The following is a 115,343-nucleotide window of genomic DNA, read 5'->3' on the forward strand; positions in this document are numbered from 1 at the left end:
CCAACTGGCGGTCACCGATACCTGGGGCGGCTGCCGCCACTACGCCGCTGTGCTGACCACCTGCCAGAGCTGGCTGTTGACCACCCAGATCGACTGCGAAGAGTCGCTGTTCTCGCAGAAGATGTGGATGGCTCTGGACCGCACCCGCTACATGCAATCGTCGAAGACCTTCGTCATGGTTGATCGGCCGTTCTGGAAGGACAAGGACCCGGAAACCGGCCGCGATCTGATGAGCATGACCCTCACCGACCGCCTGACCCGTGGCACCTACCTGTTCGACAACGGCGACGACAAGCCGGGGGTGATCTGCCTGTCCTACGCGTGGATGAGCGACGCCCTGAAGATGCTCCCGCACCCGGTGGAAAAACGCGTGCAGCTGGCACTGGACGCCCTGCACCGAATCTACCCGAACACCGACATTGCCGGGCATATCATCGGCGACCCGATCACCATCTCATGGGAGGCCGACCCGTACTTCCTCGGCGCCTTCAAAGGTGCGCTGCCGGGCCACTACCGCTACAACCAGCGGATGTACGCGCACTTCATGCAGGACCACCTGCCGAGCGCGCAACGCGGCATCTTCATCGCCGGTGACGATGTGTCGTGGACCCCGGCCTGGGTCGAAGGCGCGGTGCAGACTTCGCTGAACGCGGTGTGGGGTATCATCAACCACTTCGGCGGCAAGACCCACCCGGACAACCCCGGCCCAGGCGACGTATTCGACGAGCTTGGGCCGATCGCCCTGCCCGACTGACCAGGAGGCGGCATGCACATCGCTCTGTTCCAAGGCCAGCCCGGCCCCCTCGACCTGGCTGGCAACCTCGAACGCCTGCAGCAGCAGGCGCACCAGGCAGCCGCCAGCGGCGCGCAGTTGCTGGTGTGCCCGGAGATGTTCCTGACCGGTTACAACATCGGCAGTGAACAGGTCAAGCAGCTGGCTGAAGAATCGGACGGGCCCTCGGCCATGGCCGTGGTCGAGATCGCCCAGGGGCTCGGGATTGCCATTGTCTATGGCTATCCCGAGCGCGGCGAAGACGGCGCCATCTACAACAGCGTGCAGTTGATCGACAGCCATGGCCGCAGCCTGGCCAACTACCGCAAGACGCACTTGTTCGGTGAGCTGGACCGGGCCATGTTCGATGCCGGCAGCAATCACTTCCCGGTGGTCGAGCTGAATGGGTGGAAGGTCGGCATGCTGATCTGCTACGACATCGAGTTTGCCGAGAACGCCCGGCGTCTGGCGCTGGATGGCGCCGAGCTGATCCTGGTGCCGACGGCGAACATGAAGCCATACGACTTCGTCTGCCAGGTGACGGTGCGTGCACGCGCCCAGGAAAACCAGTGCTACCTGGTCTACGCCAATTACTGTGGCGCGGAAGGCGATATCCATTATTGCGGGCAGAGCAGCATCATCGGCCCGGACGGTGCTGTGCTGGCGCTGGCTGGAGAAGATGAATGCCAGCTGCACGCGGAGCTGGACAGGCACCAGGTCGTGGCCGGGCGCCAGGCATTCCCGTACTTGCAGGACCTGCGGCGCGACCTGCACCAGCGCTGAGCGTGAATGCGCTAGCATGCGCACTCGCCCCTGGAGAATTCATGCCTGACGCCACTCGCCATCTGACCCTGGCCAACGGCCTGCACCTTACCTTGCGTCACGCGCCGCGCCTCAAGCGTGCGGCGGCGGCTTTGCGCGTGCATGCGGGCAGCCATGATGCAGCGACGCGCTGGCCTGGCTTGGCGCACTTTCTCGAGCACCTGTTTTTCCTCGGCACCGAGCGTTTCCCGCTGGAGGATGGCCTGATGCGCTACGTTCAGGGCGTTGGCGGCCAGGTCAACGCGAGCACCCGCGAACGCACCACTGACTTTTTCTTCGACGTGCCGCCCGCTGCACTGGCCGGTGGTCTCGAGCGCCTGTGCCAGATGCTCGCCGAGCCGGACCTGAGCCTAGTGCGGCAAGTCAGTGAACGCGAGGTGATCCACGCCGAGTTCATCGCCTGGTCGCGCAATCGTGAAGCGCAGGACCAGTTCACGCTGCTCCAGCGGCTAGCGGCGGGTCATCCGCTGCGCGCCTTTCATGCGGGCAACCGATACAGCCTGAACCTGCACAATCCGCAGTTTCAGCGCGAGCTCAGGGGCTTTCACCAACGCTTCTATCAGGGCGGGCAAATGGTCCTGAGCCTGTGCGGGCCGCAGTCGCTGGACCAGCTGCAAGCCATGGGAGAGCGCTACGCCAGCGTTTTCGCCAGCGGCCAGCGGGTGATTCAGGCACTGCCACCGGCTTTGAAAGAGCAACTGCTGGTGCCGCCAGCGCCCAAGCACGGCCAACTCGAGCTGCTGTTCGCCCACGATGGATTGCCGGCGGGTGCACAGCAGGCCATGGAATTGCTGCTGGGGTGCATCAGCGACAGCCGCGAAGGCACTTGGCTGGACGCACTGCGCCAACGCGGCTGGGTGCGTGAATGCCAGCCAAAACTGTTGTATGCCTTCGCCGGCCAGTTGCTCTGGACGATACGTCTGCGCTTGACCGACACCGCGCAGGTCGATGAGGTACGAGCGCTGCTGGAGGGCTGGTTGCAGTTCATCAGGCAAGCAGACTTCGACGCGTTGAACGCAGCCTATGCTCAGCTGCAACAGCGCCGGGCGATGTCCGCCAGCGCATTGGAGCTGGCGCAGCGAGACAGCCGTGAAAACCCGCTGCAAGCACTCGATGCGCAATCGCTCCAGGCCCTGCCTGCAGTATTGGATAGCCTGCCGCTGCAGGCATACGGAAGCTGGCAAATGCCGCCCGCCAATCCTCTGCTGCTCGCGAGCCTGCCCAACACGACGGCAGCGCTACCAGCCGCCCTGAGCATCAGCGCCTGCCTGCCCAGCTCGCGTCAATACGCCGCGCTGTATCTGCGCTGGAGGATCGCAACACCTCTGCGCCAGCGCCTGCACGCAGTGCTGGTCAACGCACTGCGGCCGCTCACCGAGCGCGCCGAGCAGGCCTCGCTACAGATGGACTTCAGTAGCAGCGGCGAGTACTGGCAGTTACGCTGCGCCGGGCTCCCCGCGGCCGTGGTGCGGCTGGTTGAAGAGGCGCTGGCAGTGTTGAACCAACCTGCTGCTGACTGCTGGCAAGCACCTGTAGCGGATGAACCTGCGTTGATTCCGATCAGGGCGCTGCTCAAGCGTTGGCCCGACGAGGTAGCGATTGCGCCCACCGCTCAGCCAGATACTGCCCGAGTGCTGGATCAGGCGATCCTCGACCAAGTCTGGCGGAGCACTCGCTGCCGAGGCCTGGCGGTCGGCTTCGGCGACCCGGAACTGGCAGCATTGGGCTCGGCACTCAGCCGCACCATGTGGGACGAGGCTGCCGACCAAGAGCAGTCGCTCGATGCCAGCACTGTGCCGGGCAAACGCTGGCTATATGCCGACGTAACAGGCAGCGAACACGCGCTGTTACTTTTCTGTCCGCTGCCGGCGCAGCTACAAGGCGCCGGACGGCTGCTTGCACAACTGCTGCAGGGCCCGGTGTACCAGCGCCTGCGGGTCGAACTGCAGTTGGGCTACGCAGTGTTCAGCGCCTTCCGCCAGACCGACGGCATCGGCGGCCTGCTGTTTGGCGTGCAATCGCCCCACGTCCGGCCGGAGCAGATCCTCGCACATCTGCTTGAGGTGTTCAGCGCAGGCGTGACTCTCGACAACGCCGCTCGGCAAGCTTTGGCTGATAGCTTTGACGAGGCAGCGATGCCCGACGCCGAGGTCGCGCAGTGGGCCTGGCAAAGCCAACTGGCCGGTGCAGCGGCCGATCTCGGGGGGCTGCAAGCAGCTATTCTGGACACCGATCAAGCCAGTCTGGACGCCTTGCTGACAGCCCTGATCACGGCCCAGCACGGCTGGCTATGCCTGGCCAACAGCCCAGCGCCTGACTCGCACTGACCGAGATTGTTACTCGCCACGCAACAACCCTTCTCGCAAAATGAACCTTCTGGTACATAATTATCTTGTAAGATAGCGCAACCTCAGCAAATGGAACCTCCTGCCTCAGGGGGTACCAAATAAGTAGCTGACAACCCTCAAGCCCCATCCCGAAGGAGTAATCCCATGTGGACCAAACCTGCTTACACTGATCTGCGTATCGGCTTTGAAGTGACCATGTACTTCGCCAACCGCTAAGCCTGGCTTGCGGTTAGACGCCTCGGTCCCGCCGGGGCGTTGTTGTTTTTGCCTACAGCATTTTGCATAGAGGGTGGCCATGTACGTCCAGATTCTTGGTTCAGCTGCCGGTGGCGGATTTCCGCAGTGGAACTGCAACTGCGTCAACTGCAAGGGTTTCAGGGATGGCTCGCTGCGCGCGCAGGCGCGTACCCAGTCATCGATTGCGCTGTCCGACGACGGCGAGCACTGGGTCCTGTGCAACGCTTCGCCAGATATCCGCGCGCAACTGCAGGCGTTTGCACCGATGCAGCCGGCCCGTGCACTGCGCGACAGCGGCATCGACGCGATCGTCCTGCTCGACAGTCAGATCGACCACACCACCGGCCTGCTCAGCCTGCGTGAAGGCTGCCCGCATCAAGTCTGGTGCACTGACATGGTCCATCAGGACCTGACCAGCGGTTTTCCGTTGTTCAACATGCTCAGCCACTGGAACGGCGGCCTGGCCTGGAACCGTATCGAACTCGAAGGCAGCTTCGTTATCCCTGCCTGCCCCAACCTCAAGTTCACCCCGTTCCCGCTGCGCAGCGCCGCGCCGCCGTATTCGCCGCACCGCTTCGACCCGCATCCAGGCGACAACCTCGGCCTGCTGGTCGAAGACCTGCGCACAGACGGCAAGCTGTTCTACGCCCCAGGTCTCGGTCAGGTCGACAACTCCCTGCTGGAAATGATGCAGGGTGCCGACTGCCTGCTGGTCGATGGCACGCTGTGGCGTGATGATGAAATGCAGCAGCGTGGCGTCGGTACCCGCACCGGTCGCGAGATGGGCCATCTGGCGCAGAGCGGCCCAGGCGGCATGCTTGAAGTGCTGGACGGTTTCGCCAGCCAGCGCAAGGTCCTTATCCACATCAACAACACCAACCCGATCCTCGATGAAGACTCACCCGAGCGCGCCGAAGTCGAACGCCGCGGCGTCGAAGTCGCCTACGACGGCATGAGCATCGAGCTGTAGGAGCCGCACATGAGCGACGCAACGCCGATGTCGCCTGCCGAATTCGAGCAGGCTCTGCGCGCCAAGGGCGCCTACTACCACATCCATCACCCCTATCACGTGGCGATGTATGACGGCCGCGCCAGCCGCGAGCAGATCCAGGGCTGGGTCGCCAATCGTTTTTACTATCAGGTGAATATTCCACTGAAGGACGCCGCGATCCTCGCCAACTGCCCGGATCGAGAGATTCGCCGCGAGTGGATCCAGCGCCTGCTCGACCACGACGGTGCGCCCGGTGAAGACGGTGGCATCGAAGCCTGGCTGCGCTTGGGTCAGGCGGTTGGCCTGGACCCGGAGCAACTGCGCTCGCAAGAGCTGGTGCTGCCCGGCGTGCGCTTCGCGGTCGACGCCTACGTCAACTTCGCCCGCCGCGCCAGCTGGCAGGAAGCCGCCAGCAGCTCGTTGACCGAGCTGTTCGCGCCGCAGATTCACCAGTCGCGGCTGGACAGCTGGCCACAGCATTACCCGTGGATCGATCCGGCTGGCTACGAGTACTTCCGCACCCGTCTTGGTCAAGCCCGGCGCGACGTTGAGCACGGCCTGGCGATCACCTTGCAGCACTACACCACCCGCGCCAGCCAGGAGCGCATGCTGGAAATCCTTCAGTTCAAGCTGGATATTCTCTGGAGCATGCTCGACGCCATGAGCATGGCCTATGAGCTGGACCGCCCTCCCTACCACTCCGTCACCCGCGAGCGGGTCTGGCACAAGGGGATCACACTATGAGTCTTGACCGTCAACAGGTGCCCAGCTGGCGCCCAGGCTACCGCTACCAGTATGAGCCGGCGCAGCAAGGCCACGTCTTGCTGTACCCGGAGGGCATGATCAAACTCAACGAAAGTGCCGCGCTGATTGGCGGCCTGATCGATGGCCAGCGCTCGGTCGCGGTGATCATCGCCGAGCTTTCCCAGCAGTTCCCCGATGTGCCCGAGGTCGCTGACGACATCGAGCAATTCATGGAGGTGGCCCGTGCCGAACACTGGATCGTCCTCGCCTGAAACAGCCGGCAAAGCCGGCGTCGGCCTGCCGCTGTGGCTGCTCGCCGAGCTGACCTACCGCTGCCCGCTGCAATGCCCGTACTGCTCCAATCCGCTCGATTTTGCCGAGCAAGGCCAGGAGCTGACCACGGCACAGTGGTTCAAGGTCATGGCCGAAGCGCGCGAGATGGGCGCGGCACAGTTGGGCTTTTCTGGCGGCGAGCCGCTGGTGCGCCAGGACCTTGCCGAGCTGATCGGCGAGGCCCGCCGGCTGGGCTTCTACACCAACCTGATCACCTCCGGCATCGGCCTTACCGAAAAGCGCATCGCCGAGTTCAAGACCGCCGGGCTGGATCACATCCAGATCAGCTTCCAGGCCAGTGACGAGCAGGTCAACAACCTGCTCGCCGGCTCGAAAAAAGCCTTCGCGCAAAAGCTCGAAATGGCCCGCGCCGTCAAAGCCCACGGTTACCCGATGGTGCTCAACTTCGTCACCCACCGGCACAATATCGACAAGATCGACCGTATCATCGAGCTGTGCGTGGCGCTTGAGGCCGACTTCGTCGAGCTTGCCACCTGCCAGTTCTATGGCTGGGCGCAGCACAACCGCGCCGGGCTGTTGCCAACCCGTGCGCAGCTGGAGCGGGCCGAACGCATCACCAACGAGTACCGCGAGCGGCTCAAGGCAGCTGGCAACCCATGCAAGCTGATTTTCGTCACCCCTGACTACTATGAAGAGCGACCCAAGGGCTGCATGAATGGCTGGGGCAGTATCTTCCTTACCGTCACCCCCGACGGCACCGCACTGCCCTGCCATGGCGCGCGGCAGTTGCCGGTGCAGTTCCCCAATGTGCGCGAGCACGACCTTCGGCACATCTGGTATGACTCGTTCGGCTTCAACCGCTACCGCGGCTTCGACTGGATGCCCGAACCCTGCCGCTCGTGCGACGAGAAGGAAAAGGACTTCGGCGGCTGCCGCTGCCAGGCGTTCATGCTTACCGGCGATGCCAGCAACGCCGATCCAGTGTGCGCCAAGTCGGCCGAGCATGGCATCATCCTCCAGGCACGTGAGGAAGCCGAGCACGCCCATCAGGCCATCGAAGAGCTGACATTCCGCAATGAACGAAACTCCCGAGTCATCGCCCGCGGCTGAGTTCAGCGCCGCCCAGGCCGTCGCCGCCGGCACCGACTTCGCCGACCTCAAGGTCGGCGCGGCCGGGCTGTTCTGGAACGAATTCCGCCCTGCCGACGGCGCTTGCCGCCTGTGGCACTGGCGCGAGCAGCAAGCCCATTGCCTGACGCCGGACGGTTTCAGCGCACGCAGCCGTGTCTACGAATACGGCGGCGGCAGCTTCTGCCTGGGCGAGGAGGTGCTGGTATTCGTCAACGAGTCCGATCAGCAGATCTACCTGCAAGGCCTCGATGGCTCTGCGCCACGCGCCCTGACCGCTGCCGCCGACTGCCGCTATGGCGATGTGCTGTGGCATGCCGGCGCAGTGCTCGCTGTCGAAGAGCAGCACGCTGACAGCGTTGTGCACCGCTTGGTCTGCTTCGCCGATGAGGGCCGTCAAGTGCTGGCCGAGGGCGCCGACTTCTATTCGGCACCGACCCTGAGCGAAGACGGCCAGCGCCTGGCCTGGATCGAATGGGACCGCCCGGCACAGCCCTGGACCCGCACTCGATTGATGTGTCGCCAGCGCGACAGACACGGCGAGTGGACTGCCGCGCTATGCCTGGCCGGCGATATCGACCCAGAGCAGTCCTTGCAGCAACCCCGCTTCGACGGGCAAGGCAGGCTGTATTGCCTGTCTGATCGCAACGGTTTCTGGCAGCCATGGGGCGAGATCGAGGGCGATTGGAAAGCACTACCAGCAGTCGCCGCCGACCACGCCGCCGCGCCCTGGCAACTGGGTGCCAGCAGTTGGCTGGCAATCACACCTGATAGCTATCTGGCCAGCTGGTTCGAAGACGGTTTTGCCCAGCTTGGCCTGCACAGCGGTGATCAGGTTCAGCGCTTCGCCAGCGAGTACACCCGCTTTCGCAGTCTGGCTCTGGACGACCGCCATATCTACGCCATCGCCGCCTCGCCGATCAGCCCAGCCGCAGTCATCGCCATCGAGCGTGTCAGCGGCCAGACCAGCGTGCTTAGCGGCGGTGGCCTGCCGCTGCCCGCCGAGCGGATCAGTCGCCCGCAGCCGATCCGCTATCCCAGCGGCGACGCCCATGCCCATGGCTTCTTCTACCCGGCGGCCAACCAGCCGCAGAGCGCCGCGCCGCTGGTGCTGTTCATCCACGGCGGGCCGACCTCGGCCTGCTACCCGGTACTCGACCCGCGCATCCAGTACTGGACCCAACGCGGCTTTGCCGTGGCCGACCTCAACTACCGCGGCAGCAGCGGTTATGGCCGCGCCTATCGGCAAGCGCTGCACTTGCGCTGGGGCGAAGTCGACGTCGAAGACGCCTGCGCTGCAGTCTGTTACCTGGCGGGGCTGGGCCTGATCGACCCGCAGCAAGCGTTCATTCGCGGCGGCAGTGCTGGCGGCTACACCACCCTGTGCGCGCTGGCATTCGCCGATGTATTTCGCGCCGGCGCCAGCCTCTATGGCGTCAGCGACCCGCTGGCGCTGGCACGGGCGACGCATAAGTTCGAAGGGGATTATCTGGACTGGCTGATTGGCGATCCTGAACGAGACGCCGAGCGCTACCGCCAACGCACACCGCTGCTGCATGCCGAGCAAATCAAGGTGCCGATGATCTTCTTCCAGGGCGAGCTGGATGCCGTGGTGGTGCCCGAGCAGACTCGCGCCATGCTGGCGGCGCTGAAAGCTAACGGGATCGAGGCTGAAGGGCATTTTTATGCCGGTGAGCGGCACGGTTTCCGCAAGGCCGAGAACCTTGCGCATGCACTCGAGGAAGAATGGAAGTTCTATTGCCGGGTACTCGACCGTTGAGCCGAGTTCCCCGCAATTGCAACAGAGGGCCGCAGCGCGGCCCTCGTCACGTCAGCGCTTGGCGATGATATACACCGCGTGGATGATGCCGGGGATATAACCCAGCAACGTCAACAGGATGTTCAGCCAGAACGCACCGGCAAAGCCGACCTGCAGGAACACGCCAAGCGGCGGCAGAAGGATCGCGATAATGATGCGAATGAAGTCCATGCATGTCTCTCCGTCAGTGGTTACTACACAGACTCGCGCGCTTGCGCAGAGGTTCCGCAGGCACAACATCTTGCGCTAAAGGCAAAAAAACGCCCCGGGCCGAATAAGACAGGCCCGGGGCGATGCGCAGAAACGCCAGACGGTTCGTTGAAATAAGTGAGCGCTATTGCCGATCAGGCGCGCATCTCGCGACGGTTGTGCTGTTGCCCGTGCAGCCGGGCAAAGGCTCTGGCCAGCTTAAGCAGCATCTCGTCGACAAGCCCGCGGCTAATCGTCAGCGCCGGGGCAAAGCGGACTACATCGGGCTGGGGCGCCTGCAGCAACAAGCCCTCCTGCAATGCCGCCTGCACCAACGCTGGCGCCACCTCATCGTGTAACTGCAGCGCCCACAGCAGACCCTGCCCACGCACCTCGCCATGACCATAACGGCCGGACAACCTGCTCAGGCCTTCGCGCAGGTGGCGGCCGCGGTCCTTGATCTGCTCGAAGAAGCCAGGCGCGAGCACGCTCTGCAATACCGCCAGGCCGGCCGCGCACATCAGTGCATTGCCGTGCTGGCTGCCTTGCAGCTCGCCAGGCTCGGCGCAGCAGGCGCTACCGCGGGCCAGCAGCGCGGCGATCGGCACGCCACCCCCCAGGCCTGTGCCAAGGGCGATAATGTCGGCACGCACGTCATATCGCTGTTCGGCCAACAACGCACCGCAGCGGCCGATGCCGGTCAGTGCTTCGTCGAAAATCAGCAGAATGCCCAGCTCGCGGCACAGCCGTTCGACACCCTGGAGATACTCGCGGCTGGCCGGGATAACGCCGGCCTCGCCCTGGATCGGTTCGAGCATGATCGCGACCGTGCGCGAGTCGACGGCGGCGTGCAGTGCGCTCAGGTCGTTGAACGCCACCTGGCTGAAGCACGACGTATCCAGACCGCGCCCGTGGCAGGCCTGGCTGGCCGTAATGACATGATCGGCGCCGCTGCGATGCAGTTGGCCCCATTTACGCGCCAGGCGGATCGCCGCTGCGCACGCTTCGGCACCGCTGTTGAGCAGGTACGCCTGGTCACTGCCGGTGCTCTGGCAAAGTTTCTGCGCCAGCAGCAACTGGTTGTGGTTGGTTAGCTGCCCGCCGCAGTTAAGCAATGTCTGGGCCTGAGCACTCAGCGCTTCGCTCACCACTTGCGGGCAATGGCCGAGACTGTTGCCTGCACTGCCTTGGGTGAAGTCCAGATAAACCCGACCGTCGTTGTCCCATAACCACGAGCCCTGCCCACGCACAAAAATCGGCGCAGGCAGCGCGGCGGACGCCATCAGCCATTCGCTCGATAGCGACGCGGCAGCTGCCGGTGCTGCTGGTACAGGTTCGACCACCGCGACACCTGGCCGGCGCAGCTTGAACAGATTCATCAGAACTCCAGACCGATCTTTCAGCGTGGCCTATCAAAAGTGTTTTTCAGCGACTGCAACAATCGGTCGCTGCAACAGCAGGTAAATGCTTGAAAACGCCGCTAGACTAGGCACAACCGGGCACCCTGGCCATTTCGATTTCCCAGCTTTTTCGATAAGTATTGCTTATGGATTTTCGCCAACTGCGTTATTTCGTCGCGGTCTATGAAGAAGGCCACGTCGGCCGTGCTGCCGAACGTCTGTCACTGTCGCAGCCGGCCTTGTCCCAGCAGATTCGGCAGCTGGAACACAGCCTCGACCTGAGCCTGTTCGAGCGCAGCAACAAGCGCCTGCTGCCGACACTGGCCGCGCACACCTTGTACAACCATGCCCAGCCCTTGCTCGACGGCTTGCAGCGCGCCCATGAGGCTATGCGCAGCTTCAAAGGCCAGGCACTGCGTACCCTCGCCATCGGTGTCCTGCAGACCGTCCGCCCCGGGCTGGTACCGCAGTTGCTGGAGCGCGTGCGCCGGGCGCAGCCGCACTTGGTGGTGCAGATCTACGAACTGTCGGGGCTGGAGATCGAGCGGCGTCTGCTCAATGGCAATCTGGATATCGGCATCAGCTATCTGCCGCCGCGCCAGGCAGGCCTGCACGGGCTGATGCTGTATGAAGATGAGCTGCAACTGGTCATCCCAGACACCCACCCGTTGAAGGACTTCAAGAAGGTCTCGATCAGGCAGGCGGCTGAATTGCCGCTGCTTATGCTGGGTGAAGAGTTTCAGATCCGCCAGATCTGGAAGGAGCAGCTGGCCAGCCAGGGCCGCAGGCCGCAGGTACAGGCCGAGATGAACAACATGGCGGGAATCCTCGACAGCCTGGCGCACACCTCGCTGGCAACCATCCTGCCAGGGCGCGCCAAGGCAGCGGCCGAGGATGATCAAGGGCTGCTGTGGAAGCCCCTCAGCGAGCCGCGCGTACCACTCAAGGTTGGCCTGGTGTTTCGCGATGCGCAGCGCCAACAGGCGTCGCTGGAGCTGTTGCGCACATTGCTCGAAGAAGAAACCGACGGGCGCCCGCTGGGCGTGTCGCCGCTGGACGTACTGGGCTGACGGTAAAAACCACGCAACAAAGAAAACCCCGCCTAAGCGGGGTTTTCCAGACTGTTTCCCTGACATCCCTATCGCCTCACCATCCTGGCGAGATTCCTTCGTGTCCCTGTTCTGTCCTTTACGCTTCCTGCGTTCCGTCCATGTGAGAAATATTAGCTGTGGATCCAATCTGAAGATAGAGGCGAAAAGTCACCACGTCGTGTAGGAAAAGGCTTACAAATCACCCCAGCTTTGTTACGGCATGTGATCAAGGTGTCAGAACTGCGCAGCGTCCAACAGATACAGCGACTCGCTACCCGCCTTGACCGACGCCACCAACGAATCCACCCGCGGCAGCAACCGCGCAAAGTAGAACCGCGCCGTGCCCAGCTTGCCCTGATAGAAGGCCGCATCGCCCTCGCCTGCCTTGGCTGCCTGGGCCATACGCGCCCACATATAGGCATAAGCGACATAGCCGAACGCGTGCAGGTACTCAACCGAAGCTGCACCGATCTCGTTCGGGTTGAGCTTGGCCTGCTCGATAACCCACTCGGTCAGCCCATCCAATTGATCCAGGGCAGTGGCCAATGGCTGGGTAAACTCGCCCAGCTCGCTATCGGCACCAGCCACGAACTGGCGAATTTCGTCGGCAAACACCTGGTAGAGCGCGCCACCGCTGGCGACCACCTTACGGCCCATCAGGTCCAGCGCCTGAATGCCGTTGGTGCCTTCGTAGATCTGGGTGATGCGCGCGTCGCGCACCAGTTGCTCCTGGCCCCACTCACGGATGTAACCGTGGCCGCCAAACACCTGCTGGCCATGCACGGTGCACTCAAGCCCGGTGTCGGTCATGAACGCCTTGGCCACCGGTGTCAGCAACGCCACCAGGTCCTCGCTGCGCTTGCGCGTGGTCGGGTCTTCGCTGTACTTGGCGTTGTCCAGTTGCAGGGCAACGTAGGTGGAGAATGCTCGACCGCCTTCGATCAAGGCTTTCATGGTCAGCAGCATGCGCCGCACATCCGGGTGGACGATGATCGGGTCGGCGACTTTGTCTTTTGCCTGTGCGCCGACTGGCGAGCGGCTTTGCAGGCGATCGCGGGCGTACTCGACGGCGTTCTGATAAGAGCGCTCGGCCGAGGCCAGGCCTTGAATACCGACGCCCAGGCGCTCGTAGTTCATCATGGTGAACATGGCCGCCAGGCCCTTGTTCGGCTCGCCGACCAGGTAGCCGACCGCGCCGTCGAAGTTCATCACGCAGGTCGCCGAGCCCTGAATGCCCATCTTGTGCTCGATCGAGCCGCAGTGGGCCGAGTTGCGCTCACCCAGGCTGCCGTCGTCGTTGACCAGGAACTTGGGCACCAGCAGCAGGGAAATGCCCTTGGGCCCCGCGGGTGCGTCCGGCAGCTTGGCCAGCACCAGGTGAATGATGTTTTCGGTCAGGTCGTGCTCGCCACCGGTGATGAATATCTTGGTCCCACTGACCTTGTAGCTGCCATCCGCCTGCGGCTCGGCCTTGGTACGGATGATGCCCAGGTCGGTGCCGGCATGGGCCTCGGTCAGGCACATCGAGCCCGCCCAGACGCCGCTGTACATGTTCGGCAGGTATTTGTGCTTGAGCGCTTCGCTGGCATGAGCGTTGATCGACAGGCAGGCGCCTGCGGTGAGCATCGGGTACAGCCCGAACGACAGGCTCGAGGCGTTGATCATTTCCTCGACCTGAGCCGAGATCGCCTTGGGCATGCCCATGCCGCCAAACTGCGGATCACCGCCAACACCGACCCAGCCGCCTTCGGCGTAGGTCTGGTAGGCCTCAATGAAACCGGCTGGGGTGCGTACGCTGCCGTTGTCCCAGTGGCAGCCCTCTTCATCGCTGGCGCGGTTGAGCGGCGCGATGCTGCGGGCGGTGACCTTGCCGGCTTCTTCCAGCACCGCCAGAGCGGTGTCCTGGTCGACCGCCTCGGCCAGCTCGGGCAGCTGTGCCCACAGCGTGGCCACGTCGAAGACTTCATTGAGAACGAAGCGCATATCACGCAGGGGCGCTTTATAGTCAGCCATGGACAACCTCTCACTAGTCGGGTCGGGGCGGTCCTGGCAAGGACCGCGGCACTGGAGTGAAATCAGTGTAACCGAACAACTTTTGCGAGACATAGGGTCATCACGTGACCCTATAGTCAACCCCAGTCAACCTAAGTCATGCCATTCGCACAGCGCCGCGGCGTGATTGGTGGCCGAACATCACTACACAGTTACGCCCGGCAGCCTTGGCGCTGTACAGCGCCTCGTCGGCAGATTTGAGCACCGCCTCGGGGTTGCGGTGGTCGATCAAGCGTTCGGCCACGCCGATGCTGATGGTGACCGATACGGTAGCGCTGGCCGAGCCGCTGCGCCGTTGCCGGCCGGCGCTATCGTCCTGCGGGCGGCTGTTCTGGTCGCGCAGCTGGATGGCGTAGTTGGCGATCATCTCGCGTACCGCTTCCAGATGCGGCAGACACTCTTCGGCAGTCTTGCCGGCGAACACCAGGGCGAACTCTTCGCCGCCATAGCGGTAAGCCCGACCGCCCCCCGTCACTTTCGACAGCCGGCTGGCAACCAGCCGCAGCACCTGATCACCGACGTCGTGGCCGTGGGTATCGTTGAATTTCTTGAAGTGGTCAACGTCGGTCATGGCAATCACGTAGTTGCGCCCCAAGCGCTGCATACGCTCGTTCAGCGCACGCCTGCCAGGCAAGCCGGTGAGCTCGTCGCGGAAGGCCATCTGATAGGCCTCATGGGCGACCGCTGCGGCGATCATCAGCATGACCTGGCTGCACATGATGTTCAGGGTGAACGGCAGGATGAAGGTTTTCGGCAACATCCACAGCAGGCCCAGCAAGCCGATGATCTGCGCCGCATGCAGCGGTCGCGGCTGGCGCAGGTACTGCACCGCCAGCAGGATGAAAACGATGACGAAGACCGGGTACGCCAGCTGGATCAGGCTCATCCACTGACCGTGCAGCGACGGCCAGCGGATCTCCGCCAGCCAGCCCAGCAGCGCCTCCGGAAAGCTCTGCTGCAAGGCCACCGCCACGCTGCCGACGGCAAACAGCACGGCAAAGCGGGCGAGCATGTCCTGGGCCAGATGAGTGCGTTCCTGCCAGGCGGCGAACAGGCCGAACAACGCAGGTAGCAGCAGGCAGACCAGGTGAAAGATCACTGCAGCGTCTTCACGCACGCGGCCGTTGTCGCGATAGAAGTCGGTCTGGGTGTCGAGCAGGTAGTAAGCGATATACACCGTGACCATCACAAACAGCTCACGCTGCCGACGGTACACCGCGCAATAGGCGCCGCCGAGCAGCAGCACCATGGTTGGCAGCACATTGAACAAAGACGTGAAGAAGACGCTGAGGTCTCTCACATAGGCCGCCGCCAGCCCCGACACCAGTAACACCAGTGACGGCAGGAAATGGCTTACGCGTACAGCGGATAACTGAAACAAGGGTATCTCCAACCCGGCAGATCAATAATGGCATTGTGCCTTTACTTCATCGGCAGCGCACATGAATAGATGAATACACCAGATGTTTAACGGCAGGCGTGGAGCCAGGCTTAGCTTTTTCTGTGCATGGCGCTACGCGGCCCGGACGAGCGCTCACAAAAAAACCGCCTGCCGGTGAGGGCAGGCGGTTTTTGATGTTGCCAGCGCGGCTTAGATGGCCAGGCCGAAGTCTTCTTCTTTCATCGCCATCAGGTTACCGGCACCGGACAGCATGGTCGCTGCATGGGTGCGGGTACGCGGCAGGATACGCTGGAAGTAGAAGCGTGCGGTCTGCAGCTTGGCGGTGTAGAACGCTTCTTCGCTGGTGCCGGCGGCGAGTTTTTCAGCTGCCAGACGGGCGATATCAGCCCAGAAGTAGGCCAGGCAGGCGTAGCCCGAGTACATCAGGTAATCGACCGACGCGGCACCGACCTCTTCACGGTCTTTCATGGCGGCCATGCCGACTTTCATCGTCAGTTCGCCCCACTCCTTGTTGATCGCCGCCAACGGCTCGACGAATTCCTTGACCGCTTCGTTGCCTTCCTGGGCCTGGCAGAACTTGTGCACGATTTTGGTGAAGCCCTTGAGCGCTTCGCCCTGGGTCATCAGCACTTTACGCCCGAGCAGGTCGAGGGCCTGGATGCCGGTGGTACCCTCGTAGAGCATCGAGATGCGGCTGTCGCGCACGTTCTGCTCCATGCCCCACTCGGCGATGAAGCCATGGCCGCCGTAGATCTGTACGCCATGGTTGGCGGCTTCGAAACCGACCTCGGTCATGAACGCCTTGGCGATCGGGGTCATGAAGGCCAGCAATGCATCGGCCTTCTTGCGGGCTTCTTCGTCCTTGCTGTACTTGACGATATCGACCTGCTGCGCGGTGAAGTAGACCATCGCTCGGTTGCCTTCGGCAAAGGCCTTCATGGTCAGCAGCATGCGCCGTACATCAGGGTGGACGATGATCGGGTCAGCGGCCTTTTCAGGTGCCTTGGGGCCGGTCAGCGAGCGCATCTGCAGACGATCGCGGGCGTATTTAAGGCCACCCTGGAATGCCACTTCAGCGTGGGCCAGGCCTTGCAGCGCGGTACCCAGGCGAGCGGTGTTCATGAAGGTGAACATGCAGTTCAGGCCTTTGTTGGCCGGGCCAATCAGGTAACCGGTAGCGCCGTCGAAGTTCATCACGCAGGTGGCGTTACCGTGGATGCCCATCTTGTGCTCGAGCGAGCCGCAGCTGACGCCGTTGCGCTCGCCGATGGCGCCATCGGCGCTGGGCAGGAACTTGGGCACGATGAACAGCGAAATACCCTTGGTACCAGCAGGGGCATCCGGCAGCCGCGCCAACACGATGTGGACGATGTTGTCGGCCATGTCGTGCTCACCGGCCGAGATGAAGATCTTGGTCCCGGAAACCTTGTAAGAGCCATCCGCCTGCGGCTCGGCCTTGGTCCGCAGCATGCCCAGGTCAGTGCCGCAGTGCGGCTCGGTCAGGCACATGGTGCCGGTCCATTCACCGGTGACCAGTTTGCTCAGGTAGGTGTCCTGCTGCTCGGCGGTGCCGTGCTCGGAAATGGTGTTCATCGCGCCATGGGACAGGCCTGGGTACATGCCCCAGGACCAGTTGGCTTCACCGACCATCTCGCTGACCGCCAGGCCCAGCGACTCAGGCAGGCCCTGGCCGCCGTGAGCAACATCATGGGCCAGGCTCGGCCAGCCGCCTTCGACGAACTGTTTGTAGGCTTCCTTGAAACCAGTCGGGGTCTGCACACCCGACTCGCTCCACTTGCAGCCTTCGAGATCGCCAACGCGGTTCAGCGGCGCCAGCACGTTCTCGCAGAACTTGGCACCTTCCTCAAGGATCGCATCGACCATGTCGGGCGTGGCTTCCTCGCAACCCGGCAAGCTCTGGTAGTGCGCTTCATAGCCGAGCAGTTCGTCGCGAACGAAGCGAATATCACGCAGAGGGGCTTTGTATTCAGGCATTGCGATGAACCTCTTGAGGAGTCCGGTGGAGTGAGCGCCGACAGCAACCGGCACTCGGTCAAACAGTTGTTTGAAACTTACGTTTAGGTGCAAACAAAGTCAAGAAGGGACTATGGTGCCATTTACGTCGCGAAACATGGCGTATCTGCCATGTGCCCGTAAATGCAACTGCGGGCCTCACTGCAGAGGGCAACCGAGCAGACAACGGTGTTGTCTGGTCAGCGCCATCGCAGTCAGGCCCGCAGAGGTTTCAGCGAGATTAGCAATCAGGCGTAGGTGTCGATGAAGCGGCCGAGCAGTTCGTCGGAAGCCTTGGCGACTTTCACACCAAGCTCGACTTCAGTCTTGCCCAGCGCCAACTGCACCGTGCTGGTGGCCATGTCCATTTGCTGGCTGCGGTCGACGGCGCGCAAGCGCTCGGCCTGATAGTCGCTGGACTGGCTGGTGGCGGCACGTTCGACGGTGCCGTTGGCGATCTGGCTGGCGGCCTGATCAACGCGGTTCTGGCCCGCCTGAATGGCGCCAAGACCTGCGTAGTAGGCAGAGCTACCGGTGATTTCCATGTCAAAACTCCGATGACGCTGGATAACGGACAAACTTCATTAAAGCAGGCCAACGCCGAAAAGGCCCGTTTAAATCGCTAATAGCCTAGTGCCATTCGATAGACCGAGGGTATGCGCGCGGAGCTTAATCAAGCAGGTCAAGCTGCAGATGTTCGGCCACGGCATCGGCGCTGGCTTGCTTGAGTTTGGGCACCCGCCCCAGGCACGGCGCGGGCAGGCGTTCAGCGAGGCTGGCCAGGTTTTCTTCCAGCCGCGAGGTGCGCGGCTCAATCACATTGGCCACCCAGCCGGCCAACTGCAGGCCATCGCGGGCAATCGCTTCGGCACTTAACAGCGCGTGATTGATGCAGCCCAGGCGCACGCCGACCACCAGGATCACCGGTAGCTTCAGCGCGATCGCCAGATCGGACAGGTTGGCATGGTCCGACAACGGCACCCGCCAACCGCCGGCACCTTCGATTAAGGTGAAGTCGGCGCCCTCTGCCAGAATCCCCTGCATCGCCTTGAGCAAAGCAGGCAGCGCCAGCGCCACGCCCGCTTCGCGCGCAGCCAGGTGCGGGGCGATTGCCGGCTCGAAAGCGAACGGATTGACCCGTTCATAAGGCAACTGGACGGTACTTTGATCAATCAGCGCTAACGCATCGGCATTGCGCAGGCCCTTGCTGGTCACCGCGCATCCCGACGCCACCGGCTTGGCCGCGAGGGTGCTCAGACCTTGCAGCCGGGCCGCATGGAGCAAGCCGGCAGCGATGGTGGTCTTGCCCACGTCTGTGTCGGTACCGGCAATGAAATACGCTTGGCTCATGTCATTCCCCAGCCTGCTGAGGCTTGCGCAGCACGGCATACACCACCTGATAGGTGGCCGGCAGGCCGGAGGGCTGGCGCCAGTGTTCGTAGGCCTGCAGCAAACCCTGCATGCGCGCCCGCCCCGTTAGGCCGGCCGGCCGGCCAGGGTTGAGGTTATGCGCACCCAGCGCCTTCAGTTCATGGGTCAGGCTGCGTACATCGGGGTAGTGCAGCACCTGCGCCCGCTGTTGCAGAGCCAGCAACTGCAGGCCGCTGCCGGCACACAGCCGCTGGTAATCTTCGAACCGGCGGAAGCGGTTGACGTGGACCATGCCGTCTACTGCCTGCCAACTGGCGCGCAACTCTTCCAGAGTGCCTACGCACAGGCTGCTGAACGCCAGCACTCCACCAGGGCGCAACACCCGCTGTGCTTCGCTGAGCACGCTGGCGAACTGGCTGCACCACTGCACGGCCAGGCTACTGAAAATCAAATCGACACTGGCGTCCTGCAGCGGCAGGCGTTCGGCATCGCCGACCACGTGGAACTGCGCGCCACCTTGCTGCCGAGCGTGATCTAGCATGCCTTCGGCAATGTCGACGGCCACGCCGACAGCGCCGGCAAAGCGCTCGGCCAGCACGCGGCTGAAGTGACCGGTACCGCTGCCCAGGTCGAGCCAGCGGCTTGGGGTGAGATCAGCCGGCAACTGCTCGAGCAAAGCCACACCGACGGCGCGCTGCAACGCGGCAACGCTGTCATAACTGGCAGCAGCCCGCGAAAACGACGCCGCCACCTGGCGTTTGTCAGGCAAGCCGCCCGGCAGGGTCGGATGGGACAGATCAGTCATCGCCGCTCTCGTGCAAAAAAATCTTGATGCCCGCCGCCAGGTCCTGCGGATATTCCAGCAGGAAGGCATGCGAGGTGTTTTCAACCAGACCGACCTCGACGTCCGGGACCAGCTCGCACAGCGCCTTGGCTGCCTCTGCCGGGACCAGCACATCGCTGCCGGCAAACAGGTGCAACTGCGGCCCGGTGTACTCCACCAAGGCGTCGCGGGTATCCAGCTTGCCCAACACCTCCAGGCCGCTCATCAGGTACAGCGGATCAGTGCTCGGCAAGCCGACATTGAGTTGCTTGAGCACGGCCAACTGATCCGGCGCACCCTGGGTGCACAGCGAGCGAAAGCGCTTCAGGGTGACCTGCAGATGGCTGCGACAGCCGTCGGCAAAGGTGCTGAAGGTGTCTGCCGGCATGCCGTGCGGCCAGTCGGCGCGGCTGACGAAACTAGGATTACTGGCCAGGGTCAGCAGGCCGCAGCAGCGATCACCGCGTTTGCGGGCCAGCTCGCTGGCGAGCATCCCGCCCAGTGACCAGCCACCCAGCCAGGTGTCCTGGGGCAGGGTGCGATCAAGATGGTCGACCCAGGCCTGGACATCGCCGTCGGGCAATTCCGGCAGCGCCAGCAGGTCGACCTGCAAGCGCGGATCCTGCGCGCGCAGGCTTGCCGCCAATGGATGCAGTGCAGCAGTACCCAGCCCCCAGCCGGGCAAGAGAATCAGGCGATTACGCATCGGCGCGCTCCAGTTGTGGATAACAGTCTGCCAATGCATTCAACAATAGCTGCACCTGCGCCTCGGTGTGCGCCGCGCTCAAGGTCACCCGCAGCCGCGCACTACCGGCTGGCACTGTCGGCGGGCGAATGGCGGTCACCAGCAAGCCGCGTTCGCGCAGCATCTGCGACAGGCGCACAGCACGGCCGCTGTCGCCGATCAGGATTGGCTGAATCGGCGTCTGGCTGTCCATCAGTTGCAGGCCGATCTGCTCTGCCCCCTCGCGGAACTGGTGGATCAACGCCGCCAACTGCTCGCGCCGCCAGCTTTCGTCACGCAGCAGCTGCAGGCTCTTGAGCGTGGCGCAGGCCAGCGCCGGCGGTTGGCTGGTGGTGTAGATGTAGGGCCGAGCGAACTGCACCAGTGCCTCGATCAAATCATCACTGCCGGCAACAAACGCACCTGCGGTGCCGCAGGCTTTGCCGAGGGTGCCGATCAACACTGGCACCTGATCCAGACCAAGGCCGAAGTGCTCGACGATTCCGCCGCCGTTGGCGCCCAGGGTGCCGAGGCCGTGGGCATCATCGACCATCAGCCAGGCATTCGCTGCGCGGGCGGTCGCGGCCAGTGCGGGCAAGTCGGCGAGATCGCCATCCATGCTGAACACGCCATCGGTAACCACCAGGGTATTGCCGGTCGCCCGCTGCAGGCGGCTGGCCAGGCTCTGCGCATCGTTGTGCAGATAACGATTGAAGCGCGCACCGCTGAGCAGGCCGCCATCGAGTAGCGAAGCGTGGTTGAGGCGGTCTTGCAGCACCGTATCGCCCTGCCCGACCAATGCGGTAATGGCACCGAGGTTGGCCATGTAGCCGGTGGAAAACAGCAGCGCACGCGGCCGCCCGGTCAGCTCGGCCAGGGCTTCTTCAAGCTGGTGATGCGGGGTGCTGTGGCCGATGACCAGATGCGAAGCACCGCCACCGACCCCCCAGCGCTCGGCGCCGGCGCGCCAGGCAGCGATCACCTCAGGGTGATTGGCCAGGCCGAGGTAATCATTGTTGCAGAAGGCCAGCAGCGGCTGGCCATCGACCACCACCTGCGGCCCCTGCGCGGTCTGCAGCAGCGGCCGTTGCCGATACAGGTCGGCCGCACGCCGTTCGGCCAGGCGCGCGGTGAGGTCAAAGGCCATTTCAGGCCGACGCTGCGTCGTAGAACATCTCGCTGCTGCGCTGCTCGACCAGGGCCTGCTCGATGGCTGCCTGATGCACTTCGTCAGCATGCTCTTCGCGCGCTTCCGGCTTGATCCCGAGGCGGGCGAACAGCTGCATGTCCTTGTCGGCTTGTGGGTTGGCCGTGGTCAGCAGTTTTTCGCCGTAGAAGATCGAGTTGGCCCCGGCCATGAAGGCCAGCGCCTGCATCTGCTCATTCATCTGCTCACGCCCGGCCGACAGCCGTACGTGCGACTTGGGCATGAGAATCCGCGCGACCGCAAGCATACGGATGAAATCGAATGGGTCGACGTCGGCTTCTTCAGCCAGCGGCGTGCCGGCAACCTTGACCAGCATGTTGATCGGTACCGACTCAGGATGCTCGGGCAGGTTGGCCAGCTGAATCAGCAGCCCGGCGCGGTCGTCCAGCGACTCACCCATGCCGAGGATGCCGCCGGAGCAGATCTTCATGCCGGCGTCGCGCACATAGGCCAGGGTCTGCAGGCGCTCGCTGTAGGTGCGGGTGGTGATGATGCTGGTATAGAACTCAGGCGAGGTGTCGAGGTTGTGGTTGTAGTAGTCCAGGCCAGCCTGAGCCAGCGCGACAGTCTGGTCCTGGTCCAGCTTGCCGAGGGTCATGCAGGTTTCCAGGCCCAATGCCTTGACCCCTTTGACCATCTCCAGCACGTAAGGCATGTCTTTGGCCGACGGATGCTTCCAGGCCGCGCCCATGCAGAAGCGCGTCGAGCCAATGGCTTTGGCGCGGGCGGCCTCTTCCAGCACCTTTTGCACTTCCATCAGTTTTTGCTTTTCCAGCCCGGTGTTGTAGTGGCCGGACTGCGGACAGTATTTGCAGTCTTCCGGGCAGGCGCCGGTCTTGATCGACAGCAGGGTCGAGACCTGCACACGGTTGGGATCGAAATGCGCGCGGTGCACGCTTTGCGCCTGGAACAACAAATCATTAAAGGGCTGCTGGAACAGCGCCTTGACCTCGGCCAGGCCCCAGTCGTGACGTGTTGTAGCAATTGTGCTGGCGCTCATCGGCGTTTCCTTATCTAGGCTCTGACTGGCGCGCAGGCCAAGAAAGCCGCCAGCGCATCACGGATAGGCGCAATATTTACGGAAGGGCCATGGACTGTCAACCAATACTCAGATGGATGGTTTACAAGTGTACAAATATTAATCAAATTTGTTTGCTGTGTGATGAACACGCTTATCAGCCCTACCCGCTGTGCAGCGCCTGCGAGCAGGAATTGCCCTGGCTGGAGGAACAATGCCTGCGCTGCGCGTTACCGCTGGCCATCGCCGGCCTGCATTGCGGCCCCTGCCACCGCAGGCCACCGGCCTTCAGCCAGGTGATTGTGCCGTGGCATTTCGGCTTCCCGCTGGACAGCCTGATCAGTCGCTTCAAGCATCGCGGGCAGTGGCCCCTCGGTCGTTTGCTGGCGGGCTTGCTCGGGGATGCGTTGGCGCATCGCTACACCGAGGGCTTGCCCAGGCCGGACTACTTGTTGCCAGTGCCTTTGGCGGCCCGTCGGCTGCGCCAGCGCGGCTTCAATCAGGCCGGTATGCTTGCGCGCTGGCTGTCAGGCCAACTGGGCATCGCCTGCAACGAGCGCTGGCTGCTGCGCACTCGCGACACCCCGGCCCAGCAAAAACTCGGCGCCAAGGCGCGCCGGCGCAATCTGCGTGAGGCGTTTACCCTGGCGCCAGGCGTTGATGTCGAAGGGCGGCACCTGGCAGTGGTCGACGACGTGCTGACCACCGGCGCCACTGCCCAGGCCATTGCCAAGCTGCTGCGCAAGGCCGGCGCCCAGCGGGTCGATGTCTATTGCCTGGCGCGCACGGCCAAACCTGGCCAGGCCTGAGCGGGCGCCGGGGTTGACTGATGACGCTACGGGAGGCAACTTCGCCAGTCTCACACCGCCTGGCTCAAGCGCATGTCTCTGCCCACCCAGCTCACCCAACACATCGCCCGCCGCCCGCAGCGCATAGCCCTGCTGCAGCACATCGCCGAGCAGGGCTCGATCACCCGCGCGGCGAAGGCTGCCGGGATCAGTTACAAGTCCGCCTGGGACGCCATCGACGAGCTCAACAACCTTGCCGCGCAGCCTTTGGTCGAACGCAGCACGGGCGGCCGTGGTGGTGGCGGCGCGCAGTTGTCGTCAGAGGGCCAGCGCGTGCTGCGCCTTTACTTGCGCCTGCAAGCGCTGCAGGCGCAAGTGCTCGAGGCCGCTGAACACAGTAGCGACCTCGACCTGCTCGGCCGGCTGATGCTGCGCACCAGCGCGCGTAATCAGTTGCAGGGTGAGGTCAGCGCAGTGAGCAGCGAAGGTCGGCATGACCGGGTGACCCTGGCGCTGAGTGGCGGGCTGCAGATTCAAGCGCTGATCACCCGCGATAGCACCGAGCGGCTGGAACTGGCGCCAGGCAGCCAGGTAGTGGCCTTGCTCAAGGCCGGCTGGGTGCACCTGCTCGGCCCGGAGGACACCGCAGAACCAGGCAGCAACACGCTCGGCGCCACGGTCGCCGAAGTGCTCGCTGAAGAAGAGGCCAGCTGCGAAGTGCGCCTGCAACTGAGTAATGGCCAGACCCTCTGCGCTTTTGCCGAGAGCCAGTGGCTGACAGCTCATGGGGTGACCACCGGCAGCGAACTACGTGCGCAGTTCCATCCGGCTTATGTACTGCTGGGCGTGCCGGCCTAGCGACCTCCGGTGCGCAGGGTAATGGAGTACCATGGTGCTCACGATGTCGCCCTGCGGAGCTCCAATGTCCCACCCTTTCGATACCCTCACCCCCGACCTGGTCCTTGATGCGGTAGAAAGCCTGGGCTTTCTCAGCGATGCCCGCGTGCTGGCGCTCAACAGTTACGAGAATCGGGTCTATCAGGTGGGCATCGAAGACCAGCAGCCGCTGATCGCCAAGTTCTACCGGCCGGGGCGTTGGACCGACGCACAGATCCACGAAGAACACGCCTTTACCGCCGAGCTTGCCGACTGCGAAGTGCCGGTCGTGGCGCCAATCAGCCATGAAGGCCAGAGCCTGTTCGAACATCAGGGCTTTCGCTTTGCCTTGTTCCCACGCCGCGGCGGCCGGGCGCCAGAGCCGGGCAATCTCGACCAACTGTATACCCTAGGCCAGTTGCTCGGGCGCCTGCACAAAGTCAGCGCCACGCGGCCGTTTGTGCACCGTGAGTCGCTCGCTGTGGATAACTTCGGGCATGCCTCGCTGCAGACCTTGCTCGACGGCAACTACGTGCCCAAGGAACTGCTGCCAGCTTATGAATCGGTCGCTCGCGATCTGCTCAAACGGGTTGAAGCGATCTATGCGCGCACCCCGCACCAGACCATCCGCCTGCACGGCGACTGCCACCCAGGCAACATCATGCACCGCGAAGACGCCTACCACCTGGTCGATCTGGACGACTGCCGGACGGGCCCGGCAGTGCAGGACCTGTGGATGATGCTCGCCGGCAGCCGCGAAGAACGCCTGGGCCAGTTGGCCGAGCTGATCGACGGCTACAACGAATTCCACGACTTCGACCCGCGCGAGCTGCCGCTGATCGAGCCGCTGCGGGCCTTGCGCCAGTTGCACTACAGCGCCTGGCTGGCGCGGCGCTGGGACGACCCGGCGTTCCCGCGCAGCTTCCCCTGGTTTGGTCAGCCGCGTTACTGGGGCGATCAGATCCTTGCCCTGCGCGAGCAGATCTCGGCGCTGGACGAAGCGCCGCTGAAATTGTTCTAGGAGCAGGTGCAGGTCTGTCTACAATGGGTGCTGTTATTTAGCTACCTAAGCAAGGATTCGGCATGCACGCTGCAAACCCGCGTCGCGGGTATATTCTCGGCCTGACGGCCTACATCATCTGGGGCCTGTTCCCGCTGTACTTCAAAGCCATTCAGAGCGTGTCGGCGGTCGAGATCATCGTCCACCGGGTGCTCTGGTCGGCGTTGTTCGGTTCGCTGTTACTGTTGCTGTGGAAGCACCCCGGCTGGTGGCGCGAGTTGCGCGACAACCCCAAGCGCCTGGCAATCCTCGCCTTGAGCGGCACATTGATCGCCGGCAACTGGCTGACCTATGTCTGGGCGGTAAACAACGGGCGCATGCTCGAAGCCAGCCTCGGCTATTACATCAACCCATTGATCAACGTGCTGCTGGGCATGCTCCTGCTCGGCGAGCGTTTGCGGCGGCTGCAGTGGCTGGCGGTCGGCCTGGCAGCGGTCGGGGTCGCACAGCAGGTGTGGCAGGTCGGCAGCCTGCCGTGGGTGTCGCTGGTGCTGGCGCTGACCTTTGGCTTCTATGGGCTGATCCGCAAGCAGGCACCCGTCGCGGCACTGCCCGGGCTGGTAGTGGAGACCTGGATGCTGGTGCCGCTGGCTGCGGGCTGGCTGTTGCTGCACCCGGCTGCCAGCAGCACGCAGGGGGATTTCTTCAGCAGCACTGAAGCGCTCTGGCTGATTGCCGCCGGGCCGGTCACGCTGGTCCCGTTGGTGTGCTTCAACGCAGCCGCGCGACACCTGCCCTACACCACCTTGGGTTTCCTGCAGTACCTGGCACCGAGCCTGGTGCTGTTGCAGGCGGTGCTGCTGTTTGACGAGCACCTGTCGTCGAGCACGCTGGTCGCATTCATGTTCATCTGGGCCGGTTTGGCACTGTACAGCGTGGATGCCTGGCTTAAAGTGCGCAAGCGTACCTGATCAATAAATGACCAAAATCCTGCAGGCCACAGCTGGCGTGGCCTGCAGCAACCTCTCCAGAGGTTATCCACATGCTGATCCCCGCGCTTTGTGCACAAGCGCCTGATTACTGAGCGTTTTTTGCTCAATCCTCGGCAAGCGGCATGGGCATTGGGCCGAAGCGGTACGCCCCCAGGTTATCCACAGGGACGTCCCCGTAAATCAGGGATAACCGCACCGCCCTGGCTGTGGACTATTCTTCGGCGCGCAGCTCAAGTTCGACCATCAAATCATCGGCCAGCGCTTCCAGGCTCTGCTGCAGATCCTCCAACGAAAGCGCCATCGGCAACGCCAGCAGCGCGTTGGCGTGGAACAGTGGCTCGCTGCTCATCGGCGCCGGCCGTACTTCAGTGGTGAAGCGCTCCAGATTTACCCCCTTGTCTGCCAGCAATCGGGTAATGTCGCGAACGATACCTGGGCGGTCATTGCCCACCAGTTCCATACTGATTGGCTTCCAGTTAGCCGCAGGCTCGGCGCCGCTCTCGGCGATCAGCACGCGGATGTTGTGGCTGATCAGTTGCTCCAGCGCTTTGACCAATTCAGCGTGGGACTCAGTCGGCACCGCCACCCGCAGGATCCCGGCAAACTGCCCGGCCATGCGCGACATGCGGCTTTCCAGCCAGTTGCCGTTGTGGCTGGCGATGCACTGGGCAATGCGTTCTACCTGCCCGGCCTGGTCGGGGGCGATCACGGTCAATACTAGGTGGTCCACTGCGTACTCCTCTGCCCTGCCAAGGTTTCAGCCAGGCCGAACATGGCGCAAAGGCTGGCAATCGAGTGAGTATAGGCAAGCTGTGGCAACCTGCCGCAGGGCAGTCCGAATGACTAATCGTGTACTGTTTCAAGATTTATCTGGAACAATCTACCTGTTTTTTGCGAACATGCGGCTTCCCAGCGTGACCCTATGCGACCAAATGGTCGCACAGCGACGCTTTTAGTCTGATGTTCACCCGCCTGCTGCTTCATGTAGTATGCCCCGACGCGGACTACAAAACGTCGCTGGATGTCTGCCGATGGCGCCTGTGAAAATACGCAAACCGCCCGCCAGCGCGTCTGGCAGGCCGCACCCAGCCGCCTGCGGGCATGTACTGGTGCGTGTTTGAAGAAGCGCTACAGGCTTAATACGATGAGCGAAATAGCTGAGCAGAGTGAGGCAAGCAATGACTGAACACGTTCAAGTCGGTGGCCTTCAGGTCGCCAAGGTGCTGTACGACTTCGTCAACAACGAAGCCATTCCAGGCACCGGCATCGTCGCCAAGGATTTCTGGCTCGGTGCGGAAAAGATCATCAACGACCTCGCTCCGAAGAATAAAAACCTGCTCGCCAAACGCGACCAGCTGCAAGCCCAGATCGACGCCTGGCACCAGGCGCGTCAAGGCCAGGCTCACGACGCCGCAGCCTACAAGGCATTCCTCCAGGAAATCGGTTATCTGCTGCCAGCAGCAGAAGACTTCCAGGCAACCACGCAAAACGTCGACGAAGAAATCGCCAGCATGGCCGGCCCACAGCTGGTAGTACCGGTGATGAACGCGCGTTTCGCCCTCAACGCCGCCAACGCGCGCTGGGGTTCGCTGTACGACGCGCTGTATGGCACCGACGCCATCAGCGAAGAAGGTGGCGCCGAAAAAGGCCAGGGCTACAACAAGGTCCGTGGTGACAAGGTCATCGCCTTTGGCCGCGCCTTCCTCGACCAGGCTGCGCCTCTGGCTGCTGGCTCGCACGTCGACTCCACCGGCTACCGCATCGATGCCGGCAAGCTCGTGGTTGCGCTCAAGGGCGGCAGCAACAGCGGCCTGCGCGACGATGCACAGTTGATCGGCTACCGTGGCGAGGCCGCGGCGCCAACCGCAGTCCTGCTCAAGCACAACGGCCTGCACTTCGAAATCCAGGTCGACGCCAGCACCCCGGTCGGCAGCACTGACGCCGCCGCCGTCAAAGACATCCTGATGGAATCGGCCCTGACCACCATCATGGACTGCGAAGACTCGGTTGCTGCAGTCGATGCCGACGACAAGGTGGTGGTTTACCGCAACTGGCTGGGCCTGATGAAAGGCGATCTGTCCGAAAGCGTCAGCAAGGGCGGCAAGACCTTCACCCGGACCATGAACCCGGACCGCGAGTACACCGCACCGAACGGCGGCAGCGTAAGCCTGCACGGTCGCTCGCTGCTGTTCGTGCGCAACGTTGGTCACCTGATGACCAACCCCGCAATCCTCGACGCGCAGGGCAATGAGATCCCGGAAGGCATCCAGGATGGCCTGTTCACCGGCCTGATCGCCTTGCACAACCTCAAGGGCACCACCACCCGCAAGAACAGCCGCACCGGCAGCGTCTATATCGTCAAACCGAAAATGCACGGCCCGGAAGAAGTGGCGTTTGCCGCAGAAATCTTCAGCCGCGTCGAAGACGTGCTGCAGATGCCGCGCAACACCATGAAGGTTGGCATCATGGACGAGGAGCGCCGTACCACGGTCAACCTCAAGTCGTGCATCAAGGCTGCGGCCGAGCGCGTGGTGTTCATCAACACCGGCTTCCTTGACCGTACCGGTGACGAAATCCATACCTCGATGGAAGCCGGCGCCGTTGTGCGCAAGGGCGCCATGAAGAACGAGAAGTGGATCGGCGCCTACGAGAACAACAACGTCGATGTCGGCCTCGCCACTGGCCTGCAAGGCCGTGCCCAGATCGGCAAGGGCATGTGGGCCATGCCTGACCTGATGGCGGCCATGCTCGAACAGAAGATCGCTCACCCATTGGCCGGTGCCAACACCGCCTGGGTGCCGTCACCGACCGCCGCGGTACTGCACGCCCTGCACTACCACCAGGTTGATGTGCAGGCGCGTCAGGCGGAACTGGCCAAGCGCGCGCCGGCCTCGGTCGATGACATTCTGACCATCCCGCTGGCAGCCGACACCAACTGGTCCGACGAAGAAATTCGCAACGAGCTGGACAACAACGCCCAGGGCATCCTCGGCTATGTCGTGCGCTGGATTGACCACGGTGTGGGCTGTTCGAAGGTGCCGGACATCAACAACGTCGGCCTGATGGAAGACCGCGCGACCCTGCGTATCTCCGCACAATTGCTCGCCAACTGGCTGCGCCACGGCATCGTGCGCGAAGAGCAGGTGCTGGAAAGCCTCAAGCGCATGGCGGCAGTGGTCGATCAGCAGAACGCTGCCGACAGTTCGTACCGGCCAATGGCGCCGAACTTCGACGACAACGTTGCCTTCCAGGCAGCGCTGGAGTTGGTGCTCGAAGGTGCCAAGCAGCCGAACGGCTACACCGAGCCGGTGCTGCACCGTCGCCGCCGCGAGTTCAAGGCGCGCAACGGGCTGTAAGTGGAGAATGCTAGGGCCGCTTTGCGGCCCTAGCTTCACTCAATCCGCAATTCCTTCCTCACCAGCCGCAACAGCTTGTCCAGATCCGGCGGCTTGACCATGAAGTCCAGCACCCCAAGGTGCATCGCCTTGACGGCCTCTGGCACCTGCGACTCCCCCGACACCACCACAATGGGCAAATCTGCCCGCACCGAACTGCGAATCTGCTTGATCAGTTCAAGCCCATCCACTGGCCCCATGCGCAGATCGGTGATCATCATGCCAATACGCGGTTCACGCCTGAGTGCCCGCAACGCAGCCAATGCGCTCGACGCACTGATGCAGCGAATACCTTTGCGATTCAGATACCAAGCCAGGGCCCTACGGCTGAGGATGTCGTCGTCGACCACCAGCACCAGCGGCAGTTGCGGCGGTGGCGCGCTGACCAAGGCCAACGCCTCGCGCTCGGCGTCACTCAGAATGTCGTCATGCTCACCCATGGTCTTCCCGTTGAAATATCGTCTGCACAGCGTATGACCACAAATTCGCCGAATGTGCTATCGGCCCGTGCAGCCAACGTCGCCGAACGGGCGTTATGCCCTCATAGACTTACGTCCAATGGGCACGAACCGGCCGCCAGCCGACCATGGGGACCGAGAACAACAAGGCCGACTTCACTATATATAGTTAGATATATATAGATCGGCACAGCGATACGGTCAGCTCATGAGTAAAAAGGACGCCTACAGCCAAGCCGGCAGAACCGCGGTGTTGCAGAACATCCAGGGCACATTGCAGTTCCTGCAGCGCTTTCCGCCGTTCAAGCAGATGGAACACAGCCATCTGGCCTTTATGGTGGAGCAGTGCCAACTGCGCTTCCACGCCAGCGGCGAAAGCATCATCAAGCCCGCCGATGGCCCGGTCGAGCACTTCTATATCGTCAAGCAAGGGCGCGTCGTCGGTGAGCGCCAGCACGTCAGCCAGGCCGGGGTAGAAACTACCTTCGAGATCACCAGCGGCGAATGCTTCCCGCTGGCGGCCTTGCTTGGCGAGCGTGCGACCCGCACCGAGCACGTTGCCGGCGAGGACACCTTCTGCCTGCAGCTGAACAAAGCTGCGTTCATTCGCCTGTTCTCGATGTCGGATGTGTTCCGTGATTTTGCTCTGCGCGGCGTCAGCAGCCTGCTCGATCAGGTTAATCAGCAGGTGCGCCACCGTGCGGTAGAAAATCTCGGCAGCCAATATTCCCTGAATACACCTCTGGGCGAGCTGGCCATGCGTCACCCGGTGGTGTGCACTCCGGACATGCCCTTGCGCGAAGCGGTGCGCCTGATGCACGAACAGCAGGTCGGCAGCATCGTGATCATCGATCCGCAGCGCTTTCCGATCGGCATCTTCACCCTGCGCGACCTGCGTCAGGTAGTGGCCGATGCCAGCGCCGAACTGAGCGCGCCGATTGCCCTGCACATGACCGCCGCGCCGTTTTACCTGGCGCCGGATGCAACTGCGTTCGATGCGGCCATGGCGATGACCGAACGACATATTGCCCACGTCTGCCTGGTACATGAGCGGCGCCTGTGCGGGGTGGTGTCCGAACGCGATCTGTTCTCCTTGCAGCGGGTCGACCTGGTCCATCTGGCGCGCACCATCCGCCATGCGCCACGGCTGGACACATTGGTGTCGCTGCGCGGCGAGATCAGCCAGCTGGTCGAGCGCATGCTCGCCCACGGTGCTTCGTCGACGCAGATCACCCAGATCATCACCCTGCTCAACGACCACACCGTGTGCCGGGTGATCGAGCTGGCCCTGGCCGAGCGTGGCGATCCCGGCGTAGCATTCAGCTGGTTGTGTTTTGGCAGTGAAGGCCGCGGTGAACAAACCCTGTTCACCGATCAGGACAACGGCATCCTGTTCGAGGCCGACGATACTGCCCAGGCCGACGCCCATCGGCGCGCTCTGCTGCCGCTGGCGCAGTACATCAACCAGTGCCTGGCGCAGTGTGGTTTCAGCTTGTGCCAAGGCAATATCATGGCCGGCAACGCCGACCTGTGCCTGTCGCGCAGCGAGTGGGCGCGGCGCTTTGCCGGGTTCGTCCGCGAGGCCAGCCCGGAAAACCTGCTCGGGTCTTCCATCTACTTTGACCTGCGCGCGGTCTGGGGCGATGAGCAGGCGGTCGAACAATTGCGCCAGGGCATGCTTGCCCAGGTCCGCGACAATCGCATTTTCCAGCGCATGATGGCCGACAATGCCTTGCGCCAGCGGCCACCGGTGGGGCGCCTGCGCGACTTCGTACTGACCCGTCAAGGCAACGACAAGGCCGCCACCCTCGACCTCAAGGTGCAGGGCCTGACGCCGTTTGTCGACGGCGCCCGTCTGCTCGCCCTGGCCAACGGCATTGGCGCCTGCAACACCCTCGAACGCCTGCGTCAGCTGGTCGCCAGAGAAGTCATCGATGCCCTGGACGGCGCCGCCTTCGAAGAGGCATACCACTTCATCCAGCAAACCCGCATGCAGCAGCATCAACGCCAGAGCCGCGCCAACCAGGCCTACTCCAACCGGCTTGACCCGGACAGCCTCAACCAGCTCGATCGACGCATCCTGCGTGAGTCGCTGCGCCAGGCTCAACGCCTGCAAAGCAGCCTGGCCCTGCGGTATCAGCTATGAGTCTGTTTACCTGGCTGCGCCCTTCCCTGCCTGCCGCCGTCGACCCGGCCATGCGCCAGCGCCTGGCGCAATTGCCCAAGCCAGCGCCGCCAGGCGTGCATTCGCTGCGCGAGCAGCGCTGGGTGGTCATCGACCTGGAAACCAGCGGGCTCAACCTAAACCGTGATCAGGTGCTGTCGATCGGCGCAGTGGCTATCGAAGACGGCGCCATCGATTTCAGCCAGCAGTTCGAACGCACCTTGCACCGCCCGGCGCAGAAGACCAACCCCAGCGTGTTGATCCACGGCCTCGGCCCGGATGCCCTGGCCGCCGGCTCAGCGCCGGCAACGGCGCTGCTGGAGTTGCTCGAGTTCATCGGCGACAGCCCACTGCTGGCGTTCCACGCGCCGTTCGATCAGCACATGCTCGGCCGCGCCTTGAAAGACAGTCTTGGCCATCGCTTGCAGCACAGCTTTTACGACGTGGCCGAAATCGCGCCGATGCTCAACCCCGACACGGTAATGCGCGAGGCCGGCCTGGACGACTGGATCGGCCACTTCGGCCTGCAGGTGGATGAGCGCCATCACGCCAGTGCCGACGCCCAGGTCACCGCCGAGTTGGCCCTGATCCTGTTCAGCCAGGCCCGCCGGCAGCAGCTCGACAGCCCCCTGCAACTGAGCACGCGCCTGCAGCAATGGCGGCGGCGCAAGGCTCAGAGTCACAGTTGGTAATAGCTATCCGATAGACGTGGATTGCGTGCGGCCACCCGCCTCTGTAACAATCGCGAATAATTATCGTTAGTTAACGCATTCTTTCCGGGGAACGCTCTTGCCGTCTGCGCACAGTCCACATGCTGATCTGATCGGTGCGCTTTATCGCGACCACCGCAGCTGGCTGCTGGCCTGGCTGCAACGCAGCACGCGCTGCCAGCAACGCGCCGAAGACCTGAGTCAGGACACCTTCGTGCGCTTGCTCGGGCGTGACCAGTTGCCGGTGCCGCGTGAGCCAAGAGCGTTTCTTGCTGCAGTGGCCAAGGGTTTGCTGTTCGATCATTTCCGCCGGGCTGCGCTGGAGCAGGCTTACCTGGCGGAACTGGCGCAGATGCCCGAAGCCGAACAGCCCTCGCCGGAACTGCAACTACTGATTCTCGAAGACCTCAAGGCCATCGACCGCTTGCTTGGCAAACTGTCGAGCAAAGCCCGCGCTGCGTTCCTGCACAACCGCCTGGATGGCATGGGCCATGCCGAAATCGCCGAGCGTCTGGGCGTTTCCGTCTCCCGTGTGCGTCAGTATCTGGCCCAGGGAATGCGCCAGTGCTACATCGCTCTGTATGGCGAGCCGACGTGAGCACCAGCCCGGTCTCGAACAAGGTGCTGGACGCTGCAATCGCCTGGAAGCTGTGCCTGGACGACAGCCCCGGCGTGCCAGAGCAGCGTAGTGAGTTTCTACGTTGGCACGCTGCCAGCGAAGAGCACGCTCGCGCCTGGCGCCAACTGGGCATGCTCGACCAGCGTTTCAGCGCCGCAGTCGGCCCAGCGCGCAAGGCACTGCTGCAGTCGCGGGTCAGCTTGCGCCGGCGGGTTGGTACCCTTGGCGGCGGACTCGCCAGCGTGCTACTGGTCGCCGCGCTGGTCCTGCAACTCGATGCACCGTCGCTGTCGCCGGGTTACTGGCTGGCAGATCAGCGCACCGCCACCGGCGAATTGCGCACCCTGCGCCTGGAAGACGGCACGTTGCTCAGCCTCAATACCCATAGCGCCGTGGATATCGATTTCGAAGGCAGCCAGCGCGTGATCGTTCTGCATCAGGGCGAAATCTCGGTTGAAACCGGCCATGACGACCTGCGGCCACTGCTGGTGCGTACCGATGATGGTCGCCTGCGCCCACTAGGCACACGCTTTCTGGTCAAGCGCGAAGCGCAAGGCACGCGTCTTGAAGTGCTCCAGTCGCAGGTCGCGGCAATGCCTTCCAACCGTGCAGATGAGCAGGTCCTGGCAGCAGGCCAGCAGGTCATGATGACGGCCAATGGCCTCAGCCAGATCAGCCCGGTTGCGGCCGGCGCCGATGCCTGGACCCGCGGCATGCTGGTGGTGGACAACGTGCGCCTTGCCGATCTTATCGCTGAGCTGGGCCGCTACCGCAGCGGCCATCTGGGCGTCGCGCCCGAGGTAGCCGACCTGCGCGTGACCGGCAGCTTCCCGCTGACCGATATCGACCTGGCACTGGCCTCACTGACCCCTGCATTGCCGGTCAAGGTCGAGCAGCGCACGCCATGGTGGGTCAAGGTCGTCGCGCAATGAGCCGCTAGCGGCAGCGCCGATAAATTTATTTCGACAGGCCCCTGTCACTTTTCAATTCTCGCTCGGCAAGGAAGCACAAAGCACTTATCCGTCGAGGAGCCGCTGCATGCCCCGTGCCGTTGATCGTATCCTGCGCCCCAGCCTGATGGCTCTGGCGATTGCCCTGTCTATCCCGATGGCCAGCCCTGCTCTGCATGCTGCCGAGCAATCGCAACTCGCCTATGACTTGCCCAGCGCGCCACTGGCGACGACCCTGAATCAGATCGCTAGCCAGGCGGGTATCGCCCTGGCGATCGACCCAGCCCTGGTCAGCGGGCGCACCGCGGCGCCGGTCAAAGGCCAGTACGATGCCCTCGGCGCACTGCAGGCGGCCCTGCGCGGCAGCGGCCTGCAACTGCAGCAGAGTAGTGTCGGCAGTTACAGCCTGGTGGCCACGCCGGAAGGCAGCCTGGCGTTGCCGGAGACAAGTATCAATGCGGCCGGCGAGTATGAGAGCGCATGGGGTGCCAGCACCGGCTACGTCGCTACGCGCACCGCTGCGGGCACCAAGACCGACACGCCGATTGTCGAGACTGCACGCTCTCTGTCGGTGATTACCCGCCAGCAGTTGGACGACCGCCAGGTTCTCAACCTGAACGACGCCCTGCGCTACACCGCTGGTGTGCAGAGTAGCGGCTATGGCTCCGACTCGCGCGCCGATTGGCTGCGTGTGCGCGGCTTCGACCCGACCCAGTTCCTTGATGGCCTGGCGCTGCCCAAAGGCTCGTTCGCCAACCCCAAGGTCGAGCCATGGAACCTTGAGCGCATTACCGTACTGCGTGGCCCTGCCTCATCGGTTTATGGCCAGACCCCGCCGGGCGGTATGCTCGACATGGTCAGCCGCCGCCCGCAGGCAGAGAGGGCTCATCAGATCGAAGTCCAGGCCGGCAGCAACGAACACAAGCAGATCAACTTCGACAGCACCGGCAAGATCGACGACGAAGGCCGCTTTCTGTACCGCATCAGCGGCGTGGTGCGTGACAGCAATTCACCCATCGATCACATCCCGGACAAACGCTACAACATCGCTCCGAGCCTGACCTGGAACGTTGACGAAGACACCAAGCTGACCTTCATCAGCCAGTACACCCGCGACGATACCGGCATTACCGGGCAGTTCCTGCCGCTGCAAGGCACCAAGTTGCCATCTGCGGCAGGCAAGATCTCTCACCACAAGAATCTTGGCGAGCCCGACTGGGACTTCTACGACCGCACCTACTACGCCCTTGGTTACGCCTTCGAACATCGACTGAACGATACCTGGCAGTTCCGCCAGAATCTGCGCTACACCAAAAACGATCTGTCGTTCCAGGCCGTCAACGTCGGTACCTTTAACACCGTCGACGCCGACGGCAACGTCAACCGCGAGTCAGGCATCATCAACGAAGACATCAGCCAGTTTGCAGTGGACAACAACTTCCAGGCTGACTTCGACACCGGCGCCGTCAGCCACACGCTTCTGCTGGGCCTCGACCACCAACGCGCCAATACCAACTACCAATGGTTGTATGGCCTGGGTGTGCCGCCGATCAACGTCAATCGGCCGGTGTATGGCGCTGACATGTCCGGGGTTAGCTACATTACCCTGCAAGATTTCAACCAGAAGACTCAGCAGACGGGTGTGTACGTGCAAGATCAAATGTCACTGGATAACTGGCGCCTGACCCTCGGCGGGCGCGAGGACTGGGTGCACACCGGGACTCGATTCAACGTCAACAATGCCACCAGCACCCAGCGTGACAAGGCCTTCAGCGGCAACGTAGGCTTGAGCTATGTGTTCGATAATGGCGTCACGCCGTATATCTCCTATACCGAGTCGTTCCAGCCCACCATGGGTGCCGATGCCCGAGCAGCGCAGTCGTTCGCACCGACCGAGGGCCGTCAGTACGAGGTCGGCGTGAAATACCAGCCGGTTGGCAGCCAGACCTTGCTGACCGCCGCCGTGTATGACCTGACCCAGCAAAACGTGCGTGTAACCGAAGGCAGCATCACCCGCCAGGTCGGTGAATTGCAGGTTCGTGGCCTGGAGCTGGAAGCGTCCACGCAGTTGACCGACAACTTCAAGGCGATTGCCTCCTACACCTACACCGATACCGAGATCACCAAGGGTCTTGCCACCGACGTCGGCAACCGCATGGCATTGATTCCGCGCAACCAGGCAACACTTTGGGCTGACTACACCTGGCACAACGGCCTGCTTGACGGTTTCGGTGTCGGTGGTGGCGTGCGCTATGTAGGCGATACCTACGGCAACACCGCCAACACCAGCGTGGCGCATGTCAGTTCCTATACGGTCTATGACGCCTCGGCGCACTATGACCTCGGCCGGCTGGACAACAGCATGAAAGGCCTGAGCGTAGCGGTCGAAGCGAAGAATCTGTTCAACAAGGACTACTTGGCGAACTGCGACGGTTTCTGGTGCTATTACGGCGACGAACGCAACGTCGTAGCCAGCGTCAATTACAAGTTCTGAGTCGCGCCCGGGGCCGCTTTGCGGCCCGTTCGCGGGCAAGCCCGCTCCTACAGGTATTGCGCACACCCCACCTTTGGCGCCGCTCCCGACGCCCCCCTGGCAACCCGGAAACGCGATGAAAAGCCTAACCCTGCGCCGCTGGTCCACGGTCCATACCTGGAGCAGCCTGATCTGCACACTGTTCCTGCTCCTGCTGGCGATCACCGGCCTGCCGCTGATCTTCCATCACGAACTGGAACACTTGCTCGGCGACGCCCCCGTACTGCGCCAGATGCCTGCCGATACCCCGCACCTGGACCTGCAGCAACTGGTGCTCAAGGCAGAACAGTATCGTCCTGGCGAAGTCATGCAGTACTTCGGCTATGACGAGGACGAGCCCAACGGCGTAGTCGCCATCACTGCCGCCACGGCAGGCAGCGATCCCAACGACTCGCACACCTTCATGCTCGATGCGCGCACCGGCGAAGCCGTGCCCATGCCGGCTGCCAACGGCGGCTTGATGATGACTATCCTGCGCCTGCACGTGGACATGTTCGCAGGGCTTGCCGGCAAACTATGGCTGGCGTTCATGGGCCTGTTGTTCGTCGTCGCGATCATCTCCGGCACAGTGCTGTATGCGCCGTTCATGCGCCGCTTGCCGTTCGCCAGCGTGCGCCAGGACAGATCGCCGCGCCTGCGCTGGCTCGACCTGCACAACCTGATCGGCATCGTGACCCTGACCTGGGCGCTGGTGGTTGGCGTCACCGGGGTGATCAGTGCCTGTGCTGACCTGGTCATCGCCGCCTGGCGCAACGACAGCCTGGCAGCAATGGTTGCACCCTACCGCGACGCGCCGCCGCTGGCCGAGCGTGCGTCGGCCAGCCAGCTGCTGCCGATCGCAACTGCCGCTGCACCGGGGATGCGTGCCGACTTCATCGCATTCCCCGGCACACGCTTCTCCAGTGAGCACCACTATGCCGTGTTCATGAACGGCGCCACGCATCTGACCTCGCACCTGTTCACCCCAGTCCTGATCGACGCCACCACCCTCGCCGTCACAGCAGTCGGCGAGCGGCCCTGGTACATGGACGCGATGGGCCTGTCGCAACCGCTGCACTTTGGCGACTACGGCGGACGGCCGATGCAGATCCTCTGGGCACTGCTCGACGTGCTGACCATCGTCGTGCTCGCCAGTGGCGTTTATCTCTGGTGGGGCAAGCGCCGTACCGGCGCGAAGGCCAAGCCATGAGCCATCGCTCGCAACCCACCTTGGCGGATCTTTACCTGGCCTGTGCTGATCGCGCTGCTGGGTGCAGGGGGGCTGTTCGCCGCGCTGCTGGGTGACGATGGCTGGGATGTTCTGGCCTGGGTCGGCCTGGGCATTCCTGGCGTGCTCGGCGTGCGGGCACTGATCAGGCGCAGTTGAGTTATCTGGCTACAACCACAGCAGGTTTGCCGTACCTAGGATGCAGGGTCCCCCATGACAAGGAGCGGGCCATGCAACCTCTCGAACTTATCCAAACACTCACCGGCCAGATCAAGGCGCTGCTCGAACTCCTGCCGGTCATCGAGCAGCCGCTGCACAATGATCTGCAGACGCGACGCAAGCTCCACAGCGACCTGGCCAGCTACTGGTCAGAACTCAATACTCAAGGCTTGAACCGCAAGCAGTCGCTGATCGCCCTGCGCCAGATTTACCTGCTGGCCGAAATCGACCTGCGCATCACTGACGACACGCTGAGCGCCGATCAGGCCGCACCGCTGCGCACTTGCATCGAGCAACCGCGCGCCTGGCAACGCCAGCAGATAGCGGCAGCACACCGACCTCAGGTCTACCGGCCCCTGCTGGTGAACCTGCAGCCCAACTGGCGCAGCTACCTGCCGGGGGTGATGGTGATCGTCGCGGGCACCCCTGAGGGCACGCTGCTCGACGCCGACAGCGAAACCGGCGAGGCACTGCTGTGCTGCCTGTCACAAGGCATCGAGGTATTTCCCTCGCTCAAGGCCTTGCATGACGAACTGTGCGAACGGCTGGACGACCCTCTACTCAACAGCACGTTGCTGCACCTGTACGCCGACCCGCAATCCGCCGAGCAGGCGCGTCTGGCTGAGCGTCTGCGTTATGAGTGGTATGCCGATGATCCGATCGAAGCGCAGGTACAGCAACTGATCGACACCCAGCGCCAGCGCCTGAACCTGCCGTCGCTATGGGGCGACGACCAGCCGTCATCGACCACCACGCGACACGCGCAGGTCATGGCGGCACTCAGGCTCGAGGATGATCTTGGTAGCAAGGCAACGCTGAACACGCGCTATTCGCGGTTACTGGAAAAACACATGCCGGCATGGCTGCGCGATGCTGACACGCAAAGCCTCAGCCACATCATGCAGACCATGCAGGAACTGGTGGTGGCCAGTGAAAGAGCAGCGGCTCCAGGCATCCCCACCCAAGCGTAGTTTATTCAGCAGAACGATCTCAGGACATGGACGCGAGCCCGCCTGCAAGAGCGACTACTCGATGATTTCGGCCTGCAACTGCTACCACAGGACATAACGGTGAGCATCACGCGCGCCCGCCAGGTCGGGCCGCAGCCCTACCCGTTCAACCCATCCCTGTTCATTACCTGGCAAGGCCTCAAACAGGTCGGCAATGAAACCATTGAGATGGTCACCGAGCGCTTGCCACTGGACGATCTGGCCTTGGTCAACCTCGCCTGGTTCAATTACGACTACTGGTTGACCGCCCGTGTCAGCCATACCGAGGCACGCACGCTGCCCCCGGAGCTGACGCCGGCCTACGTGAAGACACTGGTGCGCAGCCTCAATGCCGGCGGGCGCTATGCAGATTTTCTCTACACCCAACTGGTCGACTCGCGCACGGGCCGCTGGCGCCTGCTGGCCCATACTCGAATCAACCGCGCCCGAATGCGTGCCGAAGCGGTCAAGGCCCGGTATGCCGGGCACTTCGCCGAACATCGCGCCGAGCGTGGTTACCGCTGGGCAACGGCGGTACTGGACCAACCCCACAACGCGCTCCGCCCGCCGGTAGATGGCCATACGGTCGTGGTGCGGCAGCTACTGATCCAGGGCCATACGGTGCAGGGGGTGCTACTGATAAACACTGCACAAGGCAGTGTGCCGTCGTTTCTCATGTACACCCCAGGCGCGCCAGACCGACGCAACTGGCGCGAGTTTTCCAGCACCCGGCAATTGCTGCGCACCCTGCGCGACAAACCGGCGCTGCGCCAGTACCTGGCCGCTCGGCTACCACAGGTCGAGGAGAGCGAGCTGCAACGGCTGTTGCTCAAAGGGGGCCTGGGCAGTTCTCTACGCCTGCCAGCCATTCACGACGATCTGTTCTTCGCATTGTATATGGCAGAGGTCCGCGCCCAACTTGCAGCAGTCGACACCAGCAGCCGGACGACTCGCGAGGTCAATGTTCAGTCAGTCATCGACCTGTCCTGGCGGTTGCTGGACCTGATAAGCCTGGTACTGCCTGCCAAGCCCCTGATGGCATTATCGATCGGGCGAATGATCCTGGACATCTGCGATGGCATCCAGGCACACCAGCGAGGCGATATGGAAGGCGTGTTGCGCCATCTCTACAACACCATCAGCCATGCCACGGATGCGGGCGGCAGCTTCTTCGCTACCGGCGTCCTGCGCCGAGCGCTGCGCGGCTTGCCCAAGCAACCGCCACTGCCATTGCCGGCCCGCTACCAAGTCAATGTCGACACCAGCTCGTTGCGCTATCGCATCGATGGTGTGCATGACATCGGTGTCTACGAGCAGGTTTCGGCGTTTGGGGGCTTGTCGTTGTACTTCGTCAGGGACAACCACGGCAGTCATTACAAAGTCAGCTTCGATGGCGAACGCTGGCGGGTTATCGACCCTGAGCAACCGGATGCCTATCTACAGCAGCCGATCAAACGCCTGCGCAGCGGCGAGTGGGTGATCGATTCACCTGTGCTCTGGTATGACGGCCTGCCAGATCTGGCAGCGTTGTGTCATGACTGCCTGCTCACGCCAGCCCGCGCCGGCACCCCTTTGAGCAGCGCAGCGGGCTTGCACGCTGATGGCCAGCAGCTGTACCTGCAGACCCGCAGCGGGCAACTGGGCTTGCGCAGGCATTTGCTGGCAGACCAGTACCACCTGCTGATTCCCCCGGCTGAGCAGACAGGCGTCAAGCCTTGGGCGGTGCTGCGCTGGCAGGCGGACGAATGGCGCATCCGAGTGCGCCAGTCGGGCCGCAGCAGCGACTGGCTGGCGCTGCCCGAAGCCTATTCGGCGAGCCGCGGCAACAGCTGATCAATCCGCTTGTGCAAGGCGCTGTCACTCGGCCAGTTTCGCAGCATGCGCGCCCGGTCACGGGCATAGGCAGCCGCGAAGCTGAGTTGAGTGGCGTGCTGGCACATGGCGTCGAGGTCGATCAACGACCATTGGCCGTGCTGCCAGAACAAATTATGGCCTTTCATATCGCCATGGCTGATGCGCTCGCGGATCAACTGCTGCATCAACCTCAGCAAGGCCTGCAACTGCTCGTCGGGCGCATCGCCACTGGCGACGAAGGGCGCAAAACACTCGAGCAGATCCGGTCCATCGGCGTATTCGGTGACCAGATAGGCACGGCTGCGCAGGCCCATGACCCGTTGTTCAAGCACCGCCAGCGGCTTTGGCGTGGCGATGTCGAGAAAGCGCAGACGCTGCCCTTCGATCCACGAATGCCAGGCCCGGCTCGGGCGCCAGAAACGCTTCAACCAGTGCACGGTGTTCTTGATGTTGTAGCGCTTGAGCACCAGCGGCCGGCCGCCAACGTCGACCCGGGCAACACTTGCGGCGCCACCGGTCTTGTACAGGTGGCCTTGGTCGATCAGCGCATCGGCCTGCTCCAGCACCGGCTGCATGGCCGCCACTTCGCTACGATCGATAGCACGCAGGCCAGACAGGCTGCGTTCCACGCTGAACAGGGTGCACTCGCGACCGGCCTTGTCCAGGAAGTCCTTGAGGCGCCAGGCGCGAACCTTGTCGACCTGCTTCTGCAGGGCTTCCAGCGGCAGCGCGTGCTCACCGTTGGCCAGCAGGTAATGCACCAGCAGCTCTTCGGTGAACGGCTCGAGGCGCTTGGGCAACTGGGCGAAGAACACGCCGAGGTTTTCCAGCACGCGCGGGCGCGACAGATTTTGCCCCGGCGTCTCGGCCTTGATCCCGGCACCATCGATCAGGTACAGCTGGCCACCGTGGCGGAGCAGGTTATCCAGATGCAGATCAGCCTGCCACAAGCCCTTGGCGTGCATCTGCGCAACCGCCCCAAGCGCCTCTCCCAGTACCTGTTGCTGCTCATCGGCCAGCGGCGCCAGCGCCTCGACCTCAGCCCAGGCAGCGCCCAGGCTCTGGGCGTTTTCCAGGTACTCGAACAACAGCCAGCCGCCCTCGCCCTCTTGCAGACCGTCAGCCAGCAGTTGCGGAGTGGTCAAGCCTTGCGCGGCAATCAGCTTGACGCCATCCAGCTCGCGCTGAAAATGCCGTGCAGCATTGCTGCCGACCAGCAGCTTGGCCAGCACCGGCTTGCCGCGCCAAATACCAGCACCGACGTAGCGTTGCCCAGGCAGCACCCGCAGCAGGCTGAGCAGCTGCAGCTCAGCGCTGCCAGCAGCATCGGCCAAGGTAATGTTCAGCGGCAGGCTCGGCGTGCGCCCAGCCGCCTTGAGTTCAGACAAACGCATCAACGGGCCTCTTTTTCATGCTGGCGGCGCACCAGCCGCTGCAGCCAGGTAGTCACCAGCGGGCTGTCGGCCGGTTGCTGCAGATAGGCCGCCAGCAGACTGCGCACATCGCCTTCGCTCCAGGCGCGGGCACGGCGCAGCAAAGGTTCCAGATCTTTCAGCCGGTCGCGCATGCCAAGCAGCAGCGGCCGGGTCTTTTCCAGGTCGATCAGTTGCGCCTGCCAGCCTTCGCGGCGCTCGCGGAGGAAGATGTGCTTGGGATAGAAGCAACCGTGCACCTGGCCGGCGGCGTGCAAGGTACGCCCCAGTTGGCCGCAGGCCTGGAGGATGCCCAGGCGTTTTTCGGCGGCCAGTTGCGGCCACTGCGCCAGCAGGCTGTCGAGGTCGTTCCACTCATCCAGGGCGCGAGTCATGAGCATCGCGCGGTGCTCGCCGTTACCCTTGCGCTCACCGTAGAACACCGCCTGCAAGGCCGGGATCTTCAGCTTCTGGTAGCGCGTGATATTGCGAAACTCGCGGGCAAATGTCGGCTCACCGAAGGGCCGATGCAGGGTGCGAGTGAAGTAGTTGAGCTGGCGTTTGAGGTAGTAGCCCTTGCCCTCCAACTCCAGGCGAAACACGCTGCTCCAGCCGCCACGGCCGGTATTGGGTTCGTCCACCGCATCGAGTTGCAGCGCCCACAGCGCTTCGAAATCGTTCAAGCCGTGGCGTTGCAGCAGGGCAAGCTCGCTGCTGGCCAGATAGTCGGTCATTCCCTTCCCTCGAAAAAGCGCACCACTTCGCGTACCCGCCGTTTATCGCTCGCGTTCAACCGCTGGTGCCCACGGTACTGCAGGTAGAAGCGCAGGCGCTGAGTCGCCGACAGGTGATACTTGGCGACCTTGTCCAGGCAGGCCAGGTCCTTGATCACTCGATGGCGGAGCATGAAGCCGCGCCAGAAATCGCCGGTCGGGCAATCGATGAAGAATAGCGTGCCCTGATCGTCCACCAGCAGGTTGCGCCACTTCAGATCGTTATGGGTGAAGTGGTTGTCGTGCATGACCCGCGTATGCCGGGCCAACTGACGGCTGACGTGGTCGACCCAAGCGCGGTCGGCCAGGCGCGGATCATTGCGCTTGGCCAGTTCGGACAGGTCTTCGGTACGCGGCAGCTCGCGGGTGATCATCGCCCCACGGCCAAAGGCCAGGCCATTGCGCTCCAGGCCCCAGCCGATCACTTCGGCGGTGGGAATGCCCCACTTGGCGAACTGCTTGAGGTTCTGCCACTCGGCCTTGATCCGCGGCCGGCCCAGGTAGCGGCGCAAGTGCTTGCCGGCGCCGGTATAGCGTTTGACGTAGTAGTACACGCCATCGCGCTGGATCCGCACCACTTCGCTGAGCGGGTCGCGGGTCAGGCGCTCGCCGTCGATGGCGAACACTGCCTCGAGGCTGCCGAAATCTGCTGCCAGGTGTTGATACTCCGGCAGCAGCGTCCAGCCCGCCATCAGAGTGCATCCCCGTAGCGTTGTTTGCGCGCGTACAGTTTCTGCGCCTTGCCTTCGAGCCAGGCCAGCAGGCGCGCCTCCTCGGTGAGGATCTGACGCAGCGGCTGCTGGAAGTAACCGCGCAGGAAGCGCAGCTTGTCGCGCCGGGTCAGGCCGATATCCAGCGCCGAGAAGTACAGCGCGGCCAGGTCCTTGTCGCGCCAGCGGCGGCTGATGCTGCTGCGGGTCTGGGCGCGGTGCAGGTCGATTACCGACAGTTTGAAGTCGTCGGCACTCACCGGGCGATCAGTATGCAGAAGGAAATGGCAGATGTAGCAGTCGCGGTGGTTGACCCCGGCGCGGTGCATGCCGCCGGTCATCTTCGCCACTTCGGCGATCAGCGCGTGTTTGAGGCGCGGCAGCGGCGGCTGCTTGACCCAGTCGATGCTGAAGTCTTCCAGGCTGATGGTCGGCGCCAGCTCTTCGGTGATGATGAACGAATGCTGCTGCGCCGGATTGCTGCCGCGCTCGCCATAGGCGACTGCGGTCATGGTCGGCACGCCGACTTCATGCAGGCGCTGGATGGCGCGCCATTCCTGGCCGGCACCGAGTACCGGCAGCTTGGCGCTGAACAGGTTCTTGAAGATCTCGCCCCAGCCGATGCCACGGTGAATCTTGACGAAGTAACCTGCGCCCTCGACCTCGGTGCGCAGCGTGCGCCGGCCTTCCAGTTCGCGGAACACTTCGCCCTGCAGTTGCTCGGCGGCCTCGAAGGCATCGCGCCCGGCCCACAGCCGTTGGAACGGCTGCGCCAATATCAGCTTCATGCGCGCTCCTGGTTGAGGATCACATCGGCGGCATGCTGCGGCATGCTGTAGAGGTCGGCGCTGTCGGCGAACGCCAGGCCATTGCGCGACCAGGCCGCACGGGCCTCGCCGTCTTCGAGCATGCGTTGCAGGTAGCGGTCGAGCTGCTCCTGCGCGAACGGCTCATCAAGCACCAGACCGCTGTCGGCCTCGGCGATGTAATGGGCATAACCGCATACTTTCGAGACCAGCACCGGCAAGCCGGCGACCAGCGCTTCGAGCAGCACGGTGCCGGTGTTTTCGTTGTAGGCCGGGTGAATCAGCAGGTCAGCACCCAACAGGAAGCGCGGGATATCGCTGCGCCCCTTGAGAAATTGCACCTGCTCGCCCAGGCCCAGCCCGGCACTTTGCAGCTGGAACACTTTGGGGTCGTCCTGGCCGATGACCATCAGCCGGGTGCGCTTGCGCAACGCCGCCGGCAGCGCAGCCAGCGCCTTGAGGCTGCGGTCGACGCCCTTGGTCTTGAAGCCGGAGCCGATCTGCACCAGCAGCAGGTCATCGTCAGCAAGCTTGAACTCCTGACGGAACTGCGCACGGATTTCAGCGGCGTTGGCCGGTGCCCGACGGTCCTGGGAAATCCCTGGTGGCAGCAGATGAAAACGCTCCACCGGTGTACCGTAGTGTTTGATGAACAGCGGCTGCTGCACTTCGGAGATCATCAGGATCTCGGTGCGGGCATCCTTGGCGAACACCGCACGCTCGTATTCGGCGAAGTGGCGGTAACGGCCCCAGCGCCGGTACAGGCTGCCGCGCAGGGTCTGCGCCTTGTCTTCGAAGCAGCCGTCGGCAGCGTAGTAGACGTCCAGTCCGGGCATCTTGTTGAAGCCGATCAGGCGGTCGACCGGGCGCTTGGCCAGGTCAGCGGCCATCCAGGCGCTGAGCTTCTCGTTGCGGCGATGGTTGAAGATCGCCTTGACCGGCGCCACCAGCACTTCGAAGCCAGGCGGAACCTCACCCTCCCAGATCAGCGTATAGACGCGGATCTGATGACCACGCTGCTGGCACTCCAGGGCAATGCGCATGAAGTCACGCTGCAGCCCGCCAAACGGGAAGTATTTGTACAGTACGAAAGCCAGTTGCATTAACGAACATCCTCAGCCAGCAGCAACGCGCTCAAGCGGCTCGCCACATGCTCGGGATTCAGGCGAGTGAAGCACAGCGGCCACTCGCGTTTGATATCGAACCGGCGCAGATCCTCGGCGCTCGGTTTATAGGTGCACTTCTTTTGCAGGCAGGGCGCGCAAGGGAAGTCGCTGGCCTGGTGGACCTGGACACGTCCGTAGGCGCCGGTCAAACCAGGGTTGGTGGGTCCAAACAGGGAAATGGTCGGTACATCCAGTGCTGCAGCCAGATGACCCAGGCCGGTATCCACCGCCACGCAGGCCTTGGCTGCGGCCAACACGCGAGCCACCCCTACCAGATTCAATTTGGGCAGTACCTGGCAATTACTCAAGCCCTGGGCGATGCGCTCGGCACGGTCTTTTTCGGCCTGATTGCCCCACGGCAGGCAGACCTGCAGGTTGCGCCGGCCCATGCGTTCGGCCAACTCGCGCCAGTAGGCCTCTGGCCAATGCTTGGTTGCCCAGGTCGTGCCATGCAGGAACACCACGAACGGCGCCGTGGGTGGCAATTGCAGACGGTCGAGGTCCAGGCCGTAGTTGCCGATGCCTTCGGGCAGGTCGTAAGCCAGCGCCAGGGCAAACAGCTGGCGCAGGCGCTCCACCGCATGCTGGCCGACCGCAACCGACAACGGCCGGTCATAGAAGCGGCTGGACAGGCCTTCACGCGCCGAGAAGCGATCTAGCCCAGCCACCGGCGCCTTGACATAACGGGTCAGCCAGGCCGATTTGACCAGGCCCTGGGCGTCGATCACCAGGTCATACTGGCGCTCGCGCAGGCGCTGCTTGAAGGCTTTCCATTCACCGCTCTTGAGGGTCTGCCAGATGTTCTTGCGCCAGCGCCGTATCGCTACCGGAATCACCCGGTCTACCGCTGGGTGCCAGCTCGGGATCTCGGCAAAACCCTCTTCCACCACCCAGTCGAAACGGATGCCGGGGATGGCGTGGGCGGCATCGGTCAGCGCCGGCAAGGTATGAATCACGTCTCCCAACGAAGACGTCTTGATGATCAGAACCCGCACTCAGTCGACCTCAGCCAGAACATCGATACGGTTCGGCCCAGCCAGATTATGCAGCGCGGCAATGACCTTGCCCGGCTCAAGCAGACGCAGGCAGTTGTAATGACCAAAGCGGCAGGTGCGGTCGAAGCACGGGCTGCATTCCAGGCCCAGGCGGACCACTTCGACTTGTTCGGCCAAGGGCGGGGTGAAGCCCGGCGAGGTCGAGCCGTACACCGCCACCAGCGGGCGGTTAAGCGCCGCGGCGACGTGCATCAGCCCTGAGTCGTTGGAAACCACCGCATCGGCGCAGGACATCAGGTCGATGGCCTCGGCCAGCGAGGTTTCGCCGGAAAGGTTGTAAGACTCTTCGCGCAGGCCGGGGATCAACCGCTCGCGGATGGCTTCGCCAACCGGGTGGTCTTTCTTCGAGCCAAACAGCCAGACCTGCCAGCCCTGGCGGATCATGGCGTCGGCGACTTCGGCGTAGTGCTCGGCCGGCCAGCGCTTGGACTCGCCAAACTCGGCGCCCGGGCACAAGGCCAGGACCGGCCGGTCCAGCGCCAGGCCGAACTTGGCCAGCGCGGCGTCGCGGCTCGGCGCCTCGATCTGCAGGCTTGGCCGCGGATACGGCTGCGGCAGCTCGGCGCCGGGCGCATAGGCCAGGGCCATGAAGCGCTCGATCATCAGCGGGTAACGCGCCTTGTCCAGCTTGCGCACGTCGTTGAGCAACAGGTAGCGCATCTCGCCGCGCCAACCGGTGCGTTTGGGGATGCTGGCAAAGTACGGCACCAGCGCCGACTTCAACGAATTGGGCAACAGGATCGCCTGGTCGTACTGGCCCGCCAGCGACTTGCCGATCCGCCGGCGCGTGGCCAGCTCCAGCGCGCCGTGGCCGAGCGGGAAGCTCAAGGCCTGGCGCACTTCGGGCATGCGTTCGAGCAGCGGCCGGCTCCATTCGGGCGCCAGCACGTCGATCTCACACTCAGGGTGCTGCTGCTTCAGGCACTGGAACAAGGTCTGCGCCATTACCATGTCGCCGACCCAGCTGGGGCCAATGATCAGTATTCTCATGCTTTGTCCAGGAACGCTGGGGGAAAGTGCAGCACGGTCTCCCCTCTTTATATTCAGGCTAGGTGGCGTGCAGTGTACCACTGGTGGTGGAGCAAGGCTTTTAGCGCCTGTAACGCAAAAGAACACGAGCTCAGCACGCCGCTCATAACCCTGTGGGAGCGGGTTTACCCGCGAAGAGGCCGGTCGCACCCCCTATTTGTACGGCGAAGGCTTTGCCTTCGTTCGCGGGTAAACCCGCTCCCACAAGTTTTTGCGGCGCAGCCTAACCCTGTGGGTTTACCGGGACGCCGGACTGCCGCGAAGGGCCGCCCTGCGGCCCCAGCGATTTCAGCTCAAACCCAACTCACCCCAGATCCGGCGCACTTCGGCGCGTTCAGTGGCGAACTGCGCGGCGTCGATCACCCCGGCCTGCTTTTGCAGGGCCTGGCGGTGCGAGGCCGAGCGAAACGCCTTGTACACTTCTCGCAGCAATATTGCATCGCTGGCCGGCACCAGCCCGGCCTGTTCGAGTTCTTCGAGGATGCGGATGTTGTCGGTCCAGCGCAGCAGCGCCGGGTGCGCGTGCGACCAGGCCAGCGCCGCGTACTGGACCATGAACTCGATATCGACGATGCCGCCGGCATCTTGTTTGATATCGAACGGCACGCCAGCCTCGAAGGCATTGCTCGCAGTGCCTGCCGCAGTCTGCTTGGTGCCCAGGCTGCCGCGCATCTTGGCGCGCATCTCGCTGACCTCGGCGCGCAGTTTGTCCAGATCACGTGGCTGGCCGAGCACCCTCGCCCGCACCGCTTCAAACGCGCTCGCCACGTCCTTGCAGCCAACCAGCACCCGCGCCCGTACCAGCGCCTGATGCTCCCAGGTCCAGGCTTCCCCTTGCTGGTAACGCTCGAACGCACCGAGCGAGCTGACCAGCAAGCCGGCAGCGCCCGAGGGACGCAGGCGCATGTCGACGTCATACAGCTGGCCGGAGTTGGTCTGGGTGGTCAGCAGGTGAATGATGCGCTGGCCCAGACGGGTGTAGAACTGCGCGCTGTCGATCGGCTTGGCGCCGTCGGTTTCAGCCTGCGGATCGCCGTCATGGATAAACACCAGGTCGAGATCAGAGCCGTGGCCCAGCTCGATGCCGCCGACCTTGCCGTAACCGACGATGATGAAACCTGGATCACACAGGCTGCCATCGCTGCGTTTGGGCTGACCGTGACGGGCCACGGTCTGGCGCCAGGCCAGGGCCAGCACCTGGTCAAGAATCGCCTCGGCCAGCCAGGTCAGGTAGTCACTGACCTTCATCAATGGCAGGTTGCCGCTGATTTCCGAGGCAGCCACGCGCAGGCTGTGCGCCAGCTTGAAGTGGCGCAGGGCCTCCATCTGCTGCTCGAGGTCGTCTTCGGGGATGCGGGTCAGCCGCTCGCGTAGCTCGCTGGCCAATTCCGGCGCCAGCGGCGGGCTGAACAGACGGCCCTCGTTGAGCAGCTCATCGAGCAGCAGCGGATAGCGGGCAATCTGTTCGGCGATCCACGGGCTGGCTGCGCACAGCGTCAGCAGACGGCGCAGGGCACTTGGGTTCTCGGTCAGCAACACCAGGTACGCCGAGCGCCGCGCCACCGCCTCGACCAGCGGCAGTACCCGCTCCAATACCAAGTCGGGATTGTCGTGTTCAACGGCCTGAGCCAGCAGGCGCGGGATAAATGCATCCAGGCGTTCGCGGCCCAGGCGCTGCATCGAACGCAGCTGCGGGCTGGCGCGCAGCCCGGTCAAGCGGCGCAAGGCATCGGCTGGCTGGCCGAAGCCGGCTTCTTCAAGCTGGCGGCAGGCGGCCTCTTCATCCTGGGCCTGCTCCCACAGCGGCGACCATTCGCCACCCACCACCAGTTCGCCCTCGGCCTCGTCTTCATCCGGGTCAGCGATGACCTGGCGGAAGTGCCAGTCGATGCGTCCGCGCCAGTACATCAACTGGGCATGGAAGCTGTCCCAGTCGGCAAAGCCGAGGATGAACGCAACCCGCGCCCGATCGATGTCGCTGTCGGGCAACATCTGCGTCTGCCGGTCGGCAATGGCCTGGATGGCGTGTTCGGTATAACGCAGGAATTCATAGCCTTCGCGCAGCTCGGCAATCACTGCAGGCGGCAAATAGCCCTGCCCTTCAAGGGTGGCCAGCACCTTCAGCAGTGGCCGCTGCTGCAGGCTCAGGTCACGCCCACCATGGATCAGCTGGAAAGCCTGGGCGATGAACTCGACCTCGCGAATGCCACCCGCGCCCAGCTTGATGTTGTCGGCCATGCCCTTGCGCCGCACTTCCTGCTGAATCAGCTGCTTCATGGTGCGCAGCGCTTCGATTGCCGAGAAGTCCAAGTAGCGCCGGTACACGAACGGCCGCAGCATCTCCTGCAACTGGGCGCCGGCAGCCTGATCACCGGCCACAACACGCGCCTTGATCATGGCGTAGCGTTCCCAGTCGCGGCCCTGGTCCTGGTAGTACTGCTCCAGTGCATTGAACGACAGCACCAGCGCGCCGGCCGAGCCGTAGGGACGCAGGCGCATGTCGACGCGAAACACAAAGCCATCGACGGTGACCGGATCGAGTGCCTTGATCAGGCGCTGGCCGAGGCGGGTGAAAAACTCCTGGTTGTCCAGCGAGCGCTTGACCCCCTCGGTCTCGCCGCCCTCGGCAAAGGCGAAGATCAGGTCGATGTCCGAAGACAGGTTCAGCTCGACCGCACCCAGCTTGCCCATGCCCAGTACGACCATGTGCTGCGCCTCGCCACTGCGGTTGCCGATAGGCGTGCCGAACTGCTGGCAATGCCGCGGGTACAGCCATTGGTAAGCCTGATCGATGCAGGCGTCGGCCATATCTGACAGGTCGCGGCAGGTTTCCCCCAGCGCCGCCTGGCGGGTAATGTCGCGCCAGATGATGCGCATCTGCTGACGGTTGCGGGCCCGGCGCAGGTTGCGCGCCAGCTCTTCTTCGCTCTGCGCCGCCTGGGCCACTGCGGCAATCCGCGCGGTCATCTCGCCCGGCGCATAGGCCTGCTCCAGATCACCGCTGGCCAGCAGCTCGAGCAACATACCCGGCTCGCGCTGAGCCTGATCGAAGATGAACTCGCTGGCGGCAGCCACCTGCTCGAACTGCTGCCGATGCTCGGCGCTCAACGTAGACAGGCCAGGGTCGTCCTGACTGCTCAGCGCCTCGTTCAGCAGCTGTTGGTTACGGACGACCAGTGGTTGCAAGCCAGCGGGCAGATCGAGAGGCAAAGGCAGACGCATGGGCTATCCTTGATCGGCAACAAAGAGAGGGGTGTAATTGGCTACGGGGAAGCGGGACCGCGGTTGAAGTGTCATACAAAAGTTGTAAATAGCTGAAATCAACGAATCATTGGCATTAAATATCAAGATCCACCCGCCTCAGCTACATCGCCAACCAACATGAACGTTTTTCCCCACAAGCCAGGGTGCGACCAAACGTCGCATTTCTGTAGTATTACTACTACCCCGACCGTGTAAAAGCATGAAATGCGAAAGCTTTTGTAGTAAAACTACACGGCGCCGGGTCACACTCCGGTAATCCAAGAATTCACGACGTCTGCCCATAAGGCCAGTCGCAAACTCAGGCAGCCGATTCTGGTTGCCTTTCCGCCCTGGAGCAAGCCATGCAAGACCTCGATCCAATCGAAACCCAGGAATGGCTGGATGCCCTGGAGTCGGTCCTCGACAAAGAAGGCGAAGACCGCGCTCATTACCTGATGACCCGTATGGGCGAGCTGGCCACCCGCAGTGGTTCCCAGCTGCCGTATGCCATCACCACGCCATACCGCAACACCATCCCTGTCACCCACGAAGCACGCATGCCTGGCGACCTGTTCATGGAACGCCGCATTCGCTCGTTGGTGCGTTGGAACGCACTGGCCATGGTCATGCGCACCAACCTGAAGGATTCGGACCTGGGCGGACACATCTCGAGCTTTGCCTCCAGTGCCACCCTGTATGACATCGGCTTCAACTACTTCTTCCAGGCCCCGACCGACGAACACGGCGGCGACCTGATCTTCTTCCAGGGCCACGCCTCGCCTGGCGTCTACGCCCGTGCCTTCATGGAAGGCCGGATCAGCGAAGAGCAGATGAACAACTTCCGTCAGGAAGTGGATGGCAAAGGCCTGTCGTCCTACCCGCACCCATGGCTGATGCCTGACTTCTGGCAGTTCCCGACCGTTTCGATGGGTCTGGGCCCGATCCAGGCGATCTACCAGGCGCGCTTCATGAAGTACCTCGAAGCCCGCGGCTACATCCCGGCCGGCAAGCAAAAGGTCTGGTGCTTCATGGGCGACGGCGAGTGCGACGAGCCGGAATCCCTGGGCGCGATCTCCCTGGCTGGCCGCGAGAAGCTGGACAACCTGATCTTCGTCATCAACTGCAACCTGCAGCGCCTCGACGGCCCAGTGCGCGGTAACGGCAAGATCATCCAGGAACTCGAAGGCGTGTTCCGTGGCGGTGGCTGGAACGTCAACAAAGTGGTCTGGGGCCGTTTCTGGGACCCACTGCTGGCCAAGGACGTCGACGGTATCCTGCAACGTCGCATGGACGAAGTCATCGACGGCGAGTACCAGAACTACAAGGCCAAGGACGGCGCGTACGTCCGTCAGCACTTCTTCAACACCCCAGAGCTCAAGGCCATGGTCGAAGACCTGTCCGATGACGAGATCTGGAAGCTCAACCGTGGCGGCCACGACCCGTACAAGGTCTACGCGGCGTACCACCAGGCTGTGAACCACAAGGATCAGCCGACCGTCATCCTGGCCAAGACCATCAAGGGTTACGGTACCGGTGCTGGCGAAGCCAAGAACACCGCGCACAACACCAAAAAGGTCGACGTCGACAGCCTGCGTCACTTCCGTGATCGTTTCGACATCCCGGTCAAGGACGACGAGCTGGAGAACCTGCCGTTCTTCAAACCAGAAGAAGGCAGCGCCGAGGCCCGTTACCTGGCCGAGCGTCGCTCCGCCCTGGGTGGCTTCGTACCACAGCGCCGCGCCAAGAGCATGAGCATCCCGACCCCGCCCCTGGAAACCCTCAAGGCTATCCTGGACGGTTCGGGCGACCGTGAAATCTCCACCACCATGGCCTTCGTGCGGATCCTCGCGCAGCTGGTCAAGGACAAAGAGATTGGCCAGCGCATCGTTCCGATCATCCCGGACGAAGCCCGTACCTTCGGTATGGAAGGCATGTTCCGCCAGCTGGGCATCTACTCGTCGGTCGGCCAGCTCTACGAGCCAGTCGACAAAGACCAGGTGATGTTCTACCGCGAAGACAAGAAAGGTCAGATTCTCGAAGAAGGCATCAACGAAGCCGGCGCCATGTCGTCGTTCATCGCTGCCGGTACTTCGTACTCGAACCACAACCAGCCGATGCTGCCGTTCTACATCTTCTACTCGATGTTCGGCTTCCAGCGTATCGGTGACCTGGCCTGGGCCGCTGGCGACAGCCGCACCCGTGGCTTCCTGATCGGCGGTACCGCCGGCCGTACCACCCTCAACGGTGAAGGCCTGCAGCACGAAGACGGTCATAGCCACCTGCTGGCCGGGACCATCCCGAACTGCCGCACCTACGATCCAACCTACGGCTATGAGCTGGCGGTGATCATTCAGGACGGCATGAAGAAGATGACCGAAGAGCAACAGGACATCTTCTACTACATCACCGTGATGAACGAATCCTACCAGCAGCCGGCAATCCCGGCCGGTGTCGAGGAAGGTATCGTCAAGGGCATGTACCTGCTCGAAGAAGACACCCGCGACGCGGCACACCACGTTCAGCTGATGGGTTCCGGCACCATCCTGCGTGAAGTCCGTGAAGCTGCGAAGATCCTGCGCGAAGAGTTCAACGTCGGTGCCGACGTGTGGAGCGTTACCAGCTTCAACGAACTGCGTCGCGACGGCCTCGCCGTAGAACGCGCCAACCGCCTCAAGCCTGGCCAGAAGCCACAGCAGACTTACGTCGAGCAGTGCCTGACCGGTCGCAAAGGCCCGGTTATCGCATCGACCGACTACATGAAGATTTTTGCCGAGCAGATCCGTCAGTGGGTGCCGAGCAAAGAGTTCAAAGTCCTGGGTACCGATGGTTTCGGTCGCAGCGACAGCCGCAAGAAGCTGCGTCACTTCTTCGAAGTTGACCGTCACTTCGTGGTGCTGGCTGCCCTGGAAGCCTTGGCTGACCGTGGCGAGATCGAACCGAAGGTGGTAGCTGATGCCATCGTCAAGTTCGGCATCGACCCGGACAAGCGCAACCCACTGGACTGCTGAGGAGTATTTTTAAGTGAGCGAACTCATTCGCGTACCTGACATCGGCAGCGGTGAAGGTGAAATCATCGAGCTGTTCGTCAAGGTTGGCGACCGCATCGAGGCTGACCAGAGCCTGCTGACCCTGGAGTCCGACAAGGCCTCCATGGAGATTCCGGCGCCTAAAGCCGGCATCGTCAAAGAGCTCAAGGTCAAGCTGGGCGATCGCCTGAAAGAAGGCGACGAACTGCTGGTTCTGGAAGCCGAGGGCGCTGCGGCGTCCGAGGCTCCGGCCGCTGCTGCGCCTGCCGCCGAACAACCTGCTGCCGCGCCTGCGCCAGCCGCCGAGGCTGCTCCTGCGCCGGCCGCAGCTCCTGCTGCTGCCACCGTGCAGGACATCCACGTGCCGGACATCGGCTCGTCGGGCAAGGCCAAGATCATCGAAGTACTGGTCAAGGCCGGCGACACCGTCGAAGCTGACCAGTCGCTGATCACCCTGGAGTCCGACAAGGCCTCCATGGAGATCCCTTCGCCTGCCGCTGGCGTGGTTGAAGAAGTGATCGCCAAGCTGGACGACGAAGTCGGCACCGGTGACCTGATCCTCAAGTTGAAGATCGCTGGCGCCGCACCTGCTGCGGCCCCTGCCCAGGCGGCTGCCGCACCGGCCAAGGCTGAGGCTGCTCCGGCTGCCGCACCTGCCGCCGCACCGGCTCCAGCTGCTGCACCGGCCCAGGCTGCTGCCCCGGCTGCTGCCAGCAACGCCAAGGTCCATGCCGGCCCTGCGGTACGTCAGCTGGCCCGTGAATTCGGTGTCGAGCTGGGCGCTGTTTCGGCTACTGGCCCGCACGGTCGCATCCTCAAGGAAGACGTGCAGGTCTACGTCAAGGCGATGATGCAGAAGGCCAAGGACGCGCCGGCCGCCGCCGGTGCAACCGGTGGTGCTGGTATCCCGCCGATCCCGGTGGTCGACTTCAGCAAGTTCGGTGAAGTCGAAGAAGTGGCCATGACCCGCCTGATGCAGGTCGGCGCTGCCAACCTGCACCGCAGCTGGCTCAACGTGCCGCACGTGACTCAGTTCGATTCGGCTGACATCACCGAGCTGGAAGCCTTCCGTGTCGCGCAAAAAGCCGTAGCGGAAAAGGCCGGCGTCAAGCTGACCGTACTGCCGCTGCTGCTCAAGGCCTGCGCCCACCTGCTCAAGGAGCTGCCGGACTTCAACAGTTCGTTGGCGCCAAGCGGCAAAGCGATCATCCGCAAGAAGTACGTCAACGTCGGTTTCGCCGTCGACACCCCGGATGGTCTGCTGGTCCCGGTCATCAAGAACGTCGACCAGAAGAGCCTGCTGCAACTGGCTGGCGAAGCTGCGGCACTGGCTGAAAAAGCCCGTACCAAAAAGCTTTCGGCCGACGAGATGCAGGGCGCCTGCTTCACCATCTCCAGCCTCGGTCACATTGGCGGCACTGGCTTCACGCCGATCGTCAACGCGCCGGAAGTGGCGATCTTGGGTGTATCCAAGGCAACCATCCAGCCAGTCTGGGATGGCAAGGCCTTCCAGCCCAAGCTGATGCTGCCGCTGTCGCTGTCGTACGATCACCGTGTGATCAACGGCGCCGCTGCTGCGCGCTTCACCAAGCGCCTGAGCGACTTGCTGGGTGATATCCGCACCATCCTGCTGTAATGCTGCAACTGCTGCCCCGGCACATGCCGGGGCAGCAGACACCACTTTCGAGCTGCCACGCTCGTACCTCAACCCCGCTCCTGGCGGGGCTTTTTTTTGCCCGCAAAACTGCAACCGGCTGCAGAAACTCACACCCCTGCCGATAAACTGCCAATAGCCCGACATGGCCGCTTGCCAGCCTTCGGGACATGATGCAACCTTGCCAGATGCGCTGCCTGCCAGGCCCTGTCACCCTCTTCAAGCGAGTCTTCGATGAAAAGCCAACCCGATGCCGCGACCCGAGTGGCGGCCGAGGTCGTGACCCAGCTACCCGTGCCCTCGCGGCTGGGCATGCTGCGTTTCGAAAGGCTCAACGAAGCCAACTGGGCGATGCTCTACCTGGACCCCAACTGCGACCGCCAATTCGGCTTGCCTGCCGCTGAGCTGTGCGCGTTGGTCAGCTCGCCGTATGCCAGCCTGATGGAGCCCGAAGCACGCTATCGCCTGCATGACGAGATCCAGCTGCAGCTGTCGCGCCGTGGTCATTACCGGGTGCGCTACACCCTGCACGTTGGCCCGGCGCCATTGCGTTTGCTCGAGTGCGGCGAAGTCTACAAGCAGCATGGCCGGCAGCTGCTGCGCGGGTACCTGACAGTGCTCGATGATCACGCCGAAGACAGCATCAACATGACCGCCAGCGACCTGGAAACCCGCAACAACCGCCTGCAGATCGCTCTGCAGCTGAACCAGCGCGCGCAGCAGGAACAGCTAGAGCATCTGGAGCGGGTACGAGCCCAGCAAGACTTGATTCTGCGCCTGGCGCGGCAGCGCTACAGCGCCGACAACTCGCTGCTCGAAGCCGCCGAGCTGATCACCCGCAGCGCCTGTGAAATCTACAACGTCGACTGCTCGAGCATCTGGTACCTGCATGACCAGCAGCTGGAGCCGATTACCGCTTGGTACCGGCTTGACCAGGAGCACCGCCTACCGGCCCCGATCGACGCCAGCCAGTTCCCCGACTACATCGAAGCGCTGCATGCCAGCCGCGCCATCGACGCGCACAACGCCAGCCACGACCCGCGCACCCGCGACATGGCGCAGAGCCTGTTCCCGGCCTCCGACAACGCCATGCTCGACGCCAGTATCCGCGTCGACGGCCAGGTAGTCGGCGTGCTGTGCCTGGAGCAAACCGGCATGCCGCGGGCCTGGCAGTCGGATGAAATCGCTTTTGCAGGCGAGCTCGCCGACCAGTTCGCCCAGGTCATCACCAACCACAACCGGCGTACCGCTGCCAGCGCGTTGCACCTGTTCCAGCGCGCGGTCGAGCAGAGCGCCAGCGCCTTTTTGCTGGTCAACCGCGACGGCGTGGTCGAGTACGTCAACCCAAGTTTCACCGCGATCACCCAGTACAGCACCGATGAGGTCCAGGGCCATCGCCTGTCCGAACTGCCGGCCCTGGAAAACCTCAGCGAGCTGCTGTTCGATTCGCCGTCGAGCCTGGATATGGGCAACAGCTGGCAGGGCGAATTCAAGAGCCGGCGCAAGAACCTCGAACCCTACTGGGGTCAGCTGTCGATTTCCAAGGTGTACGGCGACAACCGCGAGTTGACCCACTACATCGGCATCTACGAAGACGTCACCCAGAGCAAGCTGGCTCAGCAGCGCATCGAGCGCCTGGCCTACACCGACAACCTGACCAACCTGGGCAACCGCCCGGCGTTCATTCGCAACCTCGATGAGCGCTTCAGCCGCGACAGCGCCAGTTCGCTGTGCCTGCTGCTGGTCGACATCGACAACTTCAAGCGGATCAACGATAGCCTTGGCCACCAGACCGGCGACAAGCTGCTCGTGAGCCTGGCCCGACGCCTGCGCAACAGTCTGACAGTCGGCGGCATCCTTGCGCGCTTTGCCAGTAACGAATTTGCCGTGCTGCTTGACCACACCAGCCTGGAGGGCGGCCAGAGCATTGCCCTGCAACTGCTGCGCACCCTCGACAAGCCGATGTTCGTCGACAACCAGCTGATCAACGTCACCGCCTCGGTCGGCCTGGCCTGCGCGCCGCTGCACGGCAGCGACCCGCAGACCCTGATGAAAAACGCCGGCCTCGCCCTGCACAAGGCCAAGGCCAACGGCAAGCATCAGGTGCAGGTGTTCACCGAAGTGCTCAACGCCGAAGCCAGCTACAAGCTGTTCGTCGAGAACAACCTGCGCCGCGCCCTGACCCAGAACGAGCTGGAGGTGTTCTACCAGCCCAAGCTGTGCCTGCGCAGCGGGCGCCTCCTCGGGCTGGAAGCATTGCTGCGCTGGAACCACCCGGAGCGCGGCATGATCCGCCCGGATCAGTTCATCAGCGTGGCCGAAGAAACCGGCCTGATCATCCCCATCGGCAAGTGGGTGGTGCGCCAGTCGTGCCGCATGAGCCTTGAACTGAGCGCCGCTGGCCTGGGTGACCTGCACGTCGCCATCAACCTTTCACCCAAGCAGTTTTCCGACCCTGAGCTGGTCAGCTCGATCGGCTCGATCATCAAGGAAGAAGGCCTGCCTTCGCACTTGCTGGAACTGGAGCTGACCGAAGGCTTGCTGCTTGAGGCGACCGAAGACACCCACCGCCAGCTGATCGAACTGAAGGCGTTGGGGCTGACCCTGGCGATGGACGACTTTGGTACCGGCTACTCGTCGCTGAGCTACCTGAAGAAATTCCCGATCGATATCATCAAGATCGACCGCAGCTTCATCAACGAAATCCCGGACAACCAGGACGACATGGAAATCACCTCGGCGGTGGTGGCCATGGCCCACAACCTCAAGCTCAAGGTAGTCGCCGAGGGCATCGAGACCCCTGCGCAGCTGGCCTTCCTGCGCCGCCATCGCTGTGACGTCGGCCAGGGCTACCTGTTCGATCGGCCAATCCCCGGCCGCGAACTGGTTGAGCGCCTCAAGCGCTACCCGCGCGGACCAGTGGCCTGACAGCGCGCTCAGTCTCGGGCACTATACAAGTCATTCGGGCCGCAGCAGCGCGCTGACGGCCCCTGCCTACATCTACTGAATATACAGAGGAGCGGCCATGGTCCTGCGTTCGGAAATCCTGGTGAACAAAAACGTCCTGCCTACTGCGGAACAGGCCCTGCCTGGCCGCGAGACGCCGATGAGCCTGCCCGAGATGCATTACGTCTTCAACGAGACGCCGCTGCTTGGGCCGTTCTTCCAGAACGTCGATTTCGCCATCTTTGGCCTCGGTTGCTTCTGGGGCGCCGAGCGCCGCTTCTGGCAGCGCGAAGGCGTGGTCAGCACGGTGGTCGGCTATGCCGGCGGCTTCACTCCGAACCCAACCTACGAAGAAGTCTGCTCGGGCCTGACCGGCCACACCGAAGTGGTGCTGGTCGTGTTCGACAAGGACAAGGTCAGCTATCAGGAGCTGCTGGCGATGTTCTGGGAGCTGCACAACCCGACCCAGGGCATGCGCCAGGGCAACGACGTCGGCACCCAGTACCGTTCGGCGATCTTCTGCACCAGCCCCGAGCAGCTCGAGCAAGCCAACGCGAGCAAAGCGGCCTACCAGGCTGAGCTGGACAAGGCCGGCTTTGGCTCGATCACCACCGAGATCGAGCAGGCGCCAACGGTGTACTTCGCCGAGGCCTACCACCAGCAATATCTGGCCAAGAACCCCAACGGCTACTGCGGCATCGCTGGCACCGGCGTGTGCCTGCCGCCCAGCCTGCAAGGCAACTGAGGCCCGGCCATGAGCACGATGACCCTGTTCCACTCGCCGCTGTCGCCGTTCGTGCGCAAGGTCATGGTGGTGCTGCACGAAACCGGGCAACTGCCGCGGGTACAGTTGCAGGCAGTGAATATCAGCCCGGTGGCTGGCGACGCGCAACTCAATCAGGACAACCCGATCGGCAAGATCCCGGCCTTGCGCCTGGAAGACGGCACTGTGCTGCATGACAGCCGGGTGATCTGCGAGTACCTCGACAGCCAGCACGTCGGCACCCCGCTGATCCCGCGTGAGGGCTCGGCCCGCTGGCGCCGGCTGACCCTGGCGGCGCAGGCCGATGCGATCATGGATGCGGCGGTATCGAGCCGCTACGAGAGCTTCCTGCGCCCGCAGGACAAGCGCTGGGATGGCTGGCTCGAAGCGCAGAGCGAGAAGATCCGCCGCAGCCTGGCCAACCTGGAGCAGGAGCACCTGGCCGAGCTGATCTCCGGGTTCGACATGGTCGCCATCGGCGTCGCCTGCGCGCTGGGTTATCTGGACCTGCGCCAGCCTGAGTTCGGCTGGCGTGAGCGCCAGCCCGGCCTGGCGGCCTGGTACGCCGAAGTGTCGCAGCGGCCTTCGCTGCGCGCCACTGCGCCAGCTGCCTGACGACGGCAAAAGGGGCCGCAATGCGGCCCCTCTTTCAGCGCTGGCCTGGCGCAAACAGCAGGCCGATCTGCAGCGCCAGCCGGCGCCCCAGCTCACGTTCCTCCCTCATGCCGACCTCCCCACCCGCGACCAGTCCAGGCGCCGGGTCAGGACCATGAATACGCCGAGCAAGCCAAAGCACAGCAGCGAGCCCATCAACAGCGCGTAGTCCTCGGCGCTGAGCAACCCGAACAACATCGCGTAGAGCACCGCCAACCCGCCAGCGAAGCCCAACCCGCGCCAGACACTGCGCAGCACGTGGCTGAGGTAGAAGCCGATCAGCAGCACACAAGCCGACGCCGACAAACCATAGGCAGCGCCAAAGCCCAGGTGCTCGGACAGTGACAGCAACAGCAGGTAGAAGAACGCCAACGCCACGCCAACCAGCACGTACTGCACCGGGTGCACGCTGAGGTTTTTCAGCACCTCGAAGAGGAAGAATCCGGCAAAGGTCAGAGCAATGAACAGCAGCGCATATTTGATCGCCCGCTCGCTCTTGAGGTACTGGTCGACCGGGTCGACAAAGCTCACGCCAAAGGTGCGCTGCTTGTACTCACTACAGTCGGAGACCGTCGCACACTGGCGCAGGGCATCTTCCAGGTTGGTGGCAAAGAACGAGGTCTGCCAATGGGCCTTGAAGCCCTCACCGCTGATCTCGCGCCGGCTTGGCAAGTAACTGCCGACAAAGCTTGGGTGCGGCCAGTTGGCCTGCATGTCGACACTGCTGCTGCGCCCGATCGGCAGCACGTACAGCTGCCCGGTGCCTTGCAAGGCAAGCTCGAAGCCATAGGTGAACTCGCGCGCCTGCTGGCCATCGAACTGCGGCAACGGCACGTGCACACCGCCACGCATCCAGTCCAGACCGGTACCTGCAGCGAAAGGCAGGCGTTGATCATCCAGCTGCAGTTCCAGGTTGCTCTCGATGCCGCGGATGTCGCTGATGCCAACCACCAGGAACGGCTTGTCGAAACGGTAGTCCTCATAGTCCTTGTCGATGCCCCAACGCTCGGGCAGCTTGAACCGCCCGGCTATCTGACTCTTGGCGTGGAACAGCCGCGCCTGATAGATGCCGCGGGCGCGCAGTTCGGTATCAATGTTGATGTCAGCGTCGAACGTCTCCGGCAGGAAGTACAACTGGCCGTTAACGGTGACCGTCTCCTGTACGCTCTGGCCGTCTTTGTCGATCCAGCGCCGCTCGTACTTGCGGTACGGCACCACCAGCAGTGGACCGGAGATCAGCTGATCGAAGCTTGAGCTCTGGGCGATGTCGGCCAGCACATTGTCGCGCAGGTTCTGCCGGTCCTCGATCAGGCCACCGATCATCAGCAGCGGTATCAACAGCAGCAACATCAGCAAGGCGATCATGCCGAGCTTGAAACTCAGGGTCTTGTTCATGGGTGGAGGCTCCGTTGGCGATGGGCACAGTCTGTGCCGCACCTGTGGAGCCAGCAGGGAGCCAATGTGGAGATTGCGTGGAGATACTGTGGTGAGTTGCAGTTACCAGCTTCACCGCCGACACCGCCGGGCCAGCTACGCTGGCCTTTCGCGACACAAGGCCGCTCCTACAGGGGCCGCGTCATGTCAGGTTCACGCGGATCCTGTAGGAGCGGCCTTGTGTCGCGAGAGGGTCGCGAAGCGGCCCCAGCAATTCAACAGACGCGCCGCAGCGGCAGCCACAACCTCACCCGCACGCCGCCTTCGACGTTATCCACCGCCAACTCGCCACCATGCAGCTGCATCACCTCGGCGACAAAATTCAGCCCCAGACCGCTGCTCTTGCGCCCACTGCCTGGTCGCGGCAGCGAATAGAAGCGCTCGCTGACGCGCCCTATCGCGTATTGCGGAATTGCCTCACCCTGGTTGAACAGGCTCAACGCGACCCGCTCGCCGCCCTGCTCCAGCTCGAACAGCAAAGTCCCACCCGCCGGGGTGAAGTCCAGTGCATTCTCGAGCAGGTTGGCCAACGCCTGGCGCATCAGGTACGGATCACAACGCAACCGCACCGCCGCCGGCACGCGCTGGCGCACCTGCAAGCCAGCGCTGTCGATACGCGCTGCGTGGGCCAGCAGCAACTCGTCGACCAGCACCGCCAGCGCCACCTCCTGCTCATCCTCCAGAGCCTGCATCTGCTCGACCTGGGCGAGATTCAGCAAGCGTTCGATCATCTGCTGCAAGCGCCCGCTCTCACGTTCGATATTGCTGGCAAAACGCAGCCGCTGCTCGGCGGGCATGTCGCCCTGCAGCAGCTCGGAGGCGCCACGAATCGCCGCCAGCGGGCTTTTCAGCTCGTGGGTCAGGGTATGCACATAGCGCTCGACATAGGCCTTGCCGGCAAGCTCGGTGCGCATCCGCTCGACTGCGGTGGCGAGTTGCTCGAGCTCGCCGCCCTTGTAATGCGGCAACGCCGCGCGCTGACCCTCGCTGACCGCCTGGGCGTAGTGGGTGAGCCTGCGCAGCGAGCGCGCCAGCCACCACGACAACAGCGCACCGACCAGCAGGCCGAGGATGATCAAGCCCAGCCCAAGATTGAGCAGGCGCCGCTCGGCGCGGTCGATGTACGGCTGCAGCGAGCTGTTGGGCTTGGCCACGGTGACCACGCCGATGATCTTGCCGGCATCCATGATCGGCGCCGCGACGTGCATCACCGAGGTGCTTTCGTCATCCGGATCGCTGCGTGAAGAGCGCGCACCGTATTGCCCGTGCAGGGTCAGGTAGACGTCGTTCCAGCGTGAGTAATCCTTGCCCAGATCGACCCCGGCCGAGTCGAGCAGGACGATGCCATTGGCGTCGGTCACGTAGATGCGGTGGCTGACCTGATTCTTCGCCAGCCCCCAGATCTGCGCGCCGGGGCGGCGCTGACCGTACGATTCAAGCAACTGCGGCAAGCGGCTCTGGCCAAGGGTCCCGGCCTTGACGTCGTCGTGGAGGATCTCCGCCAGCAGGTTGGCAGTGTCGACCAGGGTTTCTTCGGAAGCCTGGCGCACCACCGGGCGAATCTGCTCACGCACGGTATTGAGCAAAAAATAGCCAGCCAGCCCGACAAACAGGAAGTACACCAGAAAGATCCGAATACCCAGGCGCATCAGGCGTGTTCCGGGCTGTAGCTGTAGCCCAGGCCGCGATGGGTCTGGATCGGCTCGGCGTCAGCGGCGACCTGGCGCAGCTTGGCGCGCAGGCTCTTGATATGGCTGTCGATGGTGCGCTCGTAGCCAGCGTCCCCCGCTACCCCCAGCGCGTCGAGCAACTGCTCGCGGCTGAACACTCGCTGCGGCTGCTCAAGCAAGCACTGCAGCAGGCGAAACTCGTGACGGGTCAGGGCCAGGCTGACACTGCGGTAAACGATCTGCATGCGCAGCGTGTCGACCTGAAACAGCGTCGCCACAGCGGGCGTTTCGCTGCGCGGCGCCATGCGCTTGAGGATCGCCCGCACCCGCGCGGCCACTTCGCGGGGGCTGAACGGTTTGACCACGTAATCGTCGGCACCGATCTCCAGGCCCAGCACCCGATCGATCTCGGCGTCGCGGGCGCTGAGAAACATCACCGGCACTTCGCTGAAGCGGCGCAGCTGGCGGCAGGTTTCAAAGCCACTGATGTCGGGCAGGCCGATGTCGAGAATGACCAGGTCGGCCGGCTGCAGGCGCTGGCGCTCGACGGCAGCGCTACCCAGGGTCACCCACTCGGTGCTGTGGCCGTCGGCTTGCAGGGCGTAGATCAGGGTGTCGGCGATGGCGGATTCATCTTCGACGATGAGGATATGGGGCATTCTTGGCGACAAGCCTCAAGCTGCAAGCTTCAACTAGAAGCGGATCGCGTGAACTTACACCGATCCGCTGTTTCTTGCAGCTTGTGGCTCGCAGCTTGAAGCTGCTCCGTCAGCACTCAGGCTTGCCAGCGGTAAACCTGCGCGCGGGGTTTACCGCCGCCTTGAATTCGCGCAACGCCTTGGCGCCAATCAGCAAGGGGTAGTTGAAGCTGCTGCGGTCGGTCAGGTTGACCTCGACGGTGCGCTTCTCGCCGCCCAGGCACAGTTCCAGGTCGACCACCGGCCGGCGCGCTGCCTCGGCGCTGTCGCCTTCGTCATCGTCCTCGTCGGCGCGGCTCTTGATCTTGCTGATGCGCGCAACCTTGTGCTCGTAGACCTTGCCATCGGCATCCTTGGTTGCCAGCTTGAAGCGCACCCAGTCCTCGCCATCACGGGTAAAGCGCTCGATATCCTTGGCCGACAACGAGGCTGTCAGCGCACCGGTGTCCATCTTGGCCTTGAGCGTTTCACCGCCGATCTCCGGCAGGCTGATGTACTCGTAGCGACCATACAGGGTCGGCTCGGCGGCCATGACCGGCAGGGCGAGCAGCGATAACAGGGCAAGCAGTGGTTTCACGGGCTAACTTCCTTGAGACGGGACAGTGCTTAGACTGCACAAGCGCGATAGGTTCGTCGCAAGAGCTTATCCAACATAATGTGAAACATTTGTCCCGGTCGTAGGCCATTGGAGGTTTGGCGTAGGCGATAACCACACTTATCATTGTCGACCGCTTATTTCACACAACAAGAGTCTCCTTATGCGTCGCCTGCTGACCGGCATCCTCACAACCATTCTGCTATTGCTCAACACCGTGGTGATGATCTGCCCGTTGATGGTCTTCGCCCTGCTCAAGCTGGTGCTGCCGGGCCGAGGCCGTGACTATGCGTCTGCAGGCGTGATGTGGATGGCCGAGACCTGGTCGGAGATCGACAAGGTCATTTTCGCCCTGTGCATCCCTACCCAGTGGGATATCCGCGGCGTCGACAAGCTGCGCCAGGACACCTCCTACCTGTGCGTGAGCAACCACCAGAGCTGGGTCGATATCCCGGCGCTGATCGAAAGCCTCAACCGCCGGGTGCCGTTCTTCAAGTTCTTCCTCAAGAAGGAACTGATCTGGGTGCCGCTGCTGGGCCTGGCCTGGTGGGGCCTGGACTACCCGTTCATGAAGCGCTACAGCAAGGCGTTTCTGGCCAAGCACCCGGAGCTCAAGGGCAAGGACCTGGAAATCACCAAGGCCGCCTGCGAGCTGTTCAAGCGCCAGCCGGTGACCGTGGTCAACTACCTTGAGGGCACGCGCTTCAGCGAGGCCAAGCGCCTTGAACAGCAGTCGCCGTACAAGCACTTGCTCAAGCCCAAGGCCGGTGGCGTGGCGTTCGTGCTGGCGGCGCTGGGCGAACAGCTCGACGCTCTGCTGGATGTGACCATCGTCTACCCGGGCGACCAGGCGCCGGGCTTCTGGGCCCTGCTCAATGGCAGCATCAGCCGGGTGATTATCGACATTCGCGTGCATGAGCTGGACCCGGCGTTGTGGGCGGGCGATTACGAGAACGACCCGGTGTTTCGCGAGACCGTGCAGGCCTGGGTGAACCAGCTGTGGGTCGAGAAGGACCAGCGCATCGAGCAGTTGCGCGCCGAGATGCGCTGAGGCTTGCAGCGGCTGAGCCGGCCTCTTCGCGGGGCAAGCCCGCTCCCACAGGATGTGCGCTTGTGGGAGGGGATCAATGTCCATCAGCCGCAGACGGACAGGAACGTAGGAAGCGCCCTAACACTTCTGCCAGTTATGCAACATCTCGCAGGCCGGGAAACTGAGCTGATCAAAGACTCAGCGCCTGCGAGGCCAGCCCCGTGAACAAACGCCTTAACTTCTACCAAAGCGGACAGATCAATCTCGAGATCACCGGCAACCAGAACTGGAAGCTACTGCAGGGGGCCGGTCAGCCGTTGGCTGAGCGGCGCGACAGCCACTCGGGCATGGACATTCAGCTGTTGATAACGGACAGCCAGAAGTCCGTGTTGAAGACGCACGGCGGCCTTGGCGCAGCCACTTGCATCTATACCGCCTATGGGCATGACGCTCGGTCACAGCCTGCGGCGCCGCGACTTGGGTTCGCGGGTGAACCTCCCGAGCCATTGACCGGCAACTACCTGCTGGGCCAGGGGTATCGCGCCTATAGCCCGGTACTGATGCGTTTCCTCGCACCTGACAGTCTGAGTCCGTTCGAGGAAGGTGGGTTCAATGCTTATGGCTACTGTGCGGGCGACCCCGTCAACTATTCAGACCCGACAGGGCACCATCCAGCGGTGTCAGCGGAGCTTCTGAAAGCCCAGATAGCAAAAATGCGCTCGGCTTCCGCAAAACGTTCCACCCCGCAACCGGTCAAGAAACTGCCCGGCAAAGACGCATCAGGAGAACCCCTGCGCTCCATATTGATAAAAGAGAAGCGCGCTGACCGACCGAAAAAGTCAGTACGCATCGCTGACACGCCGGGTCGCAGTGATGTGAAAACGGATACCCCGACCGCCTTGGTGGCAGCACCAACGGCCCAGTCCATCTTCAAACAAAGGATGGCGCTCTCGAGAGCGTCAGGGAATATCTACGCTGAGCTTGAAAAACTGGAGCACCACTATGTAGGGGCTTTGCATTACTCCGGGAGTTCGCCCCAAGCCAGACGCCCGCCAGGCAAACTGATATCAGCAAAACTGAAAAGCATCGGCGAGCTAATCGGCAACAGGCGCCAACAGCTATTCGAGCTTCGCGACGCCGCCGAACGCCTTAGAACCTGATCAAACCGAAGGTGTTGTTGCAGGCGCCGGAGTGGTCCACAGGCTACCCAGGTTCTGCAGTAGCGAACCGGCGATGCCTTGTTGACCGAGGTACTGGAGAATCAGCGGGGCGAACTGGCCGATCATGCCGGTATCCATGCCCAGGGCCTTGAAGGCGCTGTCCAGATCGCTGCGGTCTTCGACGTTGTTGCCCAGCGCGTTGCTCAGGGCCGATTGTTTGTCACTGTTCTTGCCGAGCAATTCGCCCAGGCCACTGAGGCCACCGAGGGCGTTGGCGCCGGAGAGCAGGTCCAGGCCGGGCACGGCCTTGGTCAACTGGCCGTAGTCGTCGCTGCTGAGGTTGTTGCGCGCCAGGCCGAGCATTGCCCCGGCGCCGCCCACGGCCTGTTCGGGGGTGATGTTCAATTCGCTGCCCAGAGTGTTGAGCAGATTGGCCGATTCGGCGGGTGCCTGCACTTTGCCTTGTGACTGCTGGCTTTGCGCGGCGGACACGGCATTGGCGGCGTCGCTGAAGTTGAAGGCGAACGCTGGCGTTGCGGCCAGGGTCATCAGGGTTGCCAGGGTGAACGCTTTCATCGGGGGGACCTCGTCGGCCGGAATGGCCTGGGAAACGAGGCATTCGACTGGGGGTTTGGAGGTTTGTTCCGGGCCGGGTATCGGGCCGTTTTCATCCAGCGGGGGGTGGTTTTCGGGCTTCCAGCTTGACGGCAGATTGCCGGGGCTGCTGCGCAGCCCTCTCGCGACACAAGGCCGCTCCTACAAGTACGGCGCTGCCTTGAGCCTTGCGCTGTATCTGTAGGAGCGGCCTTGTGTCGCGAAAGGGCCGCGCAGCGGCCCCAGCAATCTGAGGGACACAATCCGATTCGCTGAACCCCACTTGTTCAGGGCAGCCGACCCGTCCACATCGGGGTGGCAGCTGCACGCTGGGCGGAAAACCAAGTCACAAGGCAACCCTGGCAGGCCGCACTGACTCCTGCGTACAACTGCCATAAACAGCCATCTAATTAACCGAGTTCCCACAGGGCATTTCCTAAGGCCATGTATGACTACCAACCGTGCGCAGGAAGTTTTGCATCCTAAAGCGGGAATTCAGAAAGCACGCCAAACAGAACTAGTACTTTTGCCAGTTGTGCCCGCTCATTCACTCGCCCGACACTGGAGCAAACTCCCCCTGCACCAAGATCGCAGGCAACTCACATGAGCATGCACTAATGACCAAAACCAATGCGGGCGACCGCCTGTACTTTCATCAGGGCGACAAACTCGCCACCGTAAAACAAGGCACGCAAAATCACAGCGTATTCCGTAGCCTCGATACCGCCTTGGCAGAGCAATTAAACTGTGACAGCGAACCCGTGAGGTTCCTGACTACCGATGGCAATGGATCAGTGCTCCAGGTAAAAACTGACCAGCAACTGGAGAGCCTCCCTTACACCGCCTATGGGCACTCCGCATCACAGCCCTCAACCCTGTCACTCCTGGGATTCAATGGTGAGCGCATTGATCCGGCAGAGCTTTATATCCTAGGCAATGGTTATCGTTCACATAATCCTCGCCTCATGCGCTTCTTATCGCCAGACAGCCTCAGTCCGTTTGGCAAGGGGGGCCTCAACAGCTACGCTTACTGCGGTGCAGACCCTGTAAACTTCACCGACCCGTCTGGACACTTCCGACTGTTCGGTCGCTTGTTCGCACCCAAACTACCCAAACATGTAAAAAACGCGGCTACGGGAGGATTACCCAGCTACTCAAAGGCGAAAAAAAAGAAATATGCCGTGCCCGGCGAGACGCTACCCAGTTACGATGAGACTCTCAGAGATTACCCCAAACAGAGAGAGATAAGAATCACAGCGACCGCACCCCTTTTAAGTAAATTAGAAGCTCGCGTCAAGAAGTACGACAGCTACATTGAACGCCAGCACGTAAAAGCTGATAAAGCCAACAGTGAATACACAATTTACCAAGCCAGTGCCAACCAATACGTCAACGGCTCTGACATGTGGCGCTTCTATACAAGCAAGGCAAATTTGGCCTACGACAAGGAAGCCTATTACAACGTGAAATCAAGAGACTTTACTGCCGATAGGGATAAGATAATTGCGGCCATTGCAGAGCTAAGACAGACTTAATCCTATTATCATTACGGCTGCACAGCATCTATCAGCGGATGAATACTGGGGTTTGCGAGGACAAACGATGAAGATCAAAAACAGCAACTTATACTTTTATCAAGGCGGCACCCTCGCCTCCGTCAAACAAGGCACCCAAACCCGCACAATCCTGCGCGGCGCTGATATGCCGCTTGCCGAGCGGCATTCAGAGGCCACACAAGGTACGGAGCTTTTGGCAGCCAACGCGCTAGCCGACAGGTCATCTGCGGTCTAGGGATCGAGCATCAGAACAAATCCTGACATTCACCCTGCCAATCATCCCGGCCTCCCCTAAAAAAAGCCCCTGAAAAGGGGCTTTTTTCTTGAGGTCACATCACGCCGCACTGAACGTCTTATGCGGATCAATCACAAACTTCTTCGGCACCCCAGCATCAAACTCGCCATACCCCTCAGGCGCCTGATCCAGGCTGATCACCTGCACGCCCACCACTTCAGCAATATTGATCCGGTCCCACATGATCGCCTGCATCAGCTGGCGGTTGTACTTCATGGTCGGGGTCTGGCCGGTGTGGAAGCTGTGCGATTTCGCCCAGCCCAGGCCAAAGCGGATGCTCAGCGCGCCGATCTTGGCGGCGGCATCCACCGCGCCCGGGTCTTCGGTCACGTACAGCCCGGGGATACCGATGTTGCCGGCAACGCGGGTGACCTGCATCAGCGAGTTGAGCACGGTGGCCGGCGCTTCATGCTTGGCGCCCTCGTGGCCATGGCCGCGCGCCTCGAAGCCGACCGCGTCAACGGCGCAGTCCACTTCCGGCTCGCCGAGGATGTCGACGATCTGCTCGTGCAGCGGGGTGTCCTTGGACAGGTCGACCACCTCGAAGCCTTGCGACTTGGCGTGCGCCAGGCGGGCCGGGTTGAGGTCGCCGACGATCACGCAGGCGGCGCCCAGCAGCCGTGCCGACGCAGCAGCCGCCAGCCCCACCGGGCCGGCACCGGCGACATACACGGTGCTGCCAGGGCCAACCCCGGCCGTCACGGCGCCGTGGTAGCCGGTAGGCAGAATATCGGACAGGCACGTCAGGTCACGGATCTTTTCCATGGCCTTGTCGCGATCCGGCAGTTTCAGCAGGTTGAAGTCGGCGTAGGGCACCAGCACGTATTCGGCCTGGCCGCCGGTCCAGTCACCCATGTCGACATAGCCGTAGGCGCCACCGGCGCGGGCCGGGTTGACGGTGAGGCAGACGCCGGTGTGCATCTCTTTGCACGAGCGGCAGCGGCCGCAGGCAACGTTGAACGGTACCGAGACCAGGTCGCCGATTTTCATCCGCTCGACGTCACGGCCCATCTCGATGATTTCACCGGTGATCTCGTGGCCCAGCACCAGCCCGACCTGGGCGGTGGTACGGCCACGAACCATGTGCTGGTCGGAGCCGCAGATATTGGTGGAGACCACCTTGAGGATCACACCGTGCTCGATCTTCTTGCCGCGTGGGTCCTGCATTTTGGGGTAGTCGATGTTCCGCACCTCGACTTTACCGCCGCCGAGATACACCACTCCACGGTTACCAGACATGCTCTTACCTCGCTTGATTTGTACTTATGCAGCGTTGGTTGAAGCGCCGCCATCCATGGGCGGCATGTGTTACTGGAATGGGGGAATTGTGGGCTTGTGGCGGGGAAATGCCGTGACTGGAAACGACAGTGGCTTGCCCGCAGGCGTCAGGTGGGTCTGGAGATAGCCGGGGGCGCTTTGCGCCCCTTTCGCGACACAAGGCCGCTCCTACAAGGACCGCGTCGGCCCAAACTACGCGGTCCTTGTAGGAGCGGCCTTGTGTCGCGAAAGGGCCGCAAGGCGGCCCCGACGATCTCAGAGCACCACCGTCCGATTGGCGTTGAGAAACACCCGCCGCTCAATGTGATACCCCACCGCCCGCGCCAGGGTCAGGCCTTCGATATCACGCCCCTTGGCAATCAGGTCTTCGGGATAGTGACTGTGATCGACCACTTCGACCCCCTGGGCAATGATCGGCCCTTCATCAAGGTCGTTGTTGATGTAGTGCGCCGTGGCACCGACCATCTTCACACCCTTGTTGTATGCCTGGTGATACGGCTTGGCACCCTTGAACCCAGGCAGCAACGAGTGATGAATGTTGATCGCCCAGCCATCCAGGCGACGGCACAGTTCAGGCGACAGCACCTGCATGTAGCGCGCAAGAATCACCAGCTCGGCACCACTCTCCTCGATCACCTGCAGCACCTTGCGCTCTTGCGCAGGCTTGTCCTTGGGGTCGAGGGCGAAGTGGTAATACGGGATCTTGTGCCAATGCGCCAATGGCTCGAGATCGGGGTGATTAGAGATCACCGCGACCACGTCCATCGCTAGCTGACCAATGCGCTGACGGTACAACAGGTCGTTCAGGCAGTGGTCGGCCTTGGACACCATGATCACCACCTTGGGGCGGTGATTGGGTGCGGTCAGCTCGAAGGTCATGCCAAACGCATCGCTGCGCTCGGCCAGGCCATCACGAAAACCCGCCTCATCGAAATCATCTGGCTGGCGGAACTCGACGCGAATGAAGAAGCGCCCCGACAGCCGATCATCGAAGGAGTGGTGCTCGGTGACATAGCAACGCTGCTCGTAGAGAAACCGCGTCACCACATCGACCGTGCCGAGCATGCTCGGGCAGTCGGCGGTGAGAATCCAGGTATCCGGTGCCCGACTCATGTGTCTCTCCTTAGGCTTCGATGCTCAGGCCGTATTCAGCCGAGGCGTCCTGCAGCCACATCCACCAGTAATCGGCGAAGCTGCGGCGAATCACCAGTTCCCAGGTATCTTCACCGGTGCGGCGGATCACCAGCTGCGACTTGGCGAACACCGTGCCGACCGCCTTGCCCACCGGGAAGTTGTTTGGATGTACATCATAGCTGGTGGATTTCATCAGCACGTCGCGCACGTTGGCGCCCTGCAACTCGAGCAGGGTCTGCCCGCCGCTGACATTGACCACCTGAATGTGCAAGCCCGCGAGGGCGTCGCGCAGTTGCTGCTCGACCGCAAACTCCTGCCCGCCCGGGACGATCAGCAGCCACTCATCCGGGCCAACCCACTGCAGCGAGGTCTCGCCCTTGGCGACCACGGTCAGGGCTACCGGCAGCTCCAGGCCGAGGGCCTTGTGTACACCGCTGGCAAAGGCCGGATCATGGCCGTCGCCACGCAAGGTCAGATGACCAAGCAGTTTTTTCTCGCGCAGGGTCACGCCTGCGTTGTTGCGGCCCTTGCCCACCAGGCTGGCGAGGTCTGCATGGTGCAGCGGCGTCTGGGCCTTGGCCTCGGCGCCGGGGTTTTGCTGGAAGACGTTGATAGCGCTCATTGTTACCTGCCTTGAATTCTTGTGTTCAGGCGTGGCAGCGGCGCTCGGCCGCGGCCACGAGAGTTGAGCATCGGTCTGGCGTCAGACGTTCTGCCGCTCACCCTTCGGATCGAAGAACACCGAAGACACAATCTCTGCTTCGATCACGCTGCCATCGGCCTGCGGCGAATACACCCGCTCACCCATGCGCTTGAGACCACCCTTGACCACACCCATGGCGAACGAATAGCCGAGGGAGTTGGAGGCATAGCTGGAGGTGACGTGACCGACCATGTCCATCGGGATCGGCTGCTTCGGATCGAACACCAGCTGAGCGCCTTCCGGCAGCCACTGTTTAGGGTTGATCGGCTTGAGCCCGACCAGTTGCTTGCGGTCTTCGCGCAGGCAGTCTTCGCGGTTCATGCCACGCAGGCCGATCCACGAGTACGGCTTGTTGCGTCCGACACACCAGCTCATGTTGAGGTCGTCGGCGTTCATCGAGCCATCGGTATCCTGGCCAACGATGATGAAGCCCTTCTCGGCACGCAGCACGTGCATGGTCTCGGTGCCATACGGGGTCAGGTTGTACTGTTTGCCAGCCGCAACGATCTTCTCCAGCACACCCATGGCGTAGTTGGCCTGGACGTTGACTTCGTACGACAGCTCACCGGTGAACGAGATGCGGAACACCCGCGCCGGCACGCCGCCAACGGTGCCTTCCTTCCAGGTCATGAACGGGAAGGCGTCCTTGTCCAGGTCGATGTCGCTGATCTCGGCCAGCAGCTTGCGGCTGTTGGGGCCAGACAAGGTCATGGTTGCCCAGTGGTCGGTGACCGAGGTGAAGTACACCTTCAGTTCCGGCCATTCGGTCTGCAGGTACAGCTCCATCCAGCCCAGCACGCGCGCTGCGCCGCCGGTCGTGGTGGTCATGATGAAGTGGTTGTCGCCAACGCAGGCGGTCACGCCGTCGTCGAAGACCATGCCGTCTTCCTTGCACATCAGGCCATAACGGGCCTTGCCCACATCGAGCTTGGTCCAGGCGTTGGTGTAGATACGGTTGAGGAACTCACGCGCATCCGGGCCTTGAATGTCGATCTTGCCCAGGGTCGAGGCGTCCAGCAGGCCGACGCTGTCGCGCACGGCCTTGCACTCACGCTCAACGGCAGCGTGGATGTCTTCACCGGGTTTTGGGAAGTACCATGGGCGTTTCCACTGGCCGACATCCTCGAACTCGGCGCCGTTTTTAACGTGCCAGGAATGCAGCGCGGTGAAGCGTACCGGCTCGAACAGGTGACCACAGTGACGACCCGCTACCGCACCGAAGGTAACCGGCGTGTAGTTGGGGCGGAACATGGTGGTGCCCATCTGCGCAATGCTGATCCCCAGCGAACGGGCGGCGATGGCCAGGCCGTTGATGTTGCCCAGCTTGCCCTGGTCGGTACCAAAGCCCAGCGCGGTGTAGCGCTTGACGTGTTCGACCGACTCGAAGCCTTCACGGGTCGCCAGCTCGATGCCGGCAGCGGTGACGTCGTTCTGCTGGTCAACGAACTGCTTCGGCCCGCGAGTGCCTTTGTCGTGCGGCACCTGGAACAAGGCCAGGGTAGGCTCCTCGGTGCGCTGGACAGCTTTGGGCAGGGTACCGACCACGGCCTTGAAGCCGGCCTCGGTAGCGGCGCGCACGCCACCTTCGAAACCATCGGCCAGAACATCACCGAGCGGGTAGACGCCATTCATGCCGCCAACACAGACGCGTTTTTGCGGCGCATCACCCGGGACAAAACCGAGGATGTCTTCACGCCATACCGGACGCCCGCCAAGGTGCGAGGCCAGGTGGACGATCGGGCTGTAGCCGCCGGAGGTCGCGATCAGGTCGCAGGCCAGGGTTTCGCCAGGGCTGGTCACGGTGAACGCCTGGGCGTCGATGGCGGCAACCCGCGCACCGGTCACATGCTTGCTGCCAGTCGCTTCAACCACAGCGCTGGAGGTGAGGATGCGAATGCCCTTGGCGCGTGCTTCTTCCACCAGCGAACCGCGTGGGTTGTGGCGTGCATCGGCGATCGTGACCACTTGCAGGCCGGCATCGTGCCAGTCCAGCGCAACGCGATAGGCGTGGTCGTTGTTGGTCGACAGCACCAGCTTGCGCCCAGGCGCCACGCCGTAGCGACGCACGTAGGTAGACACGGCACCGGCGAGCATGTTGCCCGGCACATCGTTGTTGCCGTACACCAGCGGACGCTCGTGGGCGCCAGCCGCCAGCACAACTTGCTTGGCACGCACGCGGTGGACGCGATGACGCACCTGGCCAATCGGCGCGCGGTCACCGAGGTGGTCGGTCAGGCGCTCGTGGATGGTCAGGAAGTTATGGTCGTGGTAGCCGTTGACGGTAGCGCGTGGCAGTACCAGCACTTCGGCCATGCCTTGCAGCTCGGCCACGGTAGCCGCGACCCAGTCGGTGGCAGGCTTGCCATCGAGAGTCTCACGGCTGTCGAGCAGGCTGCCGCCGAACTCTTCCTGCTCATCGGCGATGATCACCCGCGCACCGCTGCGGCCAGCGGCCAGCGCTGCGGCCAGGCCGGCAGGGCCAGCACCGACGATCAACACGTCGCAGTGGTGGTTCATGTAGTCGTAGCTGTCCGGGTCGTTCTGCAGCGGCGCGCGACCGAGGCCGGCGGCTTTGCGGATGTACTTCTCGTAAGTCATCCAGAACGATTTCGGGTACATGAAGGTTTTATAGTAGAAGCCCGGCGGCATCATGCTGCCACCGACCTTGCCGAGGATGCCCATCACGTCGTTGTTGACGTTCGGCCAGCCGTTGGTGCTGGTCGCGACCAGGCCGGCATACAGCGGCTGCTGAGTGGCGCGCACGTTGGGGATCTGGGTGGCTTCGCTGGAACCGATCTGCAGGATCGCATTCGGCTCTTCGGTGCCGGCTGCAATGATCCCGCGAGGCCGCGAATACTTGAAGCTGCGGCCGACGACGTCGACGCCGTTGGCGAGCAACGCGGCAGCCAGGCTGTCACCTTCGTAACCCTGATAGGTCTTGCCGTTGAAGCTGAAATTGAGGACTTTGCCGCGGTTGACACGGCCGCCGCTGGCAAGGCGATAACTCTGGCTCATACTTTTTCCCCCAGGCCTTTGACGGTCGACGGCGCGGCGCTAGCCTTGCTGGCGGCAGTGATCTGCGGCTTCTCGCCGATCTTGTAGGTTTCCAGAATTTCGTAAGTCACGGTGTCGCGGGTGACGTTGAAATACTGACGGCAACCGGCGACGTGATCCCACAGTTCGTGGTGAATGCCACGCGGGTTATCGCGGAAGAACATGTAGGTACCCCACTCCTCGTCGGAGCAAGCCGCCGGATCGAGCGGGCGGGCAATATGGGCCTGGCCTGAGGCGTGAAACTCTTCTTCGGAGCGCAGCTCGCCGCAGTGGGGACAGAAAATATGCAACATGACGATTGTCTCCGATTAGTGGGCGACGGCCGCAGCGCCGTGTTCATCGATCAGCGCACCGTTGTAGAAGCGGTCGATGGAGAATGGCGCAGCCAGTGGGTGCATTTCGCCTTTGGCCAGGCTTGCGGCAAACACGTTGCCTGAGCCTGGGGTGGCCTTGAAGCCGCCGGTGCCCCAACCGCAGTTGAAGAACAGGTTCTTCACCGGGGTCTTGGAGATGATCGGGCAGGCGTCCGGGCAGGTGTCGACGATGCCGCCCCATTGGCGGTTCATGCGTACCCGCGAGAGAATCGGAAACATCTCGACGATCGCCTGCAGGGTGTGCTCGATCACCGGGTAAGAACCGCGCTGGCCGTAGCCGACCCAGCTGTCGATACCGGCGCCGATGACCAGGTCGCCTTTGTCCGACTGGCTGATGTAGCCGTGTACCGCGTTGGACATGATCACGCTGTCGATGATCGGCTTGATCGGCTCCGAGACCAACGCTTGCAGCGGGTGCGACTCGAGCGGCAGGCGAAAGCCCGCCAGGCGCGCCATGTGCCCGGAGTTACCGGCAGTGACCACGCCGACGCGCTTGGCGCCGATGAAGCCCTTGTTGGTCTCGACACCGATCACCGCGCCGTTTTCCTTGCGGAAACCGGTCACTTCGGTCTGTTGAATCAGGTCGACGCCGAGGGCGTCGGCAGCGCGGGCAAAGCCCCACGCCACGGCATCGTGACGGGCCACACCACCACGGCGCTGAACGGTTGCGCCGAGGATCGGGTAGCGGGTGTTCTTCGAGCAGTCCAGGTACGGGATCTCGGCCGCGACCTGGTCGGTATTGAGCAGCTCGCCGTCGACGCCGTTGAGGCGGTTGGCGCTGACTCGACGCTCCGAATCACGGATGTCCTGCAGGGTGTGGCAGAGGTTGTAGACGCCGCGCTGGGAGAACATCACATTGTAGTTGATGTCCTGCGACAGGCCTTCCCACAGTTTCATGGCGTGCTCGTAGAGCTTGGCCGACTCGTCCCACAGGTAGTTGGAGCGCACGATGGTGGTGTTGCGCGCGGTGTTGCCGCCGCCCAGCCAGCCTTTTTCGACCACGGCAACGTTGGTGATGCCGTGCACCTTGGCCAGGTAGTAAGCCGTCGCCAGGCCATGCCCGCCGCCGCCTACAATCACCACGTCATAGACCTTTTTCGGGGTCGGCGTGCGCCACATGCGCTGCCAGTTTTCGTGGTGGCTGAGGGAGTGTTTGAAAAGGCCGAAGCCCGAATAGCGTTCCATTGTCTGTTACTCCACTCAGCGGTAAACCGGGAAGTCGGCGCACAGTGCGGCGACCTGCTTGGCAACGTCGGCTTCGACGTCGGCGTCGCCCAGGTTGTCGAGGACATCGCAGATCCAGCCGGCCAGTGCCACGCACTGAGCCACCTTGAAACCGCGGGTTGTGACCGCCGGGGTGCCGATGCGCAGGCCCGAGGTAACGAACGGCGACTGCGGGTCGTTGGGTACGGCGTTCTTGTTGACAGTGATGTGCGCGCGGCCCAGGGCTGCGTCAGCGTCCTTGCCGGTCAGGCCCTGACGGATCAGGCTGACCAGGAACAGGTGGTTGTCGGTACCGCCGGACACCACGTCATAACCGCGCTTGATGAACACTTCGGCCATGGCCTGGGCGTTGTCGATGACCTGCTGCTGGTACTGCTTGAAGCCAGGCTCCTGCGCTTCCTTGAAGCACACTGCCTTGCCGGCGATGACGTGCATCAGCGGGCCGCCCTGGGCGCCGGGGAATACCGCCGCATTGAGCTTTTTCTCGATGTCCGGGTTGGCCTTGGCCAGGATCAGGCCGCCACGTGGACCGCGCAGGGTCTTGTGAGTAGTGGTGGTGACCACGTCGGCATACGGCAGCGGGTTCGGGTACAGGCCAGCGGCAACCAGGCCAGCAACGTGGGCCATGTCGACGAACAGCAGCGCACCCACCTTGTCGGCAATAGCGCGGAAGCGCGGGAAGTCGAGGGTCTTGGAGTACGCGGAGAAACCAGCAACGATCATCTTCGGCTGATGCTCGACCGCCAGGCGCTCGACTTCGTCGTAGTCGATCAGGCCGGTGTCGGTGTCGATGCCGTATTGCACCGCGTTGTACAGCTTGCCCGAGGACGAGACCTTGGCGCCGTGGGTCAGGTGGCCACCATGGGCCAGGCTCATGCCCAGAATGGTGTCACCGGCTTGCAGCAAGGCCAGGTATACAGCGCTGTTGGCCGACGAACCGGAGTGCGGCTGGACGTTGGCGTAGTCGGCACCGAACAGTTGCTTGGCGCGTTCGATGGCCAGCGCCTCGACCTTGTCGACGTGCTCGCAACCGCCGTAGTAGCGCTTGCCCGGATAGCCTTCGGCGTATTTGTTGGTGAGGCCGCTGCCCTGGGCCTGCATCACGCGCTTGCTGGTGTAGTTTTCCGAAGCGATCAGCTCGATGTGATCTTCCTGACGTTGTTCTTCGGCATTCATCGCCGCCAGCAGCGCGTCGTCGTAACCCTGGATCTGGTCTTGCTTGCTGAACATCATGTGTCTCCCGGCAGCGATCATTTTTTGTCAGTAGGGTTCAGTGCCCCTTTGTGCCGATGGTATGACTGCGGCGGGTGGGTCAGATGCCTGCGCACGCCTTGCAATGGCGCGTTTACGACATTCGCCGCTGGGCTGTCGCGCGCGGGCATGCTTGCCAAAATCAGCCATCGGCCTGCGCCCGCGTGCTTGAGCCGCCGGCGGGCCGGGCAATTGCGCCGTGCACGGTTGTATAGGCAACCGGGTAAATGATCGTTTAGAGTGCATCTCTGCGTCGTTCACAGGACCGTGTCATGACAGATAACAGCCAGCAATTCGCCAGCGACAACTATTCCGGCATCTGCCCCGAAGCCTGGGCGGCGATGGCCAAGGCCAATCAGGGCCACGAGCGCGCCTACGGCGACGATCAGTGGACCGAGCGTGCGGCGGCGTACTTTCGCAAGATCTTCGAAACCGACTGCGAAGTGTTCTTCGCCTTCAACGGCACCGCAGCCAACTCGTTGGCCCTGGCCTCCTTGTGCCAGAGCTACCACAGCGTGATCTGCTCGGAGACCGCCCACGTCGAGACTGACGAATGCGGCGCTCCGGAGTTTTTCTCGAACGGCTCCAAGCTGCTCACCGCGCCCAGCGTCAACGGCAAGCTGACGCCTGAGTCGATCCGCGAAGTGGCGCTCAAACGCCAGGACATCCACTATCCGAAACCACGCGTGGTGACCCTCACCCAGGCCACCGAAGTCGGCACCGTGTACCGCCCCGACGAGCTCAAGGCGATCAGCGCCACCTGCAAGGAGCTGGGCCTCAACCTGCATATGGATGGCGCGCGCTTCACCAATGCCTGCTCGTTCCTCGGCTGCTCGCCGGCCGAGCTGACCTGGAAGGCCGGCGTCGATGTGCTGTGCTTTGGCGGCACCAAGAACGGCATGGCCGTGGGCGAGGCGATCCTGTTCTTCAACCGCGAGCTGGCCGAAGACTTCGACTACCGCTGCAAGCAGGCCGGCCAGCTGGCATCGAAGATGCGCTTCCTCTCCGCGCCTTGGGTGGGGCTGCTGGAAGACGGCGCCTGGCTACGCCACGGCAACCACGCCAACCGCTGCGCGCAGTTGCTGGCCTCGCTGGTCAGCGACCTGCCTCAGGTGAAGCTGATGTTCCCGGTGGAAGCCAACGGGGTGTTTCTGCAAATGCCGGAGCCGGCGCTCGAGGCGCTGCGCAACAAGGGCTGGCGCTTCTACACCTTCATTGGCAGCGGCGGCGCACGCTTCATGTGCTCGTGGGACACCGAACTCACGCGCGTGCGTGAGCTGGCGGCGGATATCCGCGCCGTCGTGGCAGTCACCCCTCTGTAGAGCCATCCCTGTAGGAGCGGCCTTGTGTCGCGAAAGGGTCGCGTAGCGGCCCCAGATTCTCAGCTTCGCCGCCACTATCGCCGGGCCAGCTTCGCTGGCCTTTCGCGACACAAGGCCGCTCCTACAGGCTCGCGGCAACCCCCGGCGACTGCCCTTTACAGCCTGAAACCACCCATCTGCCGCGCCAGGTCATCGGCCAAGCGGCGCAGTGCCTGGCATTCCTCGCGACAGCCAAGCACCTCGGCGGCGGTCTGCCGGGCCAGGTCGGAAATCCCCTGCACGTTGCGATTGATCTCTTCAGTCACCGCTGACTGCTGCTCGGTCGCGGTGGCCACCTGCTGATTCATGTCACTGATGCGCTCGACCTGATCGGTGATCGCCCCCAGCGAGGCGCCGGTGCGCTGGCTTGCTTCAACGCCGCTACCGGTGGCCAGCTGGCCTGCCTGCATTGACGTCACAGCCACGCCGGCGCCCTGCTTGAGGCGCTGAATCATCTGCTGCACCTGATCGGTAGACAGCTGCGTGCGCCGGGCCAGGGTGCGCACTTCATCGGCGACCACGGCAAAGCCACGGCCCATTTCACCGGCGCGGGCCGCCTCGATGGCCGCATTGAGGGCGAGCAGGTTGGTCTGCTCGGAAACGCTGCGAATCACCGCCAGTACCTCATCGATCGAGGCCACTTCCTGCGCCAACTGGCCCACCGCCTCGGCGGCCCGGCTGATTTCACCGGACATGCCATGGATACCCTGTACCGACTGCTGCACCTGCTGGCGCGCCTGCACCGCTTCGTCACGCGCCGACTGCGAGGCGTACGCCGCATGTCCTGCGTTTTGCGCAACGTCCTGCACAGTCAGGCCCATCTGGTGCACGGCGGTGGCGACCATCTCGGTCATCTGTTGCTGACGTTCCGAGCGGTCGGCGGTGTTGCCGACTACCTGCGTCACCTGTTCGACCGAACGGTGCAGGCGCTCGGTAGTGCTCAGCACCTCGGCGATCAGCGCCCTCTGGCTGTCGAGAAAGCGGTTGAAGCCGCGAGCCAGGTCACCCAGTTCATCCTCGCGGGAATCATCCAGGCGATGGCTCAGGTCGCCAGCGCCGCCACCAATCTGCACCAGCGCCGTGGTCACCTGACGGATCGGGCGCACCAACCCGCGCGCCAGCAGCACCACCAGCAGCAACGAGAGCAAGGCTACTGCCCCACCAATCAAGCTGGTCAACCACACCGCCTGGCGCATCTGCGCGTAGATCTGCGCCTGCGGCACTTCGGCCACCAGCGTCCAGTTGAGATCACGCAGCGGCAGGCTCAGGGCCAGATACTGCTCACCGTCACGTTCGAACTGGCTACGCTGCAGGCCTGCGCCCTGCCCCAGTAACCGCTTGGCGGCGTCGCCACCGACCTGTTCGGCGAGCGTGCGTTTGGCGCTGTATTGGTTGTCCGGGTGGACCTGGATCAGGCCGTCGTTGCGCACCAGCATGACCCTGCCCTGCTCGCCAAAGCTGAAGTCGTGGATCAGCTTGGACAACTCGGTCAGGCGCAAGCCCATGCCGGCGATGCCGACCAGTTGCCCGGCCTTTTCGATGCGGTAGTCGATGAACAGCGCCACCTCGCCGGTGGCGCCATCCACGTCGATATTGATCAGCCGCTCGGCACCACTGTCGATGTAGCCATAGAACCACTGGTCCTTGGGGTTCTGCCGGCCAAGGGTGCGATCCAGGCCTTTCTCGTTGTAGTAGTGGCCGCTCGCAGTGGCGGCGAACAACGCGGTAAACGCATGGTTGCGCTGCTTGGCAGCGTCCAGGTATTCGATGAAGCGCGCCGCCTCGGCGGGATTCTCACCGGCAGCGAGCCAGTCACGCAGCAGGGTATTGCCGGCAATATCGGCGGCCGCCACCAGCGGCTGGCTAAGCATGCGCTCGATATCGTTGCGAATGGCCTCGATGCTGGCCGGCAGAGCGGTGTCGAGCAAATAGCGCTCGGTCAGGCGATTGACCGCCACGGTATAGATCGCAACCACCACCAGGATGCTCACCAACAGGGCCGTGCCCATGCCTGCGATCAACTGCAACTGGATACTTCGCCGCCAGATACGCATACGTTTTCCTCCCCCAGGATTCTTGTTTTTGGGGATTGTATACACTTACGTATCCATTCAATCCAGCAATCATCGACAAACGCTAACGCAAAACGGGGAACAGCCACGCGTCACCGCATGGCTGCCCCCCGCTCGAATTTTGCCTGTTGGCTGGTGCTTTACTGCTCGCCGATGGTGCGTGCGATGGCATCTACCGTGGCATCGATCTGCGCCTGGGTGCGGGCGAGCGTCACTTGATGCTCTTTTTGCAGTTCGATCTGCCGCGAGCACAGATTCAGCGCCGCCAGCACCAGCAGCTTGTCACCGATCAGGGTCGGGTACTGGCGCTTGGTTTCGTTGAGGGCGGTGTTGAGCATCCGCACAGCCTGCGAGAGGGTCTCTTCCTGGCCTTCAGGGGCCTTGATCGAATAGTCGATACCCAGAATCGACACGACATTGATCGGCTGCGCTTGCAGTTTCATCCGTTGACGACACCTGCGCTGGCGCGCTCAACCAGCGCCTGGATACGCGCAGCAGTGGCGCCGTGTTTCTCTTCCTGTTCCATCAGCGACAGCTGCAGGCTGTCGTTGTCTTCCTTGGCCTGGGCCAGTTCCTGGGCGATGGCAGCGTTCTGCTCGCTCAGCTGGGTGTTTTTCTGCATCAGGTCGTTGACCAGCTGCTCGAGTTGATTCAGGGAAGTTTCCAACATGGGGTATGTCTATCTCGGGTTGTTGCAGAGGGCGCACACGATAAAGAAAAGCACGCGCCCCCGCCATTAAATATCGGGTCAAAAGGCTTCAGCCAGGCCAGATTGACAGGGGATCGGCCACCTTGTTCCGGCCTGGGTCAACCGCCGGTCAGGATTTGTCGCGGCCAACTCGGGCTTTTGCTCATCGAACTCAAGACTGGCCGGTCATGACCGATAGCCATACAGGTCTTATCTCGACGCAAGGATTGCGCGCCACCTTACCTTGCCCGGATTGTCCAAATCATGTCCCTACGCAATATGAATATCGCCCCGCGCGCCTTGCTCGGGTTTGCCTTGATCGGCGCATTGATGCTCGGCCTTGGCGTGTTTTCGCTGGTCCAGATGGGCAAGATTCGCCAGGCGGGTGTCGCCATCGAAAGCATCAACGTGCCGAGCATCAAAACCCTCGATGAACTGACCGCGTTGAGCCTGCGCTTGCGTACGCTGTCCTATCGTCTGCTGGTCAATCGTGACCCGGCCGCTCAGCAAGACACCCTGCGCCTGCTGGACGAGCGCAACGCGCAAATCGACAAGGCCCAGAGCCGTTACCAGACGTTTATCGTCGACGTCGAAGAACAAGCCGCGTTCGATCAGTACGGCCAGTTGCTGACCCAGTACCGCCAGCTGGAAACCCGCATGCGCAACCTGAGCCAGGCCAACCGCATCGAGGAACTGGCCGACCTGCTCAACCGCGACCTGCTGACCAACTCCGAGCAGATCAACAAGGTCATGAACACCCTGCTGGAAATGAACACCGAGCAGGCGCGCAACGCTAACGCCACCGCCGCCAATCAGTACAGCACGGCGTTCACCCTGGTGATCGGTCTGCTCATCGCCGCCACCGTGCTGACCCTGATCTGCGCATTGCTGCTGACCCGCAGCATCGTCAAGCCGATCGAAGAAGCCTTGCAGGCAGCTGAACAGGTAGCCGACGGCGACCTCACCCACACCATTCGCGCCGAAGGCAGCGACGAAGCAGCGCGCCTGCAGCGAGCCATGGCCCGCATGCAGGAAAAGCTGCGCGACACCCTGCACCTGATCGCCGGCTCCTCTACCCAGCTGGCCTCGGCGGCCGAAGAGCTCAACAGCGTGACCGACGAGAGCGCGCGCGGCCTGCAGCAGCAGAACGCCGAAATCGAACAGGCCGCCACTGCCGTTACCGAGATGACCAGCGCGGTCGAAGAAGTGGCGCGCAATGCCGTCAGCACCTCGGAGGCTTCGGCTGAAGCCAGCCGTTCCACCAGCGATGGCCGTGACCTGGTACTGGAAACCGTCAGCGCCATCGAGCGCATGAGCGGTGACGTGCAGGGTACTGCCAAGCTGATCACTCACCTGGCCGAACAGTCGCGTGATATCGGCAAGGTACTCGACGTGATTCGCGGCCTGGCCGATCAGACCAACCTGCTCGCCCTCAACGCCGCCATCGAGGCAGCGCGGGCCGGTGAGGCCGGGCGTGGTTTTGCCGTGGTGGCTGACGAAGTGCGTGCACTGGCGCATCGCACCCAGCAGTCGACCAGCGAGATCGAGCGCATGATCGGCACCATCCAGGGCGGCACCGGCCAGGCGGTCGAGTCGATGCGCACCAGCACCGAACGCGCCGAATCGACCCTGAACATCGCCCGCGGCGCGGGCCTGGCGCTGGACACCATCGCCACGGCCGTAGCACACATCAACGAGCGTAACCTGGTCATCGCCAGTGCGGCCGAAGAGCAGGCTCAGGTCGCCCGCGAAGTCGACCGTAATCTGGTCAACATCAACGACCTGTCGGTGCAAAGCGCCACCGGGGCACACCAGACCAGCGCGGCGAGTGCCGAGCTGTCGCGCCTGGCAGTTGACCTCAGCAGCCTGGTTGCACGCTTCCGCGTCTGACCCAGGCTGCAGCGCTCAAGCGGCCTCGGCTTAGTACTCGATACGAACGTCGCCGCGCGGCACGCTGCAGCAGGAGAGGATGTAGCCCTCGGCTTCATCCTCTTCGGTGATGCCGCCGTTGTGCTCCATGTCCACTTCGCCGCCCAGCTTGAGCACCTTGCAGGTGCCGCAGATGCCCATGCCGCAGGCTTTCGGGATCATCAGGCCAACCTTGGCCGCCGCCGCATGCACGGTCTCGCCCGGGGCCACGCGGATGCTCTTCTCGCTGCCGACGAACTCCACCAGGTTCAGATCGGACAGATCCACTTCCGGAGCATCGGCTGCCTGTTCGGCGTGCTCGACAGCGTCGGCCTTGGCCTCCGCCGGGGTCGCGCCAAACGACTCCTCGTGGTAGTTCTTCATGTCGAAGCCGACCGCGTCGAGCATACGCTTGACCGCGCTCATGTACGGCGTAGGCCCGCAGCAGAACACCACGCGCTCCATGTAATCCGGGGCGATCAGCTCCATCAGGCGCTGGTTCAGATACCCCCGATAACCTGCCCACGGCTCGCCCAGCCCGTGCTTCTCACAAATGATGTGCAGGCTGAAGTTGGGAATGCGCGAGGCCATCTGTTCCAGCTCGCGGTGGTAGATGATGTCCTTCGGTGAACGCGCGCTGTGGACGAACACCATGTCGACATTGGCGTTGGTGTCATAGAACCAGCGCGCCATCGACATCACCGGGGTGATACCGACGCCACCGCTAAGGTAGAGCACCTTCGGTGCCGGGAAATCGATTGCGTTGAACAAGCCGACCGGGCCGTGTACCGGCAGTTCGGCGCCTTCGTGCATGGTGTCGTGCAGGTAGTTGGAAACATGCCCACCCGGTACCCGCTTGACCGTGATCGAGAAGCTGTACGGCACCGACGGCGAACTGGAGATGGTGTACGAGCGCATCACCTGCTTGCCTTCGATTTCAAGCTCCAGGGTGACGAACTGGCCGGGCTTGAAGAAGAACATGATCGGCTGGTCGGCCATGAAGCAGAAGGTGCGCACATCCCAGGTTTCCTGGATGACCTTGACGCAGCGCACGATGTGGCGGCCGTTGGCCCAGGTCTGGGTGCTGACCGGGTTGAGGAATGTTTCGGACATGTTGTTCTCCAACGGCCGACTACCGGCCTTTTATGGCTCCGATAATGCTCAAGGCCGTGGCCCGGCACATTCCCATCAGCGACATCGGCGTGCTTATCGCGACCAGCCCCGCACGACAAGGGCTGGCGCGTCGGAATTCGATTCGGCCATGTCGCCCATGGATACGGCTCAAGGCGCCCTTGATCGCACACTCCACGGCAAATAGACCTGATGTTTTCTGCACCTGCCTTGCGGCACTAAAACAACGATTAGCCACCTTTCGCCGGCCTTTATCGGCCTTGAGGATTACAACGATGGACGTCACCGCAACCCTGAGCCTGGGCGATCCACTGGAAGCTGCACGCAAGGCCACCGCCGAGATGCTGCAGACCCGCGAGCGCACCTACTCGCTGCCCCAGCCGTTCTACACTGACGAGCGTCTGTTTCAGATCGACATGCAGGAAATTTTCCAGAAGGAATGGCTGATCGCGGGCATGACCTGCGAGATCCCGACCAAGGGCAACTTCCTCACCCTGCAAGTCGGCAAAAACCCGATCATTGTCATCCGCGGCGCCGAAGGCAAGGTGCATGCGTTCCACAACGTCTGCCGCCACCGCGGTTCGCGGCTGTGCACCAGCGAGAAGGGCAAGGTCGCCAAGCTGGTCTGCCATTACCACCAGTGGACCTACGAGCTGGACGGTCGTCTGCTGTTTGCCGGCACCGAAATGGGCGATGACTTCGACATGAAGGAGTACGGCCTCAAGCCGGTCAACGTCAAGGTCGCTGGTGGCTACATCTTCATCAGCCTGGCGCAGAACCCGCCGGCTATCGACGAGTTCCTGGCTACGCTCGACCACTACATGGAACCGTACGACATGGAGAACACCAAGGTGGCGGTGCAAACCACCTTGATGGAGAAAGCCAACTGGAAGCTGGTACTGGAGAACAACCGCGAGTGCTACCACTGCTCCGGTTCGCACCCAGAGCTGCTCAAGACCCTGCTCGAGTGGGACGACACCAACGACCCGCGTGCCGATCAGTCGTTCAAGGACCACGTCGCCGCCTGCGCTACGGCCTGGGAAGCGGAAAAGATCCCTTACCTGCACAAGAGCCACGGCCTGCGTAACCGCATCGTGCGCATGCCGCTGCTCAAGGGCACCGTGTCGATGACCATGGACGGCAAGCAGGCGAGCAAGAAGCTCATGGGCCGCATCCAGAACCCTGACCTGGGCTCGATGCGCATCCTGCACCTGCCGCACTCCTGGAACCACTGCATGGGCGATCACATGATTGTCTTCACGGTGTGGCCGATCAGTGCTCAGGAGACCCTGGTCAGCACCAAGTGGCTGGTCCACAAGGACGCTGTTGAAGGCGTTGATTACGACCCAGAGCAGATGCGCAAAGTGTGGGACGCGACCAACGACCAGGACCGCCGTCTGGCTGAAGAGAACCAGCGCGGGATCAACTCCACTGCTTATCAGCCTGGGCCGTACTCCAAGACTTACGAGTTTGGTGTGGTCAACTTCATCGACTGGTACAGCCAGCGCGTGCTGGAAAACCTCGGGGCGGAACCTGCGCCTTATCTGAAAGAAGTCGTTACGCAGTAATAGACCTGCCGGGCATGCCTATGGTGTGCCCGGCAAGTTGTCCACAGGTACCCGGCAGCATCCTCAAACCTCGCTCCACTCCCCTCCTGATCAATTATTGATCAATTCCATGCAGGCCTTTAGATACGTGGCTTGCAGCTGATGCCGAACATGTTGTCCACAGAAGCGCCAACAGACTTTGTGAACAACGTTCGCTACGCATGTGGATAAGCTATCGAGAGCCCTGAATCTCAGGCATCTGAGCATCTTGTGAAGAAGATTGATCGAATTTTGATCAATTCTCTGTAAGCCACGGAATACGTGGCCTAGCGAGTTAGCCGAACAGTTTATCCACAGGCCGGCTAACAGCGATTGTGGGCAACTTCAAAGCTTGAACACGCAAAAAAGCCATGAAAATCCATGGCTTAGCCTGATCAATTATTGTACAGCTGGCTGTACGCCGCGAACTCAAAGGGCTGCAGGCATTAGCGAACACTTTATCCACAGCCTGGCTAACAGCAAATGTGCGTAACACCACTGCCCCCTGTAGGAGCGGCCTTGTGTCGCGAAAGGCCCGCAGAGCGGGCCCAAAGATGTCAGCGGTGAAGTTGAAATGCAGGGCCGCTTCGCAGCCCTTTCGCGACACAAGGCCGCTCCTACAGGGACCGCGCGCCACCGCCGTACCCGCATGAGTCGGGAGGCCGCTACTAGCGCAGCACTCCTTCCTCTACCAGCAGCTTGAGGATGGCCTCGGCGCCTTCCTGGGGGGAAACATCTTTCAGCACTTTGCCGCCACCACCGCTGGCCTTGGCTGTTGCAGCCTTCATCCGATCCGCGCCGCTCTTGGCCTTGATCACCTTGAGCCGCTTGGGCCGTGGTCGGGCCGGTTGCAGCTCGGCATCCGCCAGCAGCTCATCTTCGACAATCGCCACATCACGCGCTGCCAGCACGCCACGCCGCGCAGGTCCGAACGCGCTCTGGCGTGGCTTGGGCGCTGCGTTATCCACAGTGGCCAGCAACGGCAAGCGCACTTTCAACCGGCGCCGCTGACCACGCGGCAGCGCCTGCAATACCTGGGCGGTGCCATTCTCGATCGACTCGACCTCGGCCAGCCCGACAATCAATGGCCAACCCAGCTTCTCGGCGAGCAAGAACGGCAACATGCCGGAACCCTCGCCGGTCTCGGCCTGGCTGCCGGTCAACACCAACTGGGCGCCAGCATCACGTAGATAGTCGCCAAGCACCTCGAGCACATCAGCCCCTTCCGGTTGCTCAAGTACATCCAGATGATCCAGGCCCATGCCCAGATAAGCACGCAGCGCCTCCTGGCGGTGATCGCCAGCATGCACCACCTGCAAGTTATCCCCAGCCAGCTGCAATCCCAGCTCGACCGCACGGGCATCCTGCTCGGCCCGGCGACTACGGCCAGAGCCGGGATGAGCACCAATGGAAACCAGGCTAATGACCTTTGTACTCATGTTGGAACCCTTATGCCGCGTCGCGCTGGCCGCCGCTGCGGTAGTTATCCACAGCTTCGATCAGAGCCTGAAGAATCGCCGCGCTGTCGCCAATCACTGACAGGTCGGCCCGTTTGATCATGTCGCAGCCAGGGTCCATGTTCACCGCCACCACCTTGTCACAGGCACCAATGCCCTGCAGGTGCTGGATCGCGCCTGAGATGCCGACCGCGACGTACACCCGTGCGGTAACCCAGGTACCGGTGGCACCCACCTGGCGCGTACGCGGCATGAAGCCGTCGTCGACTGCCACCCGCGAGGCACCTTCGGTGGCGCCCAATGCAGCGGTGGCACGGTGGAACAGCTCCCAGTCCTTGACGCCGTTACCGCCAGAGACGATGAATTCCGACTCGGCCATGGCAATGGCGGCCGGGTCGACCGCCACCGAGCCAAGATCCTCGATGCGCGACAAGCTGCGCGCAACGCTTGTGGACAACTCGACCGGCAGCGCCTCATGGCGGGTTTCACTGACCGGCTCGGCGCACTCGGCAGCGGCCAGAATCAGCCGTGCCATGCCCCGTTGCAGGTCTTGTTGGCCCGCGCCAGCACGGCCGATGCACTGGCCATCCTTGATCTGCCAGACCCGCGTCGCCGGGCGTTCACCCAGTGATGCAGCAAAGCGCCGGCCAAGCTCACCGCCACCGGTGCGGCTGTCGGGCAGCAGCCAGTGTTGCGGGGCAAACTGGTTATCCACAGCGCGCAGGCCCTGCACCAGTTGCTCCGGTGCATAACCCTGGAATGCCTCGCCTTCGATTACCAGCAGGCGATCGACACCGGCGGCGCCGAAGTTGCTTTCCTTGTGCTCGCCAAAAACAATCGCCAGCACAGCGCCATCCTTGCCGGCCAGGCTGTGGGCCAGGCCGAGCAAGTCGCGGTCGTGAGGGCCAAGGCGGCCGCCGACCATGTCCGGGACCACGGCGATGTAGAACGCAGGATCTGCCACCTGATGTAGCGGCAACTGCACTTCAGCTGCAGCCGTACGCCGGCCCCCGGTAGCGGTGCCTTGCTGGACACCGCTGCGGTCCAGACGTTTGAGGCCGCTGGCCGCAATGAAGCCTGCGGCAATTGCGTGAGGATTCTTGCGGATGATGCCATTGGGCCCCATCCAGCTGGTTTGCTGGGTCTGCATCGCTGCGTGCAGCGGATGCAGACGGTTACGGGCGATCCACTCGGCGCGTGGGTCGCGGCGGATGATGTCGCTCATCAATGCACCTCCGCAGGTTCACGTTTGGCTGCTGCAGCTTTCGCAGTAGCTGGAGCATCGGCTTCAATCAGCACATCGGCGACCAACTCGGCGAGGTCCTTGATCAGTGGCCGTGGTTCAACCACGCCTTCAAGCATCGCGGTGCACTGTGGGCAACCCACGGCGACCACTTCGGCCTCGGTTTCGCGGATGTCGTCCATGCGCATATCGGGGATCCGTTGCTTGCCCGGGATGTCGGTGATCGGCGCACCGCCACCGCCGCCGCAGCAGCGTGAACGGAAGCCCGAGCGCTGCATCTCGCGCACTTCGATGCCCAGCGCCTTGAGCACTTCGCGCGGCGCCTCGTACTCGCCGTTGTAGCGGCCCAGGTAGCACGGGTCGTGATAGGTCACGCTGGAACCTTTGTGCTGGCCGAGGTTGAGCTTGTTGGCGGCGATCAGCTCGGCGATATAAGTGCTGTGATGCAGCACCTGATAGTCACCACCGAGCGCGCCGTATTCATTCTTCAGCACATGGAAGCTGTGCGGGTCGCAGGTGACGATGCGCTTGAAGCGGTACTGCGCCAGGGTCTGGATATTGCGTTTGGCCAGTTGCTGGAAGGTAGCTTCATCGCCCAGGCGACGGGCAACGTCGCCGCTGTCGCGTTCTTCCAGGCCGAGCACGGCAAAGTCCACGCCTGCCGCCTTCAGCACTTTGACGAAGGCACGCAGGGTGCGCTGGTTGCGCATGTCGAAGGCACCATCACCGACCCAGAACAGCACCTCGGTGGTTTTCACCTCGCTGAGCAGCTGCAGGTTGAGGTCGGCGGCCCAGTTCATTCGCCCACCCGGGTTGAAGCCGCCCGGGTTGTCGGTGGCGATCAGGTTGTCGAGCACCTCGGCGCCCTTGTTCGGCGTGGCGCCGCGTTCCAAAGTCAGGTGACGGCGCATGTCGACGATGGCATCGACGTGCTCGATCATCATCGGGCATTCCTCGACGCAGGCACGGCAGGTGGTGCAGGACCACAGCGTGTCGGCATCGACCAGGCCATTGACGATCGGCTGATGCGGATGGCCGCCATGCTCGCCCAGCGGCTTGCCCGGATACGGGCTGCCGGCGAACTTGGCGTCGGTGCCACCGGCCAGGCCGATGACCATGTCCTGGATCAGCTTCTTCGGGTTCAGTGGCTGACCGGCGGCGAACGCCGGGCACATCGCCTCACACTTGCCGCACTGCACGCAGGCGTCAAAACCGAGCAGCTGGTTCCAGGTGAAATCGGCAGGCTTTTCCACACCGAGCAGCGCGTTCGGGTCTTCCAGATCGATTGGCTTGAGCCCGGTCGAGCGGCCACCGCCAAAGCGTTCGGCGCGGCGGTGCCAGGCCAGGTGCAGGGCACCGGCGAAGGCGTGCTTCATCGGCCCGCCCCAGGTCATGCCGAAGAACAGCTCGGACACGCCCCACAACACGCCAAGACCCAGTACAGCGACCATCACCCAGCCGCCAGTATTGGCGGGCAGGATGCCGGCCACCGGCAGCGTCGCAATGAAGAAGCTCGCCGCGAATACCAACAGGCTTTTCGGCAGGCGCATCCACGGCCCTTTGGACAGCCGCGCAGGCGGATTGAGGCGCCGCTTGAAGACGAACAGTGCGCCGGTGAACATGATCACGGTGGCGACCAGCAGGGCGTAGCCAAGGATCTTGTTCTGCAGGCCAAAGCCATGCACCAGAATCGCCAGCGCTGCCGACAACACAAAGCCGCCTGCAGTGGCGACGTGGGTGTTGGACATGTACTTGTCGCGCTCGACCACATGGTGCAGATCCACCAGGTAGCGCCGCGGCATGGCCAGCAGGCCGCCGAGCAGGTTGACCTTGGACGGCCGGCCACGGCGCCACATGCGCACCCGGCGCAACGCGCCGAGCACTGCCAGGCCAAGGGCCGCGAACAGCAGAATGGGTAAAAGGGTGTTTAACATGGGAGGCTCCCACAACAGCTGAAATCGTGCGCCGCGCTCAAGCAAGCGCGGCGCGGACCCCTGTACGAGCGGCCTTGCGTCGCGAAAGGGCTGCAACGCAGCCCCAGGATCTATGTAGCGTCACAAGATCGCCGGGGCCGCTTCGCGACCCTTTCGCGACACAAGGCCGCTCCTACAGGAGGGCCAGTTCATGTGCGATCGATCAGAAGTCCTTGCACAGGCGCAAGGCGTCGTAGATCGCCGCGTGCACGTTGCGCTGGGCCACGCAGTCACCAATGCGATAGAGCAAGTAGCCTTCGCCCGGCTGGCTGAGGATCGGCTGTGGCTTGATGGCAAACAGCGCCTCCACATCGATCTGGCCCTTGTTGCGCGACCCCTCTTTGAGCCCGTAGTACAGCTCTTCGTCAGGACGCACACCGTTCTCGATCACCACCTGGTCAACCACCCGCTCTTCCTTGGCCCCGGTGTATTCGTTTTCCAGCACCGCGATCAGCTTGTCGCCTTCGCGGTAGACCTTTTCCAGCATCAGGTCGCCGGTCATGATCACTTCTTTCGGGTACATGCTGCGGTAGTAGGTCGGGAAGGTGGTGCCGCCCATGGCCACGCCTGGCTTGATGTCATCGGTGACGATCTCGACCTGGCTGCCCTTGTCGGCAATGAAGTCCGCGGTCGACATACCGGTGAATTCGCAGATGGTGTCGTACACCAGCACATTCTTGCCCGGCGCAACCTTGCCATCGAGCACGTCCCAACTGCTGACCACCAGGCCTTCGGCAGCGCCCCAATGCTCGTTCTGCTCGACGAACGGATGGCCGCCGACCGCCAGCACGATCACGTCCGGGCGCAGGTCCTGGATGGTCGCGATGTCAGCCGCAGTGCCCAGGCGCAGGTCGATCTTCAAGCGGGCGAATTCGAGCTGGTACCAGCGGGTGATACCGGCAATCTGGTCGCGTTGCGGAGCCTTGGCAGCAATGGTGATCTGCCCGCCCATCTGCTCTTTCTTCTCGAACACGGTGACGTCGTGGCCACGCTCGGCGGCAACCCGCGCCGCTTCCATGCCGGCAGGGCCGGCACCGACCACCACCACCTTGCGTTTGACGCCGGTAGTCTTCTCGATGATGTGCGGCACGCCCATGTATTCACGGGAGGTCGCGGCGTTCTGGATGCACAGCACATCCAGCCCTTGATACTGGCGGTCGATGCAGTAGTTGGCACCGACGCATTGTTTGATCTGGTCGATCTGGCCCATCTTGATCTTGGCGATCAGGTGCGGGTCAGCCATGTGCGCCCGAGTCATGCCGACCATGTCGACATAGCCGCCCTCGAGGATGCGCTGCGCCTGGTTCGGGTCCTTGATGTTCTGCGCGTGCAGTACCGGGACCTTGACCACTTCCTTGATGCCGGCTGCCAGGTGCAGGAACGGCTCGGGCGGGAAGCTCATGTTGGGGATAACGTTGGCCAGGGTGTTGTGGGTGTCGCAGCCCGAACCGATCACACCGAAGAAATCGAGCATGCCGGTCGCATCGTAATACGCGGCGATCTGCTTCATGTCTTCGTGGCTGAGGCCATCGGGGTGGAACTCGTCACCACAGATGCGCATGCCCACGCAGAAATCGTCGCCAACCTCGGCGCGCACGGCCTTGAGCACTTCCATGCCGAACTTCATCCGGCCTTCGAAGCTGCCGCCCCATTCGTCGGTACGCTTGTTGACCCGCGGGCTCCAGAACTGGTCGATCATGTGCTGGTGCACCGCCGACAGTTCGACGCCATCCAGGCCACCTTCCTTGGCCCGGCGCGCAGCTTGCGCATAGTTGCCGATCACCCGCCAGATCTCTTCCGGCTCGATGGTCTTGCAGGTCGCACGGTGCACTGGCTCACGCACGCCCGACGGCGACATCAGGGTTGGCCAGTTGAAACCGTCCCAGCGTGAGCGACGGCCCATGTGGGTAATCTGAATCATGATCTTGGCGCCGTGCTTGTGCATGGCGTCGGCAAGGTTCTGGAAGTGCGGGATGATCCGGTCGGTCGACAGGTTGACCGAAGCCCACCATTCCTGCGGGCTGTCGATGGCAACCACCGACGAGCCACCACAGATGGCCAGGCCGATACCGCCCTTGGCCTTCTCTTCGTAGTATTTGACGTAACGGTCGGTGGTCATGCCGCCGTCGGTGGCATACACCTCGGCGTGAGCAGTACTCAGCACGCGGTTACGGATGGTCAGTTTGCCGATCTGGATCGGCTGGAACATTGCTTCGAAGGCCATGACGCTATCTCCGGCTCAGGCTTACAACGGCTTTGTAACGAACAGGCCATCTTCGTGGCCCTCTTCCGACCCGCCGTAGACCTGCTCTGCCACGGTGCGCAGCGAGCTGCCACGGGCGGCGAGAATCTGGTCCATGGCGCCGGCAAACCAGCCGGTGAACATGTAGTCGACCTTGCGGCCAACCTTGCCGTACACATAGACGAATGCCGAGTGCTTGAGCCTGACGCTGCAGGTGCCCTTGTCGAGGTCGATGGCTTCGATTTCAAACAGGCCCCAGCCGCGCTGGGACAGGCGCTTCATGTAGTGTTCGAACACCGCCACGCCTTCCAGGCCATGACATTCGGCTTCTTTTTCACACCAGTGCCAGGCTGACTTGTAGCCGGCCTTGTAGAGGATCTCGGCATAGGCGTCGGCGCCCAGTACTTCTTCGATACCCATGTGGTTGTTGACGAAGAAATGGCGTGGCACATACAGCATCGGCAGCGCGTCGGAAGTCCAGACACCGGTCTCGCTGTCGACTTCGATTGGCAATTGCGGGGCGATCTTGGCCATGGAAACTTAACTCCAGAAATTTTTGAGAGATGGCCCAGACTGTTTTGGCCTGGGCAGAGCGGTTTGGAGTGCGGCTTACTCGCCCCACACATCCTTGAGCACGTTGACCCAGTTCTCGCCCATGATCTTGCGCACCACGCGTTCGCTGTGGCCGCGCTTGAGCAGGGTTTCGGTGAGGTTGGGGAACTCGCCTACAGTGCGGATGCCAAGCGGGTTGATGATCTTGCCGAAGTTGGTCAGACGGCGGGCGTAGCCCTTGTCGTGGGTCAGGTATTCGAAGAACTCCTGGCCGTGACCCTGGGTAAAGTCGGTGCCGATGCCGATGGAATCTTCACCGACGATGTTCATGGTGTATTCGATCGCCTCGGCGTAATCGTCGATGGTCGAATCGATGCCCTTGGCCAGGAACGGCGCAAACATGGTCACGCCAACGAAGCCGCCGTGGTCGGCGATGAACTTGAGTTCGGCATCGGACTTGTTGCGCGGGTGTTCTTTCAGGCCCGACGGCAGGCAGTGCGAGTAGCACACCGGCTTCTTCGATTCGAGGATGACTTCTTCGGAGGTTTTCGAGCCGACATGGGACAGGTCGCACATGATCCCGACGCGGTTCATCTCGGCGACGATTTCGCGACCGAAACCAGACAGGCCGCCATCACGCTCGTAGCAACCGGTGCCGACCAGGTTCTGGGTGTTGTAGCACATCTGCACGATGCCGACGCCGAGCTGCTTGAACACATCGACGTAGGCGATCTGGTCCTCGAAGGCGTGGGCGTTCTGGAAGCCGAAGAGGATGCCGGTCTTGCCCAGCTCCTTGGCCTTGCGGATGTCGGCGGTGGTGCGTACCGGCATCACCAGGTCGCTGTTGTCGCGGATCAGCTTCTGGCTGGCGGCGATCTGGTCGACGGTGGCCTTGAACCCTTCCCACACCGACACTGTGCAGTTGGCTGCGGTCAGGCCGCCTTTACGCATGTCCTCGAACAGCTCGCGGTTCCACTTGGCGATGATCAGGCCATCGATGACGATGCTGTCGGCGTGTAATTCGGCTGGGCTCATCAGGCTGTCCCCTTTTTGATATAGGTTGCGCCGAATCAGGTGTCGGCGTTTAGGGCCAGCATATGCCTGCGCGAACGACGAGCCGGATGCAAAAACGACAAGGGCCATACCGAAAGCGTCAAAGCCCTCCTCGCGACAGTTGGCTTCATGACAAATGTCGCTCAAGCCTGTTCAAGGGGGCAGCGCTGAGCGAGAATTGCCCGACTTTTTCATGGGAAGTGAACATGCTGCGGATCAATTCATTGATAGGCCTGACTTTATTGTTGAGCGCGCCGTTCGCGTTCGCCGCCGACGATGAGTCCACCCCATGCGACAACGTCGACAGCGATGCCCAGGGCTACGCCTGCGCCGCCTACAACAAGCAGACCGCCGAGCGTGAGCTGCAAGCGGCGTTCGATGACCTGATCCAGCGGATTCGCGACCAGTATCCGGATGAGGGCGACAAGGTGCAGAGCCTGTCCGAGCGTTTCCGCGCTGCGCAGACCCTGTGGACGCAACTGCGCGATGCCGACTGCAAGGTCGAGACCGCCGCTGAAAAACCCGGCAGCAAGGCCTTCGAAGCCGCCTGGAACACCTGCGTGGCGCAGCGCAGCGATGATCGCTCCGAATACCTGCAGTCGATCGGCCAGCAATGATCCGCCGCCTTCATGACGCCGCACTGGTGTGGCGGTCGGCCCGCGGGCAGCGCTCGAAGCGCGCCCGGTAACAGCGGGTAAAGTATGACGCCGAGTCAAAGCCGCAGGCGATGCTGACCTGCAGCACGCTCATGTCGGTCTGGCGTAGCAACTGGCGCGCCTTGTCCAGCCGCAGGCGCAGATAGAAGCCGCTCGGCGTGTCGTTCAGGTGCAGCCGGAACAACCGCTCCAACTGGCGCCGGGTGACCTGGATCAGGTCGGCCAGCACCTGGGTATGCAACGGCTCCTCGGTATTGCGCTCCATCTCGCCGATCACCTTGACCAGCTTCTTGTTGCTCAGCCCGTAGCGCGCGGCAATCTGCATGCGCTGGTGGTCCTGACGTGGGCGGATGCGGCCGAGCACGAATTGCTCCGAGACCTGTACCGCCAACTCGCTGCCATGGGCCTGGGCGATCAGATCGAGCATCAGGTCGATCGAGGCCGTACCACCGGCACAGGTGATCCGCCGCCGGTCGATCTCGAACAACTCCTGCGTGGCCTGCAAGCGTGGGTAGCGCTCCTTGAACGCCTCCAGCGCTTCCCAGTGCAAAGTCGCCCGGTAGCCTTCGAGCAAGCCGGCTTCAGCCAGCAGCATCGCGCCGGTATCGATCCCGCCGAGGATCACTCCTTCATGCTCGAGCCGGCGCAGTGCCTGCTGCAAACCCAGGCTGTAGTGCGCCAGCGGGTCAAAGCCGGCCACCACCAACAGCATCTGCGGCGCCGCCTCCCCCGCCAATGCAGCATCGGCATTGACCGACATGCCATTGCTCGCCTGCACCGCGCCGCCGTCCAGGCTGAGCACACGCCAGCGATATAACGTCCCGCGAAAGCGGTTGGCCACCCGCAACGGCTCCAGGGCACTGATAAAGCCCATCGCGGAAAAACCCGGCAACAGCAGAAAGTGAATGGTAACGGCCATCGAGGGCTCCCGCACAAGGTAGTCGCCAGGGTGCAAATGTTGGTCGCCAGCGTGCGACTTTTGCCTGGGCTTGCCGGGTAGCTTAGTCACACGGCCCGCAGAGGTCGCCCACCATAACAACATGCACTGCCGATGGAGAGCCACCATGCACAGCTTGATCCGCCGCAGCCTGTTACCCCTTGTGTTGAGTACCAGCTTTGCCCTGCCAGCAGTTGCTGGCGAACCTGCGGTGTGCCAGAAGGTCCGCCTCGGCGTAGTCAACTGGACCGACGTCATCGCCACCAGCGCCATGGCTCAGGTATTGCTCGATGGCCTGGGTTACCAGACCAAACAGACCAGTGCCTCGCAACAGATCATCTTTGCCGGCATCCGCGACAAGCGCCTGGACATGTTCCTCGGTTACTGGAACCCGATCATGAACCAGACCATCACCCCGTTCGTCGAGGCCAAGCAGGTCAAGGTGCTCGCTGAGCCGAGCCTGAACGATGCCCGCGCTACCCTGGCGGTGCCCAAGTACCTGGCCGATCAGGGCCTGCAAAGCTTTGCCGACATCCACAAGTTCGAGAAGCAGCTGGGCGGCAAGATCTACGGCATAGAGCCCGGCTCAGGTGCCAATACCCAGATCAAGGCAATGATCGCCAAGAACCAGTTCGGCTTGGGCAAGTTCCAGCTGGTCGAGTCCAGCGAGGCCGGCATGCTCGCGGCGGTTGACCGCGCGGTACGGCGCAAGGAAGCGGTGGTGTTCTTCGGTTGGACCCCACACCCGATGAACGTCAACATCGACATGGTCTACCTGGGCGCCAGTGAAGACGCCCTCGGCCCCGACGAAGGCCGCGCCACAGTGTGGACGGTGACCGCGCCTGACTATGCCGAGCGCTGCCCCAACGCCAGCCGGCTGCTGGCCAACCTGACCTTCAGCGCCGAGACCGAGAGCCGCATGATGCAGCCGCTGCTCGATCACAAGGACGCGCTGGAATCAGCCCGCAAATGGCTGCAGGAGCACCCCGAAGACAAAGCCCGCTGGCTTGAAGGGGTGACCACCTTCGACGGCAAGCCGGCTGCCGACAACCTCAAGCTCAGCGCCAACTGATTCGGCTTTTCCGCCCACTGACCGGTTCAACCGGTCGGTGCGGGAGCCCTGCACCCGTATTTTGACCAGGAACCCCCAGCATGAACCACGACGTCATCATTACCTGCGCCCTCACCGGCGCTGGCGACACGGTCGCCAAGAGCCACCTGGTGCCGATAACCCCGGCGCAGATCGCCGCCGCCGCGGTCGAGGCCGCCAAGGCCGGCGCCACGGTCGTCCACTGCCATGTCCGCGACCCGCAGACCGGCCGTTTCAGCCGCGATGTCGAGCTGTACCGCGAAGTCATGCAGCGCATCCGCGAGGCCGACGTCGACATCATCGTCAACCTCACCGCCGGCATGGGTGGCGACCTGGAAATCGGCCCGGGCGAGTCGCCGATGGACTTCGGCCCTGGCACCGACCTGATCGGCCCGCTGGAGCGGCTGGCGCACATCGAGGCGCTGCTGCCGGAAATCTGCACGCTGGACTGCGGCACGCTCAACTTCGGCGATGGCAACGCCATCTACGTGTCGACCCCGGCGCAACTGCGCGCGGGCGCCAAACGGATCACCGAGCTGGGGGTCAAGGCCGAGCTGGAAATCTTCGACACCGGCCACCTGTGGTTCGCCAAGCAGATGATCAAGGAAGGCCTCCTCGATGACCCGCTGTTCCAGCTGTGCCTGGGCATCCCCTGGGGCGCGCCAGCCGACACCGGCACCATGAAGGCAATGGTCGACAACCTGCCGCAGGGTGCGACCTGGGCTGGCTTCGGCATTGGCCGCATGCAGATGCCGATGGCCGCGCAAGCCGTGCTGCTCGGCGGCAACGTGCGGGTCGGCCTGGAAGACAACCTGTACCTGGACAAAGGCGTGCTGGCCAGCAACGGCCAACTGGTCGAGCGTGCAGTGGAGATCCTCAGCCGGCTTGGTGCACGCGTGCTCACGCCGGCTGAAGGTCGGGCAAAAATGAACCTCAAGCGCCGGTAATTGCCTCAGGAGTCGAACATGCCTTTCATTACCGATATCAAGATTTTTGCCGCGCTTGGCAGTGGCGTCATCGGCAGCGGCTGGGTCGCCCGCGCCCTCGCCCACGGCCTTGATGTAATCGCCTGGGACCCAGCCCCCGGTGCCGAGCAAGCCCTGCGCCAACGGGTTGCCAATGCCTGGCCCGCGCTTGAGAAGCAAGGCCTTGCCGCAGGTGCCGCGCAACAGCGGCTGCGCTTTGTCGACAGCATCGAAGACTGCGTGCGCAACGCCGACTTCATCCAGGAAAGCGCACCCGAGCGACTGGAGCTCAAGCTTGATCTGCATGCGCGCATCAGCGCTGCCGCCAAGCCCGCTGCAATCATCGCCTCGAGCACCTCAGGGCTGCTGCCGAGTGAATTCTACGAGTCGGCCAGCCACCCGGAACGCTGCGTGGTCGGCCACCCGTTCAACCCGGTCTATCTGCTGCCGCTGGTCGAAATCGTTGGCGGCCGCAATACCGCTGCCGAGGCCATCGAAGCCGCCAAGGTCATCTACACCGCGCTCGGCATGCGCCCGCTGCACGTGCGCAAGGAAGTCCCCGGTTTTATCGCCGACCGCTTGCTTGAAGCGCTCTGGCGCGAGGCCTTGCACCTGGTCAACGACGGCGTCGCCACCACCGGCGAGATTGACGATGCGATCCGCTTTGGCGCCGGCCTGCGCTGGTCGTTCATGGGCACCTTCCTCACCTACACCCTGGCGGGTGGCGACGCTGGCATGCGCCACTTCATGGCCCAGTTCGGCCCGGCGCTGAAGCTGCCCTGGACCTACCTACCCGCGCCGGAGCTCAGCGAACAGTTGATCGAAGACGTGGTTGCCGGCACCTCGGAGCAACTCGGCGAGCGCAGTATCGCGGCCCTTGAACGCTATCGTGACGACACCCTGCTGGCCGTGCTGGAAGCGGTGAAAACCAGCAAAGCCCAGCACGGCATGAGCTTTGCGGACTGAGGAGCAGATGATGCCTGCACAGATTACCTACCGCACCCCAGTCCAGGTGGACTGGGTCGACTACAACGGCCACCTGCGCGATGCCTATTACCTGTTGATCTTCAGCTACGCCACCGATGCGCTGATGGAGCAGATCGGCCTGGACGCCGACGCGCGTGGGCACAGCGGCCATTCGCTGTTTACCCTCGAGGCGCATATCAACTACCTGCACGAGGTCAAACTGGGCAGCGAGGTGTGGGTGCAAACCCACATCCTCGGCTTTGACAGCAAACGCCTGCACCTTTACCACAGCCTGCACCGGGCAGACCTCGAACAAGCACTGGCGGCCAGCGAGCAGATGCTCTTGCACGTGGACCTGGCCGGGCCGAGTGCGGCGCCGTTCAGCGACTACAGCCGGTCGCAACTGCAGGCCATGGTTGCGGCTCAAGCGCCATTGCCAGCAGATACATGGATCGGTCGTACCTTGCAGCTACCGGGCAAAAAAAACCCCGACAAGCCGTGAGCTGTCGGGGCGGGAGAGTGAGCGATATTCACTGTGACGAGTCAGGGTGACCAAACCCCACGTTGCGGTGAATGACCCCAGTGTGCGGGCCCATTGGTTGATCGAGTTAGCCATGAGCGACCTGTTCATAGCCAAAGCAGCCATGTCGGCATTCTGTTGTTGCGGGCATGTCGCGGTCGTCACAGAATCGGTCGTAAATCACAGCAGCACTCTCTTGGCGATAAGAAGGGACAACAACCATGATGCATGCGGATTTGATTGATCAAGACGACCTGCTGGGGCAAATGCGCGCTCGCGGCTTTGATATTCCCGCCGGCGCCAGCGCCGAGCAAGCCTGCGAAGTGGTCGTGCGCGGGCTGACCGAACCCAACGCACGTGCACTCAAGGGCATGGTCGAGCAGATGTACACCGGCAGCGCGACGATCCTCCCGGCAGTGCGCCAGGCCATCGAAAAACAGCTGCTGCCGGCGTTGGCGCAGTTCAACAAGCGCGCCTGATTCGGCTCATGCGGGCTGGGGCTGGGGCTCCAGCTCCAGCGTGCGCTCGAACAATTCGCCGAGGCCGACCTGGTGGGTCACCCCTACCACGGTACACTGCGGCAACTCGCGACGGAGCATTCGCAACAGGCCATAGGCGGCGTTGAAGTCGAGCTGGCTGGTGGCTTCGTCCAGGTACAGCGTGTCGGGTTGGTACAGCAACGCCCGCGCCAGGCTCAGGCGCTGTTGTTCACCGCCACTGAGCACCCGCTCCCACTCTGCTTCGTCACCCAGGCGGCTGACCAGCTCGCTCAAACCGACCTTGACCAGTGCGTCGATCAACAGCACATCGTCGAAACGCTGCAACTGCGGATACGCCAGCAGTTCATCCAGGCGCATCTGCGGCAGATACGGCTTTTGCGGCAGCAGCAGGCTGCGCCCGGGCGGCAACTGCCAATTACCCCGGCAGTACGGCCACAAGCCTTGCAGGGTGCGCAGCAGGGTCGACTTGCCCAATCCGCTGCGACCGGCCAGGCGCAGCCACTGGCCCGGGCCCACCCGCAGATCGAGATTGCTCAGCAGCGCACTGCCATCTGGGCGGCACAGGGTCAGCCCTTGCGCGCACAGGCAACTGCCCTGCGGCGCGCTGACTACCTGCTGCCGGCTGGCTTCGATGGCCCGCTCGAACTGATCCAGCCGCTCCAGCGCCGCGCTCCAGCGCACCAGCTTGTTGTACAGCTTGATGAACCAGCTCAACGAATCGTGCACGGCGCTGAATGCGCTGCGGATCTGCATCAAGCCACCCAGGGTGATGGCCTTGCTCATGAACGCCGGCATGGCCGCGAACACCGGAATGATCAGGCTCAAGCGCTGGTAGGCAACGGTAAACAAGCTCAGGTCACGCTCACGGCCGATCAACTGCCGCCAGTTGCTCGCAATCGCCTGAAAACGCCGGGCCAGTTGCTCGCGCTCGACCCCTTCGCCGCGGTACAGGGCGATCTGCTCGGCATGGTCGCGCTTGCGCAGCAAACTCGCGCGAAAGTCCGCCTCACGGTGCTCGCGTTCGTAGTTCAGCGCGTGCAGCGGCTTGCCGATCAGGTGCGTGAGGACACTACCGGTCAGGGTGTAGATGACCACGATCCACAGTAAATAGCCGTGCACGGTAACGGTCGCGCCGAACAGGCTGAAGGTCTGCACCCCGGACAGGTTCCACAGGATCAGCGCAAAGGCGCCAACCTGGGCCAGGTTGATCACCAGTGACGCCACCAATTCGATGCTCAGCCCCACCATCAGGTCGACGTCCTGGGCGATACGTTGGTCAGGGTTGTCCGGCTCGCCGCTCAGGCCCAGCCGATAGAAGGCGTGATCGGCCAGCCAGGCATCGGTCAGGCGTGCAGTCATAGCCTGGCGCCAGCGCAGTTCAAGACGTTTGCGGATGTAATCGAGGCCGACGATGATCAGTACGTAAGCGCCCAGGTACAGCGCGTACTGGCCCACCAGCCCATACAAGGCAGCGGTATCGAACGCCGCCAGGGTGTCGTAGAAAGTCTTGCTCCAGCTGTTGATCAGCACATTGATCTGCACCACCAGCAAGCCCAGGCCGATCACTGCCGCCAGCATCAACCAGCCTTGCCACTGGCCGCGATCATGCCAAAAGGGCCGGCTCAGACGAACGAATCTGCGCAGCGTATTCACAGCGCCTGCTCCAGCGCAGTCACCGACGGCAGCAAGCGCAATTGCACCTGATTATCCTGCGGGAACAACAGCCGCGCCTGCTGCTGCAGGGCCGGCAAGCTTAGCGCTGCCGGCAACTGCGCCTGGCTGCGCAGGTAGCGTGGGTCTTGCCAGTGACGTTCGCTGAGGATCAAGCGCTTGAACTGAGTCTGCGGGTCGTCGCGGCGCTTGGCTTCCTGGCGGGACAGTTCGCTTCGTTGCACGGCGACCCACTGTGCATCCACATCCAGTTCGGCCAGGGTCTGCTGCGCCAGCGCCCACAGCTCATCGACCCGGGCCGGGTCGCAGGTGAAGTTCAAGCGGCTCTCGATGCGCTGGGTCTGTGGGTTCAGTTCGCTGTCGAACTGCAAGCGGTAGATCCCCGAGGCTTCCCCGCGCAGGCGCTGCTTGAGGCGCTGGTTGGCCAGATCGCGCAGGGTGGCCACGCGCATGGCCGCTTCAGGGCTCCAGGCCTGCGGCTGATAACTGCTGGCCTCGAGCACGGCCCTGGGCTCCAGCGCGATGGCCAGGTCATGCCGACGCTGGCCGGGTTGCTGCATAACCGGCTTGCTCGGCAAGACGGACGTGCGCGGCACGCTGGCGAGCTGCTCGCGCACCAGCGGCTCCAGTTGGGCAGGGTCAATGTCGGCCATCAGGTAATAGGTGACTGGCGCACCCGCCAAGCGCTGCCAATCAGCACGCAGTTGCTCGCTGGTCAACGCTTGCAGCGTGGCAGGCGTTGGCGACTGCCAGGCATCGGCGCCGAACTTGAGCCGGCGCTGCTGGCTGTCCTGCTGGCTGCGCACATCATCCGGGCGGCTGTTGCTGCGTGCCAGCAGATCAGCGCGTGCCTCGCTGAACAGCGCCGGGTCGATATTCGCCTGCTGGCTCAGGCGATAGCTCTGAAACAGGCTTGGCAGCTGCTCGGGCGCTGCGCTGAGGTTCATCTGCAGGCGCTGCGGTGAGTGCTCCAGGCTGATGGTGGCGCGCTGCTGTTTGCGCCACTCGGTCAACGCCTGGCTTGCGCCTGCCGGCGGGGCACTGGCCAGCGCCAGTTGCGCCGCCATCTGCAAGCGCCAGGCCGGCGCACCGTCGATGTTGTAGCCCGCCGATGATTCCGCTTGCAGCAACCACTTGCCGTCCGGGCCATTGCGGCGCAGCCAGACCAGCCGATCACCGTTGCTCAACTGCCAGTGCTCGACCTGCTCTTGAGCAAAAGCCTTGCGCGCAACGATGGTGCCGGCCGCGCCGGGTGCAGGCAGCTCGAAGCGAGGCGTTGCAGCGACCTTGGGCGCTTCGCTGACGGGTGCCGACAGGCGTGTCTGGGCAATGCTTGCCTGCAGCGCTTCGACTTGCGCGACCGTTGGCAGGCGCAACAGGCTGGCCTCTGGCGCGCTGATCTGCAGCACCCGGTCACGGCTGGCGAGCCAGCGCTGCAGGCGCTGCTCAAGGTCGCTGCGATCGATCTGCTCAAGCACTTCAAGATAACGCCCGGCGGTGGCCTGACGATCAGTCACCCGCCCCTCAGGGGCAGTAGCGTTGCTCAATTGCTCGACCCACTGTTCGAAGCTGCGCGGTTTGGTATTGGCCACCGTCTTCTCACCGAGGCCGCGAATATGCGCCTGCTCGCGTTGGAAATCGGCCTCGCTGAACCCATGCTGGCGCAGCCGCTCGATCTCGCTGAGCAACTGGCGTAGCGCCTGATCGTGAGCCTGGCCCTCGACACCGGCGGCGATACCCAGCACGGTCGACTGACTGCCAATCAGGGTCTTCTGCGCAATCAGACTACGCACGCCCGGTTGCAGCGGTTGGCGGCGCAGGCTGTCGAGCAGCACGGCCAGGGTCATGCGGTCGATCAGCCGCTCACGCAAGGCATTGCGGCTGCTGCCGCGGCTGTCCGGCTCATGCAGGCGCAGCAGCAGCGAGACTTGATTGCTGCCCGACTGCGGGTCGTGCAGGTGGAAGACCTTGAGACTGTTGTCCAGCGGCAGGTCGCGATAGGCCCGCGCCGGGCTGCCAGTGCCAGCGGCCTTGCCGAAGGCCTGCTCGATCTGCGCCAACATCGCCGCCGGTTCAAAGTCACCGACCGCCGAGATGACCATGTTGCCAGGCTGGTACCACTTCGCCTGGTACGCCTGCAGGCTGCCCAGGCTGGCACTGCGGATCGCCGCTTCATTGCCGATGGTGCGGTGTTCGGGGTAGCGCGAGCCGACCCGCTGCGACGCCGTGCGTTGCTGGTTCATGCGCTGGGCCACGCCAAGGCCGCCGCGCCATTCTTCGATGACGATCGGCCGCTCGCGCTCAAGGTCCGCCGCCGTGTAGTCAGCCGCAAAAACCATGTCTGCAAGTACCTGCAAGGCCTGCGGCGCCTGCTTCACGCCAGCCGGCGGGCTGAGCATGTACTGGGTGCGTTCATAGTTGGTCATGGCATTGAAGTGCCTGCCCTGCACCCAGCCCAGCTCGGTCATGCGCTCGCGCACGTTGCTGTTCTGCCCGGCGCGGCTGTGGAACAGCAAGTGCTCGACCATGTGCGCGACGCCAACCTGGTCTTCAGCTTCGTCGATGGAGCCGGCGTTCACCGCCAGACGCAAATCGAGCCGGCCGGGCTGGCTGGTCTCGCGCACCAGCCGGTATTGCAGGCCGTTGGCCAGGGTGCCCTGGCTGACTGCCGTGTCCCACGGCAGCGGTGTATCGGCGTCAGGCAGCGCTGCGCAGGCGCCGAGCAGCAGCGGGCCAAGCAGGCCGGCAATGAGCTTTTTCATCAGGGTGTCCACGGTTTTTTATAGGAGGATCAGAAGCGGTAGCCGACTTCCAGCCAGTACTGGCGGCCGACTTCGTAGCTGACCAGGCTGACCGACTCGCGGCTGGCGATCTTGTTGACCCGGTCAGTGACGTTGGTCACGTCGACATTGACGAACATCGCCTGGTCCTTGCCGGTCGGGATCTCCCAGGCCACACGCATGTCCCAGGTTGGCGCGCCGGGGGTGGCTACGGTTTCGTAACGCTTGAGCACCTCACCGTTGACCTCGGCATCCGGGCTGACCCCGACTACCTGGTCGTACGGGCCGCGGTAGCGGAAGAAGTTGCTTACCGACAGGTTCCACTGAGGGATGTCGGTGATGGTGGTCAGGCGCCCGGTCCACGGCCGATTGAAGTCGCTGGCCGGTAGTTCGTGGTAAGCGATGCGCTTGCCGTCGAGCACTACGTCTTCGTTGTCCAGCTGGTCGCCGTCCAGGCCTGCTTCGTAGGTGGCGCCATAAGCATTTTTGGAACGCGACCAGTCCAGTGACAATTGCACACTGGTGCTGGTGCCATGGAAACGCAGCGGCTGCATCGGCGTGACCGTCAGGCTGAGGTTTTCACTCTCGCTGGTGCCCGCATTGAGGTAGGTGTAGTAATCCTTGCTGTAGCCTTCGGGGATGTCCTTGGCGTCGAGGTAATAATACGGACGAGTCCGGTAGATCTGCCCCTTGCCGGTACGGTTGACGTACTTGAGCTGGAACTCGGTGTTGAACCAGCGTTGATTTAGACCCAGCATCCACTCATCGTCGTAGGGGATGTCCATCGTCGAGAACTTGCTCAGGTTCGGGTTGCGGCTGGCCAGGGTCCAGTCGTCAGACTGGGCAGTGCGGGTATAACGATTGGTAAAACCCTGGCGCCCATCGGCAAGTCGGTACTTGAACAGGTTGCGACCGTAGTAACGGTTGGCGCCGAACACCAGCACTGTGCTGCGATCACCGAAGAAGTCGTAGTCGCCGGCAAAGCGCGGCGCCAGGCTTTTCTTCTCCATGTAGTCATCACCCTCATAGCGCAGGCCCGGGCGCAGGGTGAGGTTGCCGTAGCCGATTTCATCCTGAATGAACAAAGCGTACTTCTTCTGCGCCATGTCGATTTTGCCGGCACCGTAGTTCATCATCGCCGAGCCCCATTGGCGATTCTGACCAGTAAGCAGCAACCCGTTGGAGCACCATGGGTCGCTGCCGCCGCAGGCACCGTTGTCGCGTTTGAGGGTGGTGATAGACAACGCCGAGTCTTCCCGCTCCCAAGTGGCTTGCTGGTAGCCAAGTTCAAGGCCTGTGGTCAGGCTGTGGGTACTGCTGCCCAGGTTGAAGGTCTGCCAGTCGGCCTTGAGCTTGTAGTCGAGGCTGCGCTGGGTCTGGTAGATATCACCAAAACCACCCTCCGAGCTGCGCGCATTGTTCAGGCCCGGGTTACCCCAGTCCTTGCTATCGGACCAGTACCACTTGATCTCCTGATCGCGATCAGACTCGCGCGACGCATACAGATCGCTCATGGCCAGTTGCTGAGTCCAGCGCGCGTTGTCGCCCTCATAGATGGCCTTGAACGAGCCCTGCCAGCCGCCATTGATATTGGTGTAGCCGGAGTCCCGGTAGTCTTCCCGGTAGTAGGTGTTTTCCTGTGGCGCGTAGACGATCGAGGTGTCCAGGGTCAGGCGGTCGTTGACCGTCCAGTAGGTCTTGAGCAGGAAGTTGTCGAGCTGGCGGGTCTGCTCCTGGTCGTTGTCGCTGGTGGGGCTGCTGTAGCCGTTGGCGTAGCCGCGCAGGGGCAGGTACGAGCGCTTCTGCGAGAAGTTCAGCAACGCGCCGAAGTTGTCGGTGAGGTGGCCCTCGAGGGTGCCGCGCAATGTCGTCTTGGTGAACTCCGGCTGGTTTTTCTCGTTCGACGAGGTCTCGAAGTTCTCTTTGTTTTCCCGGGTGATGTGGTAGCTGGTCCACTCCGAACGGGTCATGGCGTAGGAAATCTTGCCGTGCAGATCCTGGCTCGGGCGGCGGGTGATGGCATCGACCACACCGCCATTGAAGCCGCCAAACTCGACCGGCACGTTGCTGTCGTAGACCTTCACTTCTTCAAGCAGGTCGGCGTCCAGCGCGATGCCGTGGGAGCGGCTCGGCGCCGAGTCGAACTGGCGGGTTTCGTTGTAACCGTGGGCACCGGGGTCAAGGTCATTGTTGATCGAGATGCCATCGATCATGAAGTTGTTCTGATAGAACCTGGCGCCGTTGATGCTGATGTCGGCCGGGTCGATTTCGCCGGGCGTGTTCGAGCTTTTCTGGTCGGTGCTGAACTGCACGTTGGGGTGCATCTGCAGCAGCGTGGTGATGTCGCCGTTGGCCCCGGGGAAGGCTTTGATCGCCTTGCGGTCGATGACCGTGGCGCCCATGTAGCTGTTTTCTTCGGTATCGCCGAGAACTACCGTGTTATGCAGCTCCAGCGCGCCGTCGGCGGCGCTTTGCAGGCGACGAAAGACCAGCGCGCCGTACTCGTAGTCCCAGGCCAGGCCGCTGCCCTGGAGCAAGCGCGACAGGGCGATTTCGCTGCTGAACTGGCCGCTGATGGCGCTCGATTGCAGGCCGTCGAGCAGGTCTGGGTCGACCGTCACCTGCAGGTTGCTCTGCTGGCCGAAGTTGATCAGCGCGATAGCGAGGTTCTGCGCGGGGATGTCGAACATGTGCACCTGGCTCAACAGCGTGCGCTCGGCGGCCTCTTCGGCATGCGCTGGCAGCGCGCCAAACAAGCAGCACAACCCAAGCATGCCGCTGCCTGCGACGTTCTTCAGGCGCAACGACCAACCCCGCGCTGGGCGCGACCTACGGCTTGTTACTACAGTCATCCCACGTCCCCGCCCCGAACACAGTCCGGGTAGCAAATAGAATACGAATCGATCTCAGTTATTGCGCGCGGGGTAGAAGACGGGGTGGTTCGGGGATTTTTCAGAAAATTTTGAAATATTTTTTCTGGGAATGGCTTCAGGGCTTTCGCTCAGCCCCGACCAGGCCTCAAGGCCGGCTGACGACAAGCAACCAGGGACCAAAATTTTCGACCTTGCCGCCATGTGGCCGCAACACGGCGTTCAGCGCCGCCTGGGGTTTGCGCAGGTCATACACGCCGGTCACGCGTTTGCTGCCAAGGCTCTGGTCACGCAACAGCACCTTGCCTGGCAGGTAACGCTCAAGCTCGCCGATCAGCTCGGCTATCGAGACGTCATCGGCAATCAACTGGCCCTTGCGCCAGGCGGCCGCCTGCGACGGCTGGAACGTGCGGACCTGGACCAACCCGTCGATATAGCGCAGGCGCTCCCCCGCCGTCAGCGCGCTGGACAACACCCGCGCCTGGCTGGCATCAGCGACGCGCACGGAGCCGTGCTCGACCTCGACGTCCACCTGCTGCGGGCGCAGCTCAACATTGAAAGCAGTGCCGGTAACCGTCACCTGCACAGCGTCGGCGCGGACATGAAACGGCCTGGTAGCGTCCGGGATGACTTTGAAGAAGGCCTGCCCGGCGAGCAGACGCACATCGCGTTGAGTGCCGGCGTACTGGACGGCGATGGCGCTGTCGCTGTCCATCTGCACCACACTGCCATCTGCCAGGGTAATGTCGCGGGTCTCGCCCTGGCCGGTGCGGTAGTCGGCCTGCATGCGCAAGCTGAGCGAAGGCGCCAGCGCCACCAGCAAGCAGGCAGCTACAGCCGCGCCGAGCCAGCGCCGTCGGCGCCGCGTTGGCCGAGCCGCTGGCGGCAGCGAAACGGGATTGCTGGTTACCGGCAGCGGCCACTGGGCAGCGCTGGTCGGCGTCAGTTGAGCGGTCAGGCGCCAGACCCGCTCGGCCTTGCCATAGGCCTCGGCATTGGCCACATCGCTGGCGCACCACTGCGCAAGCTCAGCCCGCAGCTGAATGTCGTCGGGCGCCTGCTGCACACGCAGGAGCCAGTCCAGCGCCTGGTCACGACGGCTGGAAGCGGGGTCTGCTGACGTCATGTGCGGCCAGTCTCCTGTGGATTAGCGGGCGCGAAGGGTCGCATAGAGTCGGCCCGTTGAGCAAAAGACGCGGCAGCGCGTGGTTTTTTCACAGATGCTTTCAAAGATCGCCCTCCAGCCGCTCCAGACAATGGCGCAGGGCATCGTGCACTAGTTGATGGACGAGGCTGACCGAGACGTTCAGGTGATTGGCCACCTGCTGCAAGGTGAAGCCGCCGAGGCGATGCATCTCGAACGCCAGACGCGTGCGCTCGGGCAGCTCTTCCAGCGCGCGGCTGATGGCTGCCAGCTCATTCTGTTGGCTGACGGATTGCTCCGGGGAGGCGCTACTCGAGGGTATATCGGCAAGCAGCTCATCGCCGCCGGGCTGGGCCTTTTCGGTGGCATTGCGGCGGGTTTGATCGAGCGCCAGGTTGCGCACGATGCGGTACAGGTAACTGGCTGGATGGCGGATGTCGGCGCTGTCGTCCTGGCGGCTGAAACGCAACCAGGCCTCCTGCACAACATCCTCGGCGCGGGCGCGACAACCTACGATCGGCGCGGCGTAATCAAGCAACGCCGCCCGGTGGCTCAGGTACAGCTGCAGTTTGTCGTCCGCCACGGGGTGGTATGCCAGCAATGCTCGGGGCGGCGATGTTACCTGTAGTCGAGAATCATTATCAACCGATTCACGCTACCTAGCCCCGCCTTCGCGGCAAATCCGCGAAGGCCTGCTGAGAGTTACAGCCTTACGCTGGCAAACGTCGACTCGTTGCGCGCCTGGCTCAGTGCAGCCAACGGCCCACTGTGCGGCGACAGGGTCATGGCCTGCGGAATTGGCATCATTGCCACCTGCTGGGTGGTGTTGGAGCCGACGCGCTCATCGCGCGGCGGAATGCCGAAGTACTCGCGGTAGCACTTGGAGAAATGCGGCGTGGAAACGAAACCGCACACCGAAGCCACTTCGATGATCGACATCGGCGTCTGCTTGAGCAACTGGCGGGCGCGGATCAGGCGCAGCTTGAGGTAGTAACGCGACGGCGAGCAATGCAGGTACTTCTGGAACAGGCGCTCGAGCTGACGACGCGAGACGGCGACATAGACTGCCAGCTCGTCGAGATCGATCGGTTCTTCGAGGTTGGCTTCCATCAGCGCGACGATCTCTTGCAGCTTCGGCTGGTTGGTGCCGAGCATGTGCTTGAGCGGCACGCGCTGGTGGTCCTGTTCGTTGCGGATGCGCTCGTAGACAAACATCTCGGAGATGGCTGCCGACAGTTCACGGCCGTGATCACGGCTGATCAGGTGCAGCATCATGTCCAGCGGCGCGGTGCCACCGGAGCTGGTGAAGCGGTTGCGGTCGAGGGTGAACAGGCGGGTGCTCATGTTGGCCCGCGGGAACGCCTCCTGCATCGACGCCAGGCACTCCCAGTGCACGCTGCAATCAAAGCCGTCGAGCAGGCCGGCACAGGCCAGGGCCCAGCTGCCGGTGCACACCGCACCGAGGCGACGCGACTGACGCGCTTGCGCCTGCAGCCAGGTGACGTGCTCGCGGGTAACCGTGCGCTGAATGCCGACACCGCCGCAGACAATCACCGTATCGATCTGCGGCGCGGCGTGCATGGAGGCATCCGGGGTGATCTGCAGGCCGTCGCTGGCCCACACCTGGCCGCCATCGACGGTCAGGGTATGCCAGCGATACAGCTCGCGACCCGACAGTTGGTTGGCCATGCGCAGCGGCTCTACCGCCGACGCCAGAGATATCAGGGTGAAGTTGTCCAGGAGAAGAAATCCGATGGACTGGGGTGCGCTGCGGTTCTGGGTTTGGGTCCCGGAAGTGTACGACGTCATCGCGATTTCTCCTCACTCAAATACAGGGGTGCCTCAGGCGGGCACTGCTTCTTGTCATGGCCCCAGTTCGTCTGCGGGGGCTCTGTTAATAGCACTACCGATTACAACGCAATTGGCATGCCTAAATTGAATGGCCCGCCAACAAAGTCCAAAAACGACCTTGCGCACCAGCGGCCATGGGCTTCTGCTACCGCGATAGTTCTAGCCGCAAGCCCCGCCGTAGGGCTTTTCGTTATCGCCAGTGAGCATTTAAGTAGCAGTGCTGGGAAACATGTCTCTAAACGACATGTAACCCTGTCACCGCTCCAGTATCAGCCTGTTAAACAACTTGTTTGAAAATACAGATGACCGGCGCACCAAAAAGAGGCGCAGTGGTCATTAATGGCAATTTCGAGTTGTGCGAGGTGCACATTCGGCTGCAAAAAAGGGCCGCATGCGGCCCTTGGGAATCAACGCTGAATCAGCATTCGATGACGCTGACGGCAAGACCTCCGCGGGAGGTCTCCTTGTACTTGTCGTGCATGTCGGCGCCGGTATCGCGCATGGTGCGGATTACCTGATCGAGCGAGATGAAGTGCTCGCCATCACCGCGCAAGGCCATCTGCACTGCGTTGATTGCCTTCACTGCGGCAATTGCATTGCGCTCGATGCACGGCACCTGAACCAACCCGCCGACCGGGTCGCAGGTCAGGCCGAGATTGTGCTCCAGAGCAATTTCGGCGGCGTTTTCCAGTTGCGCCGGAGTTGCCCCAAGCACTTGAGCCAGGCCGGCGGCGGCCATCGCGCAGGCGGAGCCGACTTCACCCTGGCAGCCCACTTCGGCGCCCGAGATCGAGGCGTTCTTCTTGCACAGAATGCCTACCGCAGCTGCAGCCAGGAGGAAGTCAACGACGTGGCTTTCATCGACCACGTCGGAGAAGCGCATGAAGTAATGCAGCACCGCCGGGATGATCCCGGCAGCGCCATTGGTAGGCGCGGTGACCATGCGCCCGCCGGCGGCGTTTTCTTCGTTGACCGCCAGGGCGAACAGGTTGACCCACTCCATTGCACTGAGGGTCGAGCCGATCACGTTGGGCTTGCCCAGCTCTTGCAGGCTGCGGTGCAGCTTGGCTGCCCGGCGACGCACATTGAGCCCACCAGGCAGGATCCCTTCATGCTTCAAGCCGTTGTTGACGCAGTCCTGCATGGCGCTCCAGAGCTTGATCAGGCCGGCGCGAATCTCTGCCTCGCTGCGCCAGACCTTCTCGTTGGCCAGCATCAATTGCGACACGCTAAGGTCGTTTTGCTTGCACAGCCGGAGCAACTCGGCAGCGCTGTTGAAATCGTACGGCAGCTCGGTCTGATCTGCATCGAGCACACCGCTGGCGGCCTGCTTGGCGTCGACCACAAAGCCGCCGCCAACCGAGTAATAAGTGTCCTGGTGCAGCTCGCCGTGCGCGCCCTCGGCCTTCAAGGTCATGGCGTTGGGGTGGTACGGCAGGTTCTCGTCGAGCAGCAGCATGTCGCGCGCCCAGACAAATTCGACCGGCAGGCGGTTGTCCAGCAACAGGGTATTGGTTTCGCGCAGATCGGCAATACGCGGGACGATCTGGCTTGGGTCAATGGCGTCTGGCCATTCGCCCATCAGGCCCATGATGGTGGCGTGATCGGTGCCATGGCCGATGCCGGTGGCCGACAGCGAGCCATACAGGCGCACCTCGATACGCGTCACTTGTTCAAGCTCGCCGCGCTCACGCAAACCCTCGACGAACAGCGCTGCGGCGCGCATTGGGCCGACAGTGTGCGAGCTGGAAGGCCCTACACCAATCTTGAACAGGTCGAACACGCTGATGGCCATGGTCGGAACACCTCTTGCTGGGCTTGTCTGGCCGCGCCATGTGGCGCGTCTGGCAACTGCTAGGCTGAACCTGCGAGCTGCCGCTATTACCCGCATCATCAGCCTTTTGCGCCGCCACTCGCCGTCTGCAACCGACGTACTTTTGTCAGGCCGCGCCGCGATGTACTGGCGCTGCTACGCCACTGTTCAAGCCGTTTTCGGCTGGGCAAATGCCGCAAAGAGGGGGTGCAGGGGGTGGAAAAATCCATATGCGACATTGCCCGTACTGGATACGACCCATCCTGTACTGGATGCGACTCAGGCAGTAGGCGATTGCCCGGCGCTGGAGGATTATCGAAAGCGACTCGTATTGCACGGCCACGCAACCTGCCCTCTGCAGGCCTGGTCGACCGGACCCTGAGAAGCCCCGGCGACCCACGCGAACCCGAAGAAAAAACTACAGGAGTCCACCTATGAAAGGTTCACCCTCGCTGTTGCTGGTTGCGATGCTCACGGCACCGTTGCTGGCTCAGGCTGCAGAGCCGGAACAGTGTCAGACGGTACGTTTTTCCGATGTCGGCTGGACCGATATCACGGTAACCACGGCGGTTACCAGTGCGGTGCTCGAAGCGCTGGGTTACAAGACCCACACCACCATGATCTCGGTCCCGGTGACCTACAAGTCGCTGGCCGCAGGCAAGGATCTGGATGTATTCCTCGGCAACTGGATGCCGACCATGGAAAACGACATCAAACAGTACCGCGACGCCGGTACCGTCGAGACCGTACGCGCCAACCTGGAAAACGCCAAGTACACCCTGGCAGTGCCACAGGCGCTGTATGACCAGGGCCTGAAAGACTTCGCCGACATTGCCAAATTCAAAGACGAACTGGGCGGCAAGATCTACGGCATCGAGCCTGGCAACGATGGCAACCGCACCATCCAGAGCATGATCGACAAGGATGCCTTCGGCCTCAAGACGGCCGGTTTCAAGATCGTCCAGTCCAGTGAAGCAGGCATGCTGTCGCAGGTCGATCGCTCGCAGAAGCGCGGTGAAGCGGTGGTGTTCCTCGGCTGGGAACCGCACCCAATGAACAAGCGCTTCAAGATGCAGTACCTGACCGGCGGCGACGACTTCTTCGGCCCTGATTTTGGCAAGGCCACCGTGCTGACCAACACCCGCAAGGGCTACACCCAGGAGTGCAGCAACGTTGGCCAGTTGCTGAAGAACCTGTCGTTCTCGCTCAACATGGAAAGCGAGCTGATGGGCAATGTGCTCGACGACAAGATGAAGCCTGATGCCGCGGCCAAGGCGTGGCTGAAAAACAACCCACAAGTGCTCGATACCTGGCTCGCCGGAGTCACCACCGTAGATGGCAAACCAGGGCTGGAGGCAGCCAAGGCCAAGTTGGCGCAATAACCAACACACAACCGGCACTCTCTCGGGGCAGGACCGTGCCTGCCCCGGACTGATTCCAATCTATGCAGGTGGAAGCTCGCTATCATGCTTATTGATCAGAAAATACCTCTGGGGCAGTACATCGCGTCGTTCGTCGAATGGCTGACTCAGAACGGCGCAGATTATTTCGATGCCATCGCTCAAGGCCTGGAGTTCATGATTCACGGGGTGACCAGCGCCCTGACCTGGTTCAACCCACTGGTGCTGATCGCACTGTTTGCCGCGCTGGCGCACTTGATCCAGCGCAAATGGTCGCTGACGGCCTTTGTCGCACTGTCGTTTCTGCTGATTCTCAACCTGGGCTACTGGCAGGAAACCATGGAGACCCTCGCCCAGGTCACCTTCGCCACGGTGGTATGCGTTGCCATCGGCGTGCCGGTGGGCATTCTTGCCGCGCACAAACCGAT

General features: G+C 62.8%; 95 protein-coding genes and 1 pseudogene (2 of these 96 running past the window's edge). 44 read left to right on the top strand and 52 right to left on the bottom strand.

The features are described 5' to 3' along the window. From IDM28_RS20710 to IDM28_RS20750, 9 genes are all read left to right on the top strand, one after another. Nucleotides 1-754, top strand: the 3' end of a protein-coding gene (locus IDM28_RS20710; RefSeq protein ID WP_101322406.1) for a flavin monoamine oxidase family protein. The gene continues 926 nt to the left of window position 1, outside the view; only the last 754 of its 1,680 coding nucleotides appear in the window; its start codon lies beyond the left edge, outside the window; the stop codon is at nt 752-754. A gap of 12 nt (nt 755-766) precedes the next feature. Continuing rightward, on the top strand, nt 767-1,555 hold the full coding sequence (locus tag IDM28_RS20715) for a carbon-nitrogen hydrolase family protein (RefSeq protein WP_188036783.1): 789 nt from the start codon (nt 767-769) through the stop codon (nt 1,553-1,555). Between the two features lie 41 nt (nt 1,556-1,596). After that, entirely contained in the window at nt 1,597-3,921 is a 2,325-nt protein-coding gene (pqqF, locus tag IDM28_RS20720) for a pyrroloquinoline quinone biosynthesis protein PqqF (protein ID WP_188036784.1), read from the top strand. A 165-nt stretch (nt 3,922-4,086) separates the two neighbouring features. Then, nucleotides 4,087-4,158 carry a pyrroloquinoline quinone precursor peptide PqqA gene (gene pqqA / locus IDM28_RS20725; protein ID WP_003243383.1) on the top strand — a complete coding sequence of 24 codons (72 nt, stop codon included), beginning with the start codon at nt 4,087-4,089 and terminating at the stop codon, nt 4,156-4,158. Nucleotides 4,159-4,237: 79 nt separating this feature from the next. Further along, nucleotides 4,238-5,149 carry a pyrroloquinoline quinone biosynthesis protein PqqB gene (gene pqqB, locus IDM28_RS20730; RefSeq protein WP_188036785.1) on the top strand — a complete coding sequence of 304 codons (912 nt, stop codon included), beginning with the start codon at nt 4,238-4,240 and terminating at the stop codon, nt 5,147-5,149. Nucleotides 5,150-5,158: 9 nt separating this feature from the next. Beyond that, nucleotides 5,159-5,914: a pyrroloquinoline-quinone synthase PqqC gene (gene pqqC / locus IDM28_RS20735; protein WP_101322410.1), complete on the top strand. Its 756-nt coding sequence runs from the start codon at nt 5,159-5,161 to the stop codon at nt 5,912-5,914. Beyond that, entirely contained in the window at nt 5,911-6,186 is a 276-nt protein-coding gene (gene pqqD, locus IDM28_RS20740) for a pyrroloquinoline quinone biosynthesis peptide chaperone PqqD (protein WP_101322411.1), read from the top strand. Before pqqC ends, pqqD begins: the two co-directional genes overlap by 4 nt. Continuing rightward, nucleotides 6,158-7,318: a pyrroloquinoline quinone biosynthesis protein PqqE gene (gene pqqE, locus IDM28_RS20745; protein WP_150572901.1), complete on the top strand. Its 1,161-nt coding sequence runs from the start codon at nt 6,158-6,160 to the stop codon at nt 7,316-7,318. The genes pqqD and pqqE overlap by 29 nt, the downstream gene beginning before the upstream one ends. Next, nucleotides 7,284-9,116 (top strand): alpha/beta hydrolase family protein, encoded by a 1,833-nt coding sequence (locus IDM28_RS20750; RefSeq protein ID WP_188036786.1) that lies wholly within the window; start codon nt 7,284-7,286, stop codon nt 9,114-9,116. The genes pqqE and IDM28_RS20750 overlap by 35 nt, the downstream gene beginning before the upstream one ends. Before the next feature lie 51 nt (nt 9,117-9,167). Here the strand turns inward: IDM28_RS20750 and IDM28_RS20755 are convergent, their stop codons facing one another. After that, a complete protein-coding gene (locus tag IDM28_RS20755; protein ID WP_101322414.1) occupies nt 9,168-9,326 on the bottom strand; it encodes a YqaE/Pmp3 family membrane protein in 159 nt (52 codons plus the stop codon). Between the two features lie 173 nt (nt 9,327-9,499). Continuing rightward, nucleotides 9,500-10,723, bottom strand: coding sequence for an aspartate aminotransferase family protein (locus IDM28_RS20760; RefSeq protein ID WP_188036787.1), 1,224 nt, complete (start codon nt 10,721-10,723; stop codon nt 9,500-9,502). A 167-nt stretch (nt 10,724-10,890) separates the two neighbouring features. Here IDM28_RS20760 and IDM28_RS20765 point away from each other — a divergent pair, with 167 nt between their 5' ends. Continuing rightward, the gene (locus tag IDM28_RS20765; RefSeq protein WP_101322416.1) at nt 10,891-11,814 is read left to right on the top strand and encodes a LysR family transcriptional regulator; all 924 of its coding nucleotides are present in this window, start codon (nt 10,891-10,893) and stop codon (nt 11,812-11,814) included. 255 nt (nt 11,815-12,069) lie between these two features. Here the strand turns inward: IDM28_RS20765 and IDM28_RS20770 are convergent, their stop codons facing one another. From IDM28_RS20770 to bioB, 9 genes are all read right to left on the bottom strand, one after another. Continuing rightward, nucleotides 12,070-13,848 (bottom strand): acyl-CoA dehydrogenase C-terminal domain-containing protein, encoded by a 1,779-nt coding sequence (locus IDM28_RS20770; protein ID WP_188036788.1) that lies wholly within the window; start codon nt 13,846-13,848, stop codon nt 12,070-12,072. A 136-nt stretch (nt 13,849-13,984) separates the two neighbouring features. After that, the gene (locus IDM28_RS20775) at nt 13,985-15,268 is read right to left on the bottom strand and encodes a sensor domain-containing diguanylate cyclase (RefSeq protein ID WP_101322418.1); all 1,284 of its coding nucleotides are present in this window, start codon (nt 15,266-15,268) and stop codon (nt 13,985-13,987) included. 210 nt (nt 15,269-15,478) lie between these two features. Next, entirely contained in the window at nt 15,479-17,284 is a 1,806-nt protein-coding gene (locus tag IDM28_RS20780) for a phenylacyl-CoA dehydrogenase (RefSeq protein ID WP_101322419.1), read from the bottom strand. Nucleotides 17,285-17,550: 266 nt separating this feature from the next. Next, entirely contained in the window at nt 17,551-17,847 is a 297-nt protein-coding gene (locus tag IDM28_RS20785) for a pyrroloquinoline quinone biosynthesis protein PqqE (protein ID WP_101322420.1), read from the bottom strand. A 124-nt stretch (nt 17,848-17,971) separates the two neighbouring features. Then, nucleotides 17,972-18,652, bottom strand: coding sequence for a dethiobiotin synthase (gene bioD, locus IDM28_RS20790; RefSeq protein ID WP_101322421.1), 681 nt, complete (start codon nt 18,650-18,652; stop codon nt 17,972-17,974). A 1-nt stretch (nt 18,653) separates the two neighbouring features. Next, complete coding sequence (bioC, locus tag IDM28_RS20795; RefSeq protein ID WP_188036789.1) at nt 18,654-19,478, bottom strand: malonyl-ACP O-methyltransferase BioC; 825 nt, start codon at nt 19,476-19,478, stop codon at nt 18,654-18,656. Next, nucleotides 19,471-20,202: an alpha/beta fold hydrolase gene (locus IDM28_RS20800; RefSeq protein WP_101322423.1), complete on the bottom strand. Its 732-nt coding sequence runs from the start codon at nt 20,200-20,202 to the stop codon at nt 19,471-19,473. The genes bioC and IDM28_RS20800 overlap by 8 nt, the downstream gene beginning before the upstream one ends. Beyond that, the gene (gene bioF / locus IDM28_RS20805) at nt 20,195-21,367 is read right to left on the bottom strand and encodes an 8-amino-7-oxononanoate synthase (RefSeq protein ID WP_188036790.1); all 1,173 of its coding nucleotides are present in this window, start codon (nt 21,365-21,367) and stop codon (nt 20,195-20,197) included. Before bioF ends, IDM28_RS20800 begins: the two co-directional genes overlap by 8 nt. Before the next feature lies 1 nt (nt 21,368). Continuing rightward, nucleotides 21,369-22,427 (bottom strand): biotin synthase BioB, encoded by a 1,059-nt coding sequence (bioB, locus tag IDM28_RS20810; protein ID WP_150571154.1) that lies wholly within the window; start codon nt 22,425-22,427, stop codon nt 21,369-21,371. 89 nt (nt 22,428-22,516) lie between these two features. Here bioB and IDM28_RS20815 point away from each other — a divergent pair, with 89 nt between their 5' ends. From IDM28_RS20815 to rarD, 4 genes are all read left to right on the top strand, one after another. Further along, a complete protein-coding gene (locus tag IDM28_RS20815; protein WP_188036791.1) occupies nt 22,517-23,254 on the top strand; it encodes a ComF family protein in 738 nt (245 codons plus the stop codon). A gap of 72 nt (nt 23,255-23,326) precedes the next feature. Continuing rightward, the gene (locus IDM28_RS20820) at nt 23,327-24,091 is read left to right on the top strand and encodes a TOBE domain-containing protein (RefSeq protein WP_181089440.1); all 765 of its coding nucleotides are present in this window, start codon (nt 23,327-23,329) and stop codon (nt 24,089-24,091) included. Between the two features lie 64 nt (nt 24,092-24,155). Continuing rightward, complete coding sequence (locus IDM28_RS20825) at nt 24,156-25,130, top strand: serine/threonine protein kinase (RefSeq protein WP_101322428.1); 975 nt, start codon at nt 24,156-24,158, stop codon at nt 25,128-25,130. Nucleotides 25,131-25,192: 62 nt separating this feature from the next. Next, a complete protein-coding gene (gene rarD / locus IDM28_RS20830) occupies nt 25,193-26,080 on the top strand; it encodes an EamA family transporter RarD (protein ID WP_188036792.1) in 888 nt (295 codons plus the stop codon). Between the two features lie 232 nt (nt 26,081-26,312). On the opposite strand, the gene IDM28_RS20835 is transcribed toward rarD, so the two are convergent. Beyond that, a complete protein-coding gene (locus tag IDM28_RS20835; protein ID WP_101322430.1) occupies nt 26,313-26,831 on the bottom strand; it encodes a glycine cleavage system protein R in 519 nt (172 codons plus the stop codon). A gap of 448 nt (nt 26,832-27,279) precedes the next feature. On the opposite strand from IDM28_RS20835, the gene IDM28_RS20840 reads away from it, so the two are divergent. Next, on the top strand, nt 27,280-29,457 hold the full coding sequence (locus IDM28_RS20840; protein WP_181108025.1) for a malate synthase G: 2,178 nt from the start codon (nt 27,280-27,282) through the stop codon (nt 29,455-29,457). A 35-nt stretch (nt 29,458-29,492) separates the two neighbouring features. Here the strand turns inward: IDM28_RS20840 and IDM28_RS20845 are convergent, their stop codons facing one another. Beyond that, complete coding sequence (locus IDM28_RS20845) at nt 29,493-29,936, bottom strand: response regulator (protein WP_101322432.1); 444 nt, start codon at nt 29,934-29,936, stop codon at nt 29,493-29,495. Nucleotides 29,937-30,162: 226 nt separating this feature from the next. On the opposite strand from IDM28_RS20845, the gene IDM28_RS20850 reads away from it, so the two are divergent. The 9 genes from IDM28_RS20850 (at nt 30,163) to IDM28_RS23975 (ending at nt 41,178) form a co-directional block, all read left to right on the top strand. Next, a complete protein-coding gene (locus tag IDM28_RS20850; RefSeq protein WP_101322433.1) occupies nt 30,163-32,100 on the top strand; it encodes a putative nucleotidyltransferase substrate binding domain-containing protein in 1,938 nt (645 codons plus the stop codon). Then, complete coding sequence (locus tag IDM28_RS20855; protein WP_101322434.1) at nt 32,097-32,810, top strand: PolC-type DNA polymerase III; 714 nt, start codon at nt 32,097-32,099, stop codon at nt 32,808-32,810. Before IDM28_RS20850 ends, IDM28_RS20855 begins: the two co-directional genes overlap by 4 nt. 97 nt (nt 32,811-32,907) lie before the next feature. Beyond that, the gene (locus IDM28_RS20860; protein ID WP_150571148.1) at nt 32,908-33,426 is read left to right on the top strand and encodes an RNA polymerase sigma factor; all 519 of its coding nucleotides are present in this window, start codon (nt 32,908-32,910) and stop codon (nt 33,424-33,426) included. Then, complete coding sequence (locus tag IDM28_RS20865) at nt 33,423-34,379, top strand: FecR domain-containing protein (protein WP_101322436.1); 957 nt, start codon at nt 33,423-33,425, stop codon at nt 34,377-34,379. The genes IDM28_RS20860 and IDM28_RS20865 overlap by 4 nt, the downstream gene beginning before the upstream one ends. 106 nt (nt 34,380-34,485) lie before the next feature. Continuing rightward, complete coding sequence (locus IDM28_RS20870; RefSeq protein ID WP_188036793.1) at nt 34,486-36,891, top strand: TonB-dependent siderophore receptor; 2,406 nt, start codon at nt 34,486-34,488, stop codon at nt 36,889-36,891. 115 nt (nt 36,892-37,006) lie between these two features. Then, on the top strand, nt 37,007-38,119 hold the full coding sequence (locus tag IDM28_RS20875; RefSeq protein ID WP_188036794.1) for a PepSY-associated TM helix domain-containing protein: 1,113 nt from the start codon (nt 37,007-37,009) through the stop codon (nt 38,117-38,119). A gap of 42 nt (nt 38,120-38,161) precedes the next feature. Next, a complete protein-coding gene (locus tag IDM28_RS23965) occupies nt 38,162-38,296 on the top strand; it encodes a hypothetical protein (protein WP_262500176.1) in 135 nt (44 codons plus the stop codon). A 71-nt stretch (nt 38,297-38,367) separates the two neighbouring features. Beyond that, entirely contained in the window at nt 38,368-39,327 is a 960-nt protein-coding gene (locus IDM28_RS23970) for a hypothetical protein (RefSeq protein ID WP_262500177.1), read from the top strand. Nucleotides 39,328-39,330: 3 nt separating this feature from the next. Next, nucleotides 39,331-41,178: a dermonecrotic toxin domain-containing protein gene (locus IDM28_RS23975; protein ID WP_316937020.1), complete on the top strand. Its 1,848-nt coding sequence runs from the start codon at nt 39,331-39,333 to the stop codon at nt 41,176-41,178. Here IDM28_RS23975 and IDM28_RS20885 read toward each other — a convergent pair. The 8 genes from IDM28_RS20885 to glnE form a co-directional block, all read right to left on the bottom strand. Next, nucleotides 41,151-42,593 (bottom strand): lipopolysaccharide kinase InaA family protein, encoded by a 1,443-nt coding sequence (locus tag IDM28_RS20885; protein ID WP_188036795.1) that lies wholly within the window; start codon nt 42,591-42,593, stop codon nt 41,151-41,153. The two genes, IDM28_RS23975 and IDM28_RS20885, sit on opposite strands and share 28 nt — an antisense overlap. After that, nucleotides 42,593-43,345, bottom strand: coding sequence for a lipopolysaccharide kinase InaA family protein (locus IDM28_RS20890; RefSeq protein ID WP_181089452.1), 753 nt, complete (start codon nt 43,343-43,345; stop codon nt 42,593-42,595). Before IDM28_RS20890 ends, IDM28_RS20885 begins: the two co-directional genes overlap by 1 nt. Further along, nucleotides 43,342-44,076 carry a lipopolysaccharide kinase InaA family protein gene (locus IDM28_RS20895; RefSeq protein ID WP_101322443.1) on the bottom strand — a complete coding sequence of 245 codons (735 nt, stop codon included), beginning with the start codon at nt 44,074-44,076 and terminating at the stop codon, nt 43,342-43,344. Before IDM28_RS20895 ends, IDM28_RS20890 begins: the two co-directional genes overlap by 4 nt. Further along, nucleotides 44,076-44,882, bottom strand: a complete 807-nt coding sequence (rfaP, locus tag IDM28_RS20900) for a lipopolysaccharide core heptose(I) kinase RfaP (RefSeq protein ID WP_101322444.1) — start codon at nt 44,880-44,882, stop codon at nt 44,076-44,078. The genes IDM28_RS20895 and rfaP overlap by 1 nt, the downstream gene beginning before the upstream one ends. Continuing rightward, nucleotides 44,879-46,003 carry a glycosyltransferase family 4 protein gene (locus tag IDM28_RS20905; RefSeq protein WP_188036796.1) on the bottom strand — a complete coding sequence of 375 codons (1,125 nt, stop codon included), beginning with the start codon at nt 46,001-46,003 and terminating at the stop codon, nt 44,879-44,881. The genes rfaP and IDM28_RS20905 overlap by 4 nt, the downstream gene beginning before the upstream one ends. Beyond that, a complete protein-coding gene (waaC, locus tag IDM28_RS20910) occupies nt 46,003-47,061 on the bottom strand; it encodes a lipopolysaccharide heptosyltransferase I (protein WP_150573398.1) in 1,059 nt (352 codons plus the stop codon). The genes IDM28_RS20905 and waaC overlap by 1 nt, the downstream gene beginning before the upstream one ends. Then, nucleotides 47,062-48,111, bottom strand: a complete 1,050-nt coding sequence (gene waaF / locus IDM28_RS20915; protein ID WP_188036797.1) for a lipopolysaccharide heptosyltransferase II — start codon at nt 48,109-48,111, stop codon at nt 47,062-47,064. It abuts the gene before it with no gap. 327 nt (nt 48,112-48,438) lie between these two features. After that, nucleotides 48,439-51,372 carry a bifunctional [glutamate--ammonia ligase]-adenylyl-L-tyrosine phosphorylase/[glutamate--ammonia-ligase] adenylyltransferase gene (glnE, locus tag IDM28_RS20920; protein WP_188036798.1) on the bottom strand — a complete coding sequence of 978 codons (2,934 nt, stop codon included), beginning with the start codon at nt 51,370-51,372 and terminating at the stop codon, nt 48,439-48,441. 383 nt (nt 51,373-51,755) lie between these two features. Between glnE and aceE the strand changes: the two genes are divergently transcribed. The 5 genes from aceE (at nt 51,756) to IDM28_RS20945 (ending at nt 60,397) form a co-directional block, all read left to right on the top strand. Continuing rightward, nucleotides 51,756-54,401 (top strand): pyruvate dehydrogenase (acetyl-transferring), homodimeric type, encoded by a 2,646-nt coding sequence (aceE, locus tag IDM28_RS20925; RefSeq protein WP_103435242.1) that lies wholly within the window; start codon nt 51,756-51,758, stop codon nt 54,399-54,401. A gap of 13 nt (nt 54,402-54,414) precedes the next feature. Continuing rightward, nucleotides 54,415-56,055: a dihydrolipoyllysine-residue acetyltransferase gene (gene aceF / locus IDM28_RS20930; RefSeq protein ID WP_188036799.1), complete on the top strand. Its 1,641-nt coding sequence runs from the start codon at nt 54,415-54,417 to the stop codon at nt 56,053-56,055. Between the two features lie 252 nt (nt 56,056-56,307). Continuing rightward, a complete protein-coding gene (locus tag IDM28_RS20935; RefSeq protein WP_150570454.1) occupies nt 56,308-59,001 on the top strand; it encodes a putative bifunctional diguanylate cyclase/phosphodiesterase in 2,694 nt (897 codons plus the stop codon). A gap of 97 nt (nt 59,002-59,098) precedes the next feature. After that, the gene (gene msrA, locus IDM28_RS20940) at nt 59,099-59,764 is read left to right on the top strand and encodes a peptide-methionine (S)-S-oxide reductase MsrA (RefSeq protein WP_188036800.1); all 666 of its coding nucleotides are present in this window, start codon (nt 59,099-59,101) and stop codon (nt 59,762-59,764) included. Between the two features lie 9 nt (nt 59,765-59,773). Continuing rightward, entirely contained in the window at nt 59,774-60,397 is a 624-nt protein-coding gene (locus IDM28_RS20945; protein ID WP_181089459.1) for a glutathione S-transferase, read from the top strand. Between the two features lie 105 nt (nt 60,398-60,502). On the opposite strand, the gene creD is transcribed toward IDM28_RS20945, so the two are convergent. From creD to IDM28_RS20965, 4 genes are all read right to left on the bottom strand, one after another. Then, nucleotides 60,503-61,831 carry a cell envelope integrity protein CreD gene (gene creD / locus IDM28_RS20950; protein WP_188036801.1) on the bottom strand — a complete coding sequence of 443 codons (1,329 nt, stop codon included), beginning with the start codon at nt 61,829-61,831 and terminating at the stop codon, nt 60,503-60,505. 254 nt (nt 61,832-62,085) lie between these two features. After that, nucleotides 62,086-63,519, bottom strand: coding sequence for a two-component system sensor histidine kinase CreC (gene creC, locus IDM28_RS20955; protein WP_181089461.1), 1,434 nt, complete (start codon nt 63,517-63,519; stop codon nt 62,086-62,088). After that, nucleotides 63,519-64,199, bottom strand: a complete 681-nt coding sequence (creB, locus tag IDM28_RS20960) for a two-component system response regulator CreB (RefSeq protein ID WP_181089462.1) — start codon at nt 64,197-64,199, stop codon at nt 63,519-63,521. The genes creC and creB overlap by 1 nt, the downstream gene beginning before the upstream one ends. Nucleotides 64,200-64,308: 109 nt before the next feature. Further along, on the bottom strand, nt 64,309-64,815 hold the full coding sequence (locus tag IDM28_RS20965; RefSeq protein ID WP_150570458.1) for an ATP-dependent zinc protease: 507 nt from the start codon (nt 64,813-64,815) through the stop codon (nt 64,309-64,311). Nucleotides 64,816-64,996: 181 nt separating this feature from the next. Between IDM28_RS20965 and IDM28_RS20970 the strand changes: the two genes are divergently transcribed. Both IDM28_RS20970 and IDM28_RS20975 read left to right on the top strand, forming a co-directional pair. Continuing rightward, on the top strand, nt 64,997-65,884 hold the full coding sequence (locus tag IDM28_RS20970) for an acyltransferase (RefSeq protein WP_101322458.1): 888 nt from the start codon (nt 64,997-64,999) through the stop codon (nt 65,882-65,884). A 200-nt stretch (nt 65,885-66,084) separates the two neighbouring features. Further along, nucleotides 66,085-67,023 carry an RHS repeat-associated core domain-containing protein gene (locus tag IDM28_RS20975; RefSeq protein ID WP_188036802.1) on the top strand — a complete coding sequence of 313 codons (939 nt, stop codon included), beginning with the start codon at nt 66,085-66,087 and terminating at the stop codon, nt 67,021-67,023. Here the strand turns inward: IDM28_RS20975 and IDM28_RS20980 are convergent, their stop codons facing one another. Next, nucleotides 67,024-67,599, bottom strand: a complete 576-nt coding sequence (locus IDM28_RS20980) for a DUF2780 domain-containing protein (protein ID WP_101322460.1) — start codon at nt 67,597-67,599, stop codon at nt 67,024-67,026. It abuts the gene before it with no gap. 635 nt (nt 67,600-68,234) lie between these two features. On the opposite strand from IDM28_RS20980, the gene IDM28_RS20985 reads away from it, so the two are divergent. Together IDM28_RS20985 and IDM28_RS20990 are read left to right on the top strand one after the other, a co-directional pair. Further along, the gene (locus tag IDM28_RS20985) at nt 68,235-69,152 is read left to right on the top strand and encodes an RHS repeat-associated core domain-containing protein (RefSeq protein ID WP_150570459.1); all 918 of its coding nucleotides are present in this window, start codon (nt 68,235-68,237) and stop codon (nt 69,150-69,152) included. A gap of 67 nt (nt 69,153-69,219) precedes the next feature. Then, nucleotides 69,220-69,408, top strand: coding sequence for a hypothetical protein (locus tag IDM28_RS20990; protein WP_150570460.1), 189 nt, complete (start codon nt 69,220-69,222; stop codon nt 69,406-69,408). 99 nt (nt 69,409-69,507) lie between these two features. Here the strand turns inward: IDM28_RS20990 and fdhA are convergent, their stop codons facing one another. The 7 genes from fdhA to glyA all read right to left on the bottom strand — a co-directional run bounded on the left by fdhA (nt 69,508) and on the right by glyA (nt 78,465). Then, complete coding sequence (gene fdhA, locus IDM28_RS20995; protein WP_119137581.1) at nt 69,508-70,707, bottom strand: formaldehyde dehydrogenase, glutathione-independent; 1,200 nt, start codon at nt 70,705-70,707, stop codon at nt 69,508-69,510. Between the two features lie 294 nt (nt 70,708-71,001). Then, nucleotides 71,002-71,859, bottom strand: coding sequence for a formyltetrahydrofolate deformylase (gene purU / locus IDM28_RS21000; RefSeq protein WP_101322464.1), 858 nt, complete (start codon nt 71,857-71,859; stop codon nt 71,002-71,004). A gap of 10 nt (nt 71,860-71,869) precedes the next feature. After that, complete coding sequence (locus IDM28_RS21005; RefSeq protein ID WP_101322465.1) at nt 71,870-72,502, bottom strand: sarcosine oxidase subunit gamma; 633 nt, start codon at nt 72,500-72,502, stop codon at nt 71,870-71,872. An 81-nt stretch (nt 72,503-72,583) separates the two neighbouring features. Beyond that, nucleotides 72,584-75,598: a sarcosine oxidase subunit alpha gene (locus IDM28_RS21010; protein WP_188036803.1), complete on the bottom strand. Its 3,015-nt coding sequence runs from the start codon at nt 75,596-75,598 to the stop codon at nt 72,584-72,586. Then, on the bottom strand, nt 75,595-75,930 hold the full coding sequence (locus IDM28_RS21015) for a sarcosine oxidase subunit delta (protein WP_101322467.1): 336 nt from the start codon (nt 75,928-75,930) through the stop codon (nt 75,595-75,597). The genes IDM28_RS21010 and IDM28_RS21015 overlap by 4 nt, the downstream gene beginning before the upstream one ends. A gap of 15 nt (nt 75,931-75,945) precedes the next feature. Continuing rightward, on the bottom strand, nt 75,946-77,196 hold the full coding sequence (locus IDM28_RS21020) for a sarcosine oxidase subunit beta family protein (RefSeq protein WP_101322468.1): 1,251 nt from the start codon (nt 77,194-77,196) through the stop codon (nt 75,946-75,948). A gap of 15 nt (nt 77,197-77,211) precedes the next feature. Next, a complete protein-coding gene (glyA, locus tag IDM28_RS21025) occupies nt 77,212-78,465 on the bottom strand; it encodes a serine hydroxymethyltransferase (protein ID WP_188036804.1) in 1,254 nt (417 codons plus the stop codon). Nucleotides 78,466-78,758: 293 nt separating this feature from the next. On the opposite strand from glyA, the gene IDM28_RS21030 reads away from it, so the two are divergent. Next, the gene (locus tag IDM28_RS21030; RefSeq protein WP_188036805.1) at nt 78,759-79,808 is read left to right on the top strand and encodes a low specificity L-threonine aldolase; all 1,050 of its coding nucleotides are present in this window, start codon (nt 78,759-78,761) and stop codon (nt 79,806-79,808) included. Nucleotides 79,809-79,963: 155 nt separating this feature from the next. Here IDM28_RS21030 and IDM28_RS24300 read toward each other — a convergent pair whose 3' ends face one another. The 4 genes and pseudogenes from IDM28_RS24300 to IDM28_RS21045 form a co-directional block, all read right to left on the bottom strand. Then, nucleotides 79,964-80,701: a methyl-accepting chemotaxis protein gene (locus IDM28_RS24300; protein WP_371918947.1), complete on the bottom strand. Its 738-nt coding sequence runs from the start codon at nt 80,699-80,701 to the stop codon at nt 79,964-79,966. A 126-nt stretch (nt 80,702-80,827) separates the two neighbouring features. Then, a pseudogene (locus tag IDM28_RS24305) lies at nt 80,828-81,901 on the bottom strand (cache domain-containing protein); the annotation flags it as partial. A gap of 158 nt (nt 81,902-82,059) precedes the next feature. Then, nucleotides 82,060-82,362, bottom strand: a complete 303-nt coding sequence (locus IDM28_RS21040) for a cell division protein ZapA (RefSeq protein WP_101322472.1) — start codon at nt 82,360-82,362, stop codon at nt 82,060-82,062. After that, on the bottom strand, nt 82,359-82,589 hold the full coding sequence (locus tag IDM28_RS21045) for a hypothetical protein (RefSeq protein ID WP_101322473.1): 231 nt from the start codon (nt 82,587-82,589) through the stop codon (nt 82,359-82,361). Before IDM28_RS21045 ends, IDM28_RS21040 begins: the two co-directional genes overlap by 4 nt. A 282-nt stretch (nt 82,590-82,871) precedes the next feature. Between IDM28_RS21045 and IDM28_RS21050 the strand changes: the two genes are divergently transcribed. After that, nucleotides 82,872-84,497 carry a methyl-accepting chemotaxis protein gene (locus IDM28_RS21050; protein ID WP_101322474.1) on the top strand — a complete coding sequence of 542 codons (1,626 nt, stop codon included), beginning with the start codon at nt 82,872-82,874 and terminating at the stop codon, nt 84,495-84,497. A gap of 30 nt (nt 84,498-84,527) precedes the next feature. Here IDM28_RS21050 and gbcB read toward each other — a convergent pair whose 3' ends face one another. Beyond that, the gene (gene gbcB / locus IDM28_RS21055) at nt 84,528-85,628 is read right to left on the bottom strand and encodes a glycine-betaine demethylase subunit GbcB (RefSeq protein WP_188036806.1); all 1,101 of its coding nucleotides are present in this window, start codon (nt 85,626-85,628) and stop codon (nt 84,528-84,530) included. A 293-nt stretch (nt 85,629-85,921) separates the two neighbouring features. Here gbcB and gbcA point away from each other — a divergent pair, with 293 nt between their 5' ends. Further along, a complete protein-coding gene (gbcA, locus tag IDM28_RS21060) occupies nt 85,922-87,214 on the top strand; it encodes a glycine-betaine demethylase subunit GbcA (RefSeq protein WP_150572818.1) in 1,293 nt (430 codons plus the stop codon). A gap of 686 nt (nt 87,215-87,900) precedes the next feature. Here gbcA and IDM28_RS21065 read toward each other — a convergent pair. From IDM28_RS21065 to IDM28_RS21090, 6 genes are all read right to left on the bottom strand, one after another. Then, nucleotides 87,901-88,671 carry an electron transfer flavoprotein subunit beta gene (locus tag IDM28_RS21065; protein WP_150572817.1) on the bottom strand — a complete coding sequence of 257 codons (771 nt, stop codon included), beginning with the start codon at nt 88,669-88,671 and terminating at the stop codon, nt 87,901-87,903. Between the two features lie 10 nt (nt 88,672-88,681). After that, entirely contained in the window at nt 88,682-89,914 is a 1,233-nt protein-coding gene (locus IDM28_RS21070; RefSeq protein WP_188036807.1) for an electron transfer flavoprotein subunit alpha/FixB family protein, read from the bottom strand. After that, nucleotides 89,914-91,866, bottom strand: a complete 1,953-nt coding sequence (gene dgcB / locus IDM28_RS21075; RefSeq protein WP_101322480.1) for a dimethylglycine demethylation protein DgcB — start codon at nt 91,864-91,866, stop codon at nt 89,914-89,916. Before dgcB ends, IDM28_RS21070 begins: the two co-directional genes overlap by 1 nt. A 202-nt stretch (nt 91,867-92,068) precedes the next feature. Continuing rightward, entirely contained in the window at nt 92,069-94,129 is a 2,061-nt protein-coding gene (gene dgcA, locus IDM28_RS21080) for a dimethylglycine demethylation protein DgcA (RefSeq protein WP_101322481.1), read from the bottom strand. A gap of 21 nt (nt 94,130-94,150) precedes the next feature. Beyond that, nucleotides 94,151-94,681, bottom strand: a complete 531-nt coding sequence (locus IDM28_RS21085) for a DUF5943 domain-containing protein (protein ID WP_101322482.1) — start codon at nt 94,679-94,681, stop codon at nt 94,151-94,153. A 75-nt stretch (nt 94,682-94,756) separates the two neighbouring features. Next, nucleotides 94,757-95,734: a dipeptidase gene (locus IDM28_RS21090; RefSeq protein ID WP_086976918.1), complete on the bottom strand. Its 978-nt coding sequence runs from the start codon at nt 95,732-95,734 to the stop codon at nt 94,757-94,759. A gap of 233 nt (nt 95,735-95,967) precedes the next feature. Between IDM28_RS21090 and IDM28_RS21095 the strand changes: the two genes are divergently transcribed. Continuing rightward, nucleotides 95,968-96,369, top strand: coding sequence for a lysozyme inhibitor LprI family protein (locus IDM28_RS21095; protein ID WP_371411593.1), 402 nt, complete (start codon nt 95,968-95,970; stop codon nt 96,367-96,369). Nucleotides 96,370-96,379: 10 nt separating this feature from the next. Here the strand turns inward: IDM28_RS21095 and IDM28_RS21100 are convergent, their stop codons facing one another. Then, the gene (locus tag IDM28_RS21100) at nt 96,380-97,327 is read right to left on the bottom strand and encodes a GlxA family transcriptional regulator (RefSeq protein ID WP_086976920.1); all 948 of its coding nucleotides are present in this window, start codon (nt 97,325-97,327) and stop codon (nt 96,380-96,382) included. A gap of 145 nt (nt 97,328-97,472) precedes the next feature. Here IDM28_RS21100 and choX point away from each other — a divergent pair, with 145 nt between their 5' ends. From choX to IDM28_RS21125, 5 genes are all read left to right on the top strand, one after another. After that, nucleotides 97,473-98,417, top strand: a complete 945-nt coding sequence (gene choX / locus IDM28_RS21105; RefSeq protein ID WP_188036808.1) for a choline ABC transporter substrate-binding protein — start codon at nt 97,473-97,475, stop codon at nt 98,415-98,417. Between the two features lie 80 nt (nt 98,418-98,497). Further along, nucleotides 98,498-99,382: a 3-keto-5-aminohexanoate cleavage protein gene (locus tag IDM28_RS21110; RefSeq protein ID WP_101322485.1), complete on the top strand. Its 885-nt coding sequence runs from the start codon at nt 98,498-98,500 to the stop codon at nt 99,380-99,382. Nucleotides 99,383-99,400: 18 nt separating this feature from the next. Beyond that, complete coding sequence (locus IDM28_RS21115) at nt 99,401-100,366, top strand: L-carnitine dehydrogenase (protein WP_101322486.1); 966 nt, start codon at nt 99,401-99,403, stop codon at nt 100,364-100,366. A 10-nt stretch (nt 100,367-100,376) separates the two neighbouring features. Further along, nucleotides 100,377-100,868 carry a thioesterase family protein gene (locus tag IDM28_RS21120; RefSeq protein WP_188036809.1) on the top strand — a complete coding sequence of 164 codons (492 nt, stop codon included), beginning with the start codon at nt 100,377-100,379 and terminating at the stop codon, nt 100,866-100,868. A 239-nt stretch (nt 100,869-101,107) separates the two neighbouring features. Then, on the top strand, nt 101,108-101,365 hold the full coding sequence (locus IDM28_RS21125; RefSeq protein ID WP_101322488.1) for a hypothetical protein: 258 nt from the start codon (nt 101,108-101,110) through the stop codon (nt 101,363-101,365). 6 nt (nt 101,366-101,371) lie between these two features. Here IDM28_RS21125 and IDM28_RS21130 read toward each other — a convergent pair whose 3' ends face one another. From IDM28_RS21130 to IDM28_RS21160, 7 genes are all read right to left on the bottom strand, one after another. Next, nucleotides 101,372-103,039, bottom strand: a complete 1,668-nt coding sequence (locus tag IDM28_RS21130; protein ID WP_188036810.1) for an ABC transporter ATP-binding protein/permease — start codon at nt 103,037-103,039, stop codon at nt 101,372-101,374. After that, the gene (locus tag IDM28_RS21135; protein WP_188036811.1) at nt 103,036-105,819 is read right to left on the bottom strand and encodes a M16 family metallopeptidase; all 2,784 of its coding nucleotides are present in this window, start codon (nt 105,817-105,819) and stop codon (nt 103,036-103,038) included. The genes IDM28_RS21130 and IDM28_RS21135 overlap by 4 nt, the downstream gene beginning before the upstream one ends. 29 nt (nt 105,820-105,848) lie before the next feature. After that, entirely contained in the window at nt 105,849-108,689 is a 2,841-nt protein-coding gene (locus IDM28_RS21140; RefSeq protein ID WP_262500179.1) for a TonB-dependent receptor, read from the bottom strand. Nucleotides 108,690-108,855: 166 nt separating this feature from the next. Continuing rightward, a complete protein-coding gene (locus tag IDM28_RS21145) occupies nt 108,856-109,833 on the bottom strand; it encodes a FecR family protein (protein WP_188036812.1) in 978 nt (325 codons plus the stop codon). Between the two features lie 100 nt (nt 109,834-109,933). Continuing rightward, entirely contained in the window at nt 109,934-110,434 is a 501-nt protein-coding gene (locus IDM28_RS21150) for a sigma-70 family RNA polymerase sigma factor (protein ID WP_181089912.1), read from the bottom strand. 119 nt (nt 110,435-110,553) lie between these two features. Further along, nucleotides 110,554-111,660, bottom strand: a complete 1,107-nt coding sequence (locus IDM28_RS21155) for a GlxA family transcriptional regulator (protein ID WP_101322493.1) — start codon at nt 111,658-111,660, stop codon at nt 110,554-110,556. Nucleotides 111,661-112,120: 460 nt separating this feature from the next. Further along, nucleotides 112,121-113,497, bottom strand: coding sequence for an L-serine ammonia-lyase (locus IDM28_RS21160; protein ID WP_101322494.1), 1,377 nt, complete (start codon nt 113,495-113,497; stop codon nt 112,121-112,123). A gap of 452 nt (nt 113,498-113,949) precedes the next feature. On the opposite strand from IDM28_RS21160, the gene IDM28_RS21165 reads away from it, so the two are divergent. Further along, nucleotides 113,950-114,897 carry a choline ABC transporter substrate-binding protein gene (locus tag IDM28_RS21165; RefSeq protein WP_188036813.1) on the top strand — a complete coding sequence of 316 codons (948 nt, stop codon included), beginning with the start codon at nt 113,950-113,952 and terminating at the stop codon, nt 114,895-114,897. A gap of 81 nt (nt 114,898-114,978) precedes the next feature. Then, on the top strand, nt 114,979-115,343 hold the 5' end (the start) of the coding sequence (gene choW, locus IDM28_RS21170; protein WP_178080849.1) for a choline ABC transporter permease subunit. The gene runs 484 nt beyond the window's last position; only the first 365 of its 849 coding nucleotides appear in the window; its start codon is at nt 114,979-114,981; its stop codon lies beyond the right edge, outside the window.

The organism is Pseudomonas sp. EZ-C24 (assembly GCF_014525325.1).
Taxonomy (GTDB): domain Bacteria; phylum Pseudomonadota; class Gammaproteobacteria; order Pseudomonadales; family Pseudomonadaceae; genus Aquipseudomonas; species Aquipseudomonas shirazensis.

Bases quoted from the DNA above. Each gene is read 5' to 3' on its own strand.
- IDM28_RS20715 (WP_188036783.1), top strand. From the start codon at position 767: ATGCACATCGCTCTGTTCCAAGGCCAGCCCGGCCCCCTCGACCTGGCT.
- pqqF (WP_188036784.1), top strand. From the start codon at position 1,597: ATGCCTGACGCCACTCGCCATCTGACCCTGGCCAACGGCCTGCACCTT.
- pqqB (WP_188036785.1), top strand. From the start codon at position 4,238: ATGTACGTCCAGATTCTTGGTTCAGCTGCCGGTGGCGGATTTCCGCAG.
- pqqC (WP_101322410.1), top strand. From the start codon at position 5,159: ATGAGCGACGCAACGCCGATGTCGCCTGCCGAATTCGAGCAGGCTCTG.
- pqqD (WP_101322411.1), top strand. From the start codon at position 5,911: ATGAGTCTTGACCGTCAACAGGTGCCCAGCTGGCGCCCAGGCTACCGC.
- IDM28_RS20750 (WP_188036786.1), top strand. From the start codon at position 7,284: ATGAACGAAACTCCCGAGTCATCGCCCGCGGCTGAGTTCAGCGCCGCC.
- IDM28_RS20755 (WP_101322414.1), bottom strand. From the start codon at position 9,326: ATGGACTTCATTCGCATCATTATCGCGATCCTTCTGCCGCCGCTTGGC.
- IDM28_RS20760 (WP_188036787.1), bottom strand. From the start codon at position 10,723: ATGAATCTGTTCAAGCTGCGCCGGCCAGGTGTCGCGGTGGTCGAACCT.
- IDM28_RS20765 (WP_101322416.1), top strand. From the start codon at position 10,891: ATGGATTTTCGCCAACTGCGTTATTTCGTCGCGGTCTATGAAGAAGGC.
- IDM28_RS20770 (WP_188036788.1), bottom strand. From the start codon at position 13,848: ATGGCTGACTATAAAGCGCCCCTGCGTGATATGCGCTTCGTTCTCAAT.
- IDM28_RS20780 (WP_101322419.1), bottom strand. From the start codon at position 17,284: ATGCCTGAATACAAAGCCCCTCTGCGTGATATTCGCTTCGTTCGCGAC.
- IDM28_RS20785 (WP_101322420.1), bottom strand. From the start codon at position 17,847: ATGGAAATCACCGGTAGCTCTGCCTACTACGCAGGTCTTGGCGCCATT.
- bioD (WP_101322421.1), bottom strand. From the start codon at position 18,652: ATGAGCCAAGCGTATTTCATTGCCGGTACCGACACAGACGTGGGCAAG.
- bioC (WP_188036789.1), bottom strand. From the start codon at position 19,478: ATGACTGATCTGTCCCATCCGACCCTGCCGGGCGGCTTGCCTGACAAA.
- IDM28_RS20800 (WP_101322423.1), bottom strand. From the start codon at position 20,202: ATGCGTAATCGCCTGATTCTCTTGCCCGGCTGGGGGCTGGGTACTGCT.
- bioF (WP_188036790.1), bottom strand. From the start codon at position 21,367: ATGGCCTTTGACCTCACCGCGCGCCTGGCCGAACGGCGTGCGGCCGAC.
- bioB (WP_150571154.1), bottom strand. From the start codon at position 22,427: ATGAGCGCCAGCACAATTGCTACAACACGTCACGACTGGGGCCTGGCC.
- IDM28_RS20815 (WP_188036791.1), top strand. From the start codon at position 22,517: ATGGACTGTCAACCAATACTCAGATGGATGGTTTACAAGTGTACAAAT.
- IDM28_RS20820 (WP_181089440.1), top strand. From the start codon at position 23,327: ATGTCTCTGCCCACCCAGCTCACCCAACACATCGCCCGCCGCCCGCAG.
- IDM28_RS20825 (WP_101322428.1), top strand. From the start codon at position 24,156: ATGTCCCACCCTTTCGATACCCTCACCCCCGACCTGGTCCTTGATGCG.
- rarD (WP_188036792.1), top strand. From the start codon at position 25,193: ATGCACGCTGCAAACCCGCGTCGCGGGTATATTCTCGGCCTGACGGCC.
- IDM28_RS20840 (WP_181108025.1), top strand. From the start codon at position 27,280: ATGACTGAACACGTTCAAGTCGGTGGCCTTCAGGTCGCCAAGGTGCTG.
- IDM28_RS20845 (WP_101322432.1), bottom strand. From the start codon at position 29,936: ATGGGTGAGCATGACGACATTCTGAGTGACGCCGAGCGCGAGGCGTTG.
- IDM28_RS20850 (WP_101322433.1), top strand. From the start codon at position 30,163: ATGAGTAAAAAGGACGCCTACAGCCAAGCCGGCAGAACCGCGGTGTTG.
- IDM28_RS20855 (WP_101322434.1), top strand. From the start codon at position 32,097: ATGAGTCTGTTTACCTGGCTGCGCCCTTCCCTGCCTGCCGCCGTCGAC.
- IDM28_RS20870 (WP_188036793.1), top strand. From the start codon at position 34,486: ATGCCCCGTGCCGTTGATCGTATCCTGCGCCCCAGCCTGATGGCTCTG.
- IDM28_RS20875 (WP_188036794.1), top strand. From the start codon at position 37,007: ATGAAAAGCCTAACCCTGCGCCGCTGGTCCACGGTCCATACCTGGAGC.
- IDM28_RS23970 (WP_262500177.1), top strand. From the start codon at position 38,368: ATGCAACCTCTCGAACTTATCCAAACACTCACCGGCCAGATCAAGGCG.
- IDM28_RS20885 (WP_188036795.1), bottom strand. From the start codon at position 42,593: ATGCGTTTGTCTGAACTCAAGGCGGCTGGGCGCACGCCGAGCCTGCCG.
- IDM28_RS20890 (WP_181089452.1), bottom strand. From the start codon at position 43,345: ATGACCGACTATCTGGCCAGCAGCGAGCTTGCCCTGCTGCAACGCCAC.
- IDM28_RS20895 (WP_101322443.1), bottom strand. From the start codon at position 44,076: ATGGCGGGCTGGACGCTGCTGCCGGAGTATCAACACCTGGCAGCAGAT.
- rfaP (WP_101322444.1), bottom strand. From the start codon at position 44,882: ATGAAGCTGATATTGGCGCAGCCGTTCCAACGGCTGTGGGCCGGGCGC.
- IDM28_RS20905 (WP_188036796.1), bottom strand. From the start codon at position 46,003: ATGCAACTGGCTTTCGTACTGTACAAATACTTCCCGTTTGGCGGGCTG.
- waaF (WP_188036797.1), bottom strand. From the start codon at position 48,111: ATGAGAATACTGATCATTGGCCCCAGCTGGGTCGGCGACATGGTAATG.
- glnE (WP_188036798.1), bottom strand. From the start codon at position 51,372: ATGCGTCTGCCTTTGCCTCTCGATCTGCCCGCTGGCTTGCAACCACTG.
- aceE (WP_103435242.1), top strand. From the start codon at position 51,756: ATGCAAGACCTCGATCCAATCGAAACCCAGGAATGGCTGGATGCCCTG.
- IDM28_RS20935 (WP_150570454.1), top strand. From the start codon at position 56,308: ATGAAAAGCCAACCCGATGCCGCGACCCGAGTGGCGGCCGAGGTCGTG.
- msrA (WP_188036800.1), top strand. From the start codon at position 59,099: ATGGTCCTGCGTTCGGAAATCCTGGTGAACAAAAACGTCCTGCCTACT.
- IDM28_RS20945 (WP_181089459.1), top strand. From the start codon at position 59,774: ATGAGCACGATGACCCTGTTCCACTCGCCGCTGTCGCCGTTCGTGCGC.
- creD (WP_188036801.1), bottom strand. From the start codon at position 61,831: ATGAACAAGACCCTGAGTTTCAAGCTCGGCATGATCGCCTTGCTGATG.
- creC (WP_181089461.1), bottom strand. From the start codon at position 63,519: ATGCGCCTGGGTATTCGGATCTTTCTGGTGTACTTCCTGTTTGTCGGG.
- creB (WP_181089462.1), bottom strand. From the start codon at position 64,199: ATGCCCCATATCCTCATCGTCGAAGATGAATCCGCCATCGCCGACACC.
- IDM28_RS20970 (WP_101322458.1), top strand. From the start codon at position 64,997: ATGCGTCGCCTGCTGACCGGCATCCTCACAACCATTCTGCTATTGCTC.
- IDM28_RS20980 (WP_101322460.1), bottom strand. From the start codon at position 67,599: ATGAAAGCGTTCACCCTGGCAACCCTGATGACCCTGGCCGCAACGCCA.
- IDM28_RS20985 (WP_150570459.1), top strand. From the start codon at position 68,235: ATGACCAAAACCAATGCGGGCGACCGCCTGTACTTTCATCAGGGCGAC.
- IDM28_RS20990 (WP_150570460.1), top strand. From the start codon at position 69,220: ATGAAGATCAAAAACAGCAACTTATACTTTTATCAAGGCGGCACCCTC.
- fdhA (WP_119137581.1), bottom strand. From the start codon at position 70,707: ATGTCTGGTAACCGTGGAGTGGTGTATCTCGGCGGCGGTAAAGTCGAG.
- purU (WP_101322464.1), bottom strand. From the start codon at position 71,859: ATGAGTCGGGCACCGGATACCTGGATTCTCACCGCCGACTGCCCGAGC.
- IDM28_RS21005 (WP_101322465.1), bottom strand. From the start codon at position 72,502: ATGAGCGCTATCAACGTCTTCCAGCAAAACCCCGGCGCCGAGGCCAAG.
- IDM28_RS21010 (WP_188036803.1), bottom strand. From the start codon at position 75,598: ATGAGCCAGAGTTATCGCCTTGCCAGCGGCGGCCGTGTCAACCGCGGC.
- IDM28_RS21015 (WP_101322467.1), bottom strand. From the start codon at position 75,930: ATGTTGCATATTTTCTGTCCCCACTGCGGCGAGCTGCGCTCCGAAGAA.
- IDM28_RS21020 (WP_101322468.1), bottom strand. From the start codon at position 77,196: ATGGAACGCTATTCGGGCTTCGGCCTTTTCAAACACTCCCTCAGCCAC.
- glyA (WP_188036804.1), bottom strand. From the start codon at position 78,465: ATGTTCAGCAAGCAAGACCAGATCCAGGGTTACGACGACGCGCTGCTG.
- IDM28_RS21030 (WP_188036805.1), top strand. From the start codon at position 78,759: ATGACAGATAACAGCCAGCAATTCGCCAGCGACAACTATTCCGGCATC.
- IDM28_RS24300 (WP_371918947.1), bottom strand. From the start codon at position 80,701: ATGACCGAGATGGTCGCCACCGCCGTGCACCAGATGGGCCTGACTGTG.
- IDM28_RS21040 (WP_101322472.1), bottom strand. From the start codon at position 82,362: ATGAAACTGCAAGCGCAGCCGATCAATGTCGTGTCGATTCTGGGTATC.
- IDM28_RS21045 (WP_101322473.1), bottom strand. From the start codon at position 82,589: ATGTTGGAAACTTCCCTGAATCAACTCGAGCAGCTGGTCAACGACCTG.
- IDM28_RS21050 (WP_101322474.1), top strand. From the start codon at position 82,872: ATGTCCCTACGCAATATGAATATCGCCCCGCGCGCCTTGCTCGGGTTT.
- gbcB (WP_188036806.1), bottom strand. From the start codon at position 85,628: ATGTCCGAAACATTCCTCAACCCGGTCAGCACCCAGACCTGGGCCAAC.
- gbcA (WP_150572818.1), top strand. From the start codon at position 85,922: ATGGACGTCACCGCAACCCTGAGCCTGGGCGATCCACTGGAAGCTGCA.
- IDM28_RS21065 (WP_150572817.1), bottom strand. From the start codon at position 88,671: ATGAGTACAAAGGTCATTAGCCTGGTTTCCATTGGTGCTCATCCCGGC.
- IDM28_RS21070 (WP_188036807.1), bottom strand. From the start codon at position 89,914: ATGAGCGACATCATCCGCCGCGACCCACGCGCCGAGTGGATCGCCCGT.
- dgcB (WP_101322480.1), bottom strand. From the start codon at position 91,866: ATGTTAAACACCCTTTTACCCATTCTGCTGTTCGCGGCCCTTGGCCTG.
- dgcA (WP_101322481.1), bottom strand. From the start codon at position 94,129: ATGGCCTTCGAAGCAATGTTCCAGCCGATCCAGATCGGCAAACTGACC.
- IDM28_RS21085 (WP_101322482.1), bottom strand. From the start codon at position 94,681: ATGGCCAAGATCGCCCCGCAATTGCCAATCGAAGTCGACAGCGAGACC.
- IDM28_RS21090 (WP_086976918.1), bottom strand. From the start codon at position 95,734: ATGAGCCCAGCCGAATTACACGCCGACAGCATCGTCATCGATGGCCTG.
- IDM28_RS21100 (WP_086976920.1), bottom strand. From the start codon at position 97,327: ATGGCCGTTACCATTCACTTTCTGCTGTTGCCGGGTTTTTCCGCGATG.
- choX (WP_188036808.1), top strand. From the start codon at position 97,473: ATGCACAGCTTGATCCGCCGCAGCCTGTTACCCCTTGTGTTGAGTACC.
- IDM28_RS21110 (WP_101322485.1), top strand. From the start codon at position 98,498: ATGAACCACGACGTCATCATTACCTGCGCCCTCACCGGCGCTGGCGAC.
- IDM28_RS21115 (WP_101322486.1), top strand. From the start codon at position 99,401: ATGCCTTTCATTACCGATATCAAGATTTTTGCCGCGCTTGGCAGTGGC.
- IDM28_RS21120 (WP_188036809.1), top strand. From the start codon at position 100,377: ATGCCTGCACAGATTACCTACCGCACCCCAGTCCAGGTGGACTGGGTC.
- IDM28_RS21125 (WP_101322488.1), top strand. From the start codon at position 101,108: ATGATGCATGCGGATTTGATTGATCAAGACGACCTGCTGGGGCAAATG.
- IDM28_RS21135 (WP_188036811.1), bottom strand. From the start codon at position 105,819: ATGAAAAAGCTCATTGCCGGCCTGCTTGGCCCGCTGCTGCTCGGCGCC.
- IDM28_RS21140 (WP_262500179.1), bottom strand. From the start codon at position 108,689: ATGACTGTAGTAACAAGCCGTAGGTCGCGCCCAGCGCGGGGTTGGTCG.
- IDM28_RS21145 (WP_188036812.1), bottom strand. From the start codon at position 109,833: ATGACGTCAGCAGACCCCGCTTCCAGCCGTCGTGACCAGGCGCTGGAC.
- IDM28_RS21155 (WP_101322493.1), bottom strand. From the start codon at position 111,660: ATGACGTCGTACACTTCCGGGACCCAAACCCAGAACCGCAGCGCACCC.
- IDM28_RS21160 (WP_101322494.1), bottom strand. From the start codon at position 113,497: ATGGCCATCAGCGTGTTCGACCTGTTCAAGATTGGTGTAGGGCCTTCC.
- IDM28_RS21165 (WP_188036813.1), top strand. From the start codon at position 113,950: ATGAAAGGTTCACCCTCGCTGTTGCTGGTTGCGATGCTCACGGCACCG.